The following is a 115,343-nucleotide window of genomic DNA, read 5'->3' as shown; positions in this document are numbered from 1 at the left end:
TGCTGATGGCGCAGGGGCTATCTTACGATTCGGATGAAGGTCGCGCGCTTTGCGGGGCGATCACAGCGATTATGACCGGCGTTGCCTATAAGACGAGCGCGGAAATGGCTGAAGAACTTGGGGCCTTCCCGGGGTATAAGAAAAACGCGAAGAACATGCTGCGCGTAATCCGCAATCATCGCAACGCGGCCTATGGCTTAAGCGACGGGTATGAAGGACTCTCGGTTATTCCGGTCCCGCTTGATGCGATTAACTGCCCGGAGCCGGGCCTGACAGAAGCTGCCAAGAATGCATGGGATGCCGCGCTTGAACTTGGCAAAGCCCATGGCTATCGCAACGCGCAAGTCTCCGTAATTGCCCCAACGGGCACCATCGGCCTTGTCATGGATTGCGACACCACCGGGATTGAGCCCGATTTCGCCATCGTTAAATTTAAGAAGCTTGCCGGCGGCGGATATTTCAAGATCATCAACCGCACAGTGCCCGAGGCATTGGATCATCTGGGCTATAACAAAGCACAGGTCAAGGACATCATCGACTACGCGGTGGGTCATGGCACTCTTGAAACAGCGCCAGGCGTCAACCATCAGATCCTGTTGGAAAAAGGGTTCACAGCCGAGACTTTGGTTCGGATCGAGAGTGAGCTAGGCGCAAGCTTTGATATTAAGTTTGTGTTTAATAAATTCTCGCTCGGTGAAGAATTCTGCCGCGAGGTACTGGGCATTTCGGATGCACAGCTTAACGACTACACTTTTGATATGCTCTCGCATCTCGGCTTCAGCAAGAAAGAAATCGAGGCTGCGAACACTTATTGCTGCGGTGCCATGACGTTGGAAGGCGCCCCTCACCTGAAAGATGAGCATCTTTCCGTCTTCGATTGCGCCAATCCGTGCGGTCGGATCGGCAAGCGGATGCTCTCCGTCGATAGCCATATCAAGATGATGGCGGCGGCACAGCCGTTTATCTCCGGCGCTATCTCGAAAACCATCAATATGGCAAATGCCGCGACGGTTGAGGATTGCAAGGAAGCCTATCTCCTTTCCTGGAAGCTCGGCCTTAAGGCAAACGCGCTTTACCGGGACGGTTCCAAATTAAGCCAACCCCTCTCTGCCCTGACCTTTGATGAGGACGATCTTGATGAGGTTAAGGAAGAGGTTCAAGCCTCCCCTGCGGCGGCCAGCAATGTTATTGCGGAACGGATTGTGGAACGGCTCGTATCGGAACGCAAAAAACTGCCAACGCGGCGCAAGGGTTACACTCAGAAGGCGGTTATTGGCGGGCATAAAGTTTACCTGCGCACCGGCGAGTATGATGACGGCGGTGTTGGTGAGATTTTCATCGATATGCATAAAGAAGGAGCTGCCTTCCGCAGTCTGATGAACAATTTCGCCATCGCGATTTCCATTGGTCTCCAGTATGGCGTGCCATTGGAAGAGTTTGTTGAGGCCTATACCTTCACCCGGTTTGAACCATCGGGCATTGTTGAAGGCAATGACGCCATCAAAATGTCGACGTCAATTCTCGATTATCTTTTCCGGGAACTGGCAATCTCCTACCTCGGCCGGAATGATCTCGCCCATGTCGTGCCTGATGATTTGCATAACGACAGCCTCGGGACCGGCGAAAATCAAGCAAAAATCACAGAGGATGAATATTCCGAGAATAAAGCTGCCATTAACAATGTGATCAATCTTGCGTCGACAGGTTATGTCAGGTCCAACAATTTCGAAGTATTGCAGGGCGGTTTATCTGCCATGTCGGCAAGCCTTGGCCAAAATGAGGTCAGTGCCGCCGCCGCAAGTGTCAGCGCTTCCGGTTCTGTTGCCGCGGCCAGTGTGTCGATCGGCGGCGGGACACCAGGCGGCTCCGATAAACTAAGCCGGTCGATGGAAGCCCGCATGAAGGGATATGAAGGAGACAGCTGCGGTGAATGTGGCAACTTTACCCTCGTTCGCAATGGGACATGCATGAAATGCGATACCTGTGGCGGAACTAGCGGTTGTTCTTAAAAATACAAAGAATTCAGTTTCTTGTTTAGTTTTTTAAATCTGACAGATTAAGAGTTTTGTTGCGTAACCAGTAGAGTACAAGAGTAGTGTAACCAGTAGCGTAAAACGTAAATTTACGTTGAGTAAGGGTTAGAAAGTGTTGTGCTGCAGCACTTTCGGGATTGCTAAACCTATTTGTCTTACTCCCTAATATAAGAGCATGTCTCCGGAGGCATGCTCTTTTTTCTAGGACCAGCTTGTGGCAAACCCCTTGCGTTTCAAATTCTTGGTAATTGACCGGGACTTTCGCTTTGTTTCAATTTCCTGCTGTGGCTTGCCAAAGTACCAACCCTGGCCGTAATTGACGCCCAAGACGTTGAGAACATGTAGCTGTTCCTTCGTTTCCACCATTTCCGCGATGGTTCCGATATCCAGCTCCTGACAAAGACGTGAGAGCGCCTTCAGAATGGCGGCGTCGCGCTTGTTGGTCAGCACTTCCTTGATATAGGTGCCGTCGATCTTGATATAATCAACTGTCATGGCGCGTATATATTGGAAGGATGCAGACCCCGATCCCATGTCGTCGAGACTGATTTCCATGCCCGTCTCGCGCAGGGTCTGAATAATATTCTCCGCCCGCGGCAGGTCCTTGATACGGCTGGTCTCTGTAACTTCCAGGCCGATATGTTCACGGATTTCATCGTTATCCGCATAAAGAGCAAGAAGGTTGTCGATGAAAATATTCGATTCAAGAGAATATCCAGATATATTGATTGCCAGTTTCGGTAACACGTCGCCGCGTTTCTGGAATTCCAGCAACTTGTCCTTTGCCTTCTGCGCAACACCGAGATCGAGGTCCTGGATAATGCCGGTCTCTTCGGCAAAAACAACGGTTTCATAGGGGGACTCCCCGTCCTTAAAACGGGAAAGCACTTCGTAATGATGGACTTCCTTGTCGGCAATTTTAACGATCGGTTGGTAGACCAGCTTGAATTTGTAGTTCTGAAAGACGGATTTCAGTGCCAGCATCCGGTTCATCGTCTTTTCAAGACGGGTATCCATCCCTTCGGCCAGCGATTTTATGTTGAACTCTTCCTGATCGCTATCTACGAAGCGGTTGATCACATACATCAGCGCCTGTGTCGCATTATTTGCGGAAAGTTGGCCTTTTGAAAGATCTACAGTGCTTCTTTGCACTAAAAAATTCGCCTTGGGATCGATATCAGTTGTCAGGGTAGATATTTTTTCTTCAAGGATTTTTCCATTGACAGAGGGGCTGTGTACCAATCCGTATTTATCGTCATCAAGCCGGCCGGCGGCATCGCCACCCAAAGAATAACGCCGCAGGAGAATGCCAATTTTATCGAGGAAACCGTTCATTTCATCATCGCCAACGCTTTCTTTGAGCGCGGAAAGGCCGTTCAAGTGAAGAAGCGTGAGTTCCGTCCGTTGTCCGGCGTCGGAGGCAATTGCCAACTGCTGGTCGGCAAGTTTCAGGAAATCTTGTCGATCGAGAAGTCCGGTTTCGTTGTCTCGATATTTTGTCGATGACCGGGCGGCTGCCATACTTGAGACATTCAGGGCAAGAAAGACATGTTCATGATTTCGGGGCAGCTTGCAGGCGCCAACGATGGCTGAGACCTTGGTCTTTTCCATCCGTGCGACGACAGGCGTAATACGGTCCCCGACGTTCATAGTGTCAAGGATATGGGTGAGGACGCCTTTATCCTGTTGCGCGACCAGATCGACAAACGGCATCCCCTTAAGATCCGCCATGTCAACGCCGGTCAGTCCTTTGGCGGCACCGGAAGCGAAAATGACGACCCCGTTATTGTCCAGCTCAATCAATAAGTCCGCTGCAGCAAAAGAAAAGGCAACAAATCGCTCTTTCTCTGTCCGCAGATTTTCTAGTTTAATATCTTGAGTCACCTTGCAGCCTTTTGGTTAATTCCCGGTAACATTAACCGTTGATTTATTAACAAATCAGAAAAATGCCTGAAAATTACGCAAAAAAACCCGCCACTGGGCGGGTTTTTCATCGCTCCCGTTGATGGGAGGTTTATTCTTCCGATTTTGGCTGTGGCATTACCGTACGGATATGCAGTTCCCGCAGGTTTTTAAGTGGTACTTCCGCCGGAGCCTGCATCATCAGGTCCTGCGCCTGCTGGTTCATCGGGAACAGAATAACCTCGCGGATATTCGGCTCGTCCGCCAACAGCATGACAATGCGGTCTACACCCGGAGCAATGCCACCATGCGGCGGTGCGCCATAGCGAAACGCATTCAACATGCCGCCGAAACGATCTTCAACGACTTGCGCTTCATATCCTGCAATCTCGAAGGCCTTCATCATGATATCAGGGCGATGGTTCCGGATAGCACCCGACGACAATTCAATCCCGTTACAGACGATATCATACTGATAGCCCTTGATATCGAGCGGGTCCATGGTCTCCAGCGCCTCAAGCCCGCCTTGCGGCATTGAGAACGGGTTATGGCTGAAATCGATTTTCTTTTCATTCTCGTCATATTCGAACATTGGAAAATCAATAACCCAGCAGAAGCGGAAGACGTCCTTCTCGGATATATCGAGCTCTTCGCCAATGCGAACGCGCGCCTTGCCGGCAATATCGGCGGCACCCGCAGCCTTGTCACAGGCAAAGAAAACAGCATCTCCCTCACCTACGCCAGTTAACTCGCGGATTTTCGCAATACGTTCTTCATCAAGGTTCTTCGCGATCGGTCCTTTGGCCTCACCTTCCTTGAAGATAATATAACCGAGGCCGCCAGCGCCTTCTTTGCGGGCCCAGTCATTCATCTTGTCAAAGAAGCTGCGCGGGCGGTCAGCCGCCCCTGGCGCGGGAATGGCCCTGACGACGGAACCTTTCTCGATATTCTTGGCAAACAGCCCGAAGCCTGAGCCTGTAAAGGGTTCGGTCGCATCACTAATGATAATCGGGTTGCGAAGGTCCGGCTTGTCCGTGCCGTATTTCAGCATGGCTTCATCAAAGGGAATCCGCTCAAACGGGGTGACGACCTTGCGTTCACCTGCGAACTTCTGGAATACCTCCGTCAGGACGGGTTCAACAGCGGCGAAGACGTCTTCCTGTGTCACGAACGCCATCTCGATATCGAGCTGGTAAAACTCACCCGGACTACGGTCTGCGCGGGCATCTTCATCACGGAAGCAGGGCGCGATCTGGAAATATCGGTCAAAGCCGGACATCATGATCAACTGCTTGAACTGCTGCGGCGCCTGCGGCAGGGCATAGAACTGGCCCGGATGGATGCGGCTCGGTACGAGAAAGTCGCGCGCGCCTTCGGGCGATGATGCCGTCAGGATAGGAGTCTGGAATTCCTGAAATCCCTGGCCAACCATTTGATTGCGTAATTCGGAGATAACATTGGAACGCAGCACGATATTTTGGTGCAGCCGATCGCGGCGCAAATCAAGATAACGATGACGCAAGCGGATATCCTCCGGATATTCCTGCTCGCCAAAGACCGGCATGGGAAGTTCATCCGCTGCGGACTGAAGCGCGAATTCTTCGATATCGACTTCAATTGCACCGGTTGGCAGGTTCGAGTTTACAGTCTCGTCGCTCCGGGCTACCACTTTCCCCGTGATGGTGATGACGCTCTCGGACCGCAGGCTTTCCACGGCCTCGAAATTAGCGACATCATGTTCGATCACACATTGGGTGATACCGTAATGATCGCGCAGATCGACAAACAGAAGGTTGCCATGGTCGCGCTTGCGGTGAACCCAGCCAGACAGCCGGACAGTTTCGCCAACATCACTCTCGCGCAGTTCCGCGCAAGTATGGGTTCGGTAGCTATGCATCGTTACTCTCTTATAAAATCTTCGGGGCCGCAAAGGGCCGTATTTGATAATGAGGGCCTGTATTACATGGTTTTTCGCCTGTCGCCAACCTTCCTTTATCGGGAATTATCAGCTATCTTACCAAGAATAGAACTTTGCAATGTAACAAGTAGCGTTTGGGTGCCCCCGGGCGTGTTTTGTTGGGAAAGGGCACTGAAACTCAATGCAGATAATAAAAACAACAGCGGACCTTGAAGAACTGGTAACACGGTTCGAAAAATATCCCTATTTCACGATTGATACAGAATTTCTGCGCGAAAACACCTTTTGGCCAATTCTTTGTCTGGTTCAATTGGCGACCGATGATGAATCGGCGATTGTCGATCCGATGGCGGATGGGATTGATCTCGCCCCCCTCTTCCGTCTGTTGCAGAATGAGGATGTATTAAAAGTCTTCCACGCGGGCCGACAGGATCTTGAAATTTTCCATCATTTGAACGGTGAGGTTCCGAAACCTATTTTTGATACCCATGGTCGCGGCGATGGTCTGTGGTTTTGGTGAATCCGTGGGCTATGACACATTGGTCTCCAAGATTACCGGTAAAGGCATCGATAAATCTTCGCGTTTCACGGACTGGTCACGCCGTCCCTTGTCCGACCGGCAACTCACCTATGCAGAGGCAGATGTGACCCATCTTCGAAAGGTCTATAAGTTCCTCTCGAAAAAACTAAAGGAGAGCGGCCGCGAAGAATGGGTAACTTCGGAGATGGAAATTCTTCGCTCTCCCGAGACATATTTTATTCCCCCGGAAAATGCGTGGCAACGGATCAAAGCCCGTAATCATCATTCAAAATTCCTCGGCCTGTTGCAGGCCGTTGCCGCCTGGCGGGAGCGTCAGGCGCATTTGCAGGATATTCCCCGCAACCGGATTTTGCGCGACGAGGCTCTGATCGAGATTTCATCCAATCCACCGAAGGACGCAAATTCCCTTTCTCATGTCCGGGGGATTGGCCTTAAATTTGCCGAAGGAAAAATGGGACGCGGTCTCCTTGAGGCTATTCAGGAAGGCGTGAACCTTCCCGCAGATATGGCGCCGCGAATGGATAAGAAGACGCCGCCGCCAAAAGGAATTGGGCCCTTAATGGAATTGCTCCGAGTGTTGTTGAAGCTCCGGTGTGAGGAAAACGAGGTTGCGCAGAAGCTTATCTGCAATATGTCGGATTTAGAGAAAATTGCCATCGACGATAATGCCGATGTTCCCGCGCTTAAAGGCTGGCGCCGTCGTGTCTTTGGCGACGACGCCCTGAAGCTTAAAAATGGTGAGATTGCCCTCTCCTCTGAGAGCGGGAAGATCAAGATTATTGATCTGGCATAATATCAATGGCGGATTTTAGTTCGAGATTGTTGGCCAGTGCCTCGAACTGATTGACCACATGATGCCCGACCAGCGGAGAGAGAGTGGACGGAATTCTCAATGCTATGGCCGTAGAGGAGACTTCCAGCCGTGTCTGGGAGAGAATGCCAATCGTCCCGCCGCTTAACGTATGCGATAGACGAAGGGCGAGGCCAACGGTCAAGGCATCTTTCGCCTCTTCATCGGAGAGCAGGCGCAGGCTGTCATCTGTCGCGGGTCCGGAAAAATCGCCTTTATATCGAGCATAAACGGATAATGCGACCATGGCCCGGCCGCGATGACCAATACCGTTAAAGGGTGCGCGGAATATCCGCCGGAACGCCTGCGCTGCGCGATAGTCAGAATTGGCCCACCAGGCAATATCAGACAGTGTGGCGGCGGCCAGGGTCAGGCGTTTCCCGTTTTCGTCAACATTCCCCAATATATCATGGAGCCAAGCAAAAATTTCTTCCCCATGCTCGGCGAAGCGTCCTTCTGCGGCGGCCATGTCCCGGCAGGCATCAAGCAACGGATCGCGGCGTCGAACGGATTTCTTAAGCTCGGAAAACAGCATCCCTTCGCGCAGGCCATTTCCGGAGAAGATAATATTCTTTGGCTCCGTCATCGTCATCAGTTCTTGCATGATGATGGCGGCGGTATGCATGGTGTTCGCACGTGATTTGGGAATGCCATTGGCGGCATTGAGTTCCTGAATTGACATGCCAAGAATTTCGTCAAGCAGTTCGGTCATTTGTTCCGCGCTTAATCGATAGCTATGGATGATATTCAGCGGATGACCGGTCTTGAAAATATGATAGCGCGCCAAAACACGCCAGGCGCCGCCAACAGCATAGAAATCCTGCCCGGACATCTCCTCCAGCCAGTCGGCTTTGGCGAATTTCTTGTTAATGAACTTGCGCAGCTTCTTCTCGGGCATATCCATATAGGAAAGCCGCAGCGCGCCGAGGGGGAGTGTCGCTGTCTCCTGGATGCGAAAATCTGCTATTTGCACCAGTTCCAGACTACCTCCACCCAAGTCACCGGCGAGACCATTCGCCTGCGGAATGCCGGAAAGCACCCCAAGCCCGGAATATCGTGCCTCCTGCCGACCACTCAGGACCTGAACATTAAGGTCGCATTGCTGCTCGATTTCCGAAACAAATTCGGAGCCGTTTTCGGCTTCACGTACCGCGGCCGTGGCGGCGACCATAACGCGATCGATCCCCATATGGTGGACAAGTGCGGCATAACGGCGAAGCGCAGCAAGTGCATCCAGCATCGCCTTATCACCAAGTCGGCCTGTCGTGCCGAGTTCCTTGCCGAGACCGCAGAGGACTTTTTCATTAAACTTGGGAAGCGGTACCCGTTGGGGACCATCAAACACAACCAGACGAACCGAGTTCGATCCGATATCGATAACAGCAGTAGACCGATCCGACAGTTTAACCGAGGGATCCAGCTCTCTATCCCGATCTTCCATAAAACCCTAACACCTGGAATACGAAAACCAAATTTCCTAGCTTGGTGGTACAAGCTTGGGTACAGGTTCCTTTACAAGCAAAGCCTTGCCGCGTCCAGATAAAGACGGGTTCGTCATGAAATAATTATGGGCAGAGAAGGGTTTTTTATCAGTAGAAATGCGCTCATACTCACCGTTTTCAAGGAGTCTCCAGCTTTGCTGGTTATCTTTAAGGCACACCACCATAATCTGGTCGAGAACCTGGCGGTGGATTGTCTCGTTGGTGACGGGAATGAGTGTTTCCACCCGCCGGTCAAAACTGCGCTGCATCCAGTCGGCAGAGGAAATGAAGACTTTTGCCTTGTCAGAGGGCATCTTATGGCCATTGCCGAAGCAGACAATTCGCGAATGCTCAAGAAACCGGCCCACGATACTTGTCACCTGAATATTCTCTGAAATTCCCTTGATGCCCGGGCGCAGACAGCAGATGCCGCGAATGATGAGACGAATATCGACCCCGGCATTGCTGGCGCGGTACAACGCGTCGATGATAGTCGGATCGACGAGAGAATTGAGCTTGGCCCAGATTGCCGCCGGTTGGCCCGCTTTCGCATGCTCGACTTCCTCCTCAATCATCTTTATCAGCGAATTTCGCAAGCTGTAGGGAGATAGCGTCAGTTTTTCGAGTCCCTTCGGCTTGGCATATCCGGTCACATAATTGAACATCAATGTTACATCTTTCGCGAGCTGTGCATCGGTCGTGAACATTGATAGATCGGAATAGATCGTTGCGGTGATCGGGTGGTAGTTGCCGGTCCCGAAATGCATATAGGTTTTAAGGTCCTGCCCCTCTCGCCGGACGACAACGGACACCTTTGAATGTGTCTTCAGGTCAATAAAGCCATAGATAACCTGCGCCCCTGCCCGCTCCAGATCACGTGCCCAGCGGATGTTGGCTTCTTCATCGAAGCGAGCCTTGAGCTCGATCAAGGCGGTTACGGATTTACCTGATTCTGCTGCTTCTATCAGGGCTTTGATCACAGGTGAGTTGGTGGACGTCCGATAGAGCGTATGCTTGATCGCCACTACATCTGGGTCCGCGGCGGCCTGACGAAGAAACTGAACGACGACGTCAAAGCTTTCATACGGATGGTGGACAATGAAGTCCTTGTTGCTGATGGCCGAGAAAATATCGCCGCCCGCATCGCGCACCCGCTCAGGATAGCGGGGGGTGTATGGTTTGAAACAGAGTTCCGGCCGATCCGAAGTGATAAGTTTCGATGTATCGGCAAGGCCCAATAACCCGTCGGTGATAATCAGGGCGCGCTTATCAAGGTCAAGTTCCTTAATCAGGTAGTCGACAAACTCCTGAGGCATTTCCTTATCTACTTTTAGCCGAATGACACTGCCCCGCCGCCGGCGTTTCAGTGCAGATTCAAAGAGCCGAACCAAATCCTCTGCTTCTTCTTCGACCTCCATATCACTGTCGCGGACGACACGGAACATGCCTTTGCTGGCGACCTCATATCCCGGAAATAGATGATCAAGGAACAGCATCACGATATTTTCAAGGCTGATAAATCGGATTTTTGATCCCGGCAGGCGGATGAACCGATCAAGTGCCTGTGGCAGCAACAAAAGGGCCTTCAGGTTTCGCTCGGATTCTTTGCGAACAAGTTCCAGAAACAGGCCGAAGCCGAGATTCTGGATAAAGGGGAATGGATGCGCCGGATCAAGTGCCATCGGTGTCAGAACTGGATAAATCTGTCGCTTGAAATAATCTTCGAGCCAGATCCGCTCCTGCTTGGTGAGGTCCTTCGGGCTAAGAACATAAACCTCTTCCTGCCGGAGTTCCTTGATCAGGCGGTTCCATTGCAATGTCTGCTCCGCCATCAGGCTGTTTGCCTTGCGGTCCACTTCCTCGAGCTGTTGCGCCGGGGTGAGGCCATCATCACTCAATGTCTTGATATTGGCCTTGATCTGACCCCAGAGACCCGCGACACGCACCATATAAAATTCATCAAGGTTTGCGGCAGAGATTGACAAAAACCGGAGTCGTTCAAACAACGGATGGGCTGTATTCGCCGATTCTTCAAGCACCCGCCAGTTAAACGACAGCCAAGAAAGCTCCCGGTTGATGAAGCGCTCCGGGCTGGCGAGAAGGTCTGATGGCGCAGCGTCCGAGGGTTTGATCTTTGTCGACATGATTAGCTCTGTTCCATTCGCGACTATTGTTCACTATGAAAGATATAGGTCTAACATCAACAAATTATGACAAAATACGTATTTTATTGGTGTTTTTCACCATTTCACATACTTAGGTTAGTCTATTTAACTTTTGTCCAGGTTTGTGTTTTACAAAAGAACAGGACGCAGCCCTTTACATCAAGGGTGGTCGGGTTCACCAACGTCAGGGATGAGGAATAGGTTTTTCCGTCTTCCGGGTTATAGATTGTCCCGTCATCCCATTCATTCTCACCGTCCGGCTCAAAGCCTTCCAGCAGAGGAAGCCCGAGAATTTTACGTCCCTGCAGTTTGGGATCTTCATTCTTCATGTCCGTCTTATCAACCTTGGCTTCTGTCAGTGGTTCTTTCAACCGGACAATCTTTCCGCAGAACTTATCTCCGCAAGGCTCTATTTTTACGTGGCTTTTCCCCTCTACCGTGGACCAGATACCAGTTACATCGGCCCGTGCCGGCGCGATGATCAACAGAAGGGTGATGAGCAGACTGATAGAAAGTGTCAGAGTTCGCATGTTAATTACCTCCGGTTGCTTGCTATCTTACAATGTACCCGGGAAAGCGCCGCCATCCAATAATATATTTTGCCCTGTAATGAAGCCCGCTTTATCGCTGCATAGAAAGGCACAGGCCGCACCGAACTCCTCTGCCGTGCCGAAACGTCCGGCGGGATTGCCAGCGGCGCGTTCTTTGCGGATATCTTCCAAGGGGCGACCGCTTGATTTGGAGACAGCCTCAAAATTACCGCGCAGGCGATCTGTATCGAACGGGCCGGGCAACAGGCCATTGATGGTCACATTATCGATGACTGTCTTGCGGGCGATCCCGGCGACAAAACCGGTCAGCCCTGCCCGAGCGCCATTGGAAAGGCCAAGAATATCAATCGGGGCCTTCACCGCACTTGAGGTAATATTGATAATGCGTCCGAATTTGCGTGCCCGCATTCCGTCGACCGTTGCCTTGATCAGTTCGATCGGGGTGAGCATATTGGCGTTCAGCGCCTTCTGCCAGTCATCGAGTGTCCAGTCATGAAAATCACCGGTTGGCGGTCCCCCGGCGTTATTGATCAGGATGTCCGGTTCTGGGCAGGCCTCTAACACTTCCGCGCGGCCTTCAGGCGAAGTTATGTCACCGGCGATTGCTTTTATTTGCACCGGGGAAATCGCGCGAATATGGTCGGCCGTTTCTTCCAGCGTACTTTTGGTTCTTGCTGTAATAACCAGATTAACGCCTTCGGCGGCCAATGCTTCCGCACAGCCGCGACCAAGTCCCTTACTGGAGGCGCAGACAATTGCCCATTTTCCTGAAATTCCTAAATCCATTTTCTTATCCTTGCTCTTCCTTGAAGACTTCGCGGAGCAGCGAAATCGTAATTTTTCGTTTTTTGGCAAGCGCGCTGTTATCAAGGCGCGTTACAAACCGACGGGCTTCGGCAAAAGACCGTTCTAGCCGCTGCGTGATATACTGAACGACATCCGGTGTGACAGCAAGCTGCCTGTCAGAAAAAAGCTTGATGACAAGTGCCGCAAACAACGCATCATCCGGCTCTTGAATACGCGCCACCGGCACCGTCCCAAGACGGGAGGAAAGATCTTTAAGTGTGAGGTTCCAGGCACCTCGGCGCCGTCGTTGCGGTGATCAGCAGACTGCCGCCCTTTTCCTGTATCAAATTGAAAAGATGGAACAAGGCGTCTTCCTTCAGGCCCGCTCCGGCATTTTCCATAATTAGCGGATGGGCCGCAAGCGTACTGTATTTCTCTATGTCGAAATGATCAAGCTCCGCCGCCGTGATAATCCTGGCGTCAGTCCGTGTTTGCCAAACATGGGCAAGATGAGTTTTTCCTGCACCGGATGGCCCGACGAGCAGCAGGGATCGAACCGGCCAGTCCGGCCATTTATCAATCCAGGCGACCGCCTCCTCATTCGCGGGCGTGACGAGAAAATCCTCCCGTCCCGTGGCGGCACGAAACTCGAAATTCATCGGAATTTGAGAGGGTTGCATATTAATCCTCAGGAAACTCATCAGGATCGGCTTGTGCGGGTGGTGGCGCGCCATATAAAGGGCTTTGCAGATACTGGTCAATCGCAAATCTGCTGACAACGCCGACCACGGCTGCCATGGGAATAGCAAGCAAGACGCCGACGAAACCGAACAGGCTGCCGCCTGCGAGTAGGCCGAACATGACCCACACCGGATGCAGCCCGACCTTTTCTCCAACGAGATTGGGGGTCAGCACGTATCCCTCCAGGACCTGCCCGACGACAAAAATTGCCCCGACAATGCCGATCATGATGAAATCAGGCCAGAACTGGACCAAGGCCACGCCGACCGATGCAATAAAACCGATAATCGCGCCAACAAAGGGAATGAAGGAGATAAGGCCGGTGATAATCCCGATGACCAGTCCGAACTCAAGGCCAGTCGCCATCAGTGCGACGCCATAATAGATAGCCAGCAACAGACAGACCGTCGATTGTCCACGCACGAACCCAGCCAGTACATCATCAATTTGCTGTGCTAACTTGCGGACTTGATGGGCATTCTTGCGGGGCAGCCAGCTGTTGATACGCGCAATAATATGATCCCAGTCCCGGAGGAGATAGAAGGCAACCACCGGGGTAATAACCAGAAGAGTGACCATATTGACCACAGCCAACCCGCCGCCGACAATATTCTTTGAAAGAGAGCCAAGGCCCTTGACCGCCTCTCCGACATATTGGCCAATAGTGTTCTTGAATTCATCGCTTTCCTGCAATGCCGGAATATCGACAAAACGGTCAATAATCGGCAGGAAGAAATCATGCAGGCTCTGGTAATAGGTTGGCAGGTTATTCAAAAGGCCGAATATCTGTTCAAAAATGACCGGAACGAGAAGCATCAATGCCAGAATGACAAAGATCAGGAATACCCCAATAATGATTGCTGTCGCGGCAGTCCTGTTCAGGCCTACCTCCTCCATCCGGTCCGCGACGGGATCCAGGAAGTAGGCAACGGCCATCCCGAGAACGAAAGGTAGCAGAATATTGCTGAGTAAAACCAGAAAAATGATAAATACAACAAGGGCGATGGCCCAAAATCTCATATGTTGCTTTAACGTCATGAATTTTCCGCTTTCTCGGTGTTTTGTTGTGACCATTGCAGGATATAGGTAAGCCCGGAAAGAACCGTCGTCACCCCGACGATATAGACAAAAAACTCAATCGCGTCTTCGTATCCCGTCTCGAATCCCTTGTTTCCAAGCACTACAGCTGCGAGGCTGATCTGGCAGAACGTATTAAGCTTGCTCAGCTTTGATGGCACGATGGTGACATTCAGTTCCAAAAGAAACGTCAGGATTATAGCGCCGACAATCAGGATATCGCGGCTAACCACCAGAATCACGAGCCAACTGGGGAGATCCTGTTGTATCCCCAGTGTCACATAGATGGAGACTAGCAATATCTTGTCTGCAAGGGGATCAAGATAGGTCCCGAGCGGGGTCACCAGGTTAAACTGCTTGGCGATTAGTCCGTCAAGCGCATCGGATAGTCCAGCAAGCACAAATGCGATAAAGGCGGCATACATCTGGTTAGCCAGGATCAGCCAGACAATAACCGGAACCAGGATCATCCGGAGCAATGTAATCGTATTGGGGATATTCAAAGCCTTAACCAAACCCCGCTTTATCAGATAGCATTAACGCACCGGGCGCCTATTTTTGATTAAGTGTCCAATAGCCGCCCTGATCCGTGAGCGCAAGGTCCCGCTGGTCAAGCGCCGCAACTAGCCTGTCTATACTGCCGACAAAGGTAATGTGCCAAAAGGCCCGCTTGACGCTGAGATCCTTGACTGTCAGGTCATTGACTGCGGACAGGCTCTTTACCTTGCTCTGCAACGCAAGCCAATCGGGCAGGCTTGAAATGTCTGTGGTAACGGCCAAGGTGTTTTCAATACTGAAATCGAGAACATTCTGCTGCTTCCATTCCTCCTGCATGCGTCCCATAATGTCGAATACGACGCTCTGCATCAATCCTTCTTCATCCTCGCTGCCTTTAAAGGTTTGCAAAGTGGCGGGTTCTGTCTGACCGACTACATTCCGTGTTACATCAAGAAACAGGGTGCCGTCCGTATCAGTGCGCAGGCTCGCGCTAATGACCTCAACCTCTGCGGCGCCATACTCTTCGCGAAGCCGATCTAGGGCGGTGGCGTTCAACTCCATCGCTTGGCTAGCGTCGATGGCCTTCATATCTTCAAGGCTGCCTGATGGAATGACCACCGGGCGCAATAAACGCTGTACCCAGTCATCACGGAGGCTGTCCGGCTCCTGTGGGCGCAATCCGTAATCAATGATATCGATCCATACCGTCCGCCAGGGATTGGGGTAGTCCCAGAGATAGGCGCGACCATCGGCCAGGAAAACAGGCAACACCAGGATCGGTTTGCCGAAGGATTCGGAAAAAGGCAGCATATTGCTGCGTAGCAACTTACGTATATCGTCGCGCTTAAACTCGTACGTCAAGTCAGCGAGATAGCGTTTCGCCGAGGTACGTTCATTGGCCACCTGAAACGAAGCGACCATTGGCGTGATCGCCGCATCATCCAGGACTGGTAAGCTTGCATAGTAAGGCACTGGCACTAAACGGCGTAACAGGGCATTAAACGCCCGTTTCTGGCCTTTCTGCACTGCGATTGTGCGTGCAGCCGAAGCAGAGGAGGCCGTTTCATCAACCGCTATATCCCTGACAACGTAAAAATTGTCCGCGGCATGACCAAGCGAAACGCTGCCCGCAAGGCAAAAAACCGCAACCGCCATGGCAAGGAAGCGCGAAAAGATTGGATTTAGCTGTGTATCCGTCATTGCAAACCACTGGAAAAAAAGTATGTTGGCCCGATCATAGTCATAAACTTGGGTGCAGCATAACTTATGAACACCGATAGCTCCAAAAAAAGTTACAGCTACAAGGATGCAGGCGTCGATATTGTGGCCGGAAACTCACTGGTTGAGGCCATAAAGCCCCTCGCCGCCGCCACCCGAAGGTCCGGAGCAGACGCAGATTTAGGCGGCTTTGGGGCAATTTTTGACCCCCGTGCAGCAGGTTTCAAGGACCCCCTTCTTATTTCCGCGACGGACGGCGTTGGCACAAAATTAAAAATCGCCATTGATATGAACCGCCATGATACGGTCGGCATCGATCTGGTCGCCATGTGTGTGAATGATTTAGTGGTACAAGGCGCGGAACCCCTCTTTTTCCTCGATTATTTCGCGACGGGCGGCCTTGATGTCGCGGCGGCGCGGGATATCGTTGCGGGAATCGCTGATGGTTGTAAACAGGCTGGTTGTGCCCTCATCGGTGGAGAAACAGCGGAAATGCCAGGTATGTATGCCAAGGGCGATTACGATCTGGCGGGATTCACCGTTGGCGCGGTGGAACGCGATCAACTTCTAAAAGCTGATAATCTCAACGAAGGAGACGTTCTGCTGGGTCTAGCTTCTTCCGGTTTGCATTCGAACGGCTTTTCGCTGGTTCGGCGGATTGTCGCTGATTTCGATCTCGATTACGCGGCCCCGGCTCCGTTTGATTCTGCTGTAACGCTTGGCGATGCCTTGATTGAACCCACACGGATTTACGTCAAAAGCTGCCTTGAAGCGATACGGGCCGGTCATATATTTGCGCTGTCCCATATCACCGGCGGCGGTCTTTATGAGAATATTCCCCGCGTCTTGCCGAAGACTCTCTCGGCAGAGATAGACGCCTCAAGCTGGCCCTTACCCCCGCTGTTCAAATGGCTGGCCGAACTTGGGAATATTACGTCGCGTGAACTTGCCACCACGTTTAACTGCGGTCTTGGCATGGTCGTCGTTGTCCCTGAAGATAAGGCGGAGGCCGCAACGGCGATGCTCACTGCGGCGGGCGAAACGGTTTACCGGATCGGGGCGTTGGTTTCGCGCGAAAACAACACAGAGCAGGTCATCATCAACGGGTTGGAAGAAAATTGGCAAAGCTGAAAGTCGCGGTTTTCATCTCCTCTCGCGGGACCAACATGCAATCGCTCGTTCGGGCCTGCCATGCACCAAACTTCCCGGCCGAGATAGCTTGCGTGCTTTCCAACAATCTGGAAGCCGCCGGACTTAAGTTCGCGGCGGAGCATAGTATCCCGACCCGCACCATAGATCATCGCGACTTTGACGGTCGCGAGGAGTTTGAGGCGGAAATCACCCAATATCTTACGAATTTGAATGTTGATTTGATTTGTCTTGCGGGATTTATGCGGCTTCTGACCGCGGATTTCGTCAATCGCTGGCGCGATCGTATCCTGAATATCCATCCGTCCCTTCTCCCGGCATTTAAGGGACTGCATGTGCATGAGCGGGCGATTGAATCCGGCGCGCGATTTACCGGTTGCACCGTGCATTATGTTCGCCCGGAAATGGATGACGGGCCGATCATAGCTCAGGCCGCTGTGCCCATCCTGCAGGATGACACACCCGATAGTCTTGCCAGCCGAATATTGGAGCAGGAGCATAAAATCTATCCGCTGGCACTTAAACTGTTTGCTGAAAATCGGGTAAAAATCCATGGCTCCCGTGTTATTATTGAACAGGCAAGTGAAGAACCTCACTCTTTGATTAACCCAAAGCTTGAAGAATTTTAACATTGGCGTAAATATGATGGGTAAAACAACCAATAAGTTCGCAATGCTTCTGGGAGGCCTGCTCGCTTTCTCGGTTGTATCTACCGCCTACGGGAAGGAGCCTGTCATGACCACCATCGGAGCGATCTATAATCTCACCGGCGAGCAACGCAATCTCGACATCCCTTCATCGCAAGGGGCGCAGCTCGCCATTGACGAAATCAACGCTTCTGGCGGTATCCTGGGCCGGACGGCCACGCTCCTGATTGAGGATGGGGAGACGAATACGGACGTCATTGCGAATAAAACTGCTGCGATGATTGCGCAGAATCCTGATATGCCCGTGTTGATTGGCATGTCGGATACCGATGTCGTCCTTGCCGCAGCCAAAGCCGCAGCAAAGGATAAACGGATATTTGTCACGTCCGGGGCAACCTCCCCTCTACTCCCGCAAGATGTGCCGGATTATCTTTATCTCGCCTGCTATGGTGATAATGTACAGGCCGCCGCCGCCGCGAGTTTTGCCCGTAATGAACTGAAACTCACGAATGTCACGGTGCTATATAAAGAGAAAATGTCCTATACCATGCTTCTCCGGCGTTATTTCGAAGAAAGCTTCAAGGACCTTGGTGGAAACATATTGTTTAGTCGGGGTTATGGCCCGGATAGCTTCGATGTTGCCGTTGCGACGCTACCCGAAGCAGATTTCATCTATCTTTCTGCCTCTCCCGATGAGGTTGTGAATGAAATCCGTGCGCTCCGGAATGCCGGTGTTACCGTCCCGATTATAAGCGGGGATGGTTTTGATATAGGATCGGAATGGGCAAATCTTCCCAATGAGAGCAATGTCTATTTTACGACACACGCGGATGTAAGCGCGGACAATACAAATCCATCGGTGACAGCTTTCCGACGCGCCTTCAAGAAGAAGTTCCCAAATGTGGAACCCGACGCCTTCTCAGCACTTGGCTATGATACTGTTAAGCTGGTCGCCGCCGCAATCGAGGCAGCGGGCAGTACAGATGTGGAGGCCGTACGCGAGGCTCTTTCCACCCTAACGGATTTCAAGGGTATTACGGGAGAGATCAGCTTTTCGAAAGATAGTCAGATCCCGACGAAATCCGTGACCATTATGAAAGTTATCAAGGGTGACGAAACTTTCGTTCAGACAATTTTACCGGAAAACGTGCCTGCACCGTAACTTGTTGTGCGTTACATGGTTGCTGTATCTCATCAAATTGCGATAGAATCTAATCCATGACAGGTGATACAAAAGAAATTGTCGCCGATCGGCGCAACGTTGATACCTTCAAGCTGGCCGTGCACCGCACTGAGCTTGCCAACCGGCGCACCCTGATGGCCTATATCCGAACGGCAATTGCGCTCACCGCGTCCTCCGTTGGCTTGATCAAATTCGTCGATGAGCGTTGGATGACTATCGCCGGGTGGGCTTTGTTACCGTTTGCTTTGATATGTCTGCTAGTCGGTGTGGATGACTACCACCGGGTGAAAAAATCCATCAATGACGAAAAGAGCGACGGCGGACTGTGACATTAATGAATGACCGGATAGCTTATCAAGCGTCCGGCCATTTTCTTTCATTATGTCATCTCTGGATGAGGTGCTCTGTGTCGCATCAAGCTTTAATGCTGTGGCCCTCTCAGCGGGTCTTTGATACGCCCTTTTACATCTTTATCTTTGGTTTGCGACCTATCGCCCTGCCTTGGCCGTGGATGTTGTCCTTGCCCCTGTTTTTCGCCTGATCCCTGATTTTGTGATGAGGGTCCGTTAGATGGTTTTTTCATAACAATTCTCCAAAAACAGAAAAATATTCAAATAAATAGCATTAATCTTCTTTAAGTAGTATTTGAATATATTTTTACAAGCAAATTTTTGACACAAAAAAACCGCCCCTTTTTAGGGCGGTTTTTAAGAATTTCGGAGGGCGGCTCGAAGCCCTCAACGATACATAATAGACTTAACGTGAGTAATATTCGACGATCAGGTTTGGTTCCATGACGACCGGATACGGCACATCGGCCAGTTTCGGGATTGCGTTGAAGCTTCCCTTCATGGCTTTGTGATCCACTTCGATATATTCCGGGATATCCCGCTCTGCACTGTCGGCCGCTTCAAGGACGAGGGCCATCTGCTTTGATTTCTGGCGAACTTCAACCACGTCACCGACTTTCACCTGATATGAGGCGATATTGACCTTGCGGCCATTGACCATGACATGGCCGTGGTTGACGAACTGCCGCGCCGCGAAGACGGTCGGCACGAATTTCATGCGGTAGACAACAGCGTCAAGACGCCGCTCCAACAGGCCGATGAGGTTTTCTGATGTATCGCCTTTCAGACGAGTCGCTTCAGCGTACAGGCGACGGAAACCTTTTTCGGTGATGTTGCCGTAATAGCCTTTGAGTTTCTGCTTCGCGCGGAGATGGATACCAAAGTCGGAGATTTTACCCCGGCGGCCCTGACCATGCTGGCCCGGTCCATATTCGCGGCGGTTAACAGGGCTTTTCGGTCGGCCCCAGAGGTTCTCGCCCATGCGGCGATCGATTTTGTATTTCGCTTGAATGCGTTTGCTCATAAACTTGATCCAGTTTTTAATTCAGGAAAAAGGCACGCCGACGAGGCCTGCACAAGGCGCGCATAATAGGTTTTAGGTGCCCGTTGTCAATCCATTTTGGATAATTTTTCTAATCCAGCCCATCAATAAAGCCGAGAATTTCTGCCGATACGGTTTCCGGCGCTTCGTGGGTTACCCAATGGCTCACGCCGGGGAGCATTTTAACGGTGACATTATCGATGAATTTCTCGATGCCCGTGATATTACTTTTTATCAGCGCATGGTCCGCATCGCCCCAAAGGATCAGCGTCGGAACATGCACCTTGAATTTTTCCGGATCCATACCGGACCCCCTGCCCTTCGTCGCCGAAGTCGCCGGGACAAGCGGCGATGCGCGGTAATAGTTCAGCATGGCGGCCATCGCCCCCGGCTGGGCCCACGCCGTACGGTAGGCTATTTCATCCTCGGACGACATCTGGCCGGACTCGATAAGGCGCTTGAACGTCCAGTCCATCAGCCATTTGCCGTTGTCTTTCAGCATATCTTCCTCGACACCCGGCGTCTGGAAATAGGCCATATACTGGCTATGCTTGATCTGTTCGTCGTTATTGTTGAGCAATTCGGCGAAAATATAGGGATGCGGGCCATTCATAACAATCAGGCCCTTAATCCGCTCGGGATATGCAATGGCGATCGCATAGGCGACGGCGACTCCCCAGTCATGGGCAACAAGATAGAACTTTTCCTGCCCCAGATGATCGGCAAGGCCAACCATGTCGCCGATTAGATGGTGGATTCGGTACGCCTTCACGCCTTCCGGTTTGTCAGAAAGATTATAGCCACGCATGTCTGGCGCGACGGCATGATACCTTTCCCCAAGCGCGGGAAGTTGATCTTTCCAGCAGTACCAGAATTCCGGAAAGCCGTGCAGCATAAGGATGAGTTCCTCATTCCCGGAACCGCATTCGGCATAGTGGAGATTGATATCACCAATTTTTACGCGCTTATGACTGATCGCTGTCATTTGTTTTGTCTTTCAGCTTCATGGTCAGGCCTTTAACAATACCCTGAAACGCCCGCACATCAGATTCCATCAGCCCCAGCCTCTGAAACATATTGCGCATATTTTGCAAGATAACATGCTTGCGCTGCATAATCGGGTCAAAAAAACCCCGTGTGTCCAGTTCCCGCTCGATCCGGTCAAAAAGGTAAGAAAGCTCCGCCTTGTTAGCCGGTCGTTCCTCGTTATGGACCTGCACAGGAGGCGTATCATCTGCAGCCTGAAACCATTCATAACCAACCAGCAGGACGGCCTGTGCGAGATTGATGGAGGAAAAATCAGGATTGAGCGGCACCGAAATAATGCTGTCGGCGAGCGCCACATCCTCCCGTGAGAGGCCCACGCTTTCCTTGCCGAAGAGAATTCCTGTTGCCGCGCCCTTATTTGCATGAGCGCGCAGTTCCGCCGTTGCCGCGTGGGGCGTTGCGATTTTTTTGATGACATCGCGGGGGCGTGCCGTGGTCGCATAGACATGGTTGAGATCGGCGATCGCGTCCTCAGTGGTCTCAAATGCCCGTGCATTCTCCAGCACGATATTCGCACCCGACGCCATGGCGACGGCCTTGTCATTAGGCCAGCCATCCCGCGGGGCAACAAGGCGGAGGTCGGTCAATCCGAAATTCAGCATTGCCCGCGCCGCCGCGCCGATATTCTCGCCCATTTGCGGTTCAACAAGGATAATGGCCGGTTGAAGAGACATTATTTCCCGCTGGCTGGCGCGCCTGCGCAATAAAGCTTGTAGGTGATGCTGTCGATCAATGCGGCAAAGGACGCATCAACAATATTGGGCGAGACACCGACTGTGAACCAACGCTTGTTGCTGCTGTCCGTGCTTTCGATCAAAACCCGTGTCACAGCCTCTGTGCCCGAGGTGAGGATACGCACCTTGAAATCGACGAGACGAAGATCATCGATATAATCGGAATATTTGCCCAAATCCTTGCGGAGTGCACTGTCGAGGGCGTTGACCGGGCCATTCCCTTCGCCAACGGACATATAGCGCTCTCCATCGATCAGGAGTTTAACCACCGCATCGGAGACGGAGAGCAACTCGCCCTTGGCGTTATGGCGCCGCTCGACCTGCACCCGGAAGCTTTCCACGTCGAAATATTTTGGCACCTGCCCGAGGCGACGGCGGGCCATCAACTCAAAGCTGGCAAGCGCGCCATCGTAAGAAAAGCCTTCGAACTCGCGCTCTTTCACTTCTTCGAGCATCCGGTCGACTTTCGGGTCCTTTGGATCGATATCGAGACCAAAGTCACGTAGCTGGGCGAGGATGTTGGAGCGGCCCGCCTGATCGGAGACGAGCAGATGCCGCTTGTTCCCGACGAGGGAGGGTTCCACATGCTCATATGTTCTCGGATCCTTCTCCACCGCGGAGACATGCAGCCCGCCCTTATGGGCGAAGGCAGACGATCCGACATAGGCCTGATGGCGATTGGGAGAGCGGTTGAGGATATCGTCAAGCAATCGCGAAACGGTCGTAACGTTTTTCAGCCCCTCTTCCGTGATGCCCGTATCGACCATGGACTTGAACGGCTCCTTCAGCACCAGCGACGGGATGAGGGAGATGATATTCGCGTTGCCGCAACGCTCCCCAAGGCCGTTTAGCGTGCCCTGCACCTGCCGCACGCCCGCTTTCACCGCCATCAGGGTGTTGGCGACGGCGTTCTCGGTGTCGTTATGGGTATGGATGCCAAGATGGTTGCCGGGGATATGCTCGATTACCTCGGTGACGATCCGCTCTACTTCATCGGGCAGAGTGCCGCCATTGGTATCGCAGAGCACCATCCAGCGGGCACCCGCGCCGTAGGCTGCCTTCAGGCAGGCGAGCGCGAATTCCGGGTTCGATTTATAGCCATCGAAGAAATGCTCCGCATCATACATGGCCTCCCGTCCCTGTCGGACGATCTCGGCAATGCTGTCAGAGATTAACTCAAGATTTTCCTCGAGGCTGATGCCGAGGGCGACATCCACATGAAAGTCCCAGGCCTTGCCGACGATACAAACGGCGGGCGTTTTGGCGTCGAGAATGGCGCTGAGGCCCGGATCGTTGGAGACACTTCGCCCCGGTCGCCGGGTCATGCCAAAGGCGGTAAAGGTGGCTCTTTCAAGTTTTGGCGGGTTCGCAAAAAAGGCTGTGTCGCCGGGATTCGCGCCGGGCCAGCCGCCCTCCACATAGTCAATACCAAGCGCATCGAGAGCCTTCGCAATATTCGTCTTGTCTTCGACACTGAAATCCACGCCCTGCGTCTGCGCGCCGTCGCGCAGCGTTGTGTCAAAAAGATAAAGTCTTTCCCGTGCCATTATGCTCTCTTCCATGTGGTGCCGCCCGGTCCGTCTTCGAGGATAATCCCGGCAGCTTTCAAATTGTCGCGGATTTCATCGGCCCGCTTGTAGTTTTTCTGTTTTTTGGCTTCGTCGCGCTCGGCAATTAACGTTTCAATATTTTCTTTCGAAATTACAGATGTAAGTACCGGTGAGCTAAGCTCTGATCTTGCTTCAATTGAATCTGCCTTTAAATGAACAGTTATACTTTGGAACCATTCTTTTGGTGATTGTTGCAACAGTCCCAAGAGATTACCCGACCCAAGCAGCAATCCCTTGATCCGCGCTTTTTCCGCACCATCCGTTGCTTTATTGGCTTCTCCGGCGAGGGCATATAGCTCGGTCAGCGCTTGTGGCGTGTTGAGGTCATCCTCAAGGGCGGCGATCACCCCGGCGGCAGGTTTAATCGGTCCGGCCTCTATATCCTCAAGGTGCTGAAGGGCGGTGTAAAGCCGGTCGAGGCTGGCTTTCGCGCGCTTGACCCCTTCCGCTGTCCAGTCGAGCGGTTGGCGATACTGGGCAGACAGCATATTGAGGCGTAAGGCTTCCCCCGGTGCCTCTTCCAGCAGTTCCCGCACGGTACGGAAATTGCCGAGGGATTTTGACATCTTGTCTCCCTCGACTGTCAGGAAGCCGTTATGCACCCAATAACGGGCGAAAGGCGCGCCATCATGGGCGCAGCAGCTTTGCGCCACCTCATTTTCGTGATGCGGGAAGATCAGGTCGCGTCCGCCGCCATGAATATCGAAGGTGATGCCGAGCGTTGCCTCGCTCATGACCGAGCATTCAATATGCCAGCCGGGGCGTCCGCGCCCGAAGGGGCTGTCCCATCCCGGCATGTCATCGGTGGAAGGCTTCCAGAGGACGAAATCGGCGGGGTCTTTTTTATAAGGTGCCACCTCGACGCGGGCACCGGCGATCATATCGTCGCGGTTGCGGCCCGAAAGTTTGCCGTAGTCGGGCATACTGTTCACATCGAACAGCACATGGCCCTCCGCCTCATAGGCGTGGCCCTTCTCGATCAATTTCGAGATCATCCGGATCATGCCGTCAATATGCTCCGTCGCGCGCGGTTCCTTGGTCGGCTTCTCAGCATTCAGCGCCGCCATATCGTCATGATAGGCCTTGGTCGTGCGGGTCGTCAGTTCGTCGATGCTCTCGCCATTCTTCGCCGCCGCGGCGATGATCTTGTCTTCCACATCCGTGATATTGCGGACGTAGGTGAGCTTGTAGCCCTCATGCCGGAGCAGACGCGCCAGCACATCAAAGATGACGACCGGGCGCGCATTGCCGATATGGGCAAAGTCATAGACCGTCGGTCCGCAGACATACATCCCCACTTCGCCCTTTTTTAAGGGGACAAATTCTTCTTTTTTACGGTGGGCCGTATTGTAGAGCTGCAACGTCACTTTTCTTCCTCAAACTCAGTCGGCAGTGCCGGTCAGGCGCGCGAGTATATTTTTACGGCCGATCAGGGGCAACAGATTGTTCATTTCGGGACCGTGCGGTTGGCCGGTGAGCGCGAGACGGAGCGGCATAAACAGCGATTTACCCTTCGCGCCGGTCTTCTCCTTGACGGCGGTTGTCCATGCTTTCCAGCTGTCCGTGGTCATCTCCCCGCTGGGCAGCAATTCTGCCGCCGCGCCCAGGAAATCCGCGTCCTCGACCACCGGGGTCATCGGTCCCGTGACCACCTGCCACCAGATCGCGGCATCCTTCAAGGTGGTGAGGTTACCGCGAATAGCAAGCCAGAAAGTCTCGTCCGCGTCGTCAAGGGCGATCCGGTCCTTTACTTCCGCCCAGTCCAGTTCATGTAAGAGCTTGGCATTTAGATTGGACAGCTCCGCCGGATCGAATTTCGCGGCGGCGCGGCTGAAATGGCTTATATCGAACCCGGCGACGATTTCCTCAAGACTATGGCGGATCTCCACATTGTCAGATGTGCCAAGACGGGCAAGCAGGCTGTTAAGCGCCATGGCCTCGATCCCGTTTTCGCGCATTTCACGCAGGCTCTGGCTCCCTTCGCGTTTGGAGAGCGGCTCCCCACCTGGTCCCGTCAGGAGCGGGATATGCCCGAAGGTCGGCACAGCGGCGCCCAAAGCCTCGAATATCTGGATATGCAGTGCCGTATTACTCACATGATCCTCCCCGCGGATAACATGGCTGATCTTGAAATCAATGTCATCCACGACAGAGGGCATATGATAGAGCGGCCGCCCGTCGGAGCGGATCAGGACCGGGTCCGACATGCTCGCGCCATCGACCTCAACGGTCCCGCGCACCATGTCTTTCCAGCGGATAACGACTTGATCCAACTTGAAACGCCAATGGGCTTTGCGTCCCTCCCCCTCATATTTGGCTTTGTCTTCCTCAGTCAGGTCTAACGCGGTGCGGTCATAGATCGGCGGGAGTTTGCGGGCCAACTGCCGCTTGCGCTTATAGTCCAGCTCTTCGCCGGTTTCATAACAGGGATAGAGCCGCCCGGCAGCCTTTAGCGTTTCGAACGCGGCAGTATAGGCATCGCTTCGGTCCGACTGCTTCTTCAGTTCCGACCAATCCAACCCGAGCCATTTGAGATCTTCCTGAATGGCGTCCGCATATTCCTCGGTCGAGCGTTCCTCGTCCGTGTCATCGAGACGGAGGATCATCTCCCCGTCCTCTTTCTTCGCGGTCAGCCAGTTAATCAGGGCAAGCCGCGCATTGCCGACATGCAAATACCCTGTCGGGCTCGGCGCAAATCGTAATTTAGTCATTATCGCTTATCTCTAAAGGCGTTGGTTATTGGATAGCGCCGGTCGCGCCCGAAACTTTTTGTGGAAATCTTGACGCTAGGCGGCGCCTGACGGCGCTTATACTCGGCGATATAAAGCAGGTTCTGGATGCGAGCGATGGTATGGGTATCATATCCAGCCTCCACCAGTTCTGCGAAGGAACTCTCCTTCTCCACCAGACCATAAAGAATGCCATCCAGAATTTCATAGGGTGGCAGGCTGTCTTCGTCCTTTTGATCTTCGCGCAGTTCCGCTGTTGGGGGCTTTGTGATGACATTCTGCGGCATCACTGGCCCCGGTGCGCCCTTGAAGAGTGGTGAGAAATGCGTATTACGCCATTCCGACAGCTTGAAGCAGGTAATTTTGTAAACGTCTTTCAGCACCGAATAACCGCCGCACATATCGCCATAGAGCGTTGCATAACCGACGGACATTTCCGACTTGTTGCCCGTTGTCAGTACCATATAGCCGAGCTTGTTAGAGAGCGCCATCAGGGTCATGCCGCGAATACGTGACTGGATATTTTCCTCCGTGATGTCTTGCTCCAACCCGGCGAAGGGTTCGCGCAGCATCACATCGAATGCCTCGACTGCGGGCACAATTGAAATATTATCGAGCGTGGCATTCAGAAGGCGTGCGCATTCTGCCGCATCATCAAGACTTTCCGTGGAGGTGTATTTTGACGGCATCATGACGCAGTGAACCCGTTCCGCGCCGAGGGCATCAACGGCGACGGCGGCGCTGAGCGCGCTGTCAATTCCGCCAGACAAACCCAGCAAAACACCGGGAAAGCGGTTTTTCTCCACATAGTCTTTTAAGCCCAGAACCATCGCGTGATAGATTTGTTCGAGCTCATTACCGGGTTCTGTAATCTCTTCTGTTTCACATCTCCAATTCCCGTCTTCCTGACGACGCCAATCGGTTACAACAAGCCCCTCTTTCCATCCGGGCATCTGAACGGTAAGTGACCGGTCCGCATTCATAACGAAAGACGAGCCGTCAAACACAAGTTCATCCTGTCCGCCAATTTGGTTGAGATATATGAGCGGGAGGCCCGTTTCCGTCACCCGGTGGATCGCATGGTTCAGTCGTTCATCAGGCTTCATATGATCATACGGGCTGCCATTCGGCACGATCAGCATTTCCGCACCGGTCTCACTCAGACACTCGGCGACCTCGGGATACCACATATCTTCACATATCATGACACCAAGACGGACACCCTTGAACGGGATTGGCCCGGGAAGAGGCCCGGCATCAAAAACCCGGACTTCGTCAAAGACACCATAATTGGGCAGTTTATTCTTGAATCGTCGGGCGGAAATCTTGCCTTCTTCCAATAAGCAAACGGCATTATAAAGATTGCCGTCTTCCACCAGCGGTGCACTCATCAGCATGGCAGGCCCACCATCGAGAGTGAGTTCTGCCAACTCTTCCATCGCCTCTTGAACCGTACGCTGAAAAGCCGGCTTCTCAACCAGGTCTTCCGGCGGGTATCCCGTCAGGAATAATTCAGGATAGACGACAATATCCGCACCAAAGGCTTCAGCCTCTTCGCGAAAGGCCCGGGCGAGCGTAACATTCCCGGCAATATCCCCAAGCGTCGGGTTTGCCTGCGCCAGTGCAATTTTCAAATGATCAGTCATGACGGATTTTTAACCCGCCTTGACGCGCGCAGCAATCGCTAGATCGTGTTTTCCGGTGAAAAGCAGCTAAAAAATTGAAATTCAGGGATTATTCGAGCCATAGGCGGGGCCGTCATCCATGATTTCCGTCTGTTCCGCATCCTCGTCGACCTCCCCTTCGCTATAAGCCGGGGGTTCGTCATTGACCCATTCTTCCGTTTCCGGGTTAAGCGTGGCAACCGCCGCACCGGCGCGAACCGGCATGGCAACGAAGGCCCCTTGATCCTCCATTGGCATGGCACGGGTTATCTGCATCCGGTATATGGCGAATATGCCGATGGCAATATGGGCGCCCGCAATCCAGGCAAAGAAGATCATGCTGCCAAGGAAGGTCATGAACTGTCCGACAATCAGTGGGCCGAAAATCGCGCCGACGCCGTTGGCAAACATCAGGCCACTGCTGGCCGCAACCATCTTATCCGGTTCCAGATAGTCATTGGTATAGGCAATACAGAGAGAGTAAAGCGGAACAGAAAAGCCACCGAAAAGCGCGACCGCGCCCAGGAACAGCAGGAAGTTGTCCGTCTCCCCGGCATACATTGCAAGCAAGGCGGCACCGCCGCTTAACATGGTGGTGACCATCAGCACCATGCGTCGATCGAATTTATCCGAAAGCCGCCCAACAGGCCATTGCAACAGGACACCGCCCATAATGGACACAGTGATGAAACTGGAAATTTGCGCAACAGACAGACCGATATTATCACCATACACCGCCGCCATACCGTAGAAGGCACCGCCGATAACGCCTTGAGCGCACATGCCGACAACACCAAGCGGGGAGATGTTATAAAGTTCCTTCAGCTTGAGTCGGGTGCTGGCGGTAAAGTTGGGCGCCGGGTTTGCGGTCAGAGCCATCGGGATCAAGGACAAGGAAACCAGCACGGAAACAAAGATAAAGAGCGAATAACCACCGGGGTCTGCCACATTCAGGAAGACCTGACCAAGTGCCATCCCACCCATCATGATGATCATATAGACGGAGAGGAGTTGCCCGCGTGTTTCGTTGGTCGCCGCGTCATTGAGCCAGCTTTCGCAGACGATATAAAGACCCGCGAAGGCGAAACCCGTCATAAACCGCATCGCACCCCAAACAAAGGGATCGACAAACACGACATAGATCAACGCCGCCGAAGAGGCGAGCGATGCCAGCGCCGCAAAGACGCGGACATGGCCGACGTTGGCAAGAATTTTAGGCGTGATAACGGACCCGAACAGGAAGCCGAGATAGTAGGCGGACATCACCAGACCGGTCACGGCGGCCGGGAATCCTTCCAGGGATGCGCGGATACCGACAAGGCTGAGTTGCAGGCCGTTTCCGATCATCAGCAGGCCCAACCCCATCAGGAGCGGCCACGAATTTAATACAGCAGCGTACATGGCCGACCTATCTGAAAAAGAGGGCTAGTTAATTCATCCGCTTTTGATCATAAACAGGGCGTCTTGCCAATCAAAAAGCGACATATCCTATTCCAGGAAGGAAGTGTTAGCGCTTTTCCTTCTTGAGAAGGAATTCACGGCCCACTTTAACGCCTGGGACACCGTCATAGGCGATGATATCTGCGGTGGCATAAGTCTCGGGCCAGATCTCCGGCAGGAAGGATCCCGTGCCGACCACATCAATTGGCGCCTTCATATTTCCCATAATTCGGCATTTCTCAACCGAGAAACCTGAGGAGGCAACAATCTTGACCTTCTCAAAACCCGCGTCATCAAGTTTTTCGCGCATTGAGTATATCGCAGCCGCAGAAACACCTGTTCCGACCAGCCATTTCAGTTCCTGCTCCGACCGGTACTGCCGAATACCACGGGGCATATAACGTTCCAGCACAGCATAAGACGTTGCAGGATCGAGCCCTTCAATAAAGCGGCCACCATGGGTATCCATCCGGACGGACATCTTTCCCTTTGCCGCCAGTTCCGGAAACCGTTTGCAGGTCGCCAATGCATCGGTCACTTCCTTGCCGTAGTAGTCAACAAGGACGGTGAGTGGATCATCGGGAAAGCTTTCATGGAACATCTCGGCTGCGCGTGTCGTGCTCCCCGCGTAGCCGATCAGGGCGTGCGGCATAGTGCCGAGGCCTTTGTCATTTCCAAAATAATGCGCCGTGGCGTTATTGGCATTTCCGATAAAGCCGACTGCGTCAAATTCCTTTTGTGCCGCGCGGCTCCCGACGGAGGCAGCATAGGCCATCATATCGGCCATTTCACTTCCCGCACAATGACGGGCATCCATCGCGAGAAACTTCACTTCGGGCAAGTGTGAGCACATGGTGAAGGCGTTGTAGGCGGCGACGCAGGCCGAGCCGAGTTTTTGCAAGTAAAGCGTTTCCAGATCGACAAGATCGTGAAAGCTTCCTGTGATATAGACCAGAGGTTCACCGGCGCCGACCCAATCCCCTTCCTCAAAGCAAGGTTCAATCTTGAAGCTGTGATTGCGCATCTTCGCAATATTATCCAGCCAGTCGAGCATAATCTGTGGACAGAAGATAACCGGACGCCGCATAAAAACAGCATAAGTTACTGTTTTATCGCCAAATTGTCCGATGACGCGCTTTGTCTTGTTGAAATACTGATCTGTATGGTCGGCGATGGATGCATCCACCGCCTCCCTTTTAGCTACTGGCGTCTGGCTGGTCATATTGGTTAAAGGTTACGAGGCGGCTGCAATTGCCGTCCCATTTCCCCTTTCTTTTTTGATCATTTCGGAGATAAGGAACGCGAGCTCCAGTGCCTGATTGGCATTGAGGCGTGGATCACAAGCCGTATGATAGCGATCGCTTAATCCCTCCTCGGTGACCTCGAACGCGCCGCCGATACATTCAGTGACATTCTGTCCGGTCATTTCGAAATGAACACCACCGGCATAAGAGCCTTCCGCCTGATGCACATCGAAGAACTGACGTACTTCCGCCAGGATACGGTCAACAGGGCGGGTTTTGTATCCGGTTGTTGATTTGATTGTATTGCCATGCATCGGATCGCAGGACCAGACAACCGTCCGCCCTTCCCGTTCAATCTTGCGAATTAGTTCCGGCAAATGCTTTTCGACATTATCCGCGCCGAAGCGGCAAATGACGGTCATGCGACCGGCCTCATTCTCCGGGTTCAACTCGTCAATGAGGCGGAGCAACCCATCCGCGGTCTGAGTCGGGCCGGCCTTGACACCGATCGGGTTGGAAACACCACGCAGGAATTCCACATGCGCCTCATCCGGATCACGCGTACGATCACCGATCCACAGCATATGCGCAGACGTGTCGTAATAGTCACCCGATGTGCTGTCAATGCGGGTCAGAGACTGCTCATAGGGGAGCAGCAACGCCTCATGTGAGGTGTAGAAATCTGTACGCCCCATTTCCGGTGTGTTGGTTGAGGAAACGCCACAGGCTTCCATGAAGGCAAGTGCATCATGAATACGATCCGCCATTTCACGGTATCGGTCCCCTTGTGCTCCACTCGCGACAAAGCCCATGTTCCAGCTATGAACTTGATGCAGGTCCGCATAACCACCTTGTGCGAATGCCCGCAGAAGGTTGAGGGTTGAGGCCGCCTGAGAGTAGCCTTTCAACATCCGAGTTGGATCCGGCACGCGGGAGTTTTCGTCAAATTCGAAACCATTGATGATATCGCCGCGGTAGCTTGGTAATTCGACACCGTCCACCGTTTCCGTATCAGATGAACGGGGCTTGGCAAATTGACCGGCAAGACGGCCAACCTTCACGATCGGGCAGTTCGCCCCGAAAGTAAGGACAACCGCCATCTGCAACAGGACCTTGAAGGTGTCGCGAATGTTATCGGGATGGAATTCCGCGAAGCTTTCGGCGCAGTCGCCCCCTTGAAGAAGAAAAGCCCGACCATTGGCAACCTCGGCCAGCTTTTTCTTCAGGTTCCGTGCTTCGCCCGCAAAAACGAGCGGCGGAAAGGATTTCAACTCCTTCTCGACCGCTTCGACGGCCTGGATGTCCGGATATGTTGGCAGCTGGCGTACAGGTTTTTGTCTCCAGCTTTCAGGGGTCCAGGTTTTAGACATCTCTATATTCCTTAAATCTCATTCGCTCTAAAAAATCTATTATCTACAGCCTTTTATGGTTTTCGCAATGGATAACCGGCCATTTCTCGACATTTCGGTCAAAAAACCGGCCAATTACGTGCTTAATTCCGAAAATGGCATCGGTATCAGGCCGCGATAAATTTCTCCCGCATGGTGACGATTTCCTCCGCGAGCGAAGGATGAACGCCAACTGTTGCGTCAAATTGTGCCTTTGTCGCCTTGCATTTCAGCGCGATGCCGACGGCCTGAATAATCTCTGCCGCGTCGGATCCGACGATATGGGCCCCAACAACGATATCCGTCTTAGCATCGACGATCAGTTTCACAAACGCCTTCTCCGTGCCGCCGGTGAGGGTCATCTTCATCGGGCGGAAGTCGGATTTATAGATATCGACTTTACCGTATTTTTCCCGTGCATCCGCCTCGCTCAGGCCCACGGTTCCGACCTGTGGATGAGAAAAGACGGCGGAGGGGACATTTTCGTGATCCATTGCGCGGGGGCGACCCCCAAAAACCGTCTCGGCGAAGGCCATGCCCTCATGAATGGCGACGGGGGTGAGCGCGATCCTGTCGGTGACATCGCCAACGGCATAGATATTATCGACGGTAGTCTGCGAATCCGGTGCGACCTTGACCGCACCATTTTCTTTCAGCTCAACGCCGATATCTTCCAGCCCGAGCCCGTCCGTGTTGGGGCGCCGACCCGTGGCATACATGATCGCATCTGTTTCGAGTACATCGCCATCCTCCAGCGTGACTTTAAGTCCGCTATCGGTCTTCTCGATTTTGGCCGGGTTCGAATGCGTGCGCAAATCGATACCCTTTTTCTGGATCTCATCCGCGAGGAAGTTCTGCACATCCTTATCGAAACCGCGCAGGATCTGTGTGCTCCGATAAAGCTGCGTGACTTCCGCACCGAGGCCATTAAAGATACCCGCAAACTCAACCGCGATATAACCACCGCCAACGATAATCACGCGTTTCGGGAATTCTTCCAGATGCAGCGCCTCATTGGAGGAAATGGCATGCTCGATCCCCGGCACATCCGGCATGACCGGCGCGCCGCCCGTGGCGATCAGGATATATTTCGCCGTAATTTCCTTATCGCCAACCCTAACGGTGTTGCGATCAACCAGAGTAGCCCGCCCCTGATACAGCTCCACCTTATTATTATCGAGGATCGTATGATAGATGCGGTTCAGCCGGTCGATTTCCTTGTCTTTGTTGGCAATCAGGGTTTCCCATGAATGGCTCGTTTCTCCGACGGTCCAGCCATAAGCGGCCGCATCCTCAAAATCTTCTGAGAAATGGCTCGCATAGACCAAAAGTTTTTTCGGCACGCAACCACGAATGACGCAAGTTCCGCCAACGCGAAACTGTTCTGCGATGGCCACCTTGGCCCCGAGGTTGGAGGAGATGCGAGACGCACGGACACCGCCGGAGCCAGCCCCGATGACAAAAAGATCGTAATCGAATTCCACTTTATTCTTCCTATACTCGGATGCCATTGTGGCATCTGGTTGGCGCTGCCCCGGAATTGGTATCGGCGATCAGCTATCGATGCCGCCGATACACATGTATTTAATTTCCAGATAGTCATCAATGCCGTATTTTGAACCCTCCCGGCCAATACCGGACTGTTTTACGCCACCGAACGGTGCAACTTCCGTCGAGATAATGCCTGTATTGATGCCGACGATGCCATATTCCAGTGCTTCGCTCACCCGCCAGATACGGCCGATATCACGGGCACAGAGATAGGCGGCAAGACCGAATTCTGTATCATTCGCCATTGCGATGACGTCCGCCTCATCCTTGAAGGTAAAAATAGGCGCCATGGGGCCGAATGTTTCTTCCTTCGCGACCTTCATGTCCTGCGTCACGCCGGTCAGGATCGTTGGTTCAAAAAAGGTCTGGCCAAGGGAGTGGCGATGCCCGCCCACAGCGAGCGTAGCGCCTTTACTCAAGGCATCCTTGATGTGATCCTCTACCTTCTTGACGGCGGCTTCAGTGATCAACGGCCCCTGCATGACGCCGTCCTCAAGACCGTTACCAACTTTCAGGCCTTTAGCCTTTTCCGTCAGTTTCGCAACGAAGGCGTCATGGATGCCTTCCTGCACATAGATGCGGTTGGCACAGACGCAGGTCTGTCCGGCGTTGCGGTATTTCGACGCCATCGCCGCCTCGACCGCCTCTTCAAGATTGGCGTCATCAAAGACGATGAAGGGCGCATTTCCGCCAAGCTCCATGGAGGTTTTCTTGACCGTGCCCGCGCATTGTTCCATCAGCAACTTGCCGACGGCAGTGGAGCCAGTGAAGGTCAGTTTGGCCACTATCGGGTTGGAGGTCATTTCCTTGCCGATATCTTTCGCTTCGCCTGTAACAATACCCAGAATACCAGCCGGGATACCGGCCCTTTCTGCCAGTACCGCCATGGCGAAGGCAGAAAAAGGCGTGAGTTCAGCAGGCTTGATGACCATGGGACAACCGGCGGCGAGTGCCGGGGCTGCCTTGCGCGTAATCATGGCGATGGGGAAATTCCACGGGGTGATCGCGACGGTCACGCCAATCGGCTGTTTGATCACGACGATACGCTTGTCACTCTGATGTTCCGGGATGGTATCGCCATAGATGCGTTTGCCTTCTTCCGCGAACCATTCAATGAAGGACGCCGCATAGGCCACCTCCCCTTTTGCCTCGGTAAGCGGCTTGCCCATCTCGACCGTCATGATCTTGGCAAGGTCGTCGGTCGCTTCCAGCATCAAATCATGCCATTTACGGAGGATAGTCGCCCGCTCCTTCGCGGTCTTACCCGCCCACGCCGGCATAGCGGCCTTCGCGGCCTCAATCGCGCGGCGAGTCTCATCTGTCCCCATCAGAGGGACAGTACCGACAAGATCACCGGTCGCCGGGTTAGTCACATCCAACGTCTTGCCGCTGTCCGCATCGCACCATTTGCCATCAATGAGACCTTGCATCCGCAGTAGATCAGGATCTTTCAGATTAAGCGGATTGGTGTTGTTATCTAGCATGGTGAACTCCTCAGGTTAATTTGACAGTGCGCGCGGCCTGTATAACGGTAATTGTGGCCGGAGTTTATGCCACAATATCTAATAGTCAACCAGCGATCCTCAACGGTTTTTTGATTTTAACGCGCGAGTCTGTTGAAAATAAACAAGGAGCGCTCTAATCTGGCGCAGAATCGACGATCAATACTATTGCGGAGAATGTGCTGTGGCGAGTGGATCGAAAAAAGTTATTTATGCAGCACTGGCCGGGAACTCGCTCATTGCCATATCAAAATTCACGGCGGCGTTCTTCACCGGAAGTTCCGCGATGTTGAGCGAGGGTGTGCATTCTCTAGTGGATACAGGAAACCAAATCCTGATGCTGCATGGCCTCAAGAAAGCCGCACAGAAACCGGACAAGATGCATCCTTTTGGTTACGGGACGGAGCTCTATTTCTGGGCCTTCATCGTAGCCATCCTTATTTTCGCGCTTGGGTCCGGTATCTCCCTCTATGAGGGGATCAAGCATATCCGTAATCCTGAAGTCATCATTGACCCGACATGGAACTATGTAGTGCTAGGACTTGCCATTATCTTTGAGGGCTGGGCCTGGACCGTGGCCTATCTTGAGTTCAATCGCGCCAAGGGAAAACGGGGGCTTTGGCAGGAAGTTCGGCGCAGCAAGGACCCGACGATCTTTACAATTCTGTTTGAAGATACTGCTGCAATGCTCGGCCTGGTGACGGCGCTTGTCGGTATTTTCCTCGCCCAGCATCTTGGCATACCGGAACTCGATGGTGTGGCGTCGGTTGTCATTGCCGTCATTCTGGCGGGCGTCGCGGTCCTTCTCGCTATCGAATGTAAGGGACTCCTGATTGGCGAAGGCGCGAGCAAGGCTGTTGTCGAAGGAATTGAACAAATCTTCACAAATGACAAACGCATCGTCAGCCTGAACGAGCTCCTGACCATGCATATGGGACCGACGGATATATTGGTGAATGTGAGTATCGATTTTTCCGATGAGCTCGATTCAAAGCAAGTCGAGGCAGCAGTCAGTGATTTTGAAACCCGGATCAAAGAACAGTTTCCGGATGTAAAGCGCATTTTTATCGAGGCCCAAAGTTTCTTGTCGCATATTCGAATTAATTCTGCTTAAAAGAACAAAAATTTAAAAAGGAAAACATTAATTGGATGTCATCGCTGTCGAAGAAGATCCCCGGTCTGACAATTTCAAAAAAATATATCGGTATGAGATCACCTCTGCGAATAATTTTGAGACCCCTACCGTCAGCAAACTCTATCAATGGTGGGACGGGTTTAAGCCAAATTTACCCACTCGGGAAGATTTCGATATCACCCATCACTGGACGATTGCCTCCTCGCTCTATTTGATCGAAACGGTTTCTCCGGGCGAATACCTCCACCGGCTGAACGGGGAGAATGTCGTGGATATTATTGGTGTTTCCTTGCGCGGGCACGATATTTCCGTGAACAGTCCATTGCCCGAATTGCGTCGTTTTGCCAGCTATATGGATAGGCTGGTAGAGGGGAAAAAGCCTGGACATTGCAAAGGTACTGTTGAGATACCGGGCGTGAGAGAAGCACATTTTGAAACAATTGACTGCCCACTCCTGCGCCAAGACGGTACCGTAGGTTTCATCCTCGGGGCAATTTCGCTAGTCGACTAAATTTGTAATCCGCGGCCACCTTATCGCCTTTTCCTCGCTTAAAATCGATGTATTTTGCGCGGAATATAGGAGAAACACGTCTGATTCATTCAAATTGGACTTGATTTTGGCTCTGCAAGGTTTCAAAATTGTAAATATACCAGTACTGTAAACGAGTTAGAAAAGGGTTATGAGGGGCTGCAATATCGTTCAGGTGACTACCTGATAGAGTCTGCGGTGGCACGATCTGGCGGCCTAATTGGAAATCTAAAGACAACTGCACAATGTTCTCCGTCTTCCAGGGTGAAACGATCAACCGTTTCCCGTAAGCCGGAACAGATTACAGGAGTTGATATGTTCCTATTATCGCAAATACTCAAACGCCTTGTTCGGCAAGGCCAACTCACGGTTTATGATGCGGACGGCAAGGAACATTTCTATAAAGGAACAGAACCCGGCCCGGCCGTAAAAATCCGTATTCATTCACGAAAGGCCGCGCGCAAGATCGCGATCTATCCAAAGTTGTTTCTTGGCGAAGCCTATATGGAGGGTGATCTCACGATAGAGGAAGGCGGAATTTACGACCTTCTCGATCTTTTTACCCGAAACCTCGGCTGGGGCACGCGCAATCTGTTGGTTGACTTTGGTGATTTCGCCTATCGATTCTACTGGTTTTTCAACCAGTTCAACCCAAAAAGCCGGTCACTGAAGAATGTCGCCCATCATTATGATTTAAGTGATGAATTCTATGAGCTCTTCCTGGACGAGAACCGGCAGTATTCCTGTGCCTATTACAAAACGCCAGAGGACAGTCTGGAGCAGGCACAATTACAGAAAATGGCGCATATCGGTGCTAAACTTGCATTAGAGCCTGGACAGAAGGTGCTCGATATCGGCTGCGGATGGGGCGGCATGGCGCGCTTTCTTGCGGAAAATGCCGATGTTCAGGTGACCGGGGTTACGCTTTCGAAAAACCAGCTTGCCTATGCGCAGGAGAAGGCCAAGCAGACGGGGCTTTCAGCGAAGGTTGATTATCGCCTTACTGACTACCGGGACGTGACCGAGAAATTCCATCGTATCGTCTCTGTCGGTATGTTCGAGCATGTGGGCGTCCCCCATTACAGGGAGTATTTTAGAAAAGTAAAATCGATCCTGACGGATGATGGCGTCGCGCTGATCCATACCATCGGCACCGCAGATCGCCCCTCACCTACCAACGCCTGGATTCAAAAGTATATCTTTCCGGGAGGTTATATCCCGCCGCTCTCTCAGGTTATGCCCGCGATTGAGAAAGCCGGGCTCTATGTCACGGATGTCGAGATATTACGTTTGCACTATGCCGAAACCCTCCGTGACTGGCGCATTCGCTTTCATGAAAAGATCGATAAGGTGCAGGAGATCTATGACGAGCGTTTTTGCCGGATGTGGGATTACTACCTCTCGGCAAGCGAGGTTTCTTTTCGCAACAGCGGACTTGTTGTTTTCCAGATCCAGCTCGCCAAGCAGCTTGATGACTTGCCGCTGACCCGCGACTATATCACCGAGATTGAGGAAAATGAACTCAGCGCCACCCGCGTCGCAGCGGAGTAGCCCCTACTCTACCGTGACCGATTTCGCGAGGTTGCGCGGCTGATCGACGTCGGTGCCTTTCAGGACAGCAACGTGATAGGCCAGAATTTGCACCGGGATCGCATAGAGGATCGGGGCGACAAACGGGTCCACCGTCGGTAGCTCAATAGAGCCAAGCGCGCGATCACCGAGTTGCTTGATCCCCGCCGCGTCGGACATAAAGATCACCCGTGCGTTACGCGCCATGACTTCCTGCATATTGGAGGCCGTCTTTTCAAAATAAGGATCGCTTGGCGCCACCACAATCACCGGCACTAGCTCGTCAATCAGCGCGATGGGACCGTGCTTGAGTTCCCCTGCCGCATAGCCTTCCGCATGGATGTAGGAAATTTCCTTCAGTTTCAGCGCGCCTTCAAGGGCGATGGGGTAGCCGGTGCCGCGCCCAATATAGAGCACGTCCCGCGCCTCGAATATGGCCTCGGCGAGCGCCTTTATATTCTCGTCACTATCGAGGATTTCAGCAGCCCGTGCTGGTACTTCGGACAGCGCTGCACAGAGGCGCGCCTCTTCCTCATGATTGATAACGCCGCGCTTGACCCCTGCATCGATAGCGATACAGGCAAGCGTGACCAGCTGGCAGGTAAAGGCCTTGGTAGAAGCCACGCCGATTTCCGGCCCGGCCTGTGTATGGAAAACAAAATCCGATTCCCGTCCCATGGAGCTTTCCTCCACATTCACAATGGAGGCGATATCCTGACCCTTCGCCTTGGCGTATTTGAGCGCCGCAAGTGTATCTGCCGTTTCTCCTGATTGGGAGATAAAAAGCGCAAGCCCGCCTTTCTTGAGCGGCATTTGCCGGTAGCGGAACTCGGAGGCGATATCGACCTCGACATTGAGATCGGCGATCCCCTCGAACCAGTATTTCGCGATCATACCTGCATAGAAAGAGGTGCCGCAGGCAACGATTGTCACTTTCGGCAGGTCGTTCCAATCGAATGGCAGATCGGGCAGCGTGATTGTCCGGCTCTTGGGATTGAAGAAGCTGTTCAGCGTCTCCCCCATTACCGCAGGCTGCTCGGCGATTTCCTTCATCATGAAATGGCGGTGATTACCCTTGCCGATCATCGCACCAGAGAGCTGGGTCTGTTTAATCGGTCGTTCGACCTGATCGCCGTCCTTGTCATAGAAAGTTGCGCCGTCGCGGGTGAGCACGGCCCAGTCGTCTTCCTCCAGATAGGATATCCGCACGGTGAGCGGCGCGAGCGCAAGCGCGTCGGAGCCGAGGAACATCTCCCCGTCGCCCCAACCGACCGCCAGCGGAGCGCCGCGTCGGGCGCCAATCATCAGGTTGTCATGCCCCTTGAAGATCACTGCGAGCGAAAACGCACCATGCAGATGCTTGAGCGCTCCGGCCATGGCCTCTTCCGGAGTCTTGCCTTCATCAATAAAGCTGGTGATCAGCTGCGCCGCGATTTCCGTATCGGTCTCGGATTCGAACTCATAGCCTTTCGCCGTCAGGTCGCCGGCCAGTTCGCGGTAATTCTCGATAATGCCGTTATGGACGAGCGCGATCTGTTTGGTCATATGCGGATGGGCGTTGACCTCGTTCGGCACGCCATGAGTCGCCCAGCGGGTGTGGCCAATACCGGCAAGTCCCGTCAGGCCATTGCCTTTCAGTACCTCTTCCAGGTTTACAAGCTTGCCCTCGGCGCGGCGACGGTCGATCCCGCCTTCGGTCAGGGTCGCGATCCCGGCGCTGTCATAGCCGCGATATTCCAGACGCTTCAGCCCGCCAATCAATGATGGGACTACATCCTTTTTGCCGAGAACCCCGATAATTCCACACATACTTCGAATACCTTATAATAAAATCAATTTACTGGCGCTATTTCTTGACTTTTTTCTTCAAGTCCCGAAAACGCTTCGCCCAGCCGGGCTTCTGTTTTTCTTCCGCCCGCTCAATACCGAGGGCATCGGCCGCAACGTCCTTGGAAACCGTGCTGCCCGCGCCGATAATCGCGCCATCTCCGACCTTGACCGGCGCGACAAGCGCGGTGTTAGAGCCGATAAAGGCCCCGGCCCCGATATCCGTCTTGAACTTGTCGTAGCCATCATAATTGCAGGTGATGGTGCCTGCGCCGATATTGGCCTCTGCGCCGATGCGTGCATCCCCAATATAGGAAAGATGGCTGACCTTTGCGCCCGTTTCAATCTGGGATTTCTTCACCTCGACGAAATTGCCGATTTTCACCTCGCTGGCGATATCCGCTCCGGGACGCAGCCGAGCAAACGGGCCGATCTGCGATTGTTCACCAATACTTGTGCCTTCCAGATGGCTATATGCCTTGATGCGGACATTATCACCCACCGTCACGCCGGGCCCAAAGAAAACACCGGGCTCGATCACCACATCCCGGCCGAGCGTTGTATCATGGCTGAACCAGACGGTCTCCGGGTCGATCAGGGTTGCTCCCGCCGTCATGGCCGCCGCGCGCCAGCGGCTTTGCGCGATTGCTTCCGCTTCGGCAAGCTGGGCGCGATTGTTGACGCCGAGAAGCTCTTCCTCCTCGCCCTTCACATAGGCGCAAGTCAGGCCCTGCCTAATCGCAATTTCGACAATATCGGTGAGATAATACTCTCCCTTGGCATTCTTGTTATCAACCGCCTTGATCAAGTTTGCCAGATGCGCGCCATTGATCGCCATCACCCCGGAATTACAGAGCCCAACTGCGCGTTCTTCTGCATTGGCATCGGCAAATTCAACAATGGCGGTGAGATTGCCGCTGGCGTCCGTGATCAACCGCCCATATTCCAGCGGGTCATCCGGCTCAAACCCCAGCACAACCACAGCACAAGTCTCATTTGCGCGGCGCTTCTCGATCATCTGTCGCAGGGTGTCCGCCTCTATCAGTGGGGTATCACCATAAAGGATCAGTACATCGCCAGTAAATCCGGCCAGGGAATCGAGTGCCGCCGAGACGGCATGCCCCGTACCTAGAGCCTCAGCCTGTATCGCTATTTCTGCAGGGGATACCTCTTTTTGGACCGCATCCATGTTTGGCGATGTTACCACCACGATTTTTTCTGGTTCAAGCGTGCCGACAGTCCCCAGCAGATGGGATATCATGGGCCTGCCACCCACCTCATGCATAACCTTCGGTTTGGCCGATTTCATGCGGGTTCCGGCTCCGGCGGCGAGGACAACGGCGGCGATGGCTGACATATCTTTACTCGTTTTTCCGTAAACTTGACTATACTTTGGCTTAAATAACACCTAATCCTACAGGATAAACAAATAAAAAAATGTTACCGGATTTTACATAGATGCAGGAAATCGCAATAATTTTTGATCTTGATGGCACGTTGGTCGACACCGCGCCGGATCTTCATGACGCGCTTAATCACACTCTTACCACCGCGGGACGCGATACCATGGATATCGAACATGTCCAAGGCCTCATTGGCCACGGCGCACGCGCCTTGCTTCAACGGGGACTTTCCGCAACAGGAGGCATGCCGGAACATGAACGATTTGAAGAGCTTGTGGCGGTTTTCTTCGCCTATTATCAGGATCACCTGAGCGACAGGAGCAAGCCTTATGACGGCGTGGTGGCGGCGCTTGAGGCGTTTCAGGACGAAGGGGCAAAACTCGGTGTTTGTACCAATAAATCAATCGGCTTTGCCAAGCCATTGCTCAATGACCTTGGTTTGACACGCTATTTCACGGCGATGACCGGCGGTGACAGCTTCGCCGTTAAAAAACCCGATGCCGGTCATATTACCGGCACACTTGACCTGATGGGACATAGCGGCGGAAAGGCCTTTATGATCGGAGATAGCATCAATGATATCAAAGCCGCACAAAATGCCGGTATTCCCTCTGTCGCGGTCAGTTTCGGCTATACAGAAACCCCGGTGCAGGAACTTGGCCCTGACCATATCATCGATCACTTTAACGAGCTGTTCCCGCTGATTAAATCGCTTTGAGGAGTGGGGTTAATTGCCCTCATATCGCATTTCCTGAATTTCGCTCAAAGCCTGATTTTCCGGGACAAGTATTGTGTAATAGACTAACCGCCAAAACCCTTCCTGAAATATCTTCATATAGTAGGTTTTACCCTCGACAATTTCCAATTCGAATGCTTGGTCCACATTAAATAGTTCGGTCCGAAATTGATGAGGACCCGGCTCTACTTGAAGCGCAATATAACCGCCGGTGTGAAGTTCTCCAACTTGTTCCCCGTCAATAAGAAAAGGCGTCGTCCCTCCGGTTCCTTTAAATTGATGGCTAACCCGATAAACGTATACGAGACCTTTTCCCGGCTCCGGTTTTAGCACCGCATTATGCTCGGAAAATTTAGGACCGGTCGCCGTGCAACTAACAAGAAATAGAAAAGCAAAAACGGAGATAAGAAAACGCATGAGGCCTCCTAATAACTAAAGCCGTATTACGATAAACATTTGGATGGAATTTATTTCCCCTGATACCGGGTTGCTTGGAGTTGAGGAAGGGCCTCGTTTTCAGGAATATTTCTGATTAAAAATGTGCCGGTCCACATACCGGGGTCATAATCAAGCCGCAAATAATAGGTTTTTCCCGCCTCCATAGACAAATATACAGCTTTATCAATTCGGCTGGTTTCCGTTAGCAATTCATGTGGTCCGGGATCCGTTTCATAGGAAATGTATCCGCCGACATTCACAGCGCCGACGTTCTTCCCGTTATCCAGAAAATCTGCCGTTACGGTCGCGGCTATAAAGGTGTCAACCCGATAGACATATACGAGCGCTTTTCCCGGCGCAGGCGCCTGTTTACTATGGCTCTCTGTAAAGAGTGGACCGCTTGCGGAAGTACAACCAACAAGAATAAGAAAAGAGATGAGGGAAAGAATGATACGCATGGAGACACCTGAAAATATTATTACTGGTATTATTTCCTACCCTGCAGCAGGGAAATTCACAATAATAAATTGAGAATTTTCTCCGACTCATTCATCCTTAAAGAGCGGAAGGGAGGCGATTTTCTTACCCGACGGTATTTCCCGCTTCTTGATCCAGTCGGCGATATCGCGCCAGACAAGGGGCCCTTGTAAATCGCGCATCAGCATATGCCATCCCTCCTCGTAGAGGACAATATCGCTTTCCGGCGGAAGTTCCGCGGCGATCTTCTCAATCGGTTCTTTCGGGATAAGCTGGTCATTTTCCCCATATAGCAGCAGCGTCGGCAGTTTGATGTTTTTCGCATCGTCATAGGCGGCATCCATGATACCAACAAGGCCGTACACGCTGTCGATCCGGGTTTCCTTGATAAAGAGCGGATCCGCCGAAAGATTACGCAGCATGGAGATATTGTCAGATGCCTGAATGCCCATGCCCTGACCGGTCATTTTGACATCCGGGAAGGTATGCGCCGCCGTCCAGAGAACCGCCTGATAAAAGGGGTTGAGTGCCTGCCAGCCCCAAACGGCCGGGGCCGAAAGGATGACGCCATCAACCTTCGGAAACCCTTCTGACGTTACCGCTGTGATCAGGACAGCACCGCCCATACTCTCTCCCAGCAGATAGATCGGCTTGCCAGGGTATTTCGCGCGGACCTCCGTTACCATCGTGGCGAGATCCTGAATCATCAACTCCTGTCCCGGCCAAATGCCGAAATTTGGCCCCAAACCAAAGCCGCGCTGATCATAGGCGATGGTTGTCAGCCCCTCCCCGATCCACCAACTGCCCGGATACGCATAGGTATTGCTGTAGTCATTGAAACCATGCACGGCGATAATAACGGCGACGGGCTCCTCTGCTGCCCAGATTTTGACGGGTAGCTTTTCACCATCCGGGGTTTGCAGATAATGATCGGTGAGTTCGGCCTTCATTGTTGAGGGGCCGACCTGCTGTACCACCGGGGAGCAGGAGGTGAGCAAAAATCCCAGAAATAGATAAACCGCTGTTTTGCGAAATACCGCCGTGATTAACTGCATTCAACCAATTCCTGAACTTGTTGTTTTAAATAGGGAATAACGTCTTTCTCATACCAGTCATTTTTCTTCATCCAGCCCTGCACCCGCCAGCTGGGATGCGGCAGCGGCAGAATAGACGGCGCGTATTCCCTAAATCCGGCGACTGTTTCTGTCAGTGTTTTCTTACGCGTCGATGACAGATAGTATTTATGCGCATATTGCCCGACCGCCAATGTCAGTCGCACATTTTTAAGTTCCGGTATTAATTTCGGATGCCAGGTTTTGGCGCATTCGGCGCGTGGGGGCGCATCTCCGCCGCCTTTTTGCTTGCCGGGATAACAGAAACCCTGCGGCACAATGGCAAAATTCTTTGGATTGTAGAAAGTTTCCTTATCGACCCCCAGCCAATCGCGCAAGCGATCACCGGATGGGTCGTCCCAGGGAATGCCGCTCTCGTGAACTTTCGTACCCGGCGCCTGCCCCGCAATCAGGATTGGTGCATCGGCGTCTGCGATAAGAACCGGTCGCGGTCCGAGCGGTAAATGAGCTTCGCAAATCCGGCAGGCACGAATTTCGGTGAGGAGAATTGCCAGCGGATTAGATGTTTCCGTCATCAGGCGTTCACCCTTCCGCCGCTAGGTTCTGGCCTGCATCAAAGCGTTGAGTTTAGCGACTTGTTCAGCGTTGGGTCGATGCAGAACAATACCATCCGGCACCGATTTTCCCCAATCCTGTTCTATTTTTTTATTATTTTGGAACCTGTTACAACGCAAATCTCATGATTTAGCTTAAATATTTCTTCATCCTCTTCCTGAACGTAGCGGGCGGGACTTGCGAGGCCGATTGTCTGGCCCCGCATCGCCAGCCAGCTTGCGGCTTGCGTCCCTTGAAGGATGAGAAAAGGATCATTCACCTTTGAAATTACCATCGCGCTTATCGAAAAATGCCGAAATGGCTTCGTCATGGTCTTTGGTGTAATGGGCCAATGCCTGAAGGGCGGCGGACATTTCCAGAAGACTGTCGAGGCGCATATGCTCTCCTTCGCGCATCAGCTTTTTCGCCATGCGAAGAGAATGCGGCGGGTTGACGGCGATCCGTTTTGCAAGGTCTTTCGCCGCTGTCATCAGGTCTGCATCATCGACAATACTGGAAAGAAGGCCCCAGTCGAGCGCGGTTTTTGCGTCGATCATTTCGCCAGTGAAGGTCATTTCCGCAGCGCGACTGCGCCCGATAACCCGAGGCAGGAACCACGCCCCACCGTCCCCTGGGATAATACCGAGGCGGACAAAGCTCTCAGCGAACCGGGCTGAACTTGCGGCAATGCGGATATCGCACATGCAGGCAAGATCGAAACCGGCACCAACAGCCGCACCATTTACGGCGGCGATTGTCGGCACTTCCAGATTGTAGAAAGACAACGGAATTTTCTGGATGCCCTGCCGATACCCTTCCCGAATTTGGGCGGGAGAGCCGGCAAACAGCCCTTCCTTGTCGCGCATATGCTTGACATTACCACCGGCGGAGAAGGCTTTCCCCGCCCCGGTCAGGATCACGCAGCGTACGCTGTTGTCTTTGTTGATACGGTCCGCCGCATTCAGGAATGCGTCGAAGATTTTATCATCGGAGAGGGCATTGCGCTCCTCTGGCCGATTGATCGTGAGGGTTACAATGCCCTCATCTTGTTCGTATATTAAAGGTTCAGTCATGGGGGATAAGCTACTCAATCACTCGCGAAATGGAAAGCGGGAATCACGAGTTGCGACTATTATCCTGCGGTCCGCCCGTAGAAAGTCTTCTGCGCTTCCTTCGAGAGTGCGATCCCCGGCTCCGTATTATAGGCAAGAACAGCCAGCATACGGGTTCTTGTTCCTTCATTCGGGGTCACCCTGTGCATAGCATTCCGACCGCGAAACATGACAAGTGCCCCGGCGTCCAGTGAAAGACGCCTTACCTGCGTCCGCCCATCCAGAACATCGGCAACGCCATCAAAATTCATTTCCCCGGCGTCAGCGTCCCGAAGGGCGGTGACATACTCAAATTCCCCGCCGCTTGTGGCAGGCTGTACCATCAAGGTGATCGCGAAGGAGGAGTTATCGAAATGCCAGCCCAGTTCCTGCCCTGTTTCCGCATAATGCAAATTGACCGAGGAGAGCGGATCGGCGTAGTTATATAGCCTATCCTCCCCGAGTATATCGCAAAGAAACTCCCTGAATTCCGGCGCGTCATATAACGTGCGCAAGGGCGAGTCTCCTGGCAACAGATCATCGGTAATGCAGCCCTTGGACGAGATGACCATGCGATTGCGCGTATGATCAACGGCGAAAGCCGGATCAACCGCGCTAAGATAGACGGTATGCTCCTCCCGGCTCGCATAGACTTTATCGCGATTGGCCTCGCCTTCTGCATGCATTGTCTCAGTCGCTGCTTTTGTCGCGAATTCCGGCAGAACCAGAACCCCCTCTTCATTCAGCTTGTTGCGGCAGTTTGCGCGAAACGCAGGATCATTTATGGGATGCTGGCCAAAATTTATAATCTCGTTCAGATTCATCCTTCTCTCCTTTATAGACCCAATGAAACTCGCCTATTATCGGGATTTTGACCTTAGCATTATCCAAATGCATGTCATCGGAAAACTTGACATTAAACCTGATTGGGAGGATCGTTGACGCCAACTAGGGGTTCAACCTCAAAAACAAAAAAACAATTAAGGAACCCAATGTCAGCGCCCTCAACCCCCGCAGATTCAACTTTTTCCTATAAGGGTATATTCCTTTTCTGTACGGCCATTTTCTTTTTTGCGGTCATGGATACGACCGTCAAATATGCGAACGAGACCTATCCGCCGATTCAGGTTGTCTGGGCGCGCTATTTCTTTCACACTGTCCTGATGACGGTGATTTTGCTGCCAAAACACGGGATTCAGCTGATAAAGACCAAACGGCTTAAAATGCAGCTTATTCGGTCCATCTTCCTGCTGCTTGCCACAATTTGCTTTTTCACAGCGGTAAAATATGTACCGCTCGCCGATGCGGCGGCATTGGGGGCGACGGCGCCGCTCTTCGTGATTATCTTTTCAGTTATCCTCCTGAAAGAGAAAGTCAACGCCCGACGTTGGGCGGCAGTGATCATCGGCTTTGGCGGGGCGATGATCGTTCTCCGGCCCGGCATGCTTGAAGTGCATCCGGCGCTTTTCCTGGTAATCGGAACATCGATCTTCTACGCGCTCTATCAAATTGCCACGCGGTTTCTCTCCGGGATAGACAGTTCGGCGACCACCATTACCTATTCTGCCCTGATTGGCACCATCGGTATGAGTATCGTCGTTCCTTTCTTTTGGGTTATGCCGGATTTGAAGGGGTGGCTCATTCTGGGTGTAATTGGATTTATTGGCGGATTCAGCCATTTCATCATCATCAAGGCGTTTGACTATACGGAAGCCTCGACCGTTGCGCCGTTCCAGTATACGCAGCTTATCTGGCTGGCCATCTTCGGTTATTTAGTCTTTGGAAACTTCCCCGACAATTTCACGATACTCGGCGCGGCCATCATCGTCGCCAGCGGGCTTTACATTCTCTATCGGGAGCGTCAAGTAAAAACCGGGGCCTAGGTATGGTCCAGTTTCTTGGATGGGGAAATTGAGACGAGTAGTCCCGCCGCTGTGATCAGGAGCATCCCGCACATAGTCAATATGTCCGGCGTCTCGGCAAAGAAGACAAAGCCCCAGATGGCAGCGGAAACGAGATAGGCATAGTCGAATGTTGCAATAGTTGATGGCGGCGCAATCTGATAAGCCCGGGCGACGCCGATAAAGAAGGCCGCGGAGAGAACTCCGAGGAGAAGCATCAAGCCCCACTCTTCCGCGCCCATTGGCATCCAGTCGCCGAACAGGAACGGAAACTGAGCGCTTGTATCTGCGCCGAGATCGAGCAGAAAAAGCACTCCGGTCGCGAGCAATCCCGTGATCAGAAATGATCCATGCAGGGCAATTGCCAACATAACCGGCGTTTCATCGCGGCATTTGCTTCGGGTCAGGATCATTGCCAGGGAATAAAAGACGGCGGCTATCAAGGGAAGCAGGGTGAACCAGGAGAAGGCGTCGGTACCGGGCCGCAAAATGGCGATCACACCCAGAAACCCGAGCATCACGCCACCCCATTGTCGTTTTGATACCGGCTCTCCTATCAGGATCGCAGAAAGCAAGGTGGTTATGATTGGGTTGGTATATACTGCGACCGCCGCCACGGAGAGGCTCAGCACGGGAAGCGACGCGTAAAAGGCAAGCCATGTCAGCACCAGAAACAAACTGCGGATTAAGGTCCATTTCGGGGTTTGAAAGGTAAGACGCGCGCGACTTGCGCGGATGAAAAGCAGCAAAACAGGAATGGCAAAAAGCGAACGCGCGAAGAACAGTTGCCATATTGTCAGATCCGCGCTGACGCGCTTTACTAAAGCATCCGCGAAAGCCATCAGCAGGACGGACAGCAAGATGATGATAATCCCCTGGCCCGTTTGGTCCGGCTTCACCGCGTCCCGCATATCTTTCTCACGGCGCGATAAGCGGAACTTTCAGCAGCATCCCGAATTCCTCGGCGAAATTGACCGAGATACGGGCGTGGACTTTGCCCTGCCGATCATAGAAACGCCCCTCGTTACCGATGGGAAAGACGCCTTCATGCCAGATATTGGGATGGATATAGAGGCCTTTCGTGCCATCGCAATAAAAGGAGACGAAATCCTCCGGCTGCACGTCATCGCCCGGGAGCGCGAGCGGCACCATGAACGGTGTCCCGTCCAGCGAATAGAAAAGCTGTCCGCCGTCGGGATGGTAATTCGCATGCCAAAGCAGCACCTGATCCTGCTCCCGCGTGGCGACTTTGCTGTTCGCCTCTTCCGGATCGCGGGACCAGCCGAGGACATAGGTATCCTCGACAGCGTTATTGCGGCCCCAAAGCACATCCCCTTCCCACCAGAACTCGAAAATACCTTCTGCCGTGCCGCCCTGATTGCCTGTTCCCTCATCGACTTTACGGGTGCCGGAGGTTGGCCAGGTGACAATCTCGATCGGGAAATTCTCGTAATTCTCAACAAGACAGCCGTAGCCTTCCAATGTTTCGTCCGAGGCAACGATGACAGGCACATCAAGAACGGGAAGCTCAGGCGGAATCTCCGGGTTCAAAAAATCTGGAGATTGAGCGGTGGCGGATGTCAACATGGGTGCATTCCCTTATTATTATCGCAATTTTGAAGCAGCTTACTATAACTGCGGCGCCTTCTGCCAATATTCTTTCCCGAAATAAGGCTATGCGATCCCAGCCCGATCGACAATCGCATGTAGCAGGACATTGCATCCGGCGGCGAGATCTTCGGGCGTTGCCTCCTCCGCCTCGTTATGGCTGATGCCGTTTTCGCAGGGCACGAAGATCATGGCTGTCGGCGCCACGCGGGAGATATAGCAGGCGTCGTGTCCGGCGCCGGAAATGATATCCATATGGGAGAAGTCGGCCTTCTCCGCCCCTGAACGGACAGCCTTCACACAGTCTTCGTCAAAGACAACGGGCGGGGAATACCAAATTTCCTCAAAACTCATCTCAAGGCCGCCGTCGGTGGCGGTTTTTGTTGCGAAGGCCCGCAGCTCCGCATCCATTTTGCTTAAAATCTCGTCCTTGGGGTGGCGGAAATCAATGGTGAAGAAGACTTCGCCGGGGATCGTGTTGCGCGAATTCGGGCGCGACTCAATCATGCCGACCGTCGCGCAGGCGAAAGGCTGGTTATCAAGGCCGATGCGGTTCACCTCGGTGATGATTTTCGATGCGGCAACGAGGGCATCTTTCCGCCGCGCCATCGGGGTCGGTCCGGCGTGGGCCTCCTGTCCGGTGATAGTTACTTCATACCAGCGTTGACCTTGCGCGCCCATAACAACGCCGATTGTCTTTTTCTCATGCTCCAATATTGGGCCCTGTTCGATATGCGCCTCAAAAAAAGCCTTGATCTCGCGACCACCAACCTCCTCCGTCCCGGCATAGCCGATGCGCTGCAACTCCTCCCCCATGGTCTTACCGTCGGCATCCGCGCGGGAGAGGCCATAGTCGAGATCGAACGCGCCCGCGAACACACCGGAGGCAACCATCGCCGGGGCAAAGCGCGAGCCTTCCTCATTGGTCCAGACGGCGACTTCCACCGGATGCACTGTTTGCACATCAAAATCATTGAGCGTACGGAGGACTTCCAGCCCCGCGAGGACGCCGTAAACCCCGTCATATTTCCCGCCCGTCGGCTGGGTATCGAGATGTGATCCCATCATCACCGGCGGCAAATCATCGCGCGATCCGGCGCGACGGGCAAAGATATTGCCCATCTTGTCCACCTTTATGGTGCAACCAACCTCGCTGCACCATAATGAGAACAGGTCCCGCCCCTCTTTGTCGAGATCGGTCAGCGCCAGACGGCAACAGCCCCCCTTCTCCGTCGCGCCGATCTTCGCCATCTCCATCAGGCTGTCCCACAGGCGGTCACTTTTGACAGTCATATTCTGCATGAATTTTATCCCTCCGCACGGCCCCGTTTAAATGGGATGATTACAGGCGCGGACGAAGTTGTCTAGCCTTTCCTGACCCATGTCTGCTAAAAGACCGGCATTGAAAACCGCAATAATCTGGAGCCTCGAAAGAGCCGTGACGCCATGTGAAGTTGTTGAAATATAGATCGAGCGTTTTAATGCCGCAGATACCTCCGGGCTCGCCGCCCTCTATGCGGAAGAGGCCGTCAATCATCAGGTGACACAGGACCCGGTGGAGGCGCGCGCCGCCATCAAGGCGATGTTCGAGCGCGAATTCGCCGCCGCCGATATGCACTGCATCCCCGAGGTCATCCATGAGGCGGGTGACGTCGCCATATTGGAGTGGCGCGATCCGCTGGGCCTGCGCGGCTGCGGCTTCTTCACGGTAAAAGACGGCCTGATCCAATTCCAGCGCGGCTACTGGGATAAGCTCAGCTTTTTAAAAATACATAACCTGCCGATTGAATGAACTAACCCGCTACCTCATCAGATACTGTCTCATTTTTCGGTCCGTTGAGCCAACGACGCGCACTTGGAATCATAATGATTATGGCGGCTAACAATTGAAGCAAATAACCGCCGCCTATTGCAGTCAGGGTCATGCCGGATATTTGTGAATAATTTTCATCGGAATAATTGAATATTCCCAAAAGAACAAAAGCCGTTGCCATAAGAAAAAAGTTTCGCGCCGCAGAGCTTTTATATGTTCCTATTGTCAGCATGATTAAAAGGATGAAACCAATATGCACGCCATAGCTTGAATAAAGCATTGGTAACTCTGAAGGCGAAGGAAACTGTGATGCCACGTTGCCAAATGTCGTGCCCATGGTCGTGTCGACGGTCGTAATGACTTCCATCAACTGGGCACGGGATAAAAGTGGAACAGCGATTTGGCAGAGAATTACCAATATAAGGAGAATGCCAAATATTTGCACAGGGAGTGGGCCAGAAAACAGTTTAAACGTTCTATTGGTGTAGGGGAGGTTCCGGAGTGTCATGAAACCGACAGCAAACATTAACGCGGCTATTGCCAGCATATAGATTATTTGTTCTGGAAAACGCGTGTCACTGAATCCAAGAAATTTAAGAATATCAACCACAAACATATTCGCAATTGCCAGAAAAGCGACTGTAATCCAGATGGAATGGATGATCGCAAGAAAGGCAGCAGCGACGCGTTCCTTGATCGTAAATTGGTCTGCGAAACAGGAAATAAAAACTGCGATTGGAGGAAGAAACATCAAGAAGCCGCTGACAGCATTTCCTATCCGCAAGCTAATCTCTGTAACCGTGAAAAGAGACAATATAAAAGTCAGCAAGTAGGATATCAAAGAGATGCAGACGACCGAAAGAACGACGGCAGCGACAAACCGGCCCAAAAATTGAATTACGTTTCTCATAAATACCACGCATAAATAGAAGTAGTGTTTTTTAATACTGTAAATACGATGGTATTATTTGTAAACTCTCTAACTCCCCGAGAATTCTTCCTGCAAAATCTCCAGCTCCAGCCAGCGGGTTTCTGCGTCGTCCTTGTCGGATTGAGCCTTCGATAGCGCGGCGGCCTTTTGGTTGAAGAGGTCGGGGGTTTTGGCGAAGAGGTCGGGGTTGGCGAGTTCCTTCTCCAGCGACTTGATGGCCTTTTCCAACTCCTCAATGACGCCGGGCAGGCGCTCATAATCGCGTTGATCCTTGTAAGTCAGCTTTTTGCGCGGGCCGGAAGATTTTTGTGCTGTCTCTTTTGCCTTAGCGACTTTCGTGGGCGCCTTTTCCGCGTCCTTTTTCATCCGCATATAATCGCTGTAGCCACCGACATATTCCGCCGCGCGTCCGCCCTCCTCGATCACGATGGTGGAGGTGACCAGCTGATCGAGAAATTCACGATCATGGCTGACGACAATCAATGTGCCGTCATAGCTTGAAAGCATATCCTGCAGCAGATCGAGGGTTTCCATATCAAGATCGTTGGTCGGCTCGTCGAGCACAAGAAGATTGCTCTCCTTTGCCAGCAGTTTTGCGAGCAGCAGGCGGTTTTTCTCTCCGCCGGAAAGGGCACTCACCGGGCTTTTCGCTTGTCTATCCTCGAACAAAAAATCGCGCAGGTAAGCCACCACATGGCGAACCTCGCCGCGCACAAGAAGCTGGCCGCTGCCCGGGTCGGCGAGAGTATCCCAAAGGCTCATGTCGGGATCCAGCGCTGTCTCGCCGTTGATCAAATATCGCGGGCGTGAGATTGGTGCCAAGCTTAACTTCCCCCGTGGTGGGCGCAAGTTCCCCCATCAGGATTTTAAGAAGTGTCGTTTTCCCGGCGCCATTCGGGCCAATGATGCCAACCCGGTCACCGCGCATAATGCGCGTGGAGAATTTCTTGAGTACCTCATGCGTTCCACCGTCCGCATCTTCATAGGCCATGGAAATATCGGTGGCCTCGACGACAACCTTGCCGCTTTTTGCACCGGTCTTGACGGAAAGCTTGGCGGAACCTACCGGCGCCTGCCGTTCTGCACGTTCGGCTCGGAGGCGATGAAGTGCCCGAATGCGGCCCTCATTCCGGGCACGCCGTGCGGTGATGCCTTTGCGCGACCAGTCGGTTTCCTCGGCGATTTTCTTGTCTAGTTTTTTGGCTTCCACTTCCTCCCGACGGAGGATTTCTTCCGACCAGTCATCGAATGCCGAAAATCCTTTGCCATGAGTGCGAAGCTTGCCGCGATCAAGCCAGAAAAGCCGGTTGGTGAGATTCTTCAGGAACTGCCGGTCATGGCTGATGATCATCAGCGCGCCCTTGAAGGATTTAAGCTCCTCTTCCAGCCAGAGGATCGTTTTGATATCGAGATGGTTGGTCGGCTCATCGAGGAGCAAGACATCCGGATCGGAAACCAGCGCCTCCGCGAGCGATACCCGCCGGGCTTCCCCGCCCGACAGCGTTTCAAGCTGCCGTACGCCGTCGATTCCAACACCATCCAGCACTTGATCGACGAGATAGCCAAGATCATCCAACTCCCCGCCCGTTGGCAGGCCGGATTGCACCTGCTCAAACACCGTGCGGCCGGGCGTAATGATGGGCTGCTGCCGCAAGTAACTCACTTTCACGCCGCTCTGCTGGAACCGCTCCCCGCCATCAAGGTCAATATCCCCCGCGAGCGCCTTTAAGAGCGTTGACTTGCCCGAGCCGTTGCGGCCCATCAGGGCCACGCGCATCCCCGGTTCAATCCCGAGCGAGATATCGTTAAACAGGTCGCCGCCGCCAAACGTGACGCGGGCGTTTTGCAGGGCCAGAATAGGTGCCGCCATGGAATTTTCGCCAAATAGGATAAGAGTTCAGCGGCCTTTTAACACTGAATATACAGGCGGGCAATTTTATACCGTAAATTCCTCATTCCAATAAACAGATGTCTGGCAGGGCGACGCGTTCACCTCCGCAAGGAACTATGTCGGCCCGGCCTGTATTTCATCCTTCTTTCCATCTCGATTCTCTCCTCAATCGAAGAGCCGATTTGAAAGCCATCCAACCCAATATCTATCAGGGCACGAGAATCCAGGACCCTAAGTTCATGGTGCTTGGCGCGATTTTGGATCGAGCGGGCGAATGCCGAAAGCAGAGAATTAAACAACCGCCGGCTCCAGGAGCTTGGCTGAACAGTCCGTTCAGGCTGCTGCGCCTGAAGGCTTGGGTCGAGATCGCGTTGCAACTGTAACAAGTTCATGGAATCCTCCATCGGTTCTCTGTTTGACTGGCCGTCGACAGAATTTAAATGAGAATATTTAAACTATGTTTGCCTGAGACCATTACGCATCAGGGCAGTTTCGACTTGATTATACATAGATAATATGCACTGTTAGAGGCTTCAACAAACGAGAAGATATCCATTTATATGTTAGTTTATCTCATGCATACAATATGACCCGGCCCCTCCCGCCTCTGAACTCACTTCGGGCCTTTGAGGTCGCCGCACGCCATCTCAGCTTCACCAAGGCAGCGGAAGAGTTGAACGTTACACCCAGTGCGGTCAGTCATCAGGTCAAGGCGCTTGAAGAAATCCTCAATGTCCCTCTGTTCCATCGCCTGACCCGCGCCCTTCGCCTCACCGTTGCGGGACAGGCTGCCCTGCCAACACTCATTCAGGGGTTTGACAAGCTGGCCCAAGGGGTTGAGCAATTGCGCGCCCATTGTGAAAGTGGCGTGCTCACCATCAGCGTCAGCCCGTCATTTGGTGCCATGTGGTTGATGCCCCGGCTTGAACGATTCCGCAGTCGGCATCCGGATATTGAAATCCGCATCGATGGCACGGACCGTCTGGTTGACCTCGCGCGGGATAGTGCCGATGTTGCCATCCGGTTTGGTCCATGGCGGTTACAGCGGCGTGCGCGTCGATCATTTGCTGACCCCGGTGAACACGCCGGTTTGCAGCCCAGCTCTTTTAAAGGGAGAGCATCCCTTGCGGAAGCCTGATCATCTCCGCCACCACACACTGCTGCATATTGATTGGAGTGATGCGGAAGCAAGCTGGCGCATGTGGCTGCTGGCGGCGGGATTACATGATATAGAGCCGACCCGCGGGCCGCATTTTAATATGGAGAATATGGCGGTGCAGGCCGCGCTTGACGGTCAGGGCGTCGCATTGGTTGCCGATGTTCTGGTTGCCGACGACGTCGCAGCCGGTCGTCTTGTGCATCCCTTCGATCCGGGGCTCAGCACGCCGTTCAAATTCTGCTACTATCTGCTGAGCGCAAAAGAAAGCGCTGAGCAGCCAAAGATCGCGGCTTTTCGCAACTGGCTACTAGCAGAGACGCGCTCTGCGGAGACGGGTGACAACAGTTAGGCCCTAATCTGCTGTCCCGCTCCGCATTTTCCAGTGATGTCTCGCGCATTTATTTCACATGCCGGACGACGTTAAAGCCTTCCTCCGGCATTGGTGGGATAAACAGGCGGGTAAAGGTATCAAACTCCGCTTCGCTGGTCTTGAAGGGATGGTTGCCCGCCTCATTCCGCGCCCGAAGACGGGATTTGCAGATCGTATTCGGGATATCGAGATAATGCATCTCATGCGGCACGCCCGCTTCCTCGAAAAGTTCTTTACCCCAGCGGCGGCTGTTGGGTGTGTTTGCCGGAAAATCGAGCACAACTGAGAAGCCTGACATCAACAGTTCAACGATATGTTTTTTCAACGCATATCTCAGTCGGAGAGAAGAACGGATATAATCGCTGAGATCATTAACCTCGTCAGGATAAAGCTCCGACAGTAATGTATCTTCCGAAAAAAGGATGGTGCCCGGCCGTTCGGCAAGCTTGGCGGCGAGCGTTGACTTCCCCGCGCCTATCTTGCCGACAAGCAGGTAGAGAACCGGATCGGTCGGTCGATTGTCCGGCTCCTTGTTGGGCGGCGTATTTTCTTCTTGGGATTCTTGTAACATTTCTTCGTCTCCTGATTTAGGGGGCCTTCGGAGACGGGTGCATTAAAAAACCGCCTCAGAGGGCGGTTGGATCGTAGCCGTTAGGGCATACAGATTTCCGCCATTCGGGGAATGGTGATAATCTTCGCCACAATAATGTTCATGCAGTATGCCATGCGCGTATTTAAACGGCAGTTTGGGGCCGTTTGTCAAGTATCTTGCGTGAAAAAGCCTCGGGGCCCGAAAATTCCTTTTCTTTTTTAGAACGACTCTATACAAGACCAAATTCGTCTGTTATACATTGCGCTTGAAAACAGACTAATTTGGTACGATATAGATAATATCATGATCAAGCTAAGCAAAATGACCGATTATGGCGTGGTCATCATGTCCGAAATGGCGCGCCTGCCGGACCGGACAATGACGGCGCCGGATGTGTCGCTGCATACGGGACTTCCCGTACCGACGGCGGCAAAAATACTGCGTATCCTCGCGAAAAGCCCATTCCTGAATTCGCAGCGCGGCGCTCATGGCGGTTATAGCCTCACGCGGAAGCCTGCGGATATCTCCATTGCCGAGATTGTCCGCGCGATGGAAGGGCCGGTTGCGGTCACCTCCTGCGTTGATGATAGCGTGGATGACTGCTCGGTGCAGTCCTGCTGCCCCATGCGCGGCGGTTGGGAGAAGATCAACCGGGCGCTCAACACCGCGCTCGAGGAAGTGACGCTCGCTGATATGTGTCACGATACCAAGAATGTAATTACGAACCGGAGGCCGGGTGCGCTTGAGGCCCCCTCCTCCCTCGTTCAAGCGGAGTAAAGAATGGTTGTCGCCCGAGAAACCGTCGAACAGGTTGCCTCTGTTTCTGACAAGTATAAATATGGCTTCATCAGCGATATCGAAGCGGATACCGCCCCGATTGGCCTGAGTGAAGATATCGTCCGCTTTATCTCCGCCAAAAAGGAAGAGCCCGAATGGTTGCTTGAATGGCGGCTGAAGGCCTATCGCCACTGGCTGACGATGGTTGAGCCAGACTGGGCCCAGGTGCATTATCCGAAAATCGATTTTCAGGATATCTATTACTATTCCGCACCGAAAACCAAGGACAAGCCGAAAAGCCTTGATGAAGTCGACCCGGAACTCCTTGAAGTCTACAAAAAACTCGGCATCCCCTTGAAAGAGCAGGAAGTGCTCGCGGGGGTGGAGGGCGCGCATAATGTCGCCGTTGATGCGGTGTTTGATAGTGTGTCCGTCGCCACCACCTTCAAGGCGCGGCTGGAGAAGGAAGGCGTTATCTTTTGCCCGATATCAGAGGCTGTGCGCGATCATCCGGAGCTTGTGCAGAAGTATATCGGCTCCGTTGTGCCCTATACGGACAACTACTATGCAGCCCTGAACTCTGCGGTCTTCACCGACGGGTCATTTTGCTACATCCCGAAGGGCGTGCGCTGTCCGATGGAACTGTCGACCTATTTCCGGATCAATGCCGCCCAGACAGGGCAATTCGAACGGACACTGATCATCGCTGATGATGAGAGCTATGTAAGCTATCTTGAGGGTTGCACGGCCCCAATGCGTGACGAAAACCAGCTTCATGCGGCAGTAGTTGAACTTGTCATCATGAAGGATGCCGAGATCAAATACTCCACGGTGCAGAATTGGTATCCGGGCGATGAAAATGGCGTCGGTGGTATTTACAACTTCGTCACCAAGCGGGCCGCCTGCCGCGGGGAGAATGCAAAAGTCTCCTGGACGCAGGTCGAGACTGGCTCGGCGATTACTTGGAAATACCCTTCCTGTATCCTGCAGGGTGATAATTCGGTCGGGGAATTTTACTCCATCGCCATCACTAATAATATGCAGCAGGCCGATACCGGCACCAAGATGATCCATCTGGGAAAGAACACGTCGAGCACGATCATTTCCAAGGGGATCTCGGCTGGCAAGGCGCAGAATACCTATCGCGGCCTCGTCCGCATGGGCCGCAAAGCCGAGAATGCCCGCAACCACACGGTTTGCGACAGCCTTCTTATCGGCGATAAATGCGGCGCCCATACGGTCCCCTATATCGAGAACCAGAGCCGCACCGCGACAATCGAGCATGAAGCCACCACCTCCAAGGTGAGTGAAGAGCAGCTCTTTTACTGTCAGCAGCGCGGCCTTTCTGAAGAGGAAAGCATGGCGCTGATCGTCAATGGTTTCTGCAAGGAAGTGCTGCAGAAACTCCCCATGGAATTTGCGGTGGAAGCCCAGAAACTCGTCGGCATCAGCCTTGAAGGCAGCGTCGGCTAAGGAAAGATAAAGTTATGTTGGAAATCAAAGATTTACATGCCACGGTTGGCGGTAAGGAAATCCTGAAAGGCATCACGCTCAGCATCAAAGCGGGCGAAATTCATGCTGTCATGGGTCCGAATGGCGCGGGCAAGTCTACTCTCTCCTATGTCCTCGCCGGCCGCGATGGCTACGAAGTGACGTCAGGTGAAGTCCTCTACAAGGGAGAGAACCTGCTTGATCTCTCCCCCGATGAGCGGGCGGCAAAGGGTATTTTCCTCGCCTTTCAGTATCCGGTCGAAATTCCGGGTGTGCCGTCGGCCACCTTCCTGAAAACCGCCTATAACGCACAGCGCAAGGCGCGCGGGGAGCCGGAAGTCGACGCGATGGAATTCCTGAAGCTCATCCGGGAGAAAACCAAGGAACTCGGCATCAAGGACGATATGCTGAAACGCGCCGTCAATGTCGGCTTTTCCGGTGGCGAGAAGAAGCGTAACGAGGTGCTGCAAATGTCCCTCTTGGAGCCGAATATGATGCTTCTGGATGAGACAGACAGCGGCCTTGATATCGATGCGCTCAAAATAGCAGCGGACGGCGTCAATCGTCTTCGCAGCCCGGAACGCGCGGCGCTTGTCATCACCCATTATCAGCGGTTGCTCGACTATATCGTGCCGGATTTCGTGCATGTGTTGGCCGATGGCAAGATTGTCAAATCGGGCGATAAGAGCCTCGCGCTGGAACTGGAAGAAAAAGGCTATGCAGCCCTCAGCGCAGCCTAGATAGAAATTGATGAGTAAGATGAAAAACTTAACGCCTTTAGCTCAGACCTACCTTGACCGTTTTGATACGGCACGAGAGAGCTTGCCCGGTCATGATAACCCGGCAGTGGTGGCGCTGCGTGAAAGCGGCCTCGCCCGTTTCGCATCGCTCGATTTTCCAGGTCGAAAAGTCGAGGAATGGCGCTTCACCAACCTCTCCCCGCTGACCAAAGGGATCGAGACAACAGAAGCGCCGGCGAACGCAGCCCTACCCGCCGCCGAGTTTGAGACGCCCCATGTCATGACATTTGTGAATGGTCGTTTTTCGGCGAATGAGAGCAGGCTTGATAAACTGCCAGACGGGGTTAAGCTTTCTTCCGTCGCGGCGGAGTTGGATGCGGGCAATAGCGCACTGCTTGGCTCAGATGCAGAGGACAAACGCGCCGTTGTAGCCCTCAATACCGCCTTTATGGAAGACGGATTTGTACTAATGGTGGAAGATGGAGTTTCCATCACGGAGCCAATCCTCATCCGCTTTCTCAGCCTTCCGGGAACGGGGACAAACGCCCATCATATGCGCAACGTCATCCGCCTCGGTCAAAATTCGGCGATCACACTGGTTGAGGAGCATGCGGGCATCGACGGCCATGCCTATTTCGCCAATCCGATGACCAATATTACCTTGGCCGCCGATGCAAAACTCAATCACTATAAATATCAGGCGGAGAGCAATACGGCCTTTCATCTCGCCAATACGGATACGGAACTGGCCGCTGGTGCGGTTTATGAGAATTTCGCCCTGACAACTGGCGCCCGGCTTGCCCGTAACGAGTTGGAAAGCCGGATCACCGGTTCAGGCGCAGTCAGTATTCTGAACGGGGCCTATCTGATCCGCGGGCAGCAGCATGCGGACACGACCACCATCACCCGCCATCTGGTGCCGGAAAATGAAAGCCGTCAGGTTTATAAAGGCATTCTCGATGGTGAAGCGCAGGGCGTCTTTCAGGGCAAGATCCAGATTGTGCCGGATGCGCAACAGGTTAATGGCGATCAGTTAAGCCGCTCTCTGCTCCTATCCGACCGGGCGTCTGTTTCGGTCAAGCCGGAACTTGAAATTCATGCGGATGACGTCAAATGCAGTCATGGTGCGTCATCTGGCGAACTTGATGAAGATGCGCTCTTTTACCTGCAATCTCGCGGAATAGACGAGAAATCGGCGAGAAAGATGCTGATAGATGCGTTTCTCGCGGATGTGCTCGAAGAAATCTCTAACGATGGCGTGCGGGAATATTTCGCCAAAGTGACGGCCCGCTGGATGGATAAGGTGTAGGCGATGAATGACATGACAACATTTGACGTTGAGAAAATCCGCCGCGATTTCCCGATTTTTACGCGTGAAGTGCATGGCAAACCTCTCGCCTTTCTTGATAGCGGTGCCTCCGCGCAGAAGCCGCAGGTGGTCATCGACACCATGGAGAAGGCTTATGCGGAAACCTATGCCAATGTCCATCGTGGGGTCCATTACCTGAGTCAGGTCTCGACAGAGCTTTATGAAGGCGCCCGCGAGATTGTTTGCGCTCATATGAATGCGGCCAGTGTTGAGGAAATTATCTTCACCAAGAACGCGACCGAGAGCATCAACCTTGTGGCGCAAACCTACGGCGCCGCCAATCTGAAGCCCGGCGACGAGATTATCCTCTCCACCCTGGAGCATCATTCGAACATCGTGCCCTGGCAGTTGATCGCTGAAAGAACTGGCGCGGTGGTAAAAGCTGTCCCCATAGATGAGCATGGGGAATTTATGCTCGATACTTATCTCGACATGCTGGGGCCGAAGACGAAGATCGTCGCGATCACCCATATCTCTAACGCCATCGGTACGATCACGCCTGTGCGCCAGATTATTGACGCCGCCCATGACGCGGGCGCTGTTGTTCTCATCGACGGGAGTCAGGCCGCGCCGCATATGAAGATCGATATGCAGGACCTGGACGCGGATTTTTATGTGTTCACGGGCCATAAGGTCTTCGGGCCTACGGGCATCGGGGTTCTGTATGGCAAGGCCGAATTGCTGGACGCCATGCCGCCTTTCCTCGGTGGTGGGGACATGATCGAACGGGTGACCTTCGCCAAAACAACTTACGCCAAGGGCCATGCCAAGTTCGAGGCGGGCACCCCGCCCATCGTGCAGGCCATTGGTCTTGGCGCTGCGATCAACTATGTCAACGAGATCGGGCTTGAAAAGATCGGTGCGCATGAGCAGACTCTGCTTGCTTACGCCACAGAACAGCTTGGCCAGATCAACAGCTTGCGCATTATCGGGCAGGCAAAGCATAAAGCCGCGATCATCTCTTTCACCCTCGACGGCATTCATCCGCATGATATCGGCACCATTGTCGATCGTGGCGGTGTCGCCATCCGGGTCGGCCATCATTGCGCCCAGCCGTTGATGGATCATTTCGATGTGGCGGCGACGGCTCGCGCGTCCTTTGCGCTTTATAACAACCGCGCCGATGTCGATGCGCTCGTCTCGGCGGTGAAATCGGTACAGGAGATTTTTGGCTGATGTTTGATGATTTACGCGAACTGTATCAGGAAGTAATCCTGGATCATTCGAAGAACCCCCGCAACTTCCGTCATCCGGAAGATGCGAACCATGAGGCGCATGGCTATAACCCGCTCTGCGGCGATACAGTGAATGTCTATCTGAAAATGGGTCATAACGGCCTGATTGAGGATGCCGCGTTTGAAGGGAAAGGTTGCGCCATCTCCCTCGCCTCCGCCTCGATGATGACAGAAATCATCAAGGGCAAGACGGAAGCGGAAGCAAAAAAATCTTTGAGGGCTTTCAGCAGCTCGTCAAGGGCGAGGAAAATGATTTTGACGCCGGGGAAGATACGGAACGGCTAATGGTGTTGGCCGGTGTGAAGGAATTCCCCATGCGGGTCAAATGTGCGACCCTTGCCTGGCACGCGATGACATCCGCCATGGATGACAAGCCCGATGTTTCGACGGAGTAGATCATGACGGCAATTGACAAGATAGAACGCCCTGCCGCAACTGGCCCGTTTGAAGAAGGTACTACTGGCTCCCCGCTGGAGGAGGCTGTCGTTGCGGCCCTCCGTGAGGTGTTTGATCCGGAAATTCCGGTCAATATCTTCGATCTCGGCCTGATTTATGTGGTTGATATTGCGGAAAATGGCGATGTTTATATCGGCATGACCTTGACCGCACCGGGCTGCCCTGTCGCCGGGGAAATCCCGATCTGGGTTCGTGACGCGGTTCTCCCGGTTGAGGGTGTGAAGAATGTCGAGGTTGAAATCCTGTGGGATCCGCCATGGAATCCTGATAATATGTCGGATGCGGCAAGGCTAGACCTTGGAATGTTTTAGGGGCGTAACTATATTGATAGTACAGGTGATATATGACTGATACGCAAATTATGACAATGACAGATCGTGCCGCGACGCGTGTTAAGGCGCTCCTCGGCAAGGCATCTGAAAAACCGCTCGGCCTTCGCATCGGTATTACCAATACCGGCTGCAACGGCCTCAGCTACACCATGGACTATGCATCCGACCAGAAACCGGACGATGCCGTGGTGGATACGGGCGATATTACCCTGTTGATCGACCATGACGCCGTGCAGTTTGTTGCGGGCACCGAGATGGACTGGCTCGAAGAAGGCCTGCAATCACGCTTCACGTTCGAAAACCCTAACGAAAAAGGCCGTTGCGGCTGCGGCTCCTCCTTTCACGTATAGAAAACAGAACTCCGGCACGACTACACAACCTTGCTATGAAGTAATTCTGACGCCGCTCAAAATTTGATTGTGCTTAAAAATTTCGGTAACTTGGCTTCAACATGAAATTGCTGTTAGGAAACCAAGATGCGGCGCCATATTCATATCATTACCTTGCTTGTTGTGATTTCTCTTACATTCGTTGTTTTCAATCAAGCAAATGCAGGCGAAATTGAAGACATGACGGAGACGTTTAACCAGAAAATCCTCGAGCAAGACTGGAAAGGATTTGGTGTAACCTTTGCTAAATTTATCGAGAAGGATGGCCGATACTCGTCTTCCGATGCTGAAAAAGCCGGAGACTCCGCCTCGAAGACGGTTACCTCGCTTGACACTTTTGGAAAAATTTTAAGCCATTCTCAGATTAGAATGGATCGCTGTGGTGATCGGATCGCCCGTACCGTCACCGTCTTTTTTGCAGAAGACGGACAATTCTATACGGCATATTGGTTTTTCAAGGCGGGTGATAGCTGGTCTGCTAACAATATCATCTATGAAGGCAATGGCAGCACATCGACATTTGTAAAATTGCTTGCAGGTGCATTGAGTTTTGATTGCTAATCGAATACGTATTAGATAACTGGAACGATAATATTTTGACATGGATATTAATCAAACCAATTGGGTGATTCTCCCAAGGCTGATGATTTTTGGCGGAATTCTCACTTTCGTCATGGTCGTTTTATTGCGTATGGGCGACCCACATGCTTCTGAAAAGCAGGATCAGTATGGATATATCCATGTTGATGCCCCGGCGGCGGCCCAAATAATCGCGAATTCGCCAGAAGTAATCATTCTCGATATTCGTACGCCCGCTGAATTTAACGAAGGGCATATCAAGAATGCCATCAATATCGACTATTATGCCCCCGATTTTGATGAACAGATCACCGCCCTTGATCCTAATGCAAGCTATGTTCTGCATTGCCGTTCAGGTGGAAGAAGCGGTCGCGCCCTATCCGTTTTACGGGAAAATAACCTCATTGATGTGACCCATCTTAAAGGGGGTATCATTAGCTGGAAAGAGGCTGGTTTTTCCTTGTTTCAGAAGTAAAATTTAGCACGAGAATTTGCTTTTATTTAATAATAATCAACAATAATTGCTAATATTAGCATATTCCAAAAAATGAAACAAAGATCAATTAAATCATTGATTTAATTCGAAATCAGGCTCTTAATTTCCCAAAAAACAATGAACGCCACGGAAAATTCGCATCAATTTGATCACATGCTTTCGAGGCGAGGATACGAGGGGTATGGCTTTGGATAAATTTGATTGGCTTGAAAGCTTTGAGTTAGGAATAACAGACGTCGACGAGGATCATCGCGGTATGCTGGCGATCATGAAAAAAATTGAACGCGCGGCAGACAATGAAGCCTATGACCTCTGTAATGAATTGCTTGAAGAGTTACTCGAATTCACTATTGCCCATTTCAAGCGCGAAGAGAAAATGCTGGAAGATGTAGGATATCCGAATGTGCAACATCACAGGGAGTATCATACGGAACTGCTCGCGCGGGCGAAAGCGGTCATGAATGTCTGCCGAGACATCAAATCCAAGGATAATCTTAAAGAATGCTGCCATGAAATGTTCAGTTTTTTGGTGGACGATGTCGTCACTGGAGACCTGAAGTTCAAATCCTATATGGAGGAAATGGGCCTCATTAAGCGACCATAGCGGTCAAAGCCTCAATTTCTCCCTCTTATCACAGCATTCGTGACACAACTGCTATATATTGTTACCCTTTTTGTTGAAGTAACACGAAGGAAAGCAGGAATATGCAGGATCAATATGGCAATGAGGTGAGCACTGGGTCCCGTGCGGCGCTTGATGCCTATAACGAAGGGGTGGATCTCTTTCTGGCGGCGCAGGTCGGCGCCGGTGCCGCGTTCGAACGTGCGATTGCCCATGATCCCTCCTTCGCGCTTGCCCATGCGGCCCTCGCCCGTCACCACCAGATGTACGCCAAACCGATGGAAGCCGTTAAATCGATAATCTCGGCGCGTGAGCTTGGCGCGGGTTATACAATGCGAGAGCAGTCCCATGTTGCCATTATCGGGCAACTGATCGACGGCAACGCCGCAGGCGCCTATGGGGATATCAAAACACATATAAAGGACTATCCCCGTGACATGCTCACCTTGCAGCCCTGTGCCGGAGTATTCAGCCTGATTGCCTTTAGTGGTCGTGCGTCGCGTGAGGCGGAGACCTTTGCCTTTTTTGATAACATTAAGGGTGCGTTTGATAAAAACTGGTGGTTCGACTGCGTCTATGGCTTCGCATTGGCCGAGATGGGGCGGTTGAGTGATGCCGAACCAATTTTGGAGCGATCCTACAGCGCCAACCCGTCCAACGCCAATGCCGCCCATTATAAAGCGCATTACCATTATGAGGCAGGAGAGCATAAAGCGGGCCTGAAGTTTGTGCGTGACTGGTTGACGGGATACGATCCGGCAGGCCTGATGCATTGTCATATCGCCTGGCATGATGCGCTCTGGTCGTTGGAACTCGGGGACGAAGCTGCCGCTTGGTCAGTCGTTGAGGATGCGGTGAGGCCCGGCGCGGCCTGGGGCCCACCGATTAATGTCCTGACTGATATGGTCTCTTTCCTGTTCCGTGCGGAACTTGCGGGCCTCCCCCGGAAAGACGCGTTATGGCGTGAAATCAGTGACTATGCCTGCATCCATTTTCCTGAGCCCGGGGTGAGTTTTGCCGATGCCCATGCTGCTCTGGCTCACGCCATGGCAGGGCAAGAGATGGCACTACAAAAACTGCGCGAAACCACAGCCGGCACTGCGGCGGATCAGGTGCGCATTCTCAGTAAAGTTTTTACTGCCTTTGCCGGCGCGAACTGGCAGGCGGTGGTTGACGGCATCCTCCCCCTGATGAGTAGTCATGAACGCCTCGGTGGCAGCAATGCGCAGCGCGACCTGATTGAGTTTACGCTTGTTCATGCGTTGTTGCAGCTTGGCAAGACGGAGGAAGCGACCCGCCTCCTCACCATGCGCCGTCCGCGCCTCGCAAAGGATGGCCTGCCCGCTTCGCTCCTGCCAAAAGAAAATGTGGCTTAAGGCTTAGCCAGACGCGAGTTTGAGGAATATCCGGTCCTCCCGCAGCAGAAATTTTTCCTTTTGCGCAAATTCATAATTTTCGCGACCCAGCGGATCAGCGGCAAGACGCGCGCGATATTGCTCATAGGCGGCGAGACTTTCAATATTATACACCCCATAGGCAAGCGTGCTCGACCCCTCATGTGGGGCGTAATAACCAATAAGATCGCCGCCGCAGCGCGGAATTGCCTCCCCCCAGTTTCGCGCATATTGCATGAACTGGTCTTTTTTTGTCGGGTCAATATGATAACGGATAAAGCAGGTAAGCATGTGTCTCTCCTTGAATTTGATTTCACGATGATATCGCTTGAACGTTGTAAATGCTTCGTCTACCATCGAAATATGAAAGAAGGACCAGACATAGCCTTTCTAGGCTCCCTTATCGGCGATCCGGCGCGTGCGAACATGTTGACCGCGCTCTTGTCGGGCAAGGCACTCACCGCGAGCGAACTTGCCGGCGAAGCCGGGATAACGCCACAGACGGCGAGCACCCATCTCTCAAAGATGGAAGGGGCGGGTCTGCTCCAGCAGCGCAAACAAGGACGGCACCGCTATTTTGCCCTCGCCGATGATGATGTTGGTAGTGTCCTGGAGGCGATGATGGGCCTCGCCGCCAAGAAAGGCCATCTCAGGACCAGAACCGGCCCGAAAGACCCGGCGCTCCGCTATGCTCGGGTCTGCTATAATCACCTCGCCGGGGATCTTGGCGTGCAGATGATGGACAGCCTGCTTGCAAAAGGGTTTCTCACCCCGGAGAACGAGGGCCTCGGCCTAACTGACGATGGGAAGTCCTTTTTCGAGGATTTTGCGATCGATTTCGAACCGCTTGAGAAACTACGGCGTCCCTTATGCAAATCCTGTCTCGATTGGAGCAACCGCCGCAGCCATCTCGCCGGTTCGCTGGGCAGCGCCCTCCTCACCCGCTTTTACGATCTTAAATGGGCGAAGCGCGTTGAAAGCTCCCGAATTGTCGCATTCAGCGCGCGCGGCGAGAAAGCCTTCCTCGAAACCTTTCCGGTCTGATTATCCCTTGCTAACTACAATACCGACCGCCACGGCAATTCCGGCGGTCAGGGCGAGGAAGCTATATTTCTGCGGGTCTTTTTCGGCCGACGGCAATAGATGACTGGCCCCGACATAGACAAGCGCCCCCGCCGACAAGGAAAGCAGGGTGCCGAGTAAATCGGCATCTATCTGGCTGATAAAGGGATAGGAGACAAGCATGCCGAGCGGTGTCGTCACAGCGGCCGCGATAAAAGCCGCGACCAACGCGGCCCTATTGGAAAGACCGCCCCGCACCAGCAAAAGATAGGTAATTATTCCTTCCGGAAATTCATGCAGGACCATACCAATCGCCGTCAGGACACCCGTGAGAGTGCTGACGGTAAAGGTAATTGAATAAATTGCACCGTCCAGAAAGGAATGGAACCCGATCCCCAGCATCGGAACCAAGCCAATGGCATAATCCGCCGTCGTCGGTTTGTCGCAAACAAAGGCAGTAACAAAGCGATTGAAGAAATACATAAACAGATACCCAATGAGAAGGAAAGCGGGCGCCTTCGGACTCATCTCAAACGCTTTGGGAATGATATGCAGGAAGGAGACGGAAACCAGCACGCCTGCGGCAAAGCAGACGAAATAGGTCATGTTCCGCCGACCCCAATCCTCAAACCGGTGAATCACGTAAAGACCGATTGTCGTCACCGCGGCGGCGAGAAAGCTTGCCAGGAAGGCAATCCAGAAATCCGTATACACAACTTCTCCTCTCGCCATATATCGGCGTTGCAGGGCCACTCTATATATCAAAAAATAATAACTCTAATGTGCAAATCCATTGACCTCAATCAACAACAGACATCCAAATATCTTCTATCTTCTCTGCATAATCCACAGGAGGAGAGCATTATGTCGTCCGATCAGGTAAAATCCCAGGCTCGTGAAGCCGTAGCTGTTTTTGATAAAGTTGAGTCTCTACAGGCGGCGATAGATGAGCTTGAAAGCTCCGGCTTTGATCGTGCAGACCTTAGCCTGCTGGCCGGGGAAACAACTGTCGAGGAAAAACTCGGCCATGCCTATACAAAGGTGGCAGAACTTGAAGACAACCCGGACGTTCCGACAATTGCCTATATTCCCACCGAGTCAATCGGGGAGGCCGAAGGCGCCCTCATTGGAACCCCGATGTATATCGCGGCGGCCACTACGGCGGGAATAATGGCGGTTGCGGGCGGTCCGATTGCCCTGACTATTGCCGCCGTTGCCGCGGCAGGTGCGGCGGGTGGCTTGATCGGCACAGTTCTGGCGACATTTCTTGACAAACATCACGCAGATTATTTGCAGGATCAGCTTGATCACGGCGGCCTGGTTCTCTGGGTGCGGGCCCGGGATGAGCCCCACGGCCAAGAGGCCGTTACGATCCTCAAGAAACATTCCGCCCATGACGTTCATCTGCATGGGGTCTATGCATAACCGCCGCTTTCACGGCCAATACAGGAGAAAGAGCATGAGTCTTAGAATTGGCGATACCGCCCCGAATTTCAACGTTGAAACCACCAATGGCGCGATCGATTTTCATCAATGGATTGGTGGCAGCTGGTGTTTCTTTTTCAGCCATCCCGCTGACTATACACCCGTCTGCACAACGGAGATGGGCCGCACCGCCCAGCTCGCCGATGAGTTTGAGAAACGTAATGTAAAACCGATCGGCCTCTCGACGGATACAGTGGAAGAACATAAGAACTGGATTCTCGATGTAAACGACACGCAGAACACCACCCTCACCTTCCCGATTGTTGCCGATCCGGATTTGAAGGTCGCGAAACTTTACGAGATGATCCATCCCTCCGAGAGTGAAACGGCGGCCGTGCGCAGTGTCTTTATCATCGACCCGAACAAGAAAATCCGTCTCACCATGACTTACCCGATGAGTGTTGGCCGGAATTTCGACGAAATTTTGCGGGTTATTGACGCGCTCCAGCTTGGGGACGCCAAGAAAATTGCTACACCGGCCGATTGGAAACCGGGCAATAAGGTTATTATCCCGCCCTCCATCAGCAATGAAGATGCGAAGGATATCTTCCCGCAGGGCTGGGATGAAATCCGTCCTTACCTCCGCCTGACAAACGTTGGCTGAGGGACCTTAACCGGAGAAAAATGATGAGCGAACAGCTACAGAAGATCCTCGACGAGGCGTTGGAGGATGAATACAAGGCCCGCGCAACCTATGCCGCTATTATCAAGGCGTTTGGCCCGGTCAAGCCGTTCGTGAATATTGTCGAGTCGGAGGGGCGCCATGCGGCGGCCCTCCTTCAGCAGTATCAGCGGCTCGGCCTGAAACCACCTCATAACAACTGGGCAGCGCATGATGTGGAGGTTCCGAAAACCCTGCGCGAGGCCTGCGAGGAAGCCATCGCCGCCGAGATTGAGAATGCGGAGATGTATGAGCGTCTTCTCAAGGCGACGGAGGACGCCACCCTCCATGATGTGCTCTCAAACTTGCGGGATTCTTCCCAAACCCGCCACCTCCCCGCGTTCAGACGCTGTCTGGAGCGAGAGAGCCGCTAAAAGGAAATCGACAGCCTGATCGCACGCGGCTATTGTGCCGCGCATGAAACAGGGATTCTATAGCATTCTCCCCTTCGCCTTCGGCGCGGCGGCCTATGGTTTTGCCTTTGGCATTCTTGCCGCGCAGGCGGGTTATCCGTGGTGGGGCGTCGCCCTGATGAGTTTTTCCGTCCATGCGGGATCATCGCAGATTGTCGCGGTGGAGCGGTTCGCCGTCGATGGGCTGGTGGTCGGCGCGGCGCTCGCAGGCGTTGCGCTCAACCTCCGTTATCTTGGCATCATCGCCTCCCTCTCCGCCATCCTGAAAGAGACCCCGCTCTGGCAGAAGCTGATCGCCATTCATATCACCGGCGATGAGAACTGGGCCCTCACCATGGCCCGCCACGCAAAAGACCCGAAGATCGGCGCCGCCTTCCTGATCGGGTCCGGCATTACGATGATCACGGTCTGGACGACCTCCACCGCGCTCGGCGCGCTGCTGGGTCAACAGATGCCCGATCTTGCGAGCTACGGCCTCGGCTTTGCCTTCACTGCCGCCTTTATCGCCATGGCGCGGGCGATGTGGCGGGGTCCGCGCAATATCATGCCTTGGGCCGCGACTTTTCTCTTTACCATCCTGCTGGTGAAATTCGGGGTGGAGAGTGCCTATGCCATTCTGCTCGGCAGTCTGGCGGGTGTTGCCGTCGCCGCCCTCCTCCGTCGGCAGGCAAACACGGGGGAGCTGCCGTGACCCTTGACCACTGGCTGCTGATTGCCCTCCTCGCCGTGGGGGCCTATGGCCTCCGTCTTGCCGGGCTGATTGGCGGACAGGCGATCTTGCAGAATGCGAAGCTGAAAACCCTGCTCGATGATCTGCCGGGCTGCCTGATCGTCGCCCTTGTCGCCACCTCCCTCGCCGACGCGAGCCCCCTCACCTGGATCGCCGCCGCCTTCGCCCTGCTTGTGGCCATCCTCACCAATAACGTCGTGATCACCATGGCGCTCGGCTTCGCCGCGATATTCGGGATGCAGTATTTTGGGGTGGGGGGTTAAGGGCAAAACTCTATTTCCTACTACCCCTTGAAAATTTTACATTAGATGACTACTATATAATGTGTCTATGATCGCTTCGGGTTGGATCGACCTGATAGAAATATCAGTCCAGATTGAAGCCGGTGTCGATCTCGCCAAGGTGGTAGTTTCTGCCGAGGTGTCTGTCGTCACGGAATGTCCGTGCGCAGTAGATGGCCGACGACCGACCGTTGCGCTAGGAGCTGTGAATATACTTCCTTATGGAAGCCCTTCGGCAGCAAATAGGCATTTTGCCGGGCGGCCTCGGCCGGGGCATAAAGAGCTTGACATTGCCAAAAACCATTTATGATGGAGAATGAAGAAGTGTGTGAGCATGTCCCGAAAAACTGGCCTTAACAAGGCGTTATACCGGCATTGCAAGATTTGCCTTTGCCGCAGCATTTATGATCGCTTCGGGTTGGATCGACCTGATAGAAATATCAGTCCAGATTGAAGCCGGTGTCGATCTCGCCAAGGTGGTAGTTTCTGCCGAGGTGTCTGTCGTCACGGAATGTCCGTGCGCAGTAGATGGTCAGCAGGTCAACGGTCGGGATTAGTGTATGAGCGAAGGGGCCCGAGCGAAGAAAATGAATTCACTTTTTTTGGAAATACGTAAGGAGCAGAATCTTTTTTCTGCGTGGCGACATGTAAAAAGAAGCGCACTCAATTCTCCAGATAAGGAGATAAGAGGCAATGCCGCCGAATTCGAACATCAACATCAAAAACATTTAAGGCGAATCATACGTCAGCTAAGAGATAACAAATTTTCGTTTTCCAAATCTAGAGGTGTATTAAAAGACACAAAATCTAGATTGAAAGCTGGCAAAAACCCTAGGCCAATAGCTATTTCAACAATAACTGATCGAATTGTACAACGAGCAATTCTTCAGGTTCTACAACCTCGTTCAATTATTAATCCCAAAAGTAGAAACGCTAAATTTCAGCCTGTAAATGATCCGCGTATTGGGAAGCTTAATCTTGTTAATCATTCGCAATTTGGAGTTGGGGGCTTGATGCGCCCGTACGGTGGAATTAAGCCAGCAATTAAACTAATAATGGATGCCATTTCAAACGGTGCACACTATTACTACAAGTCAGATATAAAGGGCTTTTATGATCATATTCCTACCGATAAAGTTATCGAGATAGTTTTGAATGAAACCAAAGACGAACTTTTATCGAACCTCTTTTCACATGGGCTTGAGGTAATATTAAGCAACAAAGACGAATTGGATAAGTATGCTAAATTATTTCCGCGAGATGGTGTTGGAGTTGCGCAGGGATCCTCATTATCTACATTTGCAGGCAATGTCCTGTTGTATGATTTTGACCACAAACTGAATTCATTTGATGTAACGGCTATTCGTTATATCGACGACTTGTTGATTGTGGCGCGATCTGAAAAAGAGCTAGATAATGCAATTAAATACTGTTTTGATTACCTTAGTTCTTTAAACCTTTCACTTTATGACGTCTCTGCAGGATCTGACAAAGCAGGGAAAGGGAAATGCCGAGATAGTTTCAATTTTCTTGGTTGTACACTTCAAATTAACAGATGTGTACCAAGCGATAAATCAATCAAGACTAAACAAGAAGAAATAAGAAAAATAGTTTCCGTTTCCAGACGTGCCATTCAAGAATTTATAAAAATTGGCAAACCATTTGATCCGAGTTTAACTATGAGTTCAGTTATTTATACAATTGGAAAAAAATATACGGCTGGGAAAAAGCATTTAATTTTTGTACGGATAAGCAACCATTCAGAACAATGGATACCAGCATTCAAAAAATTATAGCAGACTATGACGCGTCAATTCGTAGGCTTACAAACGGGTGTACGCAAGATAAACTCATAACTGTTCTCGGGGTGCCAAGTACAGAAAAATTATTCATTGCCGACAAGCGATAATCCCATTATTTCTTGCATTTCACGCAATGTTTTGATATAATACATCTTCACGTTGAGCCATTGATAAGTCTCAAGGATACGTGACAAGGGGTGGCTGCCCCTTTCAGCTATTTTCCATATATATGCGAATAAATGTACCCGGCGTAGGGGGCGCTAAGCCTTCGCGGGTATTTGTAAGCCGGAGAGCCGGGCGACGTGTGCCGGGGGTTAGGTCGGCCCCAAAGGGTTATGTTCCTTCAGAGGCAGCGGTTCAAGATGGCACCGGTAGTATCGGCGGTAAACTCGCCGTGGCGGTTCATGGTACCGATCTTCTGCAGACGATCAGCGGAGATCATGTCCACCATATCAACAGAACCGCTTTTCAGGACCAGGCCGTAGCGCTGGCCGGTCTGCCAGACGGAGGTCAGGGGTGTGCGTGACGCATCCTCGGAAGGGATCAGCTCCCGCTCACCCAGGACAACTTCAACTCCGTCTGTATTGCAAGCCGTGCTCCAGGCACCTCTCAGCCGCAGGGGCACGCGATCGAAGTCCCATACTTTGTCATAGGGGACCTTGATGACTTCAGTAAAGCGTGCACGCAGATTGACGGGCTTGACAATGGGAGCGATCTGGGTCGGCTGTCCCTTGGACGCCTGCTCGGATCCTCTCCCGTCGTCCGCCATGGATGACATGGGGGCCACGATACTATAGGCAAACAGAAAGACGGCGAGCATCGCCCCGCCAAGGGCCATGCTGCCCGCCGCAAATTTCGAATTTTTATAGGCACGGGTGTCGCGAAAGCGGACCCGCTCCGTGATCTCAATTTCATGATAGACATTGCGATCCTTCTCGCGGGAAAAATACCCGCCGAGAATACGCACGCGCTGACCGCCCCATTCCTCGATGAGTTGGCGGGCGATATCCTGTGCCGGTGTTTCCGTCTCATAACGGCCGAAGCTGCGCCATTTGGCATCGAACAGCGTCTGGACAACAAATTCTGTATAATTGCTTGTATCTGTTGACATTTTTACCCTTCAAACCCACCCGTAAATTGAGTTGAGCCTGAAATCTAGCCAATCAGGATAAAGAAACCGTTAATTTCCGCCTCTTTTTCGGTTGTTTTGAGCATAAAAAAGGCGCCCCGAAGAGCGCCCTTTTCTCATTGCTGCGGTCGGGGTTCAGGCGATTTTTTCCTCGCTATGGGTGACAATCACCGGCTCCATCGCGTTCAGCACATCATCTTCCAGATGACAGAGGATTGTATGGCCGCTTGAAAGCTCCTTCACCGGCGGCATTTCCGTCTCGCAGATGCTGCCGATCTTGCGCGGGCAGCGGGTCTGGAACGGGCAGCCGGGCGGCGGGTTCATGGCCGACGGAATATCGCCCTTCAGGATGATCTGTTTTTGCTCCACCGAGGTGTCGGCAATCGGTACGGCGGACAAAAGCGCCTCCGTATAGGGATGATAGGGCGGCGAGAAAACCTCATCCGTCGTCCCCTGCTCCACGATATGGCCAAGATACATAACCACAACGCGATCAGAGAGATAGCGGACAACACTCAGGTCATGGCTGATGAACAGCAGGGTCGAGCGGAGGTCGTTCTGGATTTCGGTAAGTAGCCCCGTCACCGCCGCCTGAACTGACACATCAAGCGCCGAGACAGGTTCATCCGCGACCACAACCGCCGGATTGCCGGCAAAGGCGCGGGCGATACCGATGCGTTGCTTCTGGCCGCCTGATAGCTGCCGTGGCCGCCGATGCGCAAAATCGCGCGGAAGTTTCACAAGATCAAGCAGTTCATTGACCTTCTCGCGCACCTTGTCCGGATCTTTCTCGACCCCGAATTTCCTGATTACGCGGGCGATCTGGCTACCCACCGAATGGGATGGGTTGAGCGTATCAAACGGGTTCTGGAACACCATCTGCAAATGTCCGACAGTGCGCGCCTTCCGCTTCTGCACGGACACATGGGCGAGGTCTTCACCGTTCAGGATAACCTGACCGTCCGTCGCCTCTTCAAGGCCCATCAATACCTTCGCGAAAGTTGACTTGCCACAGCCGGATTCCCCGACGATGGCAACCGTCTCCGCCTCCCGTGCGTTGAAGTTGATATTCTCGTTCGCCTTCACGGTTTTCACGGCGTCACCGCGGATCATGGAGAAGATCGAGCTTGAGCGAACCTCATAATATTTCTTCATGTTCTTCACATCTAGCACGATCTTGCCGGATTTCACGGATTTCACAGTTACGGCTTCATGATCACCCTCTGCCCAGTCAATATCCTCGAACCGGGCGCAACGGACGGTATGGCCTTCTTCTCCTTCGACGGGACGCATCGGGACTTTTTCCTGATCGCAGGTTCCCGCCTTGAAGAAGGCACAACGCGGCCCGAAAAAACATCCTTGTGGGCGCTGATGCGGAAGTGGTAACTGCCCCGGAATGGGAACCAGCGGTCTTTCGTTCTTATCCGCACCGGGCAGCGGGATGGAGGCAAACAGGCCGCTCGTATAAGGGTGGCACATCTCGTCAAAGACTTCATTAACCGTGCCGTCCTCAACCGCCTCGCCGGAATACATGACCGTCACCCGGTCGCAGGTATCCAAAATCAGCCCGAGGTTATGGGAAATATAGACCATGGCGGTGCCGAATTCGGCTGAAATTTCCTTCACCAGCTCGACAATTCCCCGCTCCACCGTCACGTCAAGCGCAGTGGTGGGCTCGTCAAGCAGCAGCAGATCAGGTTTAGAGAGGAGCGCCATGGCAATCACCACGCGCTGTTGCTGACCGCCGGAAATCTGATGCGGATAGGCATCCATAATCCGCTTCGGATCGGGGAGCTTCACCGCCTCAAGCAGTTCAAGGGCGCGGGCCTTGGCCTCGCTTACCGTGACATCCTCATGAAAGAGCGGCACTTCGGCCAGCTGGTCCCCGATCTTCATGGAGGGGTTGAGGGATGCCATCGGCTCCTGATAGATCATCGCAATTTTGGAGCCGCGCAGGGCCCGCAGTTCTTCCTCCGACATGGTGCGCATATCGCGGCCATGGAAGAAGATTTCCCCGCTCTTGATATAACCGTTGGAGCCGAGATACTGCATGATGGCAAGGGCAACCGTGGACTTGCCACAGCCGGATTCCCCGACGATGCCGACGCCCTGCCCCGGCATCACTTTCATGTTGAAATCGATGACTGCCGGGATTTCCCCGCCGCGCGTATCGTAGGAGATGCAAAGATTGCGGCATTCCAGAATAGGTGTCTGTTCTTCCATAATCCTAATCCTTCATCGATATTTCGCGCAGACCATCGGCCAGCAGGTTAAACCCGAGGACCAGCGACGAGATTGCCGCAGCCGGGACAATCGCCATATGTCCTGCGAAACTGCCGAGCGGCTGGGTTTCAGCGATCATCTTGCCCCAGTCTGGATCTGGCGGCGGAAGGCCGAGCCCAAGATAGCCGAGCATGGCGATGGTGATCGTCGTATAACCAAGCCGCAGGCAGGCATCGACAATGAGCGGCCCGCGCGCATTCGGGAGCAGTTCCACCAGCATAATATACATGGCGCTTTCGCCCCGGGTCTGGGCGGCGAAGATATAGTCTCGCGTTCGAAGATCGAGCACGAGGCCACGCACGATACGCATGATGCCGGGCGCCGAGGCAAAGGTCACCGCGAGCACGATGTTAAAGCCCGTCGCGCCGAGATAGGTGATGATGATGATGTAAAGCACGATCACCGGAAAGGAGAGCAGCACGTTGGAAATAAAGGAAATTACTTCATCCCACCAGCCGCCGAGATAGCCCGCGACAACGCCCATCAACATGCCGACGATATAGGCGACCGCCGTTGCCGTCGTCGCCCAGATCAGGACTTGCTGTGCGCCGAAGATGACGCGTGAGAGAATATCGCGGCCCTTGTGATCGGTGCCGAGCCAATAAAGCCCGCCGTCTCTTGCGTCTGACAGCGGCATTTTGAAGGGTTCCAGCGGCGCGTTCGGATCATAGAGCGGGAGGATCGGCGCGAGGATCGCGAGGATTACCCAGAACAAGATGAGCGAGAGCCCGAAGATGGCAATCGGGCTTTCCCGAAGCAATCCGACTGATTTGAAGAATTTGGACATCGCCGAGGGCGACGTATCGTTTGATTGAATTTCTGCGGTCATATCAACGCCCTCCTTTATGTGAACCGAATGCGCGGATTAAGCAGCGTATAGCCGATATCCGAGATGAATTGCGAGAACACGGCGACGAACACCGCGACCATGGTACAGGCCTCAATCACGAAAATATCGCCGAACAGCGCGGCATCGAGAAGGAGTTTTCCGAAGCCTTTATAGGCGAAGAAAACCTCAACCACGATCACACCTGAGAGCAGCCAGTTCAGCTGCAGGATGATCACCGTGAAGGGGGCGATCAGGGCATTGCGAAGCGCATGTTTCATGATGACGCGTCGGTAAGGTATCCCCTTCAACACCGCCGTGCGAATATAATGGGAGGTCATGACTTCCGCCATGGAGGCTCGGGTCATGCGTGTTGTATAGCCGAAGCCATACATGACCAGCACAAAGACAGGCAGGAATATCTCCGCCCAGCTAAACCCGCTGGTCATTGCGGAGGTTCCGGGGAGCCAACCTAACCAGAAGACGAAGATAGCGGAGAAAAAGGTCGCAGAGGCAAACTCCGGCACCGATGTTGTGAGGACTGATCCCACCGAGACCACCCGGTCCTGTATCGATCCCTCCTTCATTCCGGCGATCACACCCAACGTTAAGGAGAGCGGGATCATGAAGAGCATATAGAGCCCCGCAAGAATGGCGGTATTCCCAAGCCGGGGCCAGAGCACGTCGGCGACCGGGGATTTATACTGGATAGAATAGCCGAAATCACCCGTAAGCGCATTACCAACCCAAGTGACATAGCGTTCCAGAAACGGCTCGTTATAGCCATTCTGGTCCAGCCAGAGCTCGCGCTGTTCTGTGTTTGAATACGGTCCGAGGACCTTGCCGGCAACGGAAAGTTTATCGGATTCAAAAATGGCAAAAAGTGTAAAAGAGACGATGACCATAATCAGGGCCATTGAGAGAAATCGACGGAATGCCAGTATCAGCATATTATTGCTCCCCCCGGGGCAAAATGGCGCTAAAAACAGATAAGGGCGATATTATATCGCCCTTATCTTCAATTCCCGATTTTAGCTGTCGAGCCAAACCTTATAAAACTGATGGTACTGGGTTGGATGCGCTTCCACATTCATGACCTTTTCACTGGCCAGGAAGAATTTCGGCTGCCAGAGCGGCTGAATCATAATGGCGTCATCCTGGAGGATTTTTTCAACTTCCTCCATGGCGGCTTTACGTTTTTCCGCATCAACCAATGCTTCCGCTTTATCGAGTGCTTTTTCGAATGCGGGGTTGCTATAGGCCGTTTCGTTCCACGGAACACCGGAACGATAGGCAAGGCTCAAGACCATTGTGCCAAGCGGGCGATGGGTCCAGGCGGTGAGACCGAACGGTGTCGTTGCCCAGACTTCCCAGTATTTGGAGGCCGGCATCAGGTTGAGGTTGAGGGTGATCCCCGCATCCGCAGCCTGATCCTTCAGGATTTCACAAACCTGCTGCTGCCAGGGGCCGTTGGTATTACCAACATCGATGGTCAGCTCCAGCCCGTCCGGATATCCCGCCTCAGCCAGCAGGAGCTTGGCTTTGTCGATATCCCGTTCAGGGCGGTTGAGTGGGTAATATTCCGGATGGATCGGAGACACATGGTGATGTTCACCAACATCGCCGCGTCCCTGATAGACAAGCTCGTTAAATTTTTCCGCATCAACACAAGCCATCAAGGCCTGACGGACACGCTTGTCGTCAAACGGCTTCTGCGTGATATTCATACGCATCACACCAGTCTGTGCGGTCCGGGCTTCAAGGATTTTCATCCCCGGAATGGACTTCGCCATGCCGAGAGAGGCAATGTCAAATTCGTAGTTCATATCCACCTGACCGGAAGCGACGGCGGCCAACTGCGCGGCAGAACCGGCACCATGGTCAAAGTAATGAATTTCATCGAGATAGACTTCCCCGCCCCAGTATGGCTGGTCAACCCGTTTCAGGATGGCCTTCTCCCCAACGGCGAATTCAACCAGCGTGAACGGACCAGTGCCGTTCGGCTGTTCGACGATATTGCCCTTGAAGTCACGGTGGACGATCATCGTTGGATAGTTATAAAGGTTTTCCGGAATGGACAGGACCGGCGAGTTCAGATTGAGGCGGATCGTGTAGTCATCAACCTTTTCAAGCGCGCCTTCCGTCATGACTTTCTTGGCATCATCTCCCTCACCGACAGTGGTCAGCATGGAATCAAACAGGCCCACGTTTGAGGAGCCGGTTGCCGGATCGAGCCAACGGGTGAAGTTGAACATCACGTCATCGGCATTGAAGTCATCGCCGTTATGCCATTTCACGCCCTTACGGAGCTTGAATGTCCAGGTCTTGAGATCATCGGATGCGGACCAGCTTTCCGCAAGATACGGTCGGGTCACATTGTCAGCGCCTGTAATGACAAGATATTCGCACATCTGGCGCGCAACATTGGACGGGGGTGTCCAGCTGTAGACGGCCGGATCATTCATTTCCTGGACTTCCATGGAAACTTTCAGGATGCCACCCTTCTTAGGTTCGGCGGCCTTGGCTTCAATCGTCGGATCTGCCATGCCAACGATGGAATAAGCGGCGGCGGCCGACAGGCCAAGCAGTGTTGATGTTCTCAGGAATTCGCGGCGGTCCATCTTGCCGCTCTTATATTGTTCCGTGACATCTTCGATCAGGGGATGGATGCGCCCTGGCGCTTCATGATCCATCTTTTTGACTGACATACGAGATAACTCCCTATCTTAGGTTAAATTTTCGATTTGTGGTTACTTGGTTAATTTTATTTTTATAATATGACTGTCACATTTTTTCAGCAGCCATTTTGTTCATTTTGCGACTATAATTTTCCTGTTCAACGCAAATTATGCCGCAATTTCAATCCTTTTCGACTTTGTTAACGCATAGCATAATGAAACGAAGCGCAACTCGTCAATGGAGATAGCAAAAAATATTATTTACTCATAAAAATATTAAAAAAAGCAGGATGTTTCAAATTATTAAAAGTATAGTTATAGTTAAAAATATCCATATTATTATGTATTTATTTTAATAACGGTTATCTACTGAAAATAATTTTGTTGACATACTCAAAGCAAAGCAAACATTGCGTAATTAAATGATATTTATCTATTTTTTACTTATATCTTATGAAGTAATAATATATAGGATTACTGTCTCGTTACAGAAACGCAAACCACCCTACTACCATCCAAGCCCATAGCCTGAACCTTTTAAAAAATAAGAGCCGACAGGGAAAAATCAAATAGACGGCTAAAAATACTCATATCCATATTTTCCTGCGGGCAATAAAAACCGGCATCGGTCCGTCCATATTTGCTAAATCAATTTGACTATTCTGTCAGCAATAATTTACATCCCCACAGCGGGGCATTATAAAGGATCGAGTAATAAAAATAACAATAACAAGATGGAACCATCATGCAACGCGAACTATTCAGTGAAGAACATAATCTCTTTCGGGCCTCCGCCCGCCGCTTTGTCGAGGAGCGGATTGCCCCCTTCCATGCCCAGTGGGAAAAAGACGGCCAGGTAAGCCGCGAAGTCTGGCAGGAAGCTGGCGACGGCGGCTTTCTCTGTTGCTCAGTACCTGAGGAATATGGCGGCGCGGGCGGCGACTTCCTGTTTGGCGCGATCTTCCTGGAGGAACTGGCCCGCGCCGGAACCAGCGGCCCCTCCTTCCATCTGCATTCGGAGATAGTCGCGCCCTATATCACCGCCTATGGCACCGAAGAGCAGAAAAAACACTGGCTCCCCAAACTGGTGAAGGGCGAGGCCATTGCCGCCGTCGCCATGAGTGAGCCCGGCGCAGGCTCTGACTTGCAGAATATCCGCACGACTGCCATTGCCGATGGGGATGACTATGTGATCAACGGCCAGAAGGTCTTTATCAGCAATGGCCAGTTGGCCGACCTGATTGTCGTCGCCTGTAAAACAGACCCTTCTGCGGGCGGCAAGGGTGTTTCCCTTGTGCTGGTTGAGGGCGACCGCGAAGGATTTTCGCGGGGCCGCAACTTAGAGAAGGTCGGATATAAGGCGCAGGACACGTCCGAACTCTTCTTCAATGACGTTCGCGTGCCGAAATCAAACCTGCTCGGCGTTGAGGGACGCGGCTTCAAGCAGTTGATGCAGCAACTCCCGCAGGAACGGCTGGTGATTGCCGTCCGCTCCGCCACCAGCATCGAGACCGCGCTTGAATGGACGGTCGAGTATACAAAGGAACGAAAGGCATTCGGCCAGAGCATCGCCGAGTTCCAGAACACCCGCTTCAAGCTGGCAGAGATCAAGTCAAAGGCCGTGATGATGCGGGCCTTTGTTGATCGCTGTATCGCAGCGCATCTGAAAGGCGAACTTGATTCCGTCACTGCCGCAATGGCGAAGATGCAATCGACGGAGGTTCTCTGGGATGTGCTTGATGACTGCGTGCAGCTGCATGGCGGCTATGGCTATATGTGGGAATACCCGATCTGCCGCGCCTGGGCCGATAACCGCATGGCCCGCATTGCCGGTGGCACCACGGAAATCATGAAGGAAATTATCAGCCGCGACCTGCTTGCCGATTAAGAAAGTCCAGCAACCGGGCACTCGTCTCTTCCCGCGCGTCTTCCTGCACAATATGGGAGGCACCGGGAAGAGTATGAAGTTCGGCTTCTGGCAGCAGATCGCAGAGAGCTTCACACAGCCGATGAAATAGCGGAGGACTCTCCGCCCCTGCCAGCAGCAGGGTCGGGATCGTGAGGCGTTTTATCTCGGCAACATCCAGGCTAGGAAAATTACCCCCCAACATCTGTGCCTTGTCGGTGGCGCGGTTTTCCCAAATTTGCGCATAGCGCGCCTCTGATAATGCCGCGAATTTTTCGGGCCCCAGCACGCCCTTGCCGAATATCTCGATGGCGGCCTTGTCATCCCCTCGCCTAAAGGCTTTTTCGACAGGGGCCATGACGCCGACGCCAAACTTGAGAATGGCGATGGCGGTGCGCGGGTCGCGGAACATCAGCGAAACAATCTGCGACAGCTTTGGTGGCACATCGGTAAATAGTGGCAGGACTGGCGGCTCGATCAGGGTCATGGACAGGAACCTCTCCGGTTTCTGCAAGGCCAGCAACAAAACGATCAACCCTCCCCAGGAATGGCCGACCAGATGCGCTGGATTTAATTCAAGTTTGTCCATCAGTTGCACAAGGTCGTTCACATGAACATCAACGGGGTCATCGGCGCCATCGGGTAAGGGCGCGTTGGGCCGGGCGAAGCGGCGGCTATAGGTAATGACCCGGAACTTTCGTGATAGTGCCGGTAACTGCCCTGACCATGTCCGGATATCCGATGCCGCGCCGTGGACGAGGACGACCGGCGCACCCGTCCCGTTGTCGTCATAGGCAAGGGAAACGCCGTCCAGTTCCAGTCTTGCTAGCGATGCGAAGGGATCCTCCATGAAAAGAGACTACCATATACCCCGCTCGCGGTGAACCGCATTAAACCGCCGTCCTGCCCCTGTCCGGTTTCAGGGAATTGACAGTTTATATAACATGTTATATATTATGCGCTGAATTTGGCAAAATCGGGAAAGGCAATGGTTGAAGATTTTGTTCGCGGCAAGGGCTATCTTACCCTCGGCACGCGGTTCAAGCGCATCGGGGATCGGTTGCAGGCGGATGTCCAGCAGTTAATTGACGCGGAGGGTATGGCGGTGCAGACGGGGCAATACCCCCTCCTCGCCGCGCTGGACGAGATAGGTCCGATGACGGTTGGGGATCTCGCCGCCGCGCTCGGCGTCAGTCAGCCCGGCGTCACCCGCAGCGTCGGCCAGCTTGCCAAACAGGGCGTCGTGACGGTCCGGCGCGGATCGCGCGATCAGCGGAAAAGAAGCGTCGAGTTGACGGCGAAAGGCCGGATGCTAGTCGCCGACGGACGCCAAACCATCTGGCCCCTGATCGAGGCACATCTTGCCGATATCTGCGCCGACACGGACGGTCCGCTCCTCGATCAGCTCGACGCGCTTGAGACCCGCCTGCAGGAAAAATCGCTCTATACCCGTGTCAAGGAAACGAAGGAGGGCATTAAAAATGGATGACCATATTCTCGACCGGCCGATCTGGAACTCGCTCACCACCGTGCACGCCCCCTTCGCGATTGGCGACGGCGGCGCCCGCCGCTTCACGCCGACTGTCAGTATCTTCGCCGGGGTTAGGGATGAGAGCGCGGACAGCCTTGCCTCCCTCACCCGCCTGATGCCTGAAGAGGGGAATCTCTTCCTGATCCAGGTAGCACCGGTTGTCCTGCCGGATGGCCTTCGCGCCGCCAAGGCCGCGGAAGGCTGCCAGATGCTGCTGGAAAAGCTGACGATACCGACAACGAGCGCGCCTGAAATCCAGCCTCTGACCGAGGTCGATGCGAAAGATATGTTCGAACTTGCGACGCTGACAAAGCCCGGCCCGTATCTTCGCGATACCCGCCTTCTCGGCGATTTCTGGGGCGTGAAGGAGGACGGCAGGCTCATCGCCATGGCGGGGGAGCGGTTCAAGCATCCAGGATATAGTGAGATAAGCGGCGTCTGCACCCATCCCGATTATCTTGGCCGCGGCCTCGCCCATGCGCTTTGCGTGAAGGTGGCGGAGCAGATTTTGGCGCGCGGGGATCAGCCGTACTTACAGGTTTTCGCAACCAATACACGCGCCATTCGCGTCTATGAGAATCTCGGCTTCCGCACGCGCACGAAGGTCAATGCGGTGATGCTGGAGCGCGCCTGACTATCGCTGTCAATTCCCCTTGCGCGCTTTCGACTCATATATTATCTAGGCGGGGAAAGGGACGACCCTCTCATGAGTATGATTTCCGGGACGACCCGGGCATTTGATGGAGCCATGAAATGGCCTGGATCTACCTTGTCGCCGCCGGCCTCCTTGAAGTTGTGTGGGCATATTCCATGAAACAGTCAGAGGGGTTTTCCCGCCTGACACCGAGTGTTATCACCATCGTCACCATGATCGCGAGTTTCGCGCTTCTCTCGCTGGCCATGCGCACCCTCCCCCTCGGGACGGCCTATACGGTCTGGACGGGGATCGGCGCAGTTGGCGCGTTCCTTGTCGGAATATTCGTGATGGGAGAGCTGGCAAGCCCGATGCGGGTTGCCGCTGCCTTGCTCATTGTTTCCGGCCTTGTGCTGATGAAAATGTCATCGGACGCATGAGTTAATGATGCCGATGCATTCATACGACCCGCCGATCGCACAGCCAAGTGACATCATTTTTGAAGATGAACATCTGCTGGCGCTCAACAAGCCGAGCGGGCTTCTCTCCGTCCCCGGACGCGGAGACCATTTGAGCGACTGTGCGGAGGCGCGGGCGAAAGCGCATGACCGCAATGCACGCACGGTTCACCGGCTGGACATGGATACCTCTGGCATATTGCTGTTCGGCAAGGGCGCGGAGGAACATCGGCGCCTAAGTCTCCTCTTTGCGTCTCGGAAGGTCCATAAGCGCTATCTCGCCTGGGTCGATGGGTATCTGTCAGACGAAGAAGGAGAGATTGACCTGCCGCTCGGAGCGGACTGGCCGAACCGCCCGCTGCAAAAAGTCGATATGGAAACGGGCAAAGCCTCCCTCACCTGCTGGCGGGTGCTGGAGAAGCGTGATGAGGCAACTCTGCTCGCGCTTTATCCAAAAACCGGCCGCACCCATCAACTTCGCCTTCATTGCGCGGCCATCGGCCATGCCATCCTTGGGGATCGTTTCTATGCTGAGACACGCATTCGCAAACGCGCGAACCGGTTGCAGCTTCACGCGGAAAGCCTTGAGTTTCACCATCCAATGTCAGAAGAATTAATAACACTAAAGGCGCCGGTCGACCTTTCCGGCCCAATGATTGCCAAAATCCAATAAAAACATCCTTGTATTCATGTGATAAGCGCGGCCATACTAAGCGCCCGTCCCGCCATGTGATAAGGAGACAAAAACTTGGAAACAGAAATGACGGATGACGTCTCTGAACCCTCTCCCGGTTTCGCCAAGAACCCCGATTATCGGATTGTTCTGGAACGACCGGAGCGGGAATTTGTTGCCGCATTGCATGGGGAAACCATCGCCCGCAGCAACCGCGCGATTATCCTGCGGGAGGGCGATTACCCGCCACTGGTCTATTTTCCGCCCGAAGACGTCCGCCTTGATCAAGCGGCAATGACGGATAAGGACACCTATTGCCCCTATAAAGGCATGGCGAGTTACTGGAGTTTCGGGACCGAGGCCAATCTCGCCTGGTCCTATGAGGAACCGTTTACGGAGATGCTCGATATCAAGGGTTATGTTTCTTTCTATATGGACCGGCTGGACGATCCTGTGATCTGATCATTATCAATTAAAGAAAAGAGAAGAAATGGGTAGCGTCAGAAATATCCTCTTCATCATGTGTGATCAACTCCGCGCCGATTACCTCGGCTGCGCCGGTCATCCATCCATCAAAACCCCGAATATAGACGCCTTGGCGCAACGCGGCGTCCTGTTCCCCAATGCCTTCTGTCAGGCACCGGTCTGTGGTTCGTCGCGGATGTCATTTTATACCGGGCGTTATGTGCAGTCCCATGGCGCGACCTATAACAACGTACCGCTCAGTATCGGGGAGCCGACGCTCGGCGATCATATGCGAGAGTTAGGTGTCTCCACCGGACTTGTTGGCAAGACCCATATGGCGGCGGATGCCGCAGGCATGAAACGGCTTGGCATCGACCGGGGCAGCGTTCAAGGCACCCTTGCCGCGGAATGCGGGTTTGAGCCATGGGAGCGCGATGACGGTCTTCACCCCGATGCCTCCACCGATCCGAACCTCGCCTATAATGTCTATTTGCGCGATCAGGGGTATGACGGGGATAACCCCTGGCATACTTACGCGAACTCCGGCGTCAATGAAAAGGGCGAAGTGGTCAGCGGATGGTATCTTCGCAATGCGCATCTGCCCGCACGTGTGGACAAGGCGCATTCGGAAACCGCCTATATGACGAACCGCGCCATGAGCAAGATCACCGAGCTCGCCGATACACCCTGGTGCCTGCATCTCAGCTATATCAAGCCGCATTGGCCCTATATCGCGCCAGCGCCCTACCACGATATGTACTCGCCGCAAGATGTGATTGCCGCCAATCGCGGAGAAAAAGAGCGGGCAAATCCGCATCCGGTGATCGAGGCCTTTATGGCACATGAGGAAAGTGTGAATTTCTCCGATGAGGAAAAGCGCCGCCATGTCATCCCTGCCTATATGGGATTGATCACGGAGATTGACGATAACATCGGCCGGGTGATGAGCTTCCTTGAAGAACAGGGACGGCTTGACGATACACTGATTGTGCTCACCAGTGATCATGGTGATTATCTCGGCGATCACTGGCTCGGCGAGAAGGAAATGTTCCATGAGGAAAGCGTGCGCATCCCGATGATCGTCAGCCACCCGGGCCATGATTGCGACGGGACGCGCGGCAGCGAACTTCATACCCTGATCGAGGCGATTGACCTCATCCCGACCTTTATCGACGCTCTCGGCGGTGAAGCGAAGCCGCATCAGCTGGAAGGGAAATCCTTCCTGCCGCTTCTTGAGGGAAATAATAGCTCTGAATGGCGCGATTTTGTTATCAGCGAGGCAGACTATTCCTGGCGAGGCGCACGTCTTTCGCTTGAGCTACCGCCGGATCAGGCCCGTGCCTATATGCTCCGGACCGAACGGTGGAAATATATCTCATACGACAATTTCCGACCGCAGCTTTTCGATTTACAAAAAGATCCTGACGAATTGATTGATCTTGGGGAAAGCGACTTACACAAGGAAATCCGCGCTGAGATGGAAGAGCGGCTCAATCACTGGCTCCGCCACCGGCGAAATCGCACGACGACGTCGCATGAAGAAATCGAAAAGAAGACTGACACCGCGAAAAAACGCGGCATCTATTTCGGCGTCTGGTAGCCGTCCTTATACAATTTCTTCATAAGGAAGCCCGACATATTGCTCGGCGAGGATACGTCGGCGGTGTTCACAGGCGAGGAAAAAGCTGATTTCGGAATCGCGGATCTTGTCCTCGATGCTGTCGCGGTAGAAGTGATGCAGCATATTGGTCATCCACCATGAGAAGCGCACCCCGTTCCATACCCGGCGAAGGGCAATTTCGCTGTAGCGGGCCGTGAGATCCTTGCGCCCCTCCTTATAGGTCTTTACCAGAATGCGATAGAGCGTATTGACATCACTTGCCGCGAGGTTGAGCCCCTTTGCCCCTGTCGGCGGGACGATATGGGCGGCATCACCAAGCAGGAACATATTGCCATACTGCATCGGCTCAACCACAAAACTGCGAAGCGGCGCAATACTCTTCTCGATCGATGGTCCCGTCACCAGCCGCGCCGCCGCATCATCCGGAATACGACGTTTAAGTTCTTCCCAAAAGCGGTCATCGGACCAGTTCTCGACTTTCTCATCCAGCGGCACCTGAACATAATATCGGCTCCGTGTTTCGGAACGCTTACTGCAAAGCGCGAACCCTTCGTCACTTTTCACATAAATTAATTCGTAATCGACCGGGGGCGTATCTGAAAGAAGGCCAAGCCAGCCGAACGGATATACTCTTTCATACTCTTTGAGCACACCGGCAAGGAATACTCGGGCGGCAAACTCCGTGGGATCCGTCACAACCGGCTATATAGTCGCAATCAATTCGATGTTTCTCCCCGTCTTTTTCGAAGGTGACATATGGCTTATCGCTCTTCATGTCATGGGGAGTAACATTCTTCGCGTCATAGAAGGAAATCTGGCCCGACGCATTCCGCGCATCCATCAGGTCATGAGTTATTTCTGTCTGGCCATAGACGGTGACGGATTTTCCGCCCGTCAATTCAGTCAGATTAATGGTGTGATATTCCTCATGAACGGCGATATCAACTTCATGATGGACTTCACCCTCGCGCAGCATACGTTCGGCCACACCGGCTTCTTTCATCAAGTCAACAAATCCCTGCTCAATTACGCCGGCGCGTATCCGTTCAAGGATATATCCCGGACTCACCCGATCAAGAATAATATTATCTATGCCTTGAGTATGGAGTAACTGACCTAACAGGAGGCCCGCCGGACCGCTCCCGATTATCGCGACTTGCGTTTTCATTTAATTTTTCCTAATCACAGCATTGCAGCCTGTCATTTTTCCAATACTATAGGGAGGATCAATTGATCCTAATTTCAATTTGAAACAAAGGGAATAAGAAATTCCTTTAAGCTTGGGACGGGCAACGGTTTTACATGACAGGAGCGGATGACACACCGGTCTATCTGGCGGCAGATTGCGGTGGTAGCAATTGCCGTGTCCGCCTGTACGACCAGGATGGCACCATGCTTTGCGAAGGGCATGGCGGACCAGCCAATGCCTCTCTCGGGTTGAATGCAGTGCTGAGCGAAATTTTCCGTGCCACCCGTAATGCTCTTTCTAAGCTGGACGGGTTGTCGATTCCCCTTTCCCGCCTGCATGCAGGTTTTGCCATGGCCGGATTGGTCGAGGCTGAGCGCCGGGAGGAATTCCTGCGCGTCACCCATCCGTTTGCCTCCATGACTGCAGAGACGGATGCCTTCGTCGCCCAGCTTGGGGCTTTTGCTGGCGGAGATGGCGGCTTGCTGATCACCGGCACCGGCTCCTGCGCCTTCGCGGTGCAAGGTGACGAAAAATTCTATATCGGCGGATGGGGCTTTCCCGTTTCCGATCAGGGGTCGGGCGCGCGCCTCGGTCATCTTGCCGTGCGCCGGGCGCTGCAGGCCTATGATGACATCCTGCCGTCCTCCCCCTTTTGCAAGAAACTGCTGGCGGAAGTCGGGACCCATCCGGCTGAGGTTTCCTGTTGGGCCCGCACGGCAAGGCCTGTTGATTATGGCGCGTTTGCGGGCCTCGTCATCGAATATGCGGAAAAAGAGGATGAGGTGGCAAAGAGCCTTGTCCGGACCATCGCCGAAGAAGTCAATCAGCTAATCCGCGCCCTTGTGAGAAGAGATGTGAAGGAAATACATCATATCGGCGGGCTGGCCGAACCGATCCGCCCCTGGCTCGACAAGGCGCATGGCCGCTATGTGGCCCAGCCGCATGGCGATGTTTTCGACGGCGCGCTCCGGCTGATTAACAACCGGACGGGCCTGATCAATAAGACCGGCACGGTACGCTCATGAAAAAAGCGCTCATAAACGCAGAAATTCTGACCGGACATAGCTGGCAGGATGAACTTACGTTGCTGATCGACGACGGACGGATTGCGGGCCTCTGCCGGGAATCTGACTGCCCTGCCGGGTATGAATGCGAGAATTATGACGGATATCGCTTGCTTCCCGGTTTTATCGATACCCAGGTCAATGGCGGCGGCGGGGTTATGTTGAACAATGCGACAAACCTTGAGGACATTGCCACTATTGCTGCTGCCCATCGGAAATTCGGCACCACGGCAATGCTCCCGACCCTGATCACCGATAGCTGGGAAAAGATGGAGCGTATCGCCGCCCTGATCCGGGAGGCGATTGCGCAAGACATGCCCGGTATTCTCGGTATCCATTTCGAAGGGCCCTATCTCAACCCGGCGCGTAAAGGCGTCCATGATGAAGCACATATTCGCGACATTGACGACCGTTTTGTAGATCTCGTGGCTGCGGGCGATCTGGGCAAGGTATTAGTGACGCTCGCACCAGAAAAAACCCCGCTGGAGATTATTCGGGAACTGACAGCGAAAGGCGTGCATGTCTCAGCCGGACATAGTACTGCGAGCTTTGAAGAAATGCAGGCGGCGATAGAGGCCGGACTGACCGGCGTCACCCATCTTTACAATGCCATGCCCCCGATGGAGAGCCGCGCGCCCGGTCTCATTGGGGCGGCGCTAAATTCCCAGGACGTTTATTGTGGTATTATTAATGATGGTCATCATGTGCATCCGGCAACCCTGAAAGCAGCCCTCTCCGTAAAAGGCCTTGATCATATGATGCTGGTCACGGATGCCATGTCCACCATTGGGACAGAAGAAATCCATCTCACACTTGGTGAGACTGATATCACTCTCAAGGACGGTCGATTGACCACGAAGGATGGCACGCTCGCTGGCTCCGCGCTTGATATGGCGGCGGCAGTGCTCAATGCGGTCACCCTGTTGGATCTCCCGCTGGAGGAAGCGGTAATAATGGCAACGTCTAGCCCGGCGGCATTCCTTGGCCTCGAAAAGACGCATGGTCGGATTGCGGCCGGAATGCGCGCTGATATCGTGGCCGTTAAAGAGGATATGACGGTTGTAAAAAGCTGGATTGCGGGGCAATAGAGCCACAGTTTATCAATTGACTTCCGGCGGGATATCCAAGTAGATAAAGGCCAAAATCACGCGATCCAAAAATCAATCCTTTCGGGAGGAATAATTCCATGATGTCAATATCAAGACGGGCATTTAAAAAGGCGCTTCTCGGTGGCCTTGTCGCCCTTACCGCAATCGGGGGCACAACGCTCACGGCCGCCGCCGCCGACAAAATTACCGTCGGTGCACTCCGCTTCACGTCCCATGCACCGAGCTTTGTCGCATTCGAAAAAGGTTATTTCACCGACGAAGGATTGGAAGTCGAGTTCAAATTCTTCCAAGCCGCGCAGCCAATGGCCGTCGCCATTGCCTCAGGCGATGTGGATTTCGGCGTGACCGCCATATCAGGTGGTCTGATCAATCTCGCAGACAAGGGCGCGATCAAGGTAATCGGCGGCGCATTGCAGGAAGAACCCGGCATTGACGGGCAGATCATCCTCGTCTCCAAAGCCGCCTATGATGAGGGCGTCACCAGCCCGGCGAAATTGAAGGGCCGCAGCTTCGGCATCACGCAGGCCGGTTCCTCCTTCCATTACATGGCGTCAAAAATTGCCGAGAAGGAAGGTTTTTCCACATCTGATATGAAACTGGTTTCGTTGCAAAAAGTTGGCGCGATCATCGGTGCCCTCAAATCAGGACAGGTCGATAGCTGGTCCATCGTGCCGCATATCGCGAAGGCTCTCGCCAAGGGTCCTGCCGTTGTCCAGATCGGCATGGTTGCCGATTACATCCCTAACTATCAGGTGACCACGGTCTTTACCTCGACCGAAAATGCAGAAACAAAACCCGATCTCGTGAAGCGTTTCCTGGCCGCCTTCTCCAAGGGCGCGGATGACTTCAATGCTGCCCTTGTCGACAAGACCGCAGGTGAAGAAGGTGCCACCGCCATGGTGGAGCTGATCCATAAATATGTCTATGCTGACCGGCCGATCGAGAAGGCAGGCCCGTCTATTCGAAATGGTGCCATGCGTGTCAACAAAGGGGCCGCACTTAACCTTACCAATGTGACGGACCAGCTTAACTGGTTCAAATCAGAAGGTCTGGTCAAGGACAGCATCACAATCGAAACTTTGGTCAACACCGACTATGTCGAGACCTTCTAAATAGCCGATGGACCTCAGTCTTCGCCATATCACTCACCGCTATGATGAGGTTGAGGTCCTTCGCGATATCAATCTGGATATCGAACAGGGGCAGATTGTCTGCATTATCGGGCCGTCGGGCTGCGGGAAGTCAACGCTTCTTCGTATGATTGGCGGTCTGGAGCGCCCGGCCTCGGGGGAGGTTTTGCAACTTGGCGAACCGCCGGCAGACTGCCTCAATCCCCTCACCTATATTTTTCAGGATTTCGCGCTTCTCCCCTGGCGGACGGTGGAAGGAAACATCAGCCTCGTGCTAGAGAACCACCCCCTCGATGCCGCCGCGCGCGAGGAGATCATTGCTGATGTGCTTGCCCGCACGAAACTGAGCGATTTCAGGAAGGCCTATCCCCGGCAGCTGTCCGGTGGCATGAAACAGCGCGTCGCCATTGCCCGCGCCCTCTCCGTCCGGCCCGCCGTCCTGCTGATGGATGAGCCGTTGTCCGCCCTCGATTCCCAGACGCGGGAACTGCTCATGGATGATCTTGTCGATTTGTGGGAAAAGGAAAACTATACCGCCGCTTACGTCACCCATAATCTTGCCGAGGCCGTGCGCTTGGGGCACAAGATTGTCGTCCTGTCCCGTCGACCCGGCGAGATCCGTGATATTGTAGAAATTGATATGCCCCTTTCCGCACGGACAACCGAGAATGCGGAGCTGGAGGCGATCCAGAAACGGCTCTGGAATCTGATGCGAAACGAGGCCCGCGCCGCCGATATGGAGCTTCTTGATGAGTGATAAAACTGTCGGCAATCAGATGACAGGGAAACCGGTTCCCTACCGCGGCGGCGGTTTTCTGCCGAAGTCGAGAAAAATCGTCGCGCCGATTGTTTTTATCCTGATTATAGCCTTCTGGGAATGGGGGTGCCGCACGGGCTTTATCAGCCCGCTGATCCTGCCTGCCCCGTCGGAGGCGTTTGATGCCTTTATGAATCTGGTGAATTCCGGCCTTCTCTGGCAGCATCTCGCGGCATCGTTACAAAGGCTCCTGATCGGCTGGTTCTCCGGCACCATGCTCGGCATTATCGTTGGCACTCTGATTGGGCTTTTTTCGCTTGCCCGATCCGGCCTGCAGCCACTCGTTTCGGCCATTTTCCCGATCCCGAAAATCGCGCTCCTGCCGCTCTTCATCATCTGGTTCGGCATTGGAGAGGGATCGAAAGTCGCCACCATCCTGTTCGGGACTTTCTTTCCGACGGTCATCGCCACCTATGGCGGGATCGATAATGTGGATCGCGGCCTGATCCGCATGGGACAGTCCTTTGGGCTTTCCCGCTTATCAATTATCCGGAAAATTATCCTGCCAGGTGCCCTGCCCGCCATTCTTTCCGGCGCGCGGATTTCCGCCGCCATCGCAATTATCCTGCTTGTCGCCGCGGAGATGATCGCCGCCGAATATGGTATCGGCGCCTACATCCTGATCGCGGGCAGCCTGATGGCGACTGACCAATTAATTACAGGCGTCGCGATCCTCTCTTGCATCGGTCTCATCTTCGCCTGGATCATCGGGAAAGCGGAAAAATACTTCTTGAAATGGCGGGCGTGATCTCTCCCGAGAACCCCCTCCGCAAACATGGATAAAGTTTGAGGAAAATCCTAAAAACGCCCGTTATTTTAACGCTTTCTCAACCATCAGGATGTCAAACTAGCACGTATTATGACTACTGCCTTGCAATATAAAGCGCGCCCGTCTCTGGTGCCGAGGAAGCAATCACTGACCGACATGGCCTATTCGGCCATCAAGGCGGAGATCAATACGGGTAAAATTCCGCTCGACAGCTTCATCAATATTCCAGAGATCGAACGCCAGCTCGACATGAGCCGGACTCCGATCCGGGAGGCCATGCTCCGCCTGCAGACGGAAAAAGTCGTTGAGATTGTGCCCAAGCGCGGCATTCGTATTCTTGCCTTAAGCGCCGTTGAACTCGCAGAGTATTATCAGGTTGTTGCCGGACTAGAAATGCAGGCCATCGGTAATATCTGTACCCGCAAGTTATCGCGGACCGATATCATGCCGCTTCTCTATTCACTATCCAGCGAGGAAACTGCGCTTCGAAGCGATAATGCCGATGCCTGGGCAGAGGCGGACGAGAAATTTCACCGCAGCCTGTTTATCCTGAACGGCAACACCAAACTGCAGGAAACAGGTCTTTCTTTCCGCGATATAATTCAACGGGCTAATTTTGAGGCAATGCGCCATATCGAGCACGAGCAGAAGGAGCGCTGTCTGCGCGATCATAACGAAATTAAGGAACTACTGCTTTCCGCCGATGAAAAACACGCACGGGAACGGTATCTAGATCACAGCAAATGGTTAAGTGCCTATATTACCGACAGCTTGAGAGATAAAGGTGTCACTCGCCTCTAGGAGGCCGTCGCCGTCGTTACTGAGTTTGTGGTTCCAGGCTGTTGCGCCACAGGAATTTTCACCACAAAATCTGACCCAATCCCCGCATAGGAATTGCAGGTAATCTTGCCGCCGAGGTTGCGCAATGTTTCCTGCACAGCATTGAGACCAATGCCAAGGCCGCCGCACATCTGCGCCGCGTTCTTCATCCGCACGCCGCGTTCAAAAATGCGCGGGATATCCTCTTCCTCGATCCCGATGCCGGTATCCTCGACCTTGAGGATCAGATACTCCCCCTCTATTGAAGAGGTGATCTTGATCGCTCCGCCCGGCTTGGTGTAATTAACCGCGTTGCTGACAAGGTTATTCAGGATGCGCTGAAGCTGCGCAGGAAAGTCAATTTCCCGCACCTCCGGCACATGATTGACCCAATTAAACATCAACTGATTATCCAGAATTGCTTTATCAAATTTCTCAAGTGTGGCGGAGACTGTCTCACTGATTTTCTGCGAAACCGGTCCATCCAGATTAAGCGCTAACCGTCCTTCTGTGACAGGATTGGAATGGGACATGAAGTTTCCGACATGAGATTTAAGCGATTGTGCAATATCGAGTGCCCGTCGCGCGAAATCCTTCTTGTCATCGCCGATATGCTCGGCGAATTCAGCCACCAAATCGTTGAATTTCTGGATATCACGGCGGATGGAGAGACTCCCATCTATCGTGTCGTTGGTCATCTTATGCTCAGCCTCATACAGGATACGTTCGCGAATTTTCAACTCCTTGCTTTGATCGAACAGCGCAACTATCCGCATCGTACCATCTCGGTTGGTCGAAAAATCGGCACGCACAGGCAGCTTGCGACCGCTTTGAAGTTCAATCTCTGTACTGATCCGCTTGGTGCGGCCGATGTCGAACGATAGCACCTCATTCAGAGGTACATCGGTTTCAATAATCTGCGCGAGCGATGCCCCGACGAGATTGGCAGGCTTTGTTTCCAGAAGCTGTGCAGCGGCCTTATTGCAATGACGAATAATCCTGTCGGGACCGGCGATCAAAAATGGCACCGTCGAATAATCAAGAAAGCTTTCAAGCAGTGACTTCGTTTCTGATTTTTCCTGCAACGCGCGGCGTTTCAAATATTCAAAGCGCAGACCCATTACCACTGCAATGGCAAGCAGCAGACCTATCGCAAACAGGGTTGTATAAAGAGATTGCAGATTGTCACGATCCTGATCCATTGCCCCCAGAACGAGGGTGCGGACTTCTGCTTTTTCCGCTTCATACAAATCCAGAATCTTGCGAAATGCGTTGAAGGCGGCCGTGTCATTGATGGAGATCGCCTTATCAATCTCGGCAATCGACTTGCCTTCTTCGCGGAGTTGATCAACCCGGTTGATGGAGACGAAATAGTCGCGCAAGATCGCATCAATCGCCAGCACTTCCGTCTCTACCTCTGCGCCAAAATGAGCGCGCAAGATATCTAACTCTTCGCGGGCATCGTCGAAATGTTCAAAAAAGCGGTCCTTATCCTCAGACTCACCACGCAGCAAATAATCCTTAAAGTTGTGGATCATGCTGTGGAAGCCGACGAGGCTCATAACCTGTTCATTGTTATTTGTTGTATCGACAAAATGCTGGTCCGCGTCGAGCCAACGGGCTGGCGCATTCAGGGAATAAACCTGATAAGTCCAGAAGAACAGAAGCGCAAAAAGCGCAGCGAGAAAGGCGAGAATAACGCCAAAATGCTTATGAAATTGCTCCGTCACGAGAAAATATCCTTACATCGATACGCAATACTAAAACGATGGTTACAGTGGTCCTGCAGATAATCTCTCAGGGAAGTATTAACATATCGTTAATTTGGGGAAATGACGGGATAAGGAATTTTCCAAGGCCCAAAATCTGTTGTATTTGGGATGCATTTTGGTAAAACTTTACCGAGTTTTACATTATCCAATACAATCGTGGCGAAACTGTGTTTTGAATCGGGTAATTCCCTGATTCCCGATCTAGATACATGTGGCACCATCGCGCATCAATCTATCTTTTCGCAAGAGACAGAATAACTGACGCGCCCCGTCCCCGTATCAGGCCATGACCGTTTCAATTTTTATTTCCGACATCAGGGTTTGATGCACCGGGCAGCGATCAGCAATTTCCATCAGACGGTCGCGCTGTTCATCCGATAATTCGCCGGTAAGTTCTATTTCCCGGGTCATGACATCGATTTTGCCCGTCTCTGTTTCGCAGTCATCACAATCCTCTGCATGTATCTTCTTGTGATGAAGACGTACCGCGACATTCTCCAGCGGCCATTTCTTGCGATCCGCATACATCCTGATCGTCATTGAGGTACAGGTGCCAAGGCCGGACAGCAATAAATCATAGGGTGACGGCCCACGGTTGGTTCCGCCATAATCAAACGGCTCATCAGCCAACAGGGAATGCCCGTTACTATCAACATATTGCAGGAATTTCTCTGGTGGGGCGCCCACAACAAGCGTATCCCCCTCCTGTCGTTTCAAGCCGGTTCTCGCCTTGCTTTGCGTGAGCTCCGGGATATAGCGCCGGGCCCAGCTTGTTATGACTTCCGCAACATATTGGGAGTCCTCTTTCCGGCTGAGTAAATGATCGGCCTTATCGAGGGAGATAAAGCTTTTCGGATGCTTGGCCGCAACAAAGATATTCGTCGCATTACTGATGCCAACGATATTGTCTGTCGGGCTGTGGAAAATCAGCAGGGCTTTTCGCAAATGATGGAGCTTTTCCGCCTGAGCCTGATCCTCGATATCCTCCAGGAACTGACGGCTGACATTGAACGGACGCCCGCCGATATCGACCTTGACCACGCCCTCTGATCTAATTTTTTCATGCTGATCGATGAAATGATGACCGACATGGGCCGGATCAAAGGGAGCCCCGATAGTGGCAACGGCTTTTGCCGATGGGATATCCGCCGCCGCGGCGAGCACCGCCGCCCCGCCAAGGCTATGCCCGATTAGCAGTTTTGGCGCGTCATACTTTTCGCCAAGGAATTCCGCAGCGTGGAGAAGATCGGCGATATTCGAGGTAAAGTTTGTATTCTCGAACTCCCCATCACTCTCCCCAAGACCAGTAAAATCAAACCGCAAGGTAGCAATCCCGAGATTTGCAAGCGCTGTCGAGACACGCGACGCGGCAAACACATCCTTCGAACAGGTAAAACAATGGGCAAAAAGCGCATACACCAGCGGTGTGCCGACGGGTAGGTCCAGCCGTGCCGCCAACATGCCACTTGTGCCCTTAAACATTACTTTTTCGGAGCGCATTTGCCTCTTCCTTCTTTTGTTCGGGTTATTCCCAGTAGGGATCCCTGAGTTCGCGTTTTACAACCTTGCCAAGCGCGTTGCGCGGGAACTCCGCAAGCAATTCCGCCCCGATGATGCGTTGGCTCTTGGCGAGCCGGTCATTGGCCCATTTAACTATTTCCACCGTATCTTCAACCCCGTCCCGCCCAATAAGAAGCGCGAGCGGCGTTTCTCCCCATTTTTCATGGGGCACGCCGATCACCGTCACATCCAGAACATCCGGATGCTCGCCGACTATCGCCTCGATATCCGCAGGGAAGATATTGAAACCGCCGGAGATAATCATGTCCTTCTTGCGGTCCATGATATAGAGATACCCGTCCTTGTCGATGCGGCCGATATCGCCGGAGCGGAGAAAGCTGCGCCCGTGACTGTCACGGACGACAATTGCCTCACTCAGGTCATCGCGCTTGTAGTATTCTTTCATCATGCCCGCGCCATATCCGCAAATCTCCCCAACCTCATCACGGGGTAGTTCATTGCCATCATCATCGAAAATTTTCAGATCAAAGCCCAACACGGGCTTGCCGACACTTCCAGGCTTGATCGCATGCATATCAGGGTGACACATGGACCCGAAGCCCTCGGAACAGCCATAAAGCTCGGTCAAGTTCAGGTCAGGCGCTTCAACACTTCCGCCTTTGTATCGGGCCGGAGCGGTGATCCCGCGCAGAGGACCGACTCCAGGGAACTCAGGTCATAGTCATCAAATTTTGGGTGATCCAGCGTGACGATGAATTGTGTCGGAACCATAAAGGTATGGGTGATCTTGTAGGTGACCGCTGTTTCCAGAAATGCCTCCGGGCTGAATTCCGGCATGATGACAAGCGTACCACCCAGGAACAGGATCGGCAGCATCATAAGCCAGGTGCCATTCGAGTAAAGCGAGGTTGTGGTCATTGCCACCGCATTTCTGTGAAAGCGAAGCTCAAGCGCATTGCTGTAGGACCAGTGCTGACGTGCGCGATGGGTCTGGACAATTCCCTTGGGCAGGCCCGTCGTGCCAGAGCTGTAGATGATATTGAAATCATCCTCCAGGCGATAATCAACCGTTGGCATCGCATCGGAGGCGTCGCCGAGAAAACTCTCAAAGCCAACCCAGCCATCGGCGGTAAAATCCGCGGCGATAAAATTCTTCGCCGGAATCTTCTTGAGCCGCTCCCGGATATCCGTGATGCGTTCAAGATAGCTCTCGGTGGCTATCAGAAGGCTCGCATCGCAATCATCGATCAGCACGGCGAGCTGTTCTGCCGTCAACAACCCGCTCAATGGTACTACGCAAGCCCCGGCCCGCGTGACGCCGAAGATGATCTCCACCGCCTCGATATTATTGCTGACCAGTACGGCGACCTTATCCCCCTGCCCGATGTTCCGATTAATCAGCGCATTGGCAATCCGGCTCATATTCTTGTCGAAATTGCCCCAGCTCCGCCGCTCGTTTCCGCAAATCAGGGCATCTTTATCCGGACTGAAGGTAGCGTGAGTGGACCAAAGGTCGGGCAGGAATATATTGGTATCGTCGATCGTGGTCATCTTTCCCCCATTCTTTTTATTCTAGTTTAGGGGATGATAGCCGAACGACGGGCCGCGTCAAAGCCTATGTCGTCATCATATCATCGCAAGAAATATGTGATGACTTAGCTTTCGTCGGCAAGAACCAGTTTTTTGAAAAGATCTTCAACCCCGGCACAAGGATCAAGACTGTCGAGAAACGATACAGGAAGGGCAGAGCTATCCAGCAGAGCCATCTCCCGTGCGGAATCAGCAACCGCATCAGGCGCGCTTAATTCAAGATCAACAGTTTCAGAGAAAGACAGCACAGCATTAATCTGCATAATGTCGAAAAGTTGATCAAGATCTATGCTGCTTTCCGCAATTTCCGGCAGGGCCTCATTGATAGAAAGTGACGACCGAGGCGCGTCCTCCGCTGTGGTAGTGGCCAGAACCAGATCAAGATCGAAAGTATCTTCCTCGGCATAGACGAAGTTGTCCATATCCCCAGGTTCTGAGTCAGCCAGAGACGCAAACGCAATGAATTCTTCGCCCTCATTCCCGAGCATATGAGAAAAATTCTTAATATTTTCGAAGGCCTCAAGGTCATGTTTTCCGGCAGAAATGAAAAGCGTATCGCTTTCATCATCCGAAAAAACAATCTCCTCGCCAATCTCATTCACTGACATTTTTCTATCCATAATATTCGTCGGTCAGCCTTACAACAGAAGACGGCCGGCAGACTATGAGTGTGAAAACAATATCGGAGGAGATTAGGATTTTCATACCTCATTCGGGGGATATGTTGAAAAAATAATAGAAAAAATTTTTAATAAAAATCAATGCATTAGTATCCATCTTTGAATCTATAATTAAATATATGTAAATATCACCATTCGGCGGGTAAATTCCCTTATAGAATCCGGACCTTACCGGTCCGGCGCATAATATGGTTAATTCATAGCGCGGAAATTTCTGGTCTCAAAGGATCACGCCAAGCAAATTTTTTTGCAGGAAAAATCTGTGTAAAATATCATAATAAACTCAGCCCAACCTAATTTCACAAATTGTTAACCTTTATTAACAACCGTTTTTTAATAACTTTTGTTGATCATCGGGGAATGTCAATTTAGATTAATAATCTGATGAGGTGTGTTGTGAGCCATAAACAGGATGCATTTGTTGCGATGAAAGCGATCTCTACCGTTAAAACTGCCCTGCGTATCAGCGTTATGGCCGCCGGCCTAAGTGTCGCGATTGCCCCCCTCGCCTCCACGGCGAACGCTGAAGTTGATAATCCCGATTATTTCAAGGTCAATATGAAGCCAGGGGCCACACTAAATGTTCGAAAAGACCCGTCTCTCAAGGGTAAAAAGATAGGTTCCCTGCCCGCCCAAACTGACGGCATTGTCAATCTGGGCTGCCATGTCGGTATGCCCTATCTTGAATGGCGCAATTCAACAACCGCCATTCGCAAGGTTGAGACTCGACGTAAATGGTGCAATATCCAGTATAATGGTATGGTTGGCTGGACGGCCGGTCAGTATCTCGAAGCTGACGGCGCAGACTAACTATTCCAGTACGGCAAGCGCGGCCTGAACAACGAACAGGTAACGCGCTGCCTTACCGAGGGTCACCAGCAGCAAGAAAAAACCAAAATGCACCCTCATGGCCCCGGCGACGATGGTCAGCGGGTCACCAAAGAACGGCGCCCAGGAAAGCAGCAACGTCCATTTCCCATAATGGTCGAACCACCCCACCGCCCGATCATATTGTTTCTCTTTCAGCGGGAACCATTTCCTGTCCTTGAAATGAGTGAAGTACCGGCCAAGAATCCAGTTCACGACCGATCCCAACACATTCCCGATCACCGCAACGGTAAACAACAGGACGGGCAGGCCCTGTCCTTCATTCAGGAGCAGCACCATTGCCGCCTCTGACGTGCCGGGCAGGATCGTTGCCGAGAGTAAAGCGCTGAAAAACAGGCTCACATAAGCGGTCAAATCGCTCATTCAGTTAAAATTACGATTTGGCTGGTTGCCGCTGCGCTGTCAGATGTTTTCGCGATTCCTCGCTCCATTTTCCAATTGGTTTGCTGATATCCTTGCCGACTTCATACCCCCGCCGGAGGGCAGGCCGGGATTTCAGGGTGTCATACCAACGGCGGATATTGGGAAACTCGCCGAGGTCAATCTCCTGCCGCTTATAGGTAATGATCCAGGGCCAGCAGGCCATATCGGCGATGGAATACTCCCCGCAGATATAATCCCGCCCTTCCAGCCGGGTATTCAGCACGTCAAAAAGCCGGAGTGCCTCCGTTGAGTAGCGTTCCTGCGCGTAAGGGATTTGTTCAGGCGCATAGAACTTGAAATGCCCGTTCTGGCCGAGCATTGGGCCAAGACCGCCCATCTGCCACATTACCCATTCAATCACTTCCTTGCGGCCCCGAATATCACTTGGCATGAATTTGCCCGTCTTCTCCGCGAGATAGATCAGGATCGCACCGGTCTCAAAGACAGAAATCGGTTCCCCACCGTCGGCCGGGTCCTGATCGATGATGGCGGGCATGCGGTTGTTCGGGCTGATTTTAAGGAAATCCGGCTCGAACTGTTCACCCTTCCCGATATTCACCGGGACGACGCGGTAGTCGATGTCCATTTCTTCAAGCGCGATGGAAATTTTCCAGCCGTTCGGTGTGGGCCAGTAATAAAGATCAATCATTTTAATACCTTATATATCTTTATTATTATTTTAGTTTCGCTTCAATAAGCGGGAACCGATCATTGCCGAAATACATATCCGTGCCGTCAAGGAACATGGTCGGCGTGCCGTAGCCGCCGCGCTCGATCACTTCCGTGGTATTGTCCTTCAGCATATCCTTGTATTTTTGGTCATTGATCTTGTCGTAGAATTCGAACTTGTCGAGCCCGACATTGGCAATAATACCGTTCAATTCCTCTTCCTGAGAAATATCTGCGCCTTCGCTCCAATAGCGTTCAAACACCCGGCGGGCATAAGGAACGAGGCAATCCTCCTCTATCGCGACGAAAGCGCCACGCATGGCTTTCACGCTATTGACGGGGAAAACCTTCAGATCGGATGCCGGAATGATCTTGATGCCAACATACTCGGCCCAGTCTTGCAGGTCCTTCTTGCCATAACGCTGCTTCGGGATCACCGGGTTCTCTCGCGATGCATAAACCGAAGGGTTTACCGTATTGAATACGCCCCCCACCAGAAATGGCCGATAGGCTACCTCAAGATCAGGATGGCGCGTCAGCATTTGCTGTAGGCTTTCAAAAGCCAGATACGTCCAGGGGCTGGAACAATCAAAGAAAAATTCAAGTTTATGCATGGGGTCGGTCCCTTCTATTTATTTTTTTATCCGCTTGCGCCGTGATCCTAACATAGTAACATTATTGGATAAAAAACAAGACGCTGAAAAAAAGGAAGTTGTTATATGCAGAAGCGACCGCTTGGAAGTGACGGATTGATGGTGGGGGCTGTTGGCCTTGGCTGTATGAGTTTTGCAGGTTTTTACGGGGCAACTGACATCAAGGAAAGCCATGCGACGCTGGCGAAAGCCATGGATCTCGGGGTTGATTTTCTCGATACGTCCAATGTCTATGGTGCGGGTAAGTCGGAAGAGGTTATCGGCGCCTTCATCAAGGACCATCCGAACTTCTTCAAGATTGCGACCAAGGGCGGCATCAAACGTGAACCCGGCGCTACGGAACGCACATTTGACAATAGTGAAGACTACTTACGCGGTGAACTTGAGAAATCGCTCAAGCGCCTTGGTGTCGAACATGTTGAACTCTACTATATCCATCGGCAGGACCAGACCCGCCCGGTTGAGGAAGTGGTTGAAACGCTCGTCAAGTTCAAGAAGGAAGGCAAGATCGGCGGTTTCGGCTTTTCAGAGATTGCGCCGACCACCCTTCGCCGTGCTCATGCGGTGCATCCGGTCATGGCCGTACAAAGCGAATACTCCCTCTGGACCAGAATGCCCGAACTTGGCATGGTGCAGGCCTGTCAGGAACTCGGGGTCACCTTCGTTCCTTTCTCTCCCGTCGGACGCGGCATCTTCAGCCAGAACCCCCTCGACCCATCGACCTTCAAGGACACGGATTTCAGGAAGAACAATCCCCGCTTTATCGAGCCGAACTTCACCTACAACATGAAGGCACTTGAACCTTTCAACGCCATGGCCGCGGATAAGGGCGTTACGCCTGCCACCCTCGCTATTGCCTGGGTACTCGCGCAGGATGGCGATATGGTCCCGATCCCTGGCACAAGAAGTGCGGATCACTTGCAGGAATGCGCAGAGGCGGATGCCATGAATCTCACGGCGTCTGATCTGGCGGAGATTGAGAAAATCCTCCCCGTCGGTTTCGCTCATGGCGCCCGCTATACCCATAACCAGCTCTGGGGGACGGCTGTTTACGGTTAGCCGCTAACTCCGGCAGTTAAACTCCGCCCAGAGCGGGTAGTGATCGGACAGGCGGTGCTGTTTCGTAGCGTTGGTGAAATCTGTCTCGGTATAGATCAACGGCACGAAATCAAAACTGCCTGCCGTCACATAGTCGAGATTAAGCTTCCGCTTGCCGCCACTTTCAAACCAGGCAACCTGGTCATAATATTTCTTAAGTTGCGGATCGTTATCTTTCGCGAAAATGGAGCGCTTTACGCCATGAAGCTCAGGCGGAACGGTCAGACCGCTGCTCGTAAACGCCTGCCAAAGTGCATCGCCATGGCGGTCGATGTTAAAGTCACCGAGGGCGATAAAATTCTGTCCATAGGAAGTCGCCTGTCCCGCCCATTCATAGAGCCATTCGGCGATGCCTGTCAGCTCCGGGATACGGCCCGCTGAATTCGCGCCAAAATCAACATGCAGCGTGGTCAGAATAAAGGTATCCTTGCCCGCAATGAAGCTGACCGCATAGGGCGTGCGGGCGAACTGGCGCTGCAATGCGCCACTCCCGATGACACCATCTTCGGGGATGACAAGTTCACCGGCGAGCCCGGAAAGCTGCACCCGACGGCTATCGAAGATAAAGCCCATGCGCTCGCTATTCCCCGCGTCGCCACGGGTGACATCCGTCATCAGAAATTGCCAGTCGGAGCCAAGTGTCTTCATCATGGTGCGAAGTGCCTTTAAGTCCCCCTTTATCTCTTGAAGGGCTATGACATCAAAGCGCGAGATAATTTCGGTAATCGCCCAGAGGCCGCGACAATCCCGTTTCGGACTGTCATCATCGCCGGCCAGCCATTTTTCGGTGAGAGAGGAAAAGGCCTTGATATTCCAGGTCGCGATCAGCAGATTGCGGCTCACGTCCCTTTTGCCGGTACATCGAGATCGAGCTTTTGGCGCAAGGTCTCCATCTCGCTCCGGATAGGGTTCGGAACATTCGCATTGCGCCAGGACGGTAAGGGCTCGGACATCTGGTTTTCTCCTCAATCAAGGACCCTCATAATGAGGGGGAACAGAGACAAATTTCAACAGAAAGAGGAAAATTTAAACCAGCATCCAAAATTAGGGCCCTTTAAACACTTTATCCCTATGTTAAAATCCCTATGATGGCCGCCATTATGTATATTTAAGGGAAGTAAATGCCGGATACTGAAAATCGCAGCATTGTGCTGTTATGTGTGCTTGCTATCTTTGTCGGAGTTATCGCCGGTATCGGGGCATGGATTTTCCGGTTGTTGATCGGCTTTTTCCACAATCTCCTCTTTTTGCAGAAATTCGATTTCCATTATGACGCCAATATTCACACCGCCACAGATATTTGGGGCGCGTGGGTCATTCTTGTGCCTGTGGTTGGCGCGGTCGGCGTCGCCTGGCTAGTCAAGACCTTCGCGCCGGAGGCCAAGGGTCATGGCGTGCCTGAGGTAATGGACGCAATCTATTATAACGGCGGACATATCCGGCCCGTTGTCGTGGTCGTGAAATCCATCGCGTCCGCCCTCTCCATCGGCAGCGGCGGTGCCATCGGACGGGAGGGGCCTATCATCCAGATTGGCGCCACCTTCGGCTCTATGATGGGAAGCTGGGTTTCCATGCCTGCGCATCAGCGGGTTATCCTCGTAGCGGCGGGGGCCGGCGCCGGAATTGCCGCTACCTTCAACGCGCCACTTGGCGGCATATTGTTTGCGGTCGAACTGTTGCTGGTATCCGTCAGCGCACAGAGTATTTTTCTTGTCGTCACATCGACAATTTTGGCCACCTATATCGGGCGACAACTTCTGAGTATGACCCCAAGCTTCGATGTGCCCGCGTTACAGATCCCTGAATTCGGGATTGGCGCAAACTGGGGCCTGATCCTGTTCCTGCCGTTCGGCCTCATTTGCGGTGTTGCGGCCACGGTCTTCGTGCGGGCTATCTATTGGGCAGAAGACAAATTCGACGCCATGCCCGGCAATTATTACAGCCGCCATATGCTGGGTATGGGGCTGGTCGGGGTGATGATCTATCTTATGCAGCTTTATGCCGGGCATTTCTATGTGCAGGGCGTTGGCTATGCGACCATTCTGGATGTCCTGACAAATGCCCTCTCTGATCCGTGGTTCCTGCTGCTGTTGTTCGTCCTGAAAATGATTGCGACCTGCCTGACGCTCGGTTCCGGCGCCTCCGGCGGCGTGTTCTCACCCTCGCTATTTATGGGAGCGACTTTGGGCGCGGCCTTCGGCAGTGTTATGCATATGATCTTTCCGGTACTTGACGTTGGTATCCCGGTCTTCGCGATTGCCGGTATGGCAGCGATGATTGGCTCAACCACAGGCGCAATTTTTACCAGCGTCGTCATGCTGGCGGAGATGACAGGCGACCACAACACTGTTTTGCCAACCATCCTCACAGCGGCCTCCGCCTATGTAGTGCGCCGACATTTATCTCCGGCCAGTATCTATACCCTTAAGCTTAATCGGCGCGGTCATGCGGTACCGGAAGGCATGAATTCTGCGTTCCTGGCGGCGAAAAAGGTCAAAGATATCATGACCCGTACCTTTATCGTCCTGACGGAGGGTGATATTCCACCCAATAGTCCCGGTATCTTTGTCTGGACACGGGAAGGACGGATCATCAAGACAGAGCGGCGCTTTGTTGATAAGACCCGTCCAGAGGAAACTCTCTCTGTCGGCAAGCCGGAAAATTACGTCATTGTCGCCGAGACAGACGGTATGATTGACGTACTGCAAATTCTTGACCAGAACAAAGCCGATATCGCGCTCGTATCGACGGCCCCGAATGCGCAAACCGCGGCGGACCTCGTCGGGGTGGTCACGGTGACAGAAATTTCAAACGCCCTGAAAGACGCCGCAATCCTGCAATAGGGTCAAAAAGCCTCTGCGCGAGCGCTATTCCAGTCGTTCTGATAGCTTGGCCGGATTGTATCCGAAAGCAATTCCCGTTCATCAAGATACTCATAGATCTGATCGGTCGACAGTTCTGTATGATCGGCAACCCGCTGGAATATATGATGCGGAGTCAGATCTTCGGGATCGTCAAGACCGATGGCTCCCAATAACTCGCGGAAACTCTCAATCGTCGCGTCATGATAGTTGGCGACATGCTCCCGCCGGGTTGGGATATCCACGGCGCGTGCGCGCGTTTGATCCTGCGTGGCGATCCCTGTCGGGCATGTATTGGTATTACAGCGGAGCGATTGGATACAACCAAGCGCAAACATCATCGGCCGCGCGACATTACACATATCCGCGCCAAGGGCTATTTTTTCCATCAGGTCGAAACCGGTGACGACCTTACCGCTGGCGATGATGCGGATTTCTTTGCGAAGACCAATTCCGACCAGGCAGTTATGAACGAAAATCAATGCCTCATCGATGGGAACGCCAAGACGGTTGGAAAATTCAAGTGGGGCCGCACCGGTGCCGCCTTCTGCCCCGTCAACGGTGATGAAATCAGGCTGAATACCGGTTTTCAGAATGGCTTTACAGATGCCCATAAATTCACTGCGACGTCCAATGCAGAGCTTGAACCCGACAGGTTTGCCATCGGTCATGTTCCGCAATTCCTCCATGAAATGAAGCAGTCCCTCCGGCGAGGAAAATGCGGAATGAGCAGGAGGAGAAAGAACATCCTTACCCATGGGCACACCGCGAATTTTAGAGATTTCCTCATCCACCTTAGCCGCAGGTAATACTCCGCCATGAGCCGGCTTCGCCCCCTGGCTGAGTTTAATCTCGATCATCTTGACCACGTCGCGATTTGCGGCGGCCTTGAATTTCTCGGGATCAAAATTCCCCTCCGCCGTGCGGCAACCGAAATAGCCGGTGCCAATCTGCCAAATGATATGCCCACCCCCCGCGAGATGATACGGGCTGAGCCCCCTTCCCCCGTGTTGTGAGCAAAACCACCTATTTTCGCGCCGGCGTTGAGCGCATGGATCGCGTTTGCGCTGAGCGCGCCAAAGCTCATGGCGGAAATATTCAGGCGTGACGCATTATAAGGTTTCTTGCACTGCGGACCGCCGACAAGAACTCTGCCCTTACTCGGATCGACATGCTTGGGTGCCAGCGAGTGGCTTGCCCGCTGATACCCGACATCGGTGATGTCCCATTGCGTCCCGAAAGGCTGGGTATCCAGACCCCGGTTCGCGCGCGCATAAACAAGGTTGCGTTGCTGCCGATTATAGGGACGACCGCTTTCGTTGGTCTCAATAAAATACTGTTGAATTTCCGGGCTGATAAATTCAAATGCGTATCGCAAATGACCAATCACCGGATAATTTCTGAGGACGTTATGATGCGCGAAATGCATGTCATAAAAGCCCAGCAGGATATAGGGGATCAGCACCCAAAGCAGATGAATGACCGGCGGCCAGAAAAACTGCACGAGAAAGATCAGGAGCAATCCTGCTACGGATATTCCGAAAAAATATTACGTGCCATGATGCGCCGCCCCTGTCCCTGTTTTGACCAATTTCTCGGAAAGTAACCCGTCAGTCGAAGACCTGTCCATGCTTGAACTGTTCATCCTGGCCCGCCGCCGCAGTAAGCGCCGCGACATTGTCCTTGGTGAAAAAGCCGTCAAAGCCATGGCATCGCTCGACATATTCCGTGATCAGGATGGTATTTTTTGAATGTTTCGAGAATATCTGCTTCAGGTTTGGCTCATCCTTGCACTCGCCAACGACATGGGCAAGAAAAGCCACGCCCTTCTCTTTCAGCGCATCCACAACAAAATCGACATTCTTTTCGCCCGTCGCATGATCGCCGTCCTGTACCTCAATCGCAATATGATGCATCCGTCGACCGTAGTTCCGGACGAAAGTCTCCGTCGGCATGGGCCGGTTCTCGAAGCTATTCACGAAGGAAGGCGTATTGTTGGCGGTAAAAACCTTGGCCGGGGAAAGCTTGTCATCCATGACCGAGCCATTACGACTGACGTTGGTCGATGAATTCATATCCATGATATTATAGGCACCCCAGAAATAATAAGGCACATGGGTGAGGAATTCGAGAATAGCATCTTCCCGGTCTGCTGCGAGAATACGGGTCGCCATATGATCCACCCCGAGGAGAAGCTCGCCAACACCCGAGCTTTCGGAGAATGCTGCCGCCGCCTCAAGCTGTGCCTGCTCCGTTGCGGACAGTTCATACCGCCCGCCGAGGCCCAAACTGTCCGGATTGTTAAAATCATGACCGCTGTAGCCAATGCGATTGCCGGTAAAATCCGACGGCATGGTGAAGAGAAATCCATCGGCGGCATAGAAAGGATTTTCAACCTCGCCCTGATACTCAAATCTTGCGGCCTGATCTTCAAGGGTCTTGCGAATTTCGTCGTTATTTCTGCTTTCGTAAATTTCCCCGACGTAACGGCTGTGAGGGGTTGCGCGCGACAGCGGATACATCCTGTTGACGCGGGTGATATATTCCTCGAATGCACCGCTTAAAGGCTCCATCAGGATCAAGGCAGGAAAGACGGGGCGACTGTGGAGCACATGAAACTTATGGGTTTCGCCGATATAACTCGCCGCGTGGCGATAGGGGGTCATCTCGTAAAGTTCAATCATCGTCGCAAGGCTGGTTCCCGGATCCACCTGCGTGACCAAGCAGCGCATATTACCGACAAGATCCTCGATCCCGCTGGATTTACGTCGTTCAAATATTTTCAGGCGGAACTCATCAAAGAATTCTGAATTCTTCTTGTCCCCTTTTGGCTGATACCCTGCGTAATCGAATGCCATAAAATAACCCTCTATAAATCCGTGTTTTAAGTCAGTTTTTTGTATGCGGGTGTCCAGACCGCTGCCTCAATGCAGCGCTCTAGCTCCGCATCGCTCCGCCCTGGGGCGACCTTGTCGGCTACGGCCTGCTTGGCAACAGCAACCGCGACTGCCTTGCTAACACTTCGAATGTCGGAGACCGGCGGCAACAGGGGGGCGGTTGGATCCGTCAGCGCTGGTGACAGCGCCGCAAGCGCCTTTGATGACGCCATGAACATGTTATCTGTGACACGCGTTGCCTCACAGGCAAGCACGCCAAGGCCGACGCCCGGAAAAATATAGGTATTGTTGCTCTGGGCAATGTGATGGCTCACGCCTTTATAGGTCACCGGATCGAACGGGCTCCCCGTCCCGATCAGCGCCTTGCCATCGGTCCATTCAAGAATATCCGCTGGCACAGCCTCCGCCCTTGATGTCGGGTTGGAGAGCGGGAAGATAATCGGCCGCTCCGTATTCTTTGCCATTTCGCGGATAATCTCTTCGGTAAAGAGGCCATGCTGCCCCGATACGCCAATAAGAATATCCGGCATCCCGTTTTTCACCACATCCATCAGGCTGATGCTGCCGTCATCCGCGCTCGACCATGGAGGCAACGCTTCCATGATCCTGCGTGAGCCGCTGCTGGAATTCCATCAGCCCATTCATATCACTGTGTAAAAGACCGTAGCGATCGACCATATAGATATGCTTCCGGGCCTCCGCCTCCGATAACCCTTCATCCATCATAATGCGGATAAGCTGCTCAGCAATGCCCGCGCCCGCCGAACCTGCGCCTAGGAAGGCGATATGATGGGCCGAAAGTGGCTTGCCCAGCATCTTGCAGGCCGCCAGCAAGGTACCCGCCGCAACGGCCGCCGTCCCCTGAATGTCATCATTATAAGTGCAGAGTTGATCGCGGTATTTAGCGAGCAACGGCTCCGCATGTGGCTGGGCAAAATCCTCGAACTGCAAGAGAACCTTTGGCCATTTGCGTTTCACCGCCTGCACGAACTGATCAACAAAGGCAAAATAGTCATCGCCGCTGATCCGTTCATGCCGCCAACCGATATAGAGCGGATCGTTGAGCCGTTCCTGATTGTTGGTCCCGACATCGAGAATAATCGGTAAGGTAACAGAGGGATCCACCCCGCCCGCCGCAGTATAGAGCGCGAGCTTGCCGATGGGAATTCCCATGCCTCCGGTTCCCTGATCGCCAAGGCCGAGAATACGCTCTCCATCGGTGACGACAATTGCCTCGACTGTTTCGTTCATCGCGTTATCGAGTATTTTATCGATTTCATCCCGATGCGGATATGAAATGAACAATCCGCGCGGACGTCGGTAAATCTCGCTGAATTTTTCGCACGCCTCCCCTACCACCGGGGTGTAAATCAATGGCATCATTTCCGCCACATGGCTAATCACCAGATTATAGAAAAGTACCTCATTCGTATCCTGAAGCGCGCGGAGATAGATATGCCGTTCCAGATCGGTATCTTTCGCCTTGAGCGCGTCATATGCGCGGTCCGTCTGTTCCTGAAGGGTTTCAACATGCGGCGGCAACAGGCCAAGCAGGCCGTATTTTTCTCGTTCCTCAACAGTAAAAGCCGTGCCCTTGTTCAGAATTGGTTCGTCCAGCAACTCAACACCGATTGGGACTACATCAGGAATACTCACCACTTTTCCTCCGTCTCACCCCATATTTGAGGCATAAATCTTGTCATTTTTCATCAACGCTACTATAGCCGCGTCAATTTACCGATAGCAAGTTGGCCGAGAAGAAAAGCCATAGGGGCGACTTGTGCAGATACGTTATAAATCTTGGGTTCTAATCAACTCGATAATATCACTGATTGCTTCGGAGTTTGCCTTGTAAATACTCCAAGAAGCACCCTCACACGGATTTATAGTGACATCAATATCTGAAGATAGTTCCATGTCAGACGAATAGATTTTTGTCTTATGTATGTTGAAAGGCTCGGCATTCCCATTTTTTGGAACGACACTTCCTTTGATTATGACATCCGCCTGACATTTGCCGGAAACAAGTCCTGTCTGAAAGCATTTAATGTTAGTCCGGGCTGAGGAGGCCGTCACCTTTACGTCAGACGTGCTCGGATCATCCAAGACACCGTTTTTATCGACTTCTTGTAATCTGTCTTCAAGATCCTTTGACAAATTCACATGATAATCATAGGCGCTGCAAATAAACCCCAGAAGCTTGGCATCATGATCGAACATTTCTTTCTTCTCAATACCAATATCCAAATTAGAGGCCTGTACTTCCGGTGTACTAATTAGCCCTTTGTCTAAATTGCCAAATTGCGACTTATCCACGGTATAACCGCAGCCTGCCAATAATGTAATCGTTGCGAAAGTAGCCCAGTATCTATTCATTTTGGATAGGCTCCGTTATCTTCATCATGCGTTGAACTTTGTTCTGCCTTCTCAAATCCGAGTTCATCGCCAATTATATTGGCAAACTTCTTTGAAAGTTGTTCCCGAACACGCCCGCCCCGTACTGCAATACCTAAAAGGCCTGCATGACCTTCGAATACGTCAACATATAGTTCCGTTAGAAGCTCACCTGTTTTGGTATCATAAACATTTACAGAACCAACGAGCTGATCTGTATCCCCGGTTAACCAGATCATTCCGCGATGAGCAAGTTTCAGATTATCTATTTCAATTTTAACGTCGGCCGCGAGATCCTGGTCCGTATCTCTTAATTCCAGTTGTTCCTTTACAATATTCGTCATCACTTCCTTCAGGGGCTTGAATTCCTCATTGTTTTCCTTGCCCTCTTCGATCCCATCGGCACGAATTTCTTCATCAGCCTCCATAATTGTCGCCTTGGAAAGCTCGCTATACGTAACTTCCACTGACTGAACATCAATCTTGCCACGATTGTTTTCACTTAGGGGGGTGACAACATTTGTCGGATTAACACATGCCGCTAAACCTAATCCGAGTAAAATTAAAATGAGCAGACGCATAACAAGCTTCATCCTTCTTCGAAAAAATTTATTAAGACGCTAGATTATTATTTATTCAACATAAAGTTGAATATCAGAAAAAAATACTCATGAATAGAAAAAATCGCCATAATTGTGAGGAATTTGGTCTAAATAGTTAGACTGAGTAAATAGCATTTGTATGGGATAAATTTAGTTCTGAGTGCAGGATTTACTCTGGATTATGCTTCGCCCTGCTCCTGCGCGCTTGCGGCGAACCTCGGAAAGCTCTTATAGGCCCTTACTTAAGCTTCTTTGTAGCGGTTATCCCAGCCACCGAACAAAAAAGGGTCCCTGAAGGGACCCTTTTTAATTTGGTTGCGGGGGTAGGATTTGAACCTACGACCTTCAGGTTATGAGCCTGACGAGCTACCGGGCTGCTCCACCCCGCGGTAATTTTGTTGTACTGGAAGGGGTTTGATGTCCTTCCGGTTAGCGGTGTGTTGCCCGGTTTACTTGCTGGCTTCCGGCTGGTTGCCTACAGGCCGGGCTGCTCCACCCCGCGGTAATTTTGTTTTTGCCTCAATCGCCGGCGGGAACATCCGTTCCCTTGGCCTTGCCTCGGCTTGCGCCTCGGATCCGTATCCTTTCTGACGCGGTGAGGTTTTACAATTTCAAAGGCTGTGCCTTTGGCAGGTCGCGACTGCGGCCCGGGCAGATGCCCGAGAAGCCTGAGCCCACGGAGGTGGGCGGTCGGCGTCTGAGGCTTTTGATCTTATAAAGAGGAGCTTCTGTTTTTTGCAGGCCTGGCGGCGACCTACTCTTCCGTGCCTTAAGACAAAGTACCATCGGCGCTGGGAGTTTTCACGACCGAGTTCGGGATGGGATCGGGTGCAGGCCTCCCGCCATAGCCACCAGGCCGGCAAAAAGCAGAAGTTATGAATACATCCTTGAATGTGTTTTGATTTTGTTACTGATCTTATTTCCAAAGCGATGCCTCGGAATGAGATCATAAAATCCGTAGTGTTCAGTCTAATCTGACTACTGTGCATGATGAAGCACTAAGATCAAACCGATCGAGTGATTAGTACTGGTCAGCTCCATATGTTGCCATACGTCCACCTCCAGCCTATCAACGTGGTGGTCTTCCACGGCTCTCAAGGGATATCTGGTTTTGAGGGGGCTTCCCGCTTAGATGCTTTCAGCGGTTATCCCGTCCGTACTTAGCTACCCTGCAGTGCCACGGGCGTGACAACAGGTCCACCAGAGGTACGTCCACCCCGGTCCTCTCGTACTAGGGGCAGCTCCTCTCAAATATCCTACACCCACGGCAGATAGGGACCGAACTGTCTCACGACGTTCTAAACCCAGCTCACGTACCTCTTTAATTGGCGAACAGCCAAACCCTTGGGACCTGCTCCAGCCCCAGGATGAGATGAGCCGACATCGAGGTGCCAAACAATGCCGTCGATATGGACTCTTGGGCATTATCAGCCTGTTATCCCCGGCGTACCTTTTATCCGTTGAGCGATGGCCCTTCCACACGGGACCACCGGATCACTATGACCGACTTTCGTCTCTGCTCGACTTGTCAGTCTCGCAGTCAGGCTGGCTTATGCCATTGCACTCATCAGCTGATTTCCGACCAGCTTGAGCCAACCATCGCGCGCCTCCGTTACCATTTAGGAGGCGACCGCCCCAGTCAAACTACCCACCATGCAGGGTCCCGGAACCGGATAACGGTCCTCGGTTAGATATCAAAAGTCAAAAGGGTGGTATTTCAAAGGTGCCTCCACAATAACTGGCGTCACTGCTTCAAAGGCTCCCACCTATTCTACACATTCAAATCCTGATACCACTGCAAAGCTATAGTAAAGGTGCACGGGGTCTTTCCGTCTAACCGCGGGTACTCCGCATCTTCACGGAGAGTTCAATTTCGCTGAGCCTATGTTGGAGACAGCGGGGAAGTCGTTACGCCATTCGTGCAGGTCGGAACTTACCCGACAAGGAATTTCGCTACCTTAGGACCGTTATAGTTACGGCCGCCGTTTACTGGGGCTTCGATTCGCAGCTCTCACCGCTCCTCTTAACCTTCCAGCACCGGGCAGGCGTCAGACCCTATACGTCGTCTTGCGACTTCGCAGAGTCCTATGTTTTTAATAAACAGTCGCCACCCCCAAGTCTGTGCCACCTCCCATTGGTTGCCCAAAGAGAGGTACCCCTTCTCCCGAAGTTACGGGGTCATTTTGCCGAGTTCCTTCAACATAGTTCTCTCAAACGTCTCGGTATACTCTACCAGTCCACCTGTGTCGGTTTGGGGTACGGTCTATAATGATGGAGCTATTTCCTGGAACAGGTTCACAGCAGGTCCAATCCAATAAGGACCCACAATTTACCCCATTCGTCACTACCATCAGGTTGAGGAATATTAACCTCATTCCCATCGACTACGGCTTTCGCCCTCGCCTTAGGGGCCGACTCACCCTGCGCAGATTAGCTTTACGCAGGAACCCTTGGACTTTCGACGTGAGTGTTTCTCACACTCATCTCGCTACTCATGTCAGCATTCTCACTTCCGATACCTCCAGGCAACCTCGCGGTTACCCTTCACAGGCTTACGGAACGCTCCGCTACCACTCAACTCAAAGAGTTGAATCCGCAGCTTCGGTGCATGGCTTTAGCCCCGGTACATCTTCGGCGCAGGCCGGCTTAAATTTAGACCAGTGAGCTATTACGCTTTCTTTAAAGGGTGGCTGCTTCTAAGCCAACCTCCTGGTTGTTTTGGCCTTCCCACATCCTTTCCCACTTAGCCATGACTTAGGGACCTTAGCTGGCGGTCTGGGCTGTTTCCCTCTCGGCAATGGATCTTAGCACCCACTGCCTGTCTGCCTTGCTGCATTCTTCGGTATTCGGAGTTTGGTTAGGTTTGGTAAGTCGTTGGGACCCCCTAGCCCATCCAGTGCTCTACCCCCGAAGATGATACAAGACGCTCTACCTAAATAGATTTCGCGGAGAACCAGCTATTTCCGAGTTTGATTGGCCTTTCACCCCTAGCCACAAGTCATCCCCCAACTTTTCAACGTTGGTGGGTTCGGTCCTCCAGTGCATGTTACTGCACCTTCAACCTGCTCATGGCTAGATCACCCGGTTTCGGGTCTAATCCCTGCAACTAAATCGCCCTATTCAGACTCGCTTTCGCTGCGCCTACACCTATCGGCTTAAGCTTGCTGCAAAGATTAACTCGCTGACCCATTATACAAAAGGTACGCCGTCACCCCATAAAGAGGCTCCGACTGATTGTAGGCATCCGGTTTCAAGGTCTCTTTCACTCCCCTTGTCGGGGTGCTTTTCACCTTTCCCTCACGGTACTTGTTCACTATCGGTCGCATAGGAGTACTTAGGCTTGGAGGGTGGTCCCCCCACGTTCAGACAGAATTTCTCGTGTTCCGCCCTACTCAAGGACCTTATCCAACATTACCCATACGGGGCTATCACCCACTCTGGCCAGCCTTTCCAGGCTGTTCTGGTTGTTTGAATAAGGCCACTGGCCTGGTCCGCGTTCGCTCGCCACTACTAACGGAGTCTCGGTTGATGTCCTTTCCTCTGGCTACTTAGATGTTTCAGTTCACCAGGTTCGCTTCGCTATCCTATATATTCAGATAGCGATACCGCTAATGCGGTGGGTTTCCCCATTCGGATATCTTCGGATCAAAGTTTGCTTGCAACTCCCCGAAGCTTTTCGCAGCATGCCACGTCCTTCATCGC

At 52.9% G+C, this 115,343-nt stretch carries 109 protein-coding genes, 1 tRNA gene, 2 rRNA genes and 5 pseudogenes (2 of these 117 running past the window's edge); 53 read left to right on the top strand and 64 right to left on the bottom strand.

The window, feature by feature from the left end:
• Positions 1 to 2,009: the 3' portion of a vitamin B12-dependent ribonucleotide reductase gene (locus AC0L73_RS00600; RefSeq protein ID WP_473654612.1), read on the top strand. The gene continues 1,654 nt to the left of window position 1, outside the view; the window shows 2,009 of its 3,663 coding nt (coding positions 1,655-3,663); its start codon lies off the left edge, out of view; it ends in the stop codon at positions 2,007 to 2,009.
• 225 nt (positions 2,010 to 2,234) lie between these two features.
• Here the strand turns inward: AC0L73_RS00600 and AC0L73_RS00595 are convergent, their stop codons facing one another.
• Both AC0L73_RS00595 and aspS read right to left on the bottom strand, forming a co-directional pair.
• Positions 2,235 to 3,917, bottom strand: a complete 1,683-nt coding sequence (locus tag AC0L73_RS00595; RefSeq protein ID WP_473654611.1) for an EAL domain-containing protein — start codon at positions 3,915 to 3,917, stop codon at positions 2,235 to 2,237.
• Between the two features lie 130 nt (positions 3,918 to 4,047).
• Positions 4,048 to 5,832 (bottom strand): aspartate--tRNA ligase, encoded by a 1,785-nt coding sequence (gene aspS, locus AC0L73_RS00590; protein WP_227952037.1) that lies wholly within the window; start codon positions 5,830 to 5,832, stop codon positions 4,048 to 4,050.
• Positions 5,833 to 6,034: 202 nt separating this feature from the next.
• Here aspS and AC0L73_RS00585 point away from each other — a divergent pair.
• A pseudogene (locus tag AC0L73_RS00585) lies at positions 6,035 to 6,485 on the top strand (ribonuclease D); the annotation flags it as partial.
• Between the two features lie 93 nt (positions 6,486 to 6,578).
• Positions 6,579 to 7,187 (top strand): HRDC domain-containing protein, encoded by a 609-nt coding sequence (locus AC0L73_RS00580; protein WP_473655400.1) that lies wholly within the window; start codon positions 6,579 to 6,581, stop codon positions 7,185 to 7,187.
• Here the strand turns inward: AC0L73_RS00580 and AC0L73_RS00575 are convergent.
• The 9 genes from AC0L73_RS00575 to AC0L73_RS00535 form a co-directional block, all read right to left on the bottom strand.
• Positions 7,171 to 8,685 carry a Ppx/GppA phosphatase family protein gene (locus AC0L73_RS00575; protein ID WP_473654610.1) on the bottom strand — a complete coding sequence of 505 codons (1,515 nt, stop codon included), beginning with the start codon at positions 8,683 to 8,685 and terminating at the stop codon, positions 7,171 to 7,173. The genes AC0L73_RS00580 and AC0L73_RS00575 overlap by 17 nt on opposite strands.
• 36 nt (positions 8,686 to 8,721) lie before the next feature.
• Complete coding sequence (locus AC0L73_RS00570; RefSeq protein ID WP_473654609.1) at positions 8,722 to 10,869, bottom strand: RNA degradosome polyphosphate kinase; 2,148 nt, start codon at positions 10,867 to 10,869, stop codon at positions 8,722 to 8,724.
• A gap of 122 nt (positions 10,870 to 10,991) precedes the next feature.
• The gene (locus AC0L73_RS00565; RefSeq protein WP_473654608.1) at positions 10,992 to 11,420 is read right to left on the bottom strand and encodes a DUF2147 domain-containing protein; all 429 of its coding nucleotides are present in this window, start codon (positions 11,418 to 11,420) and stop codon (positions 10,992 to 10,994) included.
• A 27-nt stretch (positions 11,421 to 11,447) separates the two neighbouring features.
• On the bottom strand, positions 11,448 to 12,227 hold the full coding sequence (locus tag AC0L73_RS00560) for an SDR family oxidoreductase (protein ID WP_227952032.1): 780 nt from the start codon (positions 12,225 to 12,227) through the stop codon (positions 11,448 to 11,450).
• A 4-nt stretch (positions 12,228 to 12,231) separates the two neighbouring features.
• Complete coding sequence (locus AC0L73_RS00555; protein WP_473654607.1) at positions 12,232 to 12,468, bottom strand: HdaA/DnaA family protein; 237 nt, start codon at positions 12,466 to 12,468, stop codon at positions 12,232 to 12,234.
• 31 nt (positions 12,469 to 12,499) lie between these two features.
• On the bottom strand, positions 12,500 to 12,907 hold the full coding sequence (locus AC0L73_RS00550) for a P-loop NTPase family protein (protein WP_473654606.1): 408 nt from the start codon (positions 12,905 to 12,907) through the stop codon (positions 12,500 to 12,502).
• Between the two features lies 1 nt (position 12,908).
• Complete coding sequence (locus AC0L73_RS00545; protein WP_227952028.1) at positions 12,909 to 14,006, bottom strand: AI-2E family transporter; 1,098 nt, start codon at positions 14,004 to 14,006, stop codon at positions 12,909 to 12,911.
• A complete protein-coding gene (locus AC0L73_RS00540) occupies positions 14,003 to 14,548 on the bottom strand; it encodes a CDP-alcohol phosphatidyltransferase family protein (protein WP_227952026.1) in 546 nt (181 codons plus the stop codon). The genes AC0L73_RS00545 and AC0L73_RS00540 overlap by 4 nt, the downstream gene beginning before the upstream one ends.
• Before the next feature lie 49 nt (positions 14,549 to 14,597).
• Positions 14,598 to 15,743, bottom strand: a complete 1,146-nt coding sequence (locus AC0L73_RS00535; protein WP_473654605.1) for a DUF2066 domain-containing protein — start codon at positions 15,741 to 15,743, stop codon at positions 14,598 to 14,600.
• A 66-nt stretch (positions 15,744 to 15,809) separates the two neighbouring features.
• Here AC0L73_RS00535 and purM point away from each other — a divergent pair, with 66 nt between their 5' ends.
• From purM to AC0L73_RS00515, 4 genes are read left to right on the top strand one after another with little or no spacing between them, the layout of a single operon-like run.
• On the top strand, positions 15,810 to 16,892 hold the full coding sequence (gene purM / locus AC0L73_RS00530) for a phosphoribosylformylglycinamidine cyclo-ligase (protein WP_473654604.1): 1,083 nt from the start codon (positions 15,810 to 15,812) through the stop codon (positions 16,890 to 16,892).
• On the top strand, positions 16,880 to 17,539 hold the full coding sequence (gene purN / locus AC0L73_RS00525) for a phosphoribosylglycinamide formyltransferase (protein WP_473654603.1): 660 nt from the start codon (positions 16,880 to 16,882) through the stop codon (positions 17,537 to 17,539). Before purM ends, purN begins: the two co-directional genes overlap by 13 nt.
• A 13-nt stretch (positions 17,540 to 17,552) precedes the next feature.
• Positions 17,553 to 18,719: an ABC transporter substrate-binding protein gene (locus AC0L73_RS00520; RefSeq protein ID WP_473654602.1), complete on the top strand. Its 1,167-nt coding sequence runs from the start codon at positions 17,553 to 17,555 to the stop codon at positions 18,717 to 18,719.
• 56 nt (positions 18,720 to 18,775) lie between these two features.
• On the top strand, positions 18,776 to 19,069 hold the full coding sequence (locus AC0L73_RS00515) for a DUF202 domain-containing protein (RefSeq protein WP_473654601.1): 294 nt from the start codon (positions 18,776 to 18,778) through the stop codon (positions 19,067 to 19,069).
• A gap of 427 nt (positions 19,070 to 19,496) precedes the next feature.
• On the opposite strand, the gene rpsD is transcribed toward AC0L73_RS00515, so the two are convergent.
• The 12 genes from rpsD to gabD all read right to left on the bottom strand — a co-directional run bounded on the left by rpsD (position 19,497) and on the right by gabD (position 35,023).
• Positions 19,497 to 20,114: a 30S ribosomal protein S4 gene (gene rpsD, locus AC0L73_RS00510; RefSeq protein ID WP_473654600.1), complete on the bottom strand. Its 618-nt coding sequence runs from the start codon at positions 20,112 to 20,114 to the stop codon at positions 19,497 to 19,499.
• A 109-nt stretch (positions 20,115 to 20,223) separates the two neighbouring features.
• Entirely contained in the window at positions 20,224 to 21,117 is an 894-nt protein-coding gene (locus tag AC0L73_RS00505; protein WP_473654599.1) for an alpha/beta fold hydrolase, read from the bottom strand.
• Positions 21,098 to 21,853, bottom strand: a complete 756-nt coding sequence (locus AC0L73_RS00500) for an RNA methyltransferase (protein WP_473654598.1) — start codon at positions 21,851 to 21,853, stop codon at positions 21,098 to 21,100. Before AC0L73_RS00500 ends, AC0L73_RS00505 begins: the two co-directional genes overlap by 20 nt.
• Positions 21,853 to 23,460: a citramalate synthase gene (gene cimA / locus AC0L73_RS00495; protein WP_473654597.1), complete on the bottom strand. Its 1,608-nt coding sequence runs from the start codon at positions 23,458 to 23,460 to the stop codon at positions 21,853 to 21,855. The genes AC0L73_RS00500 and cimA overlap by 1 nt, the downstream gene beginning before the upstream one ends.
• The gene (gene cysS, locus AC0L73_RS00490) at positions 23,460 to 24,890 is read right to left on the bottom strand and encodes a cysteine--tRNA ligase (protein WP_473654596.1); all 1,431 of its coding nucleotides are present in this window, start codon (positions 24,888 to 24,890) and stop codon (positions 23,460 to 23,462) included. Before cysS ends, cimA begins: the two co-directional genes overlap by 1 nt.
• A 15-nt stretch (positions 24,891 to 24,905) precedes the next feature.
• Entirely contained in the window at positions 24,906 to 26,234 is a 1,329-nt protein-coding gene (gene gltX, locus AC0L73_RS00485) for a glutamate--tRNA ligase (protein WP_473654595.1), read from the bottom strand.
• Positions 26,234 to 27,898, bottom strand: coding sequence for an NAD+ synthase (locus AC0L73_RS00480; protein ID WP_473654594.1), 1,665 nt, complete (start codon positions 27,896 to 27,898; stop codon positions 26,234 to 26,236). Before AC0L73_RS00480 ends, gltX begins: the two co-directional genes overlap by 1 nt.
• Before the next feature lie 81 nt (positions 27,899 to 27,979).
• Positions 27,980 to 29,281 carry an MFS transporter gene (locus AC0L73_RS00475; RefSeq protein ID WP_227952012.1) on the bottom strand — a complete coding sequence of 434 codons (1,302 nt, stop codon included), beginning with the start codon at positions 29,279 to 29,281 and terminating at the stop codon, positions 27,980 to 27,982.
• 142 nt (positions 29,282 to 29,423) lie between these two features.
• Entirely contained in the window at positions 29,424 to 30,578 is a 1,155-nt protein-coding gene (locus AC0L73_RS00470) for a nicotinate phosphoribosyltransferase (protein ID WP_227952011.1), read from the bottom strand.
• 12 nt (positions 30,579 to 30,590) lie between these two features.
• Positions 30,591 to 31,970 carry a class II 3-deoxy-7-phosphoheptulonate synthase gene (locus AC0L73_RS00465; RefSeq protein ID WP_227952010.1) on the bottom strand — a complete coding sequence of 460 codons (1,380 nt, stop codon included), beginning with the start codon at positions 31,968 to 31,970 and terminating at the stop codon, positions 30,591 to 30,593.
• Positions 31,971 to 32,116: 146 nt separating this feature from the next.
• On the bottom strand, positions 32,117 to 33,472 hold the full coding sequence (gor, locus tag AC0L73_RS00460) for a glutathione-disulfide reductase (RefSeq protein ID WP_473654593.1): 1,356 nt from the start codon (positions 33,470 to 33,472) through the stop codon (positions 32,117 to 32,119).
• 69 nt (positions 33,473 to 33,541) lie between these two features.
• Positions 33,542 to 35,023, bottom strand: a complete 1,482-nt coding sequence (gene gabD / locus AC0L73_RS00455; RefSeq protein ID WP_227952008.1) for an NADP-dependent succinate-semialdehyde dehydrogenase — start codon at positions 35,021 to 35,023, stop codon at positions 33,542 to 33,544.
• A gap of 202 nt (positions 35,024 to 35,225) precedes the next feature.
• Here gabD and AC0L73_RS00450 point away from each other — a divergent pair, with 202 nt between their 5' ends.
• The 3 genes from AC0L73_RS00450 (at position 35,226) to AC0L73_RS00440 (ending at position 38,256) form a co-directional block, all read left to right on the top strand.
• Positions 35,226 to 36,155, top strand: coding sequence for a cation diffusion facilitator family transporter (locus AC0L73_RS00450; RefSeq protein WP_227952007.1), 930 nt, complete (start codon positions 35,226 to 35,228; stop codon positions 36,153 to 36,155).
• Between the two features lie 31 nt (positions 36,156 to 36,186).
• On the top strand, positions 36,187 to 36,687 hold the full coding sequence (locus AC0L73_RS00445; RefSeq protein WP_227952006.1) for a PAS domain-containing protein: 501 nt from the start codon (positions 36,187 to 36,189) through the stop codon (positions 36,685 to 36,687).
• 333 nt (positions 36,688 to 37,020) lie between these two features.
• Positions 37,021 to 38,256 carry a class I SAM-dependent methyltransferase gene (locus AC0L73_RS00440; RefSeq protein ID WP_473654592.1) on the top strand — a complete coding sequence of 412 codons (1,236 nt, stop codon included), beginning with the start codon at positions 37,021 to 37,023 and terminating at the stop codon, positions 38,254 to 38,256.
• Positions 38,257 to 38,259: 3 nt separating this feature from the next.
• Here AC0L73_RS00440 and glmS read toward each other — a convergent pair whose 3' ends face one another.
• Both glmS and glmU read right to left on the bottom strand, forming a co-directional pair.
• Complete coding sequence (glmS, locus tag AC0L73_RS00435; protein ID WP_473654591.1) at positions 38,260 to 40,083, bottom strand: glutamine--fructose-6-phosphate transaminase (isomerizing); 1,824 nt, start codon at positions 40,081 to 40,083, stop codon at positions 38,260 to 38,262.
• Positions 40,084 to 40,120: 37 nt separating this feature from the next.
• Positions 40,121 to 41,458: a bifunctional UDP-N-acetylglucosamine diphosphorylase/glucosamine-1-phosphate N-acetyltransferase GlmU gene (gene glmU, locus AC0L73_RS00430; RefSeq protein ID WP_227952003.1), complete on the bottom strand. Its 1,338-nt coding sequence runs from the start codon at positions 41,456 to 41,458 to the stop codon at positions 40,121 to 40,123.
• Positions 41,459 to 41,559: 101 nt separating this feature from the next.
• Between glmU and gph the strand changes: the two genes are divergently transcribed.
• Entirely contained in the window at positions 41,560 to 42,222 is a 663-nt protein-coding gene (gene gph / locus AC0L73_RS00425; RefSeq protein WP_473654590.1) for a phosphoglycolate phosphatase, read from the top strand.
• Between the two features lie 9 nt (positions 42,223 to 42,231).
• On the opposite strand, the gene AC0L73_RS00420 is transcribed toward gph, so the two are convergent.
• The 6 genes from AC0L73_RS00420 to AC0L73_RS00395 form a co-directional block, all read right to left on the bottom strand.
• The gene (locus tag AC0L73_RS00420; RefSeq protein WP_473654589.1) at positions 42,232 to 42,657 is read right to left on the bottom strand and encodes a DUF2846 domain-containing protein; all 426 of its coding nucleotides are present in this window, start codon (positions 42,655 to 42,657) and stop codon (positions 42,232 to 42,234) included.
• Between the two features lie 50 nt (positions 42,658 to 42,707).
• Positions 42,708 to 43,136, bottom strand: coding sequence for a DUF2846 domain-containing protein (locus AC0L73_RS00415; protein WP_473654588.1), 429 nt, complete (start codon positions 43,134 to 43,136; stop codon positions 42,708 to 42,710).
• An 87-nt stretch (positions 43,137 to 43,223) separates the two neighbouring features.
• A complete protein-coding gene (locus tag AC0L73_RS00410) occupies positions 43,224 to 44,210 on the bottom strand; it encodes a lysophospholipase (RefSeq protein ID WP_473654587.1) in 987 nt (328 codons plus the stop codon).
• A complete protein-coding gene (locus tag AC0L73_RS00405) occupies positions 44,201 to 44,806 on the bottom strand; it encodes a uracil-DNA glycosylase family protein (RefSeq protein WP_473655399.1) in 606 nt (201 codons plus the stop codon). Before AC0L73_RS00405 ends, AC0L73_RS00410 begins: the two co-directional genes overlap by 10 nt.
• Positions 44,807 to 45,094: 288 nt before the next feature.
• Positions 45,095 to 45,895: a crotonase/enoyl-CoA hydratase family protein gene (locus tag AC0L73_RS00400; protein ID WP_227951996.1), complete on the bottom strand. Its 801-nt coding sequence runs from the start codon at positions 45,893 to 45,895 to the stop codon at positions 45,095 to 45,097.
• A 59-nt stretch (positions 45,896 to 45,954) separates the two neighbouring features.
• Positions 45,955 to 46,737 carry a HalD/BesD family halogenase gene (locus AC0L73_RS00395; RefSeq protein ID WP_227951995.1) on the bottom strand — a complete coding sequence of 261 codons (783 nt, stop codon included), beginning with the start codon at positions 46,735 to 46,737 and terminating at the stop codon, positions 45,955 to 45,957.
• A gap of 168 nt (positions 46,738 to 46,905) precedes the next feature.
• Here AC0L73_RS00395 and AC0L73_RS00390 point away from each other — a divergent pair, with 168 nt between their 5' ends.
• A complete protein-coding gene (locus AC0L73_RS00390) occupies positions 46,906 to 47,796 on the top strand; it encodes a DMT family transporter (protein ID WP_473654586.1) in 891 nt (296 codons plus the stop codon).
• Here AC0L73_RS00390 and AC0L73_RS00385 read toward each other — a convergent pair.
• From AC0L73_RS00385 to AC0L73_RS00375, 3 genes are all read right to left on the bottom strand, one after another.
• A complete protein-coding gene (locus AC0L73_RS00385) occupies positions 47,793 to 48,725 on the bottom strand; it encodes a DMT family transporter (protein ID WP_473654585.1) in 933 nt (310 codons plus the stop codon). The genes AC0L73_RS00390 and AC0L73_RS00385 overlap by 4 nt on opposite strands.
• Positions 48,726 to 48,732: 7 nt before the next feature.
• On the bottom strand, positions 48,733 to 49,401 hold the full coding sequence (locus AC0L73_RS00380; RefSeq protein WP_473654584.1) for an ureidoglycolate lyase: 669 nt from the start codon (positions 49,399 to 49,401) through the stop codon (positions 48,733 to 48,735).
• 87 nt (positions 49,402 to 49,488) lie between these two features.
• Positions 49,489 to 50,724 (bottom strand): Zn-dependent hydrolase, encoded by a 1,236-nt coding sequence (locus AC0L73_RS00375; RefSeq protein ID WP_473654583.1) that lies wholly within the window; start codon positions 50,722 to 50,724, stop codon positions 49,489 to 49,491.
• A 166-nt stretch (positions 50,725 to 50,890) separates the two neighbouring features.
• Here AC0L73_RS00375 and AC0L73_RS00370 point away from each other — a divergent pair, with 166 nt between their 5' ends.
• Positions 50,891 to 51,214 carry a nuclear transport factor 2 family protein gene (locus AC0L73_RS00370; protein WP_473655398.1) on the top strand — a complete coding sequence of 108 codons (324 nt, stop codon included), beginning with the start codon at positions 50,891 to 50,893 and terminating at the stop codon, positions 51,212 to 51,214.
• Between the two features lies 1 nt (position 51,215).
• On the opposite strand, the gene AC0L73_RS00365 is transcribed toward AC0L73_RS00370, so the two are convergent.
• The 3 genes from AC0L73_RS00365 to AC0L73_RS00355 all read right to left on the bottom strand — a co-directional run bounded on the left by AC0L73_RS00365 (position 51,216) and on the right by AC0L73_RS00355 (position 54,036).
• Positions 51,216 to 52,019: a hypothetical protein gene (locus tag AC0L73_RS00365; protein ID WP_473654582.1), complete on the bottom strand. Its 804-nt coding sequence runs from the start codon at positions 52,017 to 52,019 to the stop codon at positions 51,216 to 51,218.
• Between the two features lie 195 nt (positions 52,020 to 52,214).
• Positions 52,215 to 52,928 (bottom strand): ATP-binding cassette domain-containing protein, encoded by a 714-nt coding sequence (locus tag AC0L73_RS00360; protein WP_473654581.1) that lies wholly within the window; start codon positions 52,926 to 52,928, stop codon positions 52,215 to 52,217.
• Positions 52,822 to 54,036 carry an ABC-F family ATP-binding cassette domain-containing protein gene (locus AC0L73_RS00355; protein WP_473654580.1) on the bottom strand — a complete coding sequence of 405 codons (1,215 nt, stop codon included), beginning with the start codon at positions 54,034 to 54,036 and terminating at the stop codon, positions 52,822 to 52,824. The genes AC0L73_RS00360 and AC0L73_RS00355 overlap by 107 nt, the downstream gene beginning before the upstream one ends.
• Before the next feature lie 137 nt (positions 54,037 to 54,173).
• Between AC0L73_RS00355 and AC0L73_RS00350 the strand changes: the two genes are divergently transcribed.
• From AC0L73_RS00350 to AC0L73_RS00340, 3 genes are all read left to right on the top strand, one after another.
• On the top strand, positions 54,174 to 54,440 hold the full coding sequence (locus tag AC0L73_RS00350; protein ID WP_473654579.1) for a hypothetical protein: 267 nt from the start codon (positions 54,174 to 54,176) through the stop codon (positions 54,438 to 54,440).
• Positions 54,441 to 54,643: 203 nt separating this feature from the next.
• Positions 54,644 to 55,195: a LysR family transcriptional regulator gene (locus AC0L73_RS00345; protein WP_473654578.1), complete on the top strand. Its 552-nt coding sequence runs from the start codon at positions 54,644 to 54,646 to the stop codon at positions 55,193 to 55,195.
• On the top strand, positions 55,107 to 55,565 hold the full coding sequence (locus tag AC0L73_RS00340; protein ID WP_473654577.1) for a LysR substrate-binding domain-containing protein: 459 nt from the start codon (positions 55,107 to 55,109) through the stop codon (positions 55,563 to 55,565). Before AC0L73_RS00345 ends, AC0L73_RS00340 begins: the two co-directional genes overlap by 89 nt.
• A gap of 49 nt (positions 55,566 to 55,614) precedes the next feature.
• On the opposite strand, the gene AC0L73_RS00335 is transcribed toward AC0L73_RS00340, so the two are convergent.
• Positions 55,615 to 56,157 (bottom strand): P-loop nucleotide/nucleoside kinase family protein, encoded by a 543-nt coding sequence (locus AC0L73_RS00335; protein WP_473654576.1) that lies wholly within the window; start codon positions 56,155 to 56,157, stop codon positions 55,615 to 55,617.
• Between the two features lie 324 nt (positions 56,158 to 56,481).
• Between AC0L73_RS00335 and AC0L73_RS00330 the strand changes: the two genes are divergently transcribed.
• The 12 genes and pseudogenes from AC0L73_RS00330 (at position 56,482) to AC0L73_RS00275 (ending at position 66,040) form a co-directional block, all read left to right on the top strand.
• Positions 56,482 to 56,955 carry an SUF system Fe-S cluster assembly regulator gene (locus tag AC0L73_RS00330; RefSeq protein WP_227951985.1) on the top strand — a complete coding sequence of 158 codons (474 nt, stop codon included), beginning with the start codon at positions 56,482 to 56,484 and terminating at the stop codon, positions 56,953 to 56,955.
• Between the two features lie 3 nt (positions 56,956 to 56,958).
• The gene (gene sufB / locus AC0L73_RS00325) at positions 56,959 to 58,428 is read left to right on the top strand and encodes a Fe-S cluster assembly protein SufB (protein WP_227951984.1); all 1,470 of its coding nucleotides are present in this window, start codon (positions 56,959 to 56,961) and stop codon (positions 58,426 to 58,428) included.
• Between the two features lie 14 nt (positions 58,429 to 58,442).
• Positions 58,443 to 59,186: a Fe-S cluster assembly ATPase SufC gene (sufC, locus tag AC0L73_RS00320; RefSeq protein WP_473654575.1), complete on the top strand. Its 744-nt coding sequence runs from the start codon at positions 58,443 to 58,445 to the stop codon at positions 59,184 to 59,186.
• A 10-nt stretch (positions 59,187 to 59,196) separates the two neighbouring features.
• Entirely contained in the window at positions 59,197 to 60,495 is a 1,299-nt protein-coding gene (gene sufD / locus AC0L73_RS00315) for a Fe-S cluster assembly protein SufD (RefSeq protein ID WP_473654574.1), read from the top strand.
• 3 nt (positions 60,496 to 60,498) lie between these two features.
• Positions 60,499 to 61,731 (top strand): cysteine desulfurase, encoded by a 1,233-nt coding sequence (locus AC0L73_RS00310; protein ID WP_473654573.1) that lies wholly within the window; start codon positions 60,499 to 60,501, stop codon positions 61,729 to 61,731.
• Positions 61,731 to 62,185: pseudogene (gene sufU / locus AC0L73_RS00305) on the top strand (Fe-S cluster assembly sulfur transfer protein SufU). Before AC0L73_RS00310 ends, sufU begins: the two are co-directional and overlap by 1 nt.
• 3 nt (positions 62,186 to 62,188) lie before the next feature.
• The gene (locus AC0L73_RS00300) at positions 62,189 to 62,557 is read left to right on the top strand and encodes an SUF system Fe-S cluster assembly protein (RefSeq protein ID WP_227951979.1); all 369 of its coding nucleotides are present in this window, start codon (positions 62,189 to 62,191) and stop codon (positions 62,555 to 62,557) included.
• A gap of 32 nt (positions 62,558 to 62,589) precedes the next feature.
• Positions 62,590 to 62,928, top strand: coding sequence for a HesB/IscA family protein (locus AC0L73_RS00295; protein WP_227951978.1), 339 nt, complete (start codon positions 62,590 to 62,592; stop codon positions 62,926 to 62,928).
• A 126-nt stretch (positions 62,929 to 63,054) separates the two neighbouring features.
• The gene (locus AC0L73_RS00290) at positions 63,055 to 63,528 is read left to right on the top strand and encodes a hypothetical protein (protein ID WP_473654572.1); all 474 of its coding nucleotides are present in this window, start codon (positions 63,055 to 63,057) and stop codon (positions 63,526 to 63,528) included.
• A 40-nt stretch (positions 63,529 to 63,568) separates the two neighbouring features.
• Positions 63,569 to 64,021, top strand: a complete 453-nt coding sequence (locus AC0L73_RS00285) for a rhodanese-like domain-containing protein (RefSeq protein WP_473654571.1) — start codon at positions 63,569 to 63,571, stop codon at positions 64,019 to 64,021.
• 202 nt (positions 64,022 to 64,223) lie between these two features.
• Positions 64,224 to 64,646, top strand: a complete 423-nt coding sequence (locus AC0L73_RS00280; RefSeq protein ID WP_227951976.1) for a bacteriohemerythrin — start codon at positions 64,224 to 64,226, stop codon at positions 64,644 to 64,646.
• A gap of 101 nt (positions 64,647 to 64,747) precedes the next feature.
• Complete coding sequence (locus tag AC0L73_RS00275; RefSeq protein WP_473654570.1) at positions 64,748 to 66,040, top strand: tetratricopeptide repeat protein; 1,293 nt, start codon at positions 64,748 to 64,750, stop codon at positions 66,038 to 66,040.
• Between the two features lie 3 nt (positions 66,041 to 66,043).
• On the opposite strand, the gene AC0L73_RS00270 is transcribed toward AC0L73_RS00275, so the two are convergent.
• Entirely contained in the window at positions 66,044 to 66,349 is a 306-nt protein-coding gene (locus AC0L73_RS00270; RefSeq protein ID WP_473654569.1) for an NIPSNAP family protein, read from the bottom strand.
• A 72-nt stretch (positions 66,350 to 66,421) separates the two neighbouring features.
• On the opposite strand from AC0L73_RS00270, the gene AC0L73_RS00265 reads away from it, so the two are divergent.
• Entirely contained in the window at positions 66,422 to 67,102 is a 681-nt protein-coding gene (locus AC0L73_RS00265; RefSeq protein WP_227951973.1) for an ArsR/SmtB family transcription factor, read from the top strand.
• Here AC0L73_RS00265 and AC0L73_RS00260 read toward each other — a convergent pair whose 3' ends face one another.
• Positions 67,103 to 67,834, bottom strand: a complete 732-nt coding sequence (locus AC0L73_RS00260; protein ID WP_473654568.1) for a ZIP family metal transporter — start codon at positions 67,832 to 67,834, stop codon at positions 67,103 to 67,105.
• A gap of 150 nt (positions 67,835 to 67,984) precedes the next feature.
• Between AC0L73_RS00260 and AC0L73_RS00255 the strand changes: the two genes are divergently transcribed.
• The 8 genes from AC0L73_RS00255 to AC0L73_RS00220 all read left to right on the top strand — a co-directional run bounded on the left by AC0L73_RS00255 (position 67,985) and on the right by AC0L73_RS00220 (position 72,486).
• Complete coding sequence (locus AC0L73_RS00255) at positions 67,985 to 68,545, top strand: hypothetical protein (RefSeq protein ID WP_227951971.1); 561 nt, start codon at positions 67,985 to 67,987, stop codon at positions 68,543 to 68,545.
• A gap of 34 nt (positions 68,546 to 68,579) precedes the next feature.
• Positions 68,580 to 69,209: a peroxiredoxin gene (locus AC0L73_RS00250; RefSeq protein ID WP_473654567.1), complete on the top strand. Its 630-nt coding sequence runs from the start codon at positions 68,580 to 68,582 to the stop codon at positions 69,207 to 69,209.
• A 23-nt stretch (positions 69,210 to 69,232) separates the two neighbouring features.
• On the top strand, positions 69,233 to 69,640 hold the full coding sequence (locus tag AC0L73_RS00245; RefSeq protein ID WP_473654566.1) for a ferritin-like domain-containing protein: 408 nt from the start codon (positions 69,233 to 69,235) through the stop codon (positions 69,638 to 69,640).
• Positions 69,641 to 69,683: 43 nt separating this feature from the next.
• A complete protein-coding gene (locus tag AC0L73_RS00240; protein ID WP_473654565.1) occupies positions 69,684 to 70,370 on the top strand; it encodes an AzlC family ABC transporter permease in 687 nt (228 codons plus the stop codon).
• A complete protein-coding gene (locus AC0L73_RS00235) occupies positions 70,367 to 70,672 on the top strand; it encodes an AzlD domain-containing protein (protein ID WP_473654564.1) in 306 nt (101 codons plus the stop codon). The genes AC0L73_RS00240 and AC0L73_RS00235 overlap by 4 nt, the downstream gene beginning before the upstream one ends.
• A 67-nt stretch (positions 70,673 to 70,739) precedes the next feature.
• Complete coding sequence (locus AC0L73_RS00230; protein WP_473654563.1) at positions 70,740 to 71,000, top strand: hypothetical protein; 261 nt, start codon at positions 70,740 to 70,742, stop codon at positions 70,998 to 71,000.
• 94 nt (positions 71,001 to 71,094) lie between these two features.
• Positions 71,095 to 71,247 (top strand): hypothetical protein, encoded by a 153-nt coding sequence (locus AC0L73_RS00225; RefSeq protein ID WP_473654562.1) that lies wholly within the window; start codon positions 71,095 to 71,097, stop codon positions 71,245 to 71,247.
• 3 nt (positions 71,248 to 71,250) lie between these two features.
• Complete coding sequence (locus AC0L73_RS00220) at positions 71,251 to 72,486, top strand: reverse transcriptase domain-containing protein (protein WP_473654561.1); 1,236 nt, start codon at positions 71,251 to 71,253, stop codon at positions 72,484 to 72,486.
• Between the two features lie 349 nt (positions 72,487 to 72,835).
• Here AC0L73_RS00220 and AC0L73_RS00215 read toward each other — a convergent pair whose 3' ends face one another.
• The 5 genes from AC0L73_RS00215 to AC0L73_RS00195 form a co-directional block, all read right to left on the bottom strand.
• Positions 72,836 to 73,603, bottom strand: coding sequence for a hypothetical protein (locus AC0L73_RS00215; RefSeq protein WP_473654560.1), 768 nt, complete (start codon positions 73,601 to 73,603; stop codon positions 72,836 to 72,838).
• Positions 73,604 to 73,756: 153 nt separating this feature from the next.
• Positions 73,757 to 75,844, bottom strand: coding sequence for an ABC transporter ATP-binding protein (locus AC0L73_RS00210; protein WP_227951964.1), 2,088 nt, complete (start codon positions 75,842 to 75,844; stop codon positions 73,757 to 73,759).
• A gap of 4 nt (positions 75,845 to 75,848) precedes the next feature.
• Positions 75,849 to 76,733 (bottom strand): ABC transporter permease, encoded by an 885-nt coding sequence (locus AC0L73_RS00205; protein WP_227951963.1) that lies wholly within the window; start codon positions 76,731 to 76,733, stop codon positions 75,849 to 75,851.
• Between the two features lie 14 nt (positions 76,734 to 76,747).
• Positions 76,748 to 77,680 carry an ABC transporter permease gene (locus tag AC0L73_RS00200; RefSeq protein WP_473654559.1) on the bottom strand — a complete coding sequence of 311 codons (933 nt, stop codon included), beginning with the start codon at positions 77,678 to 77,680 and terminating at the stop codon, positions 76,748 to 76,750.
• 81 nt (positions 77,681 to 77,761) lie between these two features.
• Entirely contained in the window at positions 77,762 to 79,438 is a 1,677-nt protein-coding gene (locus AC0L73_RS00195) for an ABC transporter substrate-binding protein (protein ID WP_227951961.1), read from the bottom strand.
• A 712-nt stretch (positions 79,439 to 80,150) separates the two neighbouring features.
• Here AC0L73_RS00195 and AC0L73_RS00190 point away from each other — a divergent pair.
• Positions 80,151 to 81,296 carry an acyl-CoA dehydrogenase family protein gene (locus AC0L73_RS00190; protein ID WP_473655397.1) on the top strand — a complete coding sequence of 382 codons (1,146 nt, stop codon included), beginning with the start codon at positions 80,151 to 80,153 and terminating at the stop codon, positions 81,294 to 81,296.
• On the opposite strand, the gene AC0L73_RS00185 is transcribed toward AC0L73_RS00190, so the two are convergent.
• Positions 81,271 to 82,164, bottom strand: a complete 894-nt coding sequence (locus AC0L73_RS00185; protein WP_473654558.1) for an alpha/beta fold hydrolase — start codon at positions 82,162 to 82,164, stop codon at positions 81,271 to 81,273. The two genes, AC0L73_RS00190 and AC0L73_RS00185, sit on opposite strands and share 26 nt — an antisense overlap.
• A gap of 138 nt (positions 82,165 to 82,302) precedes the next feature.
• Between AC0L73_RS00185 and AC0L73_RS00180 the strand changes: the two genes are divergently transcribed.
• The 6 genes from AC0L73_RS00180 to AC0L73_RS00155 all read left to right on the top strand — a co-directional run bounded on the left by AC0L73_RS00180 (position 82,303) and on the right by AC0L73_RS00155 (position 86,675).
• Positions 82,303 to 82,803 (top strand): MarR family winged helix-turn-helix transcriptional regulator, encoded by a 501-nt coding sequence (locus tag AC0L73_RS00180; RefSeq protein ID WP_473654557.1) that lies wholly within the window; start codon positions 82,303 to 82,305, stop codon positions 82,801 to 82,803.
• Positions 82,796 to 83,479: a GNAT family N-acetyltransferase gene (locus tag AC0L73_RS00175; protein ID WP_227951957.1), complete on the top strand. Its 684-nt coding sequence runs from the start codon at positions 82,796 to 82,798 to the stop codon at positions 83,477 to 83,479. The genes AC0L73_RS00180 and AC0L73_RS00175 overlap by 8 nt, the downstream gene beginning before the upstream one ends.
• A gap of 119 nt (positions 83,480 to 83,598) precedes the next feature.
• Positions 83,599 to 83,919, top strand: a complete 321-nt coding sequence (gene sugE, locus AC0L73_RS00170; RefSeq protein ID WP_227951956.1) for a quaternary ammonium compound efflux SMR transporter SugE — start codon at positions 83,599 to 83,601, stop codon at positions 83,917 to 83,919.
• Between the two features lie 4 nt (positions 83,920 to 83,923).
• Positions 83,924 to 84,610 (top strand): RluA family pseudouridine synthase, encoded by a 687-nt coding sequence (locus AC0L73_RS00165; protein ID WP_227951955.1) that lies wholly within the window; start codon positions 83,924 to 83,926, stop codon positions 84,608 to 84,610.
• Between the two features lie 87 nt (positions 84,611 to 84,697).
• Positions 84,698 to 85,072: a DUF427 domain-containing protein gene (locus tag AC0L73_RS00160; protein WP_227951954.1), complete on the top strand. Its 375-nt coding sequence runs from the start codon at positions 84,698 to 84,700 to the stop codon at positions 85,070 to 85,072.
• Positions 85,073 to 85,100: 28 nt separating this feature from the next.
• Positions 85,101 to 86,675, top strand: coding sequence for an alkaline phosphatase family protein (locus tag AC0L73_RS00155; RefSeq protein WP_473654556.1), 1,575 nt, complete (start codon positions 85,101 to 85,103; stop codon positions 86,673 to 86,675).
• Positions 86,676 to 86,681: 6 nt separating this feature from the next.
• Here the strand turns inward: AC0L73_RS00155 and pobA are convergent.
• A pseudogene (gene pobA, locus AC0L73_RS00150) lies at positions 86,682 to 87,864 on the bottom strand (4-hydroxybenzoate 3-monooxygenase).
• A 134-nt stretch (positions 87,865 to 87,998) separates the two neighbouring features.
• Between pobA and AC0L73_RS00145 the strand changes: the two are divergent.
• The 6 genes from AC0L73_RS00145 to AC0L73_RS00120 all read left to right on the top strand — a co-directional run bounded on the left by AC0L73_RS00145 (position 87,999) and on the right by AC0L73_RS00120 (position 93,575).
• Positions 87,999 to 88,910, top strand: coding sequence for a glucosamine kinase nucleotide-binding domain-containing protein (locus AC0L73_RS00145; protein WP_473654555.1), 912 nt, complete (start codon positions 87,999 to 88,001; stop codon positions 88,908 to 88,910).
• On the top strand, positions 88,907 to 90,037 hold the full coding sequence (gene nagA, locus AC0L73_RS00140) for an N-acetylglucosamine-6-phosphate deacetylase (protein ID WP_473654554.1): 1,131 nt from the start codon (positions 88,907 to 88,909) through the stop codon (positions 90,035 to 90,037). Before AC0L73_RS00145 ends, nagA begins: the two co-directional genes overlap by 4 nt.
• Before the next feature lie 98 nt (positions 90,038 to 90,135).
• Positions 90,136 to 91,170, top strand: a complete 1,035-nt coding sequence (locus AC0L73_RS00135; RefSeq protein ID WP_473654553.1) for an ABC transporter substrate-binding protein — start codon at positions 90,136 to 90,138, stop codon at positions 91,168 to 91,170.
• Between the two features lie 7 nt (positions 91,171 to 91,177).
• Positions 91,178 to 91,945 carry an ABC transporter ATP-binding protein gene (locus AC0L73_RS00130; protein WP_473654552.1) on the top strand — a complete coding sequence of 256 codons (768 nt, stop codon included), beginning with the start codon at positions 91,178 to 91,180 and terminating at the stop codon, positions 91,943 to 91,945.
• The gene (locus AC0L73_RS00125) at positions 91,938 to 92,753 is read left to right on the top strand and encodes an ABC transporter permease (protein WP_473654551.1); all 816 of its coding nucleotides are present in this window, start codon (positions 91,938 to 91,940) and stop codon (positions 92,751 to 92,753) included. The genes AC0L73_RS00130 and AC0L73_RS00125 overlap by 8 nt, the downstream gene beginning before the upstream one ends.
• Positions 92,754 to 92,864: 111 nt before the next feature.
• A complete protein-coding gene (locus AC0L73_RS00120) occupies positions 92,865 to 93,575 on the top strand; it encodes a GntR family transcriptional regulator (protein WP_473654550.1) in 711 nt (236 codons plus the stop codon).
• On the opposite strand, the gene AC0L73_RS00115 is transcribed toward AC0L73_RS00120, so the two are convergent.
• From AC0L73_RS00115 to AC0L73_RS00095, 5 genes are all read right to left on the bottom strand, one after another.
• Positions 93,572 to 95,323, bottom strand: coding sequence for a sensor histidine kinase (locus AC0L73_RS00115; protein ID WP_473654549.1), 1,752 nt, complete (start codon positions 95,321 to 95,323; stop codon positions 93,572 to 93,574). The two genes, AC0L73_RS00120 and AC0L73_RS00115, sit on opposite strands and share 4 nt — an antisense overlap.
• 321 nt (positions 95,324 to 95,644) lie before the next feature.
• A complete protein-coding gene (locus AC0L73_RS00110; RefSeq protein WP_473654548.1) occupies positions 95,645 to 96,865 on the bottom strand; it encodes a bifunctional alpha/beta hydrolase/OsmC family protein in 1,221 nt (406 codons plus the stop codon).
• A 25-nt stretch (positions 96,866 to 96,890) separates the two neighbouring features.
• Positions 96,891 to 97,514 (bottom strand): class I adenylate-forming enzyme family protein, encoded by a 624-nt coding sequence (locus tag AC0L73_RS00105; RefSeq protein WP_473654547.1) that lies wholly within the window; start codon positions 97,512 to 97,514, stop codon positions 96,891 to 96,893.
• Between the two features lie 2 nt (positions 97,515 to 97,516).
• The gene (locus tag AC0L73_RS00100) at positions 97,517 to 98,437 is read right to left on the bottom strand and encodes a class I adenylate-forming enzyme family protein (protein ID WP_473654546.1); all 921 of its coding nucleotides are present in this window, start codon (positions 98,435 to 98,437) and stop codon (positions 97,517 to 97,519) included.
• A 104-nt stretch (positions 98,438 to 98,541) separates the two neighbouring features.
• Entirely contained in the window at positions 98,542 to 99,084 is a 543-nt protein-coding gene (locus AC0L73_RS00095; protein WP_473654545.1) for a hypothetical protein, read from the bottom strand.
• A gap of 468 nt (positions 99,085 to 99,552) precedes the next feature.
• Between AC0L73_RS00095 and AC0L73_RS00090 the strand changes: the two genes are divergently transcribed.
• Positions 99,553 to 99,966, top strand: a complete 414-nt coding sequence (locus AC0L73_RS00090) for an SH3 domain-containing protein (RefSeq protein WP_473654544.1) — start codon at positions 99,553 to 99,555, stop codon at positions 99,964 to 99,966.
• On the opposite strand, the gene AC0L73_RS00085 is transcribed toward AC0L73_RS00090, so the two are convergent.
• The 3 genes from AC0L73_RS00085 to AC0L73_RS00075 are packed head-to-tail and all read right to left on the bottom strand — an operon-like array spanning position 99,967 to position 101,750.
• Positions 99,967 to 100,407 carry a YqaA family protein gene (locus AC0L73_RS00085; protein ID WP_227951939.1) on the bottom strand — a complete coding sequence of 147 codons (441 nt, stop codon included), beginning with the start codon at positions 100,405 to 100,407 and terminating at the stop codon, positions 99,967 to 99,969.
• Positions 100,408 to 100,417: 10 nt separating this feature from the next.
• Positions 100,418 to 101,116, bottom strand: a complete 699-nt coding sequence (locus AC0L73_RS00080; RefSeq protein WP_473654543.1) for a glutathione S-transferase N-terminal domain-containing protein — start codon at positions 101,114 to 101,116, stop codon at positions 100,418 to 100,420.
• A 25-nt stretch (positions 101,117 to 101,141) separates the two neighbouring features.
• The gene (locus AC0L73_RS00075) at positions 101,142 to 101,750 is read right to left on the bottom strand and encodes a 2-hydroxychromene-2-carboxylate isomerase (protein ID WP_227951937.1); all 609 of its coding nucleotides are present in this window, start codon (positions 101,748 to 101,750) and stop codon (positions 101,142 to 101,144) included.
• Positions 101,751 to 101,855: 105 nt separating this feature from the next.
• On the opposite strand from AC0L73_RS00075, the gene AC0L73_RS00070 reads away from it, so the two are divergent.
• Entirely contained in the window at positions 101,856 to 102,848 is a 993-nt protein-coding gene (locus AC0L73_RS00070) for an aldo/keto reductase (protein WP_473654542.1), read from the top strand.
• A gap of 3 nt (positions 102,849 to 102,851) precedes the next feature.
• Here the strand turns inward: AC0L73_RS00070 and AC0L73_RS00065 are convergent, their stop codons facing one another.
• Positions 102,852 to 103,730, bottom strand: a complete 879-nt coding sequence (locus tag AC0L73_RS00065; protein WP_473654541.1) for an endonuclease/exonuclease/phosphatase family protein — start codon at positions 103,728 to 103,730, stop codon at positions 102,852 to 102,854.
• A 278-nt stretch (positions 103,731 to 104,008) separates the two neighbouring features.
• On the opposite strand from AC0L73_RS00065, the gene AC0L73_RS00060 reads away from it, so the two are divergent.
• Positions 104,009 to 105,730, top strand: a complete 1,722-nt coding sequence (locus AC0L73_RS00060) for a chloride channel protein (protein WP_227951934.1) — start codon at positions 104,009 to 104,011, stop codon at positions 105,728 to 105,730.
• A 2-nt stretch (positions 105,731 to 105,732) separates the two neighbouring features.
• On the opposite strand, the pseudogene AC0L73_RS00055 reads toward AC0L73_RS00060, so the two are convergent.
• From AC0L73_RS00055 to AC0L73_RS00020, 8 genes and pseudogenes are all read right to left on the bottom strand, one after another.
• Positions 105,733 to 106,835 (bottom strand): annotated as a pseudogene (locus tag AC0L73_RS00055) (FMN-binding glutamate synthase family protein).
• Between the two features lie 523 nt (positions 106,836 to 107,358).
• On the bottom strand, positions 107,359 to 108,606 hold the full coding sequence (locus tag AC0L73_RS00050) for a hypothetical protein (RefSeq protein WP_473654540.1): 1,248 nt from the start codon (positions 108,604 to 108,606) through the stop codon (positions 107,359 to 107,361).
• 26 nt (positions 108,607 to 108,632) lie between these two features.
• A pseudogene (locus AC0L73_RS00045) lies at positions 108,633 to 110,304 on the bottom strand (NAD-dependent malic enzyme).
• A gap of 132 nt (positions 110,305 to 110,436) precedes the next feature.
• Positions 110,437 to 111,021: a hypothetical protein gene (locus tag AC0L73_RS00040; RefSeq protein ID WP_473654539.1), complete on the bottom strand. Its 585-nt coding sequence runs from the start codon at positions 111,019 to 111,021 to the stop codon at positions 110,437 to 110,439.
• Entirely contained in the window at positions 111,018 to 111,620 is a 603-nt protein-coding gene (locus AC0L73_RS00035; RefSeq protein ID WP_473654538.1) for a hypothetical protein, read from the bottom strand. Before AC0L73_RS00035 ends, AC0L73_RS00040 begins: the two co-directional genes overlap by 4 nt.
• Before the next feature lie 333 nt (positions 111,621 to 111,953).
• A tRNA-Met gene (locus AC0L73_RS00030) sits at positions 111,954 to 112,030 on the bottom strand.
• A gap of 352 nt (positions 112,031 to 112,382) precedes the next feature.
• Positions 112,383 to 112,497 (bottom strand): 5S ribosomal RNA (gene rrf / locus AC0L73_RS00025).
• Between the two features lie 144 nt (positions 112,498 to 112,641).
• A 23S ribosomal RNA gene (locus AC0L73_RS00020) occupies positions 112,642 to 115,343 on the bottom strand (it continues 46 nt past the right edge of the window).

Source organism: Sneathiella sp. D3-11, from assembly GCF_055809395.1.
Note: the sequence above shows the minus strand (reverse complement) of the source record. Positions and strands in the feature narration are given on the sequence as shown.

Coding starts and splice junctions, on each gene's coding strand:
- AC0L73_RS00085 (WP_227951939.1), bottom strand. CDS start 100,407: ATGAGCGATTTGACCGCTTATGTGAGCCTGTTTTTCAGCGCTTTACTC.
- AC0L73_RS00415 (WP_473654588.1), bottom strand. CDS start 43,136: ATGCGTATCATTCTTTCCCTCATCTCTTTTCTTATTCTTGTTGGTTGT.
- AC0L73_RS00155 (WP_473654556.1), top strand. CDS start 85,101: ATGGGTAGCGTCAGAAATATCCTCTTCATCATGTGTGATCAACTCCGC.
- AC0L73_RS00395 (WP_227951995.1), bottom strand. CDS start 46,737: ATGAATCTGAACGAGATTATAAATTTTGGCCAGCATCCCATAAATGAT.
- gph (WP_473654590.1), top strand. CDS start 41,560: ATGCAGGAAATCGCAATAATTTTTGATCTTGATGGCACGTTGGTCGAC.
- AC0L73_RS00550 (WP_473654606.1), bottom strand. CDS start 12,907: ATGCAACCCTCTCAAATTCCGATGAATTTCGAGTTTCGTGCCGCCACG.
- AC0L73_RS00035 (WP_473654538.1), bottom strand. CDS start 111,620: ATGCGTCTGCTCATTTTAATTTTACTCGGATTAGGTTTAGCGGCATGT.
- AC0L73_RS00240 (WP_473654565.1), top strand. CDS start 69,684: ATGAAACAGGGATTCTATAGCATTCTCCCCTTCGCCTTCGGCGCGGCG.
- AC0L73_RS00535 (WP_473654605.1), bottom strand. CDS start 15,743: ATGACGGATACACAGCTAAATCCAATCTTTTCGCGCTTCCTTGCCATG.
- nagA (WP_473654554.1), top strand. CDS start 88,907: ATGAAAAAAGCGCTCATAAACGCAGAAATTCTGACCGGACATAGCTGG.
- AC0L73_RS00565 (WP_473654608.1), bottom strand. CDS start 11,420: ATGCGAACTCTGACACTTTCTATCAGTCTGCTCATCACCCTTCTGTTG.
- AC0L73_RS00475 (WP_227952012.1), bottom strand. CDS start 29,281: ATGGGGTTGGGCCTGCTGATGATCGGAAACGGCCTGCAACTCAGCCTT.
- AC0L73_RS00270 (WP_473654569.1), bottom strand. CDS start 66,349: ATGCTTACCTGCTTTATCCGTTATCATATTGACCCGACAAAAAAAGAC.
- AC0L73_RS00350 (WP_473654579.1), top strand. CDS start 54,174: ATGTCGGCCCGGCCTGTATTTCATCCTTCTTTCCATCTCGATTCTCTC.
- purM (WP_473654604.1), top strand. CDS start 15,810: ATGAACACCGATAGCTCCAAAAAAAGTTACAGCTACAAGGATGCAGGC.
- AC0L73_RS00130 (WP_473654552.1), top strand. CDS start 91,178: ATGGACCTCAGTCTTCGCCATATCACTCACCGCTATGATGAGGTTGAG.
- AC0L73_RS00410 (WP_473654587.1), bottom strand. CDS start 44,210: ATGCAGTTAATCACGGCGGTATTTCGCAAAACAGCGGTTTATCTATTT.
- AC0L73_RS00120 (WP_473654550.1), top strand. CDS start 92,865: ATGACTACTGCCTTGCAATATAAAGCGCGCCCGTCTCTGGTGCCGAGG.
- AC0L73_RS00075 (WP_227951937.1), bottom strand. CDS start 101,750: ATGCATAAACTTGAATTTTTCTTTGATTGTTCCAGCCCCTGGACGTAT.
- AC0L73_RS00465 (WP_227952010.1), bottom strand. CDS start 31,970: ATGTCTAAAACCTGGACCCCTGAAAGCTGGAGACAAAAACCTGTACGC.
- AC0L73_RS00200 (WP_473654559.1), bottom strand. CDS start 77,680: ATGCTGATACTGGCATTCCGTCGATTTCTCTCAATGGCCCTGATTATG.
- AC0L73_RS00250 (WP_473654567.1), top strand. CDS start 68,580: ATGAGTCTTAGAATTGGCGATACCGCCCCGAATTTCAACGTTGAAACC.
- glmS (WP_473654591.1), bottom strand. CDS start 40,083: ATGTGTGGAATTATCGGGGTTCTCGGCAAAAAGGATGTAGTCCCATCA.
- sufD (WP_473654574.1), top strand. CDS start 59,197: ATGAGTAAGATGAAAAACTTAACGCCTTTAGCTCAGACCTACCTTGAC.
- AC0L73_RS00300 (WP_227951979.1), top strand. CDS start 62,189: ATGACGGCAATTGACAAGATAGAACGCCCTGCCGCAACTGGCCCGTTT.
- AC0L73_RS00080 (WP_473654543.1), bottom strand. CDS start 101,116: ATGATTGATCTTTATTACTGGCCCACACCGAACGGCTGGAAAATTTCC.
- AC0L73_RS00480 (WP_473654594.1), bottom strand. CDS start 27,898: ATGACTGATCATTTGAAAATTGCACTGGCGCAGGCAAACCCGACGCTT.
- AC0L73_RS00420 (WP_473654589.1), bottom strand. CDS start 42,657: ATGCGTTTTCTTATCTCCGTTTTTGCTTTTCTATTTCTTGTTAGTTGC.
- AC0L73_RS00195 (WP_227951961.1), bottom strand. CDS start 79,438: ATGTCAGTCAAAAAGATGGATCATGAAGCGCCAGGGCGCATCCATCCC.
- AC0L73_RS00295 (WP_227951978.1), top strand. CDS start 62,590: ATGACTGATACGCAAATTATGACAATGACAGATCGTGCCGCGACGCGT.
- AC0L73_RS00360 (WP_473654581.1), bottom strand. CDS start 52,928: ATGAGCCTTTGGGATACTCTCGCCGACCCGGGCAGCGGCCAGCTTCTT.
- AC0L73_RS00390 (WP_473654586.1), top strand. CDS start 46,906: ATGTCAGCGCCCTCAACCCCCGCAGATTCAACTTTTTCCTATAAGGGT.
- AC0L73_RS00520 (WP_473654602.1), top strand. CDS start 17,553: ATGATGGGTAAAACAACCAATAAGTTCGCAATGCTTCTGGGAGGCCTG.
- AC0L73_RS00375 (WP_473654583.1), bottom strand. CDS start 50,724: ATGCAGAATATGACTGTCAAAAGTGACCGCCTGTGGGACAGCCTGATG.
- AC0L73_RS00230 (WP_473654563.1), top strand. CDS start 70,740: ATGATCGCTTCGGGTTGGATCGACCTGATAGAAATATCAGTCCAGATT.
- AC0L73_RS00215 (WP_473654560.1), bottom strand. CDS start 73,603: ATGTCAACAGATACAAGCAATTATACAGAATTTGTTGTCCAGACGCTG.
- AC0L73_RS00515 (WP_473654601.1), top strand. CDS start 18,776: ATGACAGGTGATACAAAAGAAATTGTCGCCGATCGGCGCAACGTTGAT.
- AC0L73_RS00040 (WP_473654539.1), bottom strand. CDS start 111,021: ATGAATAGATACTGGGCTACTTTCGCAACGATTACATTATTGGCAGGC.
- AC0L73_RS00165 (WP_227951955.1), top strand. CDS start 83,924: ATGATGCCGATGCATTCATACGACCCGCCGATCGCACAGCCAAGTGAC.
- AC0L73_RS00180 (WP_473654557.1), top strand. CDS start 82,303: ATGGTTGAAGATTTTGTTCGCGGCAAGGGCTATCTTACCCTCGGCACG.
- gltX (WP_473654595.1), bottom strand. CDS start 26,234: ATGACTAAATTACGATTTGCGCCGAGCCCGACAGGGTATTTGCATGTC.
- AC0L73_RS00205 (WP_227951963.1), bottom strand. CDS start 76,733: ATGACCGCAGAAATTCAATCAAACGATACGTCGCCCTCGGCGATGTCC.
- AC0L73_RS00225 (WP_473654562.1), top strand. CDS start 71,095: ATGATCGCTTCGGGTTGGATCGACCTGATAGAAATATCAGTCCAGATT.
- AC0L73_RS00345 (WP_473654578.1), top strand. CDS start 54,644: ATGACCCGGCCCCTCCCGCCTCTGAACTCACTTCGGGCCTTTGAGGTC.
- AC0L73_RS00290 (WP_473654572.1), top strand. CDS start 63,055: ATGCGGCGCCATATTCATATCATTACCTTGCTTGTTGTGATTTCTCTT.
- AC0L73_RS00070 (WP_473654542.1), top strand. CDS start 101,856: ATGCAGAAGCGACCGCTTGGAAGTGACGGATTGATGGTGGGGGCTGTT.
- AC0L73_RS00135 (WP_473654553.1), top strand. CDS start 90,136: ATGATGTCAATATCAAGACGGGCATTTAAAAAGGCGCTTCTCGGTGGC.
- AC0L73_RS00265 (WP_227951973.1), top strand. CDS start 66,422: ATGAAAGAAGGACCAGACATAGCCTTTCTAGGCTCCCTTATCGGCGAT.
- AC0L73_RS00500 (WP_473654598.1), bottom strand. CDS start 21,853: ATGTCTCTTCAACCGGCCATTATCCTTGTTGAACCGCAAATGGGCGAG.
- AC0L73_RS00505 (WP_473654599.1), bottom strand. CDS start 21,117: ATGACAGCGATCAGTCATAAGCGCGTAAAAATTGGTGATATCAATCTC.
- AC0L73_RS00440 (WP_473654592.1), top strand. CDS start 37,021: ATGTTCCTATTATCGCAAATACTCAAACGCCTTGTTCGGCAAGGCCAA.
- AC0L73_RS00575 (WP_473654610.1), bottom strand. CDS start 8,685: ATGGAAGATCGGGATAGAGAGCTGGATCCCTCGGTTAAACTGTCGGAT.
- AC0L73_RS00310 (WP_473654573.1), top strand. CDS start 60,499: ATGAATGACATGACAACATTTGACGTTGAGAAAATCCGCCGCGATTTC.
- sufB (WP_227951984.1), top strand. CDS start 56,959: ATGGTTGTCGCCCGAGAAACCGTCGAACAGGTTGCCTCTGTTTCTGAC.
- AC0L73_RS00160 (WP_227951954.1), top strand. CDS start 84,698: ATGACGGATGACGTCTCTGAACCCTCTCCCGGTTTCGCCAAGAACCCC.
- AC0L73_RS00580 (WP_473655400.1), top strand. CDS start 6,579: ATGGAAATTCTTCGCTCTCCCGAGACATATTTTATTCCCCCGGAAAAT.
- AC0L73_RS00175 (WP_227951957.1), top strand. CDS start 82,796: ATGGATGACCATATTCTCGACCGGCCGATCTGGAACTCGCTCACCACC.
- glmU (WP_227952003.1), bottom strand. CDS start 41,458: ATGTCAGCCATCGCCGCCGTTGTCCTCGCCGCCGGAGCCGGAACCCGC.
- AC0L73_RS00545 (WP_227952028.1), bottom strand. CDS start 14,006: ATGACGTTAAAGCAACATATGAGATTTTGGGCCATCGCCCTTGTTGTA.
- sugE (WP_227951956.1), top strand. CDS start 83,599: ATGGCCTGGATCTACCTTGTCGCCGCCGGCCTCCTTGAAGTTGTGTGG.
- AC0L73_RS00220 (WP_473654561.1), top strand. CDS start 71,251: ATGAGCGAAGGGGCCCGAGCGAAGAAAATGAATTCACTTTTTTTGGAA.
- AC0L73_RS00095 (WP_473654545.1), bottom strand. CDS start 99,084: ATGTCAGTGAATGAGATTGGCGAGGAGATTGTTTTTTCGGATGATGAA.
- AC0L73_RS00275 (WP_473654570.1), top strand. CDS start 64,748: ATGCAGGATCAATATGGCAATGAGGTGAGCACTGGGTCCCGTGCGGCG.
- AC0L73_RS00400 (WP_227951996.1), bottom strand. CDS start 45,895: ATGACTGAACCTTTAATATACGAACAAGATGAGGGCATTGTAACCCTC.
- AC0L73_RS00330 (WP_227951985.1), top strand. CDS start 56,482: ATGATCAAGCTAAGCAAAATGACCGATTATGGCGTGGTCATCATGTCC.
- AC0L73_RS00355 (WP_473654580.1), bottom strand. CDS start 54,036: ATGGCGGCACCTATTCTGGCCCTGCAAAACGCCCGCGTCACGTTTGGC.
- AC0L73_RS00255 (WP_227951971.1), top strand. CDS start 67,985: ATGTCGTCCGATCAGGTAAAATCCCAGGCTCGTGAAGCCGTAGCTGTT.
- AC0L73_RS00280 (WP_227951976.1), top strand. CDS start 64,224: ATGGCTTTGGATAAATTTGATTGGCTTGAAAGCTTTGAGTTAGGAATA.
- AC0L73_RS00560 (WP_227952032.1), bottom strand. CDS start 12,227: ATGGATTTAGGAATTTCAGGAAAATGGGCAATTGTCTGCGCCTCCAGT.
- AC0L73_RS00570 (WP_473654609.1), bottom strand. CDS start 10,869: ATGTCGACAAAGATCAAACCCTCGGACGCTGCGCCATCAGACCTTCTC.
- AC0L73_RS00470 (WP_227952011.1), bottom strand. CDS start 30,578: ATGACCAGCCAGACGCCAGTAGCTAAAAGGGAGGCGGTGGATGCATCC.
- AC0L73_RS00110 (WP_473654548.1), bottom strand. CDS start 96,865: ATGCGCTCCGAAAAAGTAATGTTTAAGGGCACAAGTGGCATGTTGGCG.
- AC0L73_RS00380 (WP_473654584.1), bottom strand. CDS start 49,401: ATGTTGACATCCGCCACCGCTCAATCTCCAGATTTTTTGAACCCGGAG.
- AC0L73_RS00145 (WP_473654555.1), top strand. CDS start 87,999: ATGACAGGAGCGGATGACACACCGGTCTATCTGGCGGCAGATTGCGGT.
- AC0L73_RS00285 (WP_473654571.1), top strand. CDS start 63,569: ATGGATATTAATCAAACCAATTGGGTGATTCTCCCAAGGCTGATGATT.
- AC0L73_RS00210 (WP_227951964.1), bottom strand. CDS start 75,844: ATGGAAGAACAGACACCTATTCTGGAATGCCGCAATCTTTGCATCTCC.
- gabD (WP_227952008.1), bottom strand. CDS start 35,023: ATGCTAGATAACAACACCAATCCGCTTAATCTGAAAGATCCTGATCTA.
- AC0L73_RS00385 (WP_473654585.1), bottom strand. CDS start 48,725: ATGCGGGACGCGGTGAAGCCGGACCAAACGGGCCAGGGGATTATCATC.
- AC0L73_RS00185 (WP_473654558.1), bottom strand. CDS start 82,164: ATGGAGGATCCCTTCGCATCGCTAGCAAGACTGGAACTGGACGGCGTT.
- AC0L73_RS00335 (WP_473654576.1), bottom strand. CDS start 56,157: ATGTTACAAGAATCCCAAGAAGAAAATACGCCGCCCAACAAGGAGCCG.
- AC0L73_RS00060 (WP_227951934.1), top strand. CDS start 104,009: ATGCCGGATACTGAAAATCGCAGCATTGTGCTGTTATGTGTGCTTGCT.
- AC0L73_RS00100 (WP_473654546.1), bottom strand. CDS start 98,437: ATGACCACGATCGACGATACCAATATATTCCTGCCCGACCTTTGGTCC.
- AC0L73_RS00245 (WP_473654566.1), top strand. CDS start 69,233: ATGAGCGAACAGCTACAGAAGATCCTCGACGAGGCGTTGGAGGATGAA.
- cimA (WP_473654597.1), bottom strand. CDS start 23,460: ATGGCACGGGAAAGACTTTATCTTTTTGACACAACGCTGCGCGACGGC.
- sufC (WP_473654575.1), top strand. CDS start 58,443: ATGTTGGAAATCAAAGATTTACATGCCACGGTTGGCGGTAAGGAAATC.
- AC0L73_RS00125 (WP_473654551.1), top strand. CDS start 91,938: ATGAGTGATAAAACTGTCGGCAATCAGATGACAGGGAAACCGGTTCCC.
- rpsD (WP_473654600.1), bottom strand. CDS start 20,114: ATGAGCAAACGCATTCAAGCGAAATACAAAATCGATCGCCGCATGGGC.
- aspS (WP_227952037.1), bottom strand. CDS start 5,832: ATGCATAGCTACCGAACCCATACTTGCGCGGAACTGCGCGAGAGTGAT.
- AC0L73_RS00050 (WP_473654540.1), bottom strand. CDS start 108,606: ATGGCATTCGATTACGCAGGGTATCAGCCAAAAGGGGACAAGAAGAAT.